Raw genomic sequence first — 102,721 nt, 5'->3', positions numbered from 1 at the left:
ACGTATCTCACCTGGTTTCCCTTAATCAAAATGGACTGCAGGTTATGTTATATATGACATTGATAACCAGTATGCTGGTGTTGATCTACAAAAAAGGGAATAAACAGGGCTATAAAACTTCCAAAAGACGATTTGCTATGGAAGTCAGAGACTTGGCAATCGCTCTGATCGTTATACAATGCGGCGGTGATCCAGGCCTCTTTTTTAAAACATAAAAAATGGCCGGAATTTCTTCCGACCATTCGTGGTCCAGTTCCGCTTCTGTCAAATCCTCGATATTCACCATCCGGTTACTGGTACCCTCATGCGAAGCCAATAGTTCGTTCAGTTTGAGGTGTATCGCTTTCGAGTCTTTGTTCTGTGCTTTCTGGATCAGAAATACCATTAGAAAGGTAATGATCGTTGTGCCGGTATTTATAATCAATTGCCAGGTTTCAGAATAATGGAACACGGGCCCTGTTACCGCCCAAATGACAATCACAGCGGTTGCAGTAATAAACGCGGCTGAGCTGCCGGTAGCGGCGGTGGCCCAGTTAGAAAACCACTCGAAAAAATTCTTTTTCTTTTTCATGATCGTTATTTCCCCCAACTAATATGAATTACGCTGTCGCCCGCAACCTCAAATTCAAGGTGGCCGCCGGACACTTTTTTCCCTTGTAGTTTTTCCTTGTCCCTATTGACGGATACTATAAGATCGGGCAGTTTAGCCTTGCCCGTTTTTACCAGCATGAGCCGGCAGGCAAGCCGCCCGTCTCCTGCCAGGCGAAAAGTTGCAGGTTTATGTTTTTTAGGCGAGAAACCATAGGTGGGGTAATCGGTATAGATCATAAAGCCCGCTTCCTCCACTTGCATATAATGCCGCGGTAATATCCCGAAGGCATTGCCCGCGCCATACACTTCCTGGCCTACCTCGCCTGACTTTTCCCAACCATCATGCATATCTTCCAGCGCGATCCAGAGGTTCGGATCTACTTCGCCGGTCTTGACTTCTTCAGAAAGCATATCTTTAGGCAGCATGGTAGGATAATAATAAACCGCACGTTCCACCAGGAAGCGGATATACTCGGCCAGCAGCAGTCGCAGGGACGGCAAAATATCCTCTCCCTCCGCATATTTCAGGTAATCATGAAAGGCGCAGAAAACCTCCTGCTCTTCGTAAACGGCTGTATAAGGTGCGTCATTCAGCGGGAACAAGGCAAAGAACGAGGGGAAATTTTTGCCATATCCATAGTTGCAGTCCCAAAGCCTGACATTTTTGAAGACATTGGCCAGGCATAAATAACTCAATTCTTTATAAACCTCTTTTTTGGTGATCTTGTATAACCGCAATAAGGCGCCTGCGGAAAAAGAAGTATTATTCGCCTGGTAAAATAACTCAAAGCCCAGACCGCACATACGAAGCGCCGATTTTTCTGCTTCCGCCAGGTAGCGCTTTTTCCCTGTCAGTTCCCAGGCCTGGAGCATCACGTGTGCATACAAGCCCGGCACGTCCTTTTCGCCGCCTTTGCCGGGCTGTGTTTCCGCCTTTGTCACTTCCAGCGTATCGATCTTATAAAATACTGGCCAGTTGTAATCAAAATGGTGGGCCACCCTAATGGCGAATTCCAGTGAATCCAGAAATAGCTTTTTAGCAGTTTTATCGCCTTTGAGCGCCAAACGGGAAAGGTTGAGCAAGGGATGATGCAAATACCAGGCATCCATAACCAATGGCTTTTTATGTTCTTCCTCGCCTTCCATACTGTCGGCCACTTTCGGATGCCAGCGCATGATGGTGCCGTATTTTTCGTCATAGAAGGCGGGCAGGCCCTCTTTAATTTTTTTCATTACCTCCAATTCAGCATCGCTCCATTCCACGTAGTCAAGCAGTGGAAGCAAAACAGCTAACTGAACCATAATTTCAGGCGGGGTAGCGTAATCACTCACATAGGCGTTGAAATAATGGTTGCCATCCACCTGCGACCAACAGCCGGGGCTTTCCGTCAGGTCGTTTAAACCTTTACCTAATATCTCCGGCCAGTGCTGGTAGTGCGTGGGTGGCTTGGGGAGTTCCAGGTAAACATTCGCCAGCAGGTCGAGATATTGCCGGACCATGGCGGCTTCATCTGCCGGAACTTCTTCTGAAAATGCGATAAAGGCATCACTCAGCACATAGCTTTTTCCTGCTTCCAACGCTTTATTCTTTAATGTCGACGGCAGGGCGAAGCCAACCTCCGGCCATTCACCGCCAACCGTATCCCCGGCAGAAGTTTCGGTTTGCTGGTTATAATCAGCTAACGATGTAAGGTTTTGCAGATAGAATATGGAGCCGGCTTTCGGCCTTGTTAAATTGAAATATAGTTGACCCGACCGTGTGCCGACCTGTTTGACCTTTACCTCGCCTTCGGCCAGTAAATCACTGCTTGCTGCGCCGATCGGCACAATATCGCGCGGCCAGTACGGAAATAACAGTGGTGCATACGGCGTTAAGGCAGTCCGGAAATGCAGCATCATTTGCTCTTTTACCGGCAGATCGATGATGACCTTATAGTCGCCGATCAGTGATGTGATCTGCAAAATCACCCGGCCATGTTTTGTAATCATTTTTTTAACCGCTAAGCTGTCATTAGGCGAATAGGCCAGGCGGAACGCGACGCGGCTGCCTTTTGGCCAGGCAACCACGATCCAGCAGGAATCACCAATATTAACTAGTTGGAAAGAATAACCAAGGTGCTCACTGGCATAGAAAGATGACAAGGCAGGGCTACTTAATATAGCATTAACATTTAATAGCCAGGGAGAAATTGCATTCATTGTAAAAAATTAAAGGTTGAACAATACTTTAATTATACCAGAAACGCGTCGTTTAACGCCAAAAAAAAAATGTATGACATTAACCTAATATGATAATTTTTTGTTTTAACATTTCTTTAAAAAAAATATATTTAATTCAGAGCGTTGTTTTGGACTTAAAATTGCAACTATAGCAGTTCACCATTTAAAATCTATAGCTATGTTTCACCATGTAAAATCACTACAATTTAATGCCAGGGTATCCCGCCCTGATCCGCGTTTTGCCAATTTATTGTTGGAACAATTCGGCGGCGAAAACGGGGAGTTGGCCGCGGCTATGCAGTACTTTACCCAGGCATTCGGCGCGAAGGTGCCACATCCGGACAAATACGATATGCTGATGGATATCGCCACCGAGGAATTCAGCCATTTGGAAATTGTAGGCGCTACTATACAGATGTTGTTAAAAGGCGTCAACGGGGAACTGAAAGATGCTGCCGACCAGTCCGAGATCATGCAGGTAATGAACGGGAAAGCGGCTAAAGAAAGCATTATTCACCAGGCATTGACGGCTAATTCACAATTCGGAATTATCACCGGCGGCGGTGTCACCCCAAGGAACAGCCAGGGTATTCCATGGTGTGCATCCTATATTCACTCCAATGGTGACCTAACTGTCGACCTGCGGAGTAACCTGGCTTCAGAATCACGTGCCAAATTAGTTTACGAGCATTTAATGAAGTTTACGGATGACCCATACATTCACGAAACGCTGTCTTTTCTGATGACCCGCGAAGTCGCTCACTACAAAATGTTTGAGGCGGCGCTGGACAGCATTCCGAATAATTTCCCGCCGGGCGTTTTAGCTGCTGATCCGAGGTTCACTCAGCAGGCGTTTAATTTATCTAATGGCACTTCAGTGCGCGGCCCCTGGAACGAAGGGGAAATGCCGGGTATGGGTAAGGAATGGATCTATGTTGAAAAACCATTAGCGCAGGTACAGGAAACTGAGGGCCAAACCAAATTACCGGAGGACTTCAGCAAAGAATTGAAAGCCACGGAAAAACTCGACAAGGAAATGAGCACGGTAAAAAGTGCAGAAGTGAAAGATGCGGAACCACTAGGTGTGGCACAATGGAGTACTTATGATGAATAATACCGCATTGCTCAAAGGCCAAAGAATAACCTCGCCCGAAGGACCGGGCGAGGTTATTGAAGTTATCGGGGATAAAGTGGTGGTGAAACTGGACAACGGAGAAACCAAAGCTTTTTATCAGATGATGTCACCGATGATAGCAATGCCGGTTGAGCATTGGCATTTTTTTGTAAAGTGATATTTATAACATTAAAAAATGCGACGATGAAAAAACTGATGTTTATTACGCTTGGCCCGGCAGAAGGCTGCCAACTCCAGAGTGAAGTACTTTGGCGCAATGATGGTTACCGACCATAGCAAAGCTAATGATGAAATGAAAGCCCTCGCGAAATCAAAAGGGATCGCTTTACCTATCGCTATTGACACCAAAGAGCAAAAAGTAAAAGATGACCTGTCGGCTAAATCAGGCGCGGATTTTGACAAAGCTTATGTCAGCAATATGATCGATGACCATAAAGAGGACATCAAAGAATTTGAAGATGCCTCGAAGAACTGCAAGGATGCCTACCTGAAGGCATTTGCGGTAAAAACTTTGCCTGTTTTGAAAATGCACCTGAATGCGATTCAAAAGATCCATGACAGTATGAAATAACCAGAATGTCTTATAAATTATGATGGAAAGCTGCTTAATTCAGGTAGCTTTTTTGGGGTTTTAGCTGTTTATATTCCGGTTAATGCCGATAGGATATCACTGATTGAAAAATGCGCCCCGCACACAAATTCATCTGCCGCGCCGTAATAAATGGTCAGGCGGTCGCCGTCTGCAATATGGCCGTTGGTGAAAACCACGAAGCCAAAAAAGCCGCTCAGCTCATAAGCTTCGGTTGGTACCATGATTGGATCAGTGGTCCGGGCAATTACTATTGAAGGGTCGTGAATATCCATCAGGAAAGCACCCAGGCAATACTGGTGCTCTGCATTTGCGCCATGATATATTTCCAGCCAGCCTTGCTCGGTACGAACGGGCGCAGCGCCAGCGCCTACACGGGCGCTGTCCCAAAGACCCGGCCTGGTCTTGATCAGGCATTGGTGATTTCCCCATTGCCTGCCGTTGGAAGATTCTGCCAACCAGATATAGTTTCCGCCGATCTCCTTGCTGCTGGGCCGGTGGAGGCAATAATACCTGCCGCCGATCTTTTCTTCAAAAATAGCGCAGTCCTTATTATGCGGCGGCAGGATCATACCACCCGGTTCAAAATGCTGCCAGTCCCTGGTGGTTTGCAAACCAACCCCTACACCACTGTCTGATACGGCCGTATAAGTCAAATAATAGGTATCACCGATCTGTGTAACCCGGCAGTCTTCCACGCCAAATCTTTCCAGGTATCCTTTTCCGAACAAGGGGGGATAGTTTTCCTGTTCATTAAAGTGCACGCCGTCATCGCTGCACAATAACCGTAAATGGGAAATAGTGGTCAGGTAATCCAGACCCTTATAACTGATCACCCGCGCATCTGTTGCGATGAGGTCAGGATCATTCAGCGGCACCTCGATAATTTCGGTATTTCCTGTCGCGTTCAGCACCGGGAAAAATAGCACGCCTTCTTTTTGCACAACACCCTCGGCAACACGGACAAGCAGCCAGATTTTGCCCTGAAAACGGAATACTCCGGGGTTGAGCAGGCTGATAATCTGTAAGCCTTTACTGCTCGCTTGCAGGTCTTTAGGCAGTAATAAAGGGTTTTCAGGGAAACGTTGTGCGATGTCTTTCATATTTGTTCTGGTCAACACAAAACATTTGCTTTATTTTAACAATACTATTTTAACAATACTATCGGCGATGCCATTAAAATTAGCTGCGCTGAGCGCTTTCATCCAGCAGGCGTGACGTTAACGTTGCGCATACCCCAAATACGATATGAGCAGGCACCAGTTGGATATAATAGTTGGTAAAATCGATCCCGGGCGGTGCCGGGTGGGCCTTCATCGTTGCTTTCCAGATCAGCACAGCGAAAGCACCGCTCAACGCACCCAGGATAATGCCGTTAGCCATGGTCTTTTTGATCTTGCCTGTTTTCCATAGTTCCCGGTAGGCCACAACAAATAGCAAACCCACCGCATAATGGGTTGCCCAGCCACCCAGTTGAGTGGCTTTTTTGGAGCTGCCCGGCACCAGCTGGTGCATGAGTGTACCCAGGTGTTCCGGTTCACTGAAATTTTTATCCGCTGCCAGCGAAACCAGGTAGCTGAACAAAGTCATCATCGTTGTACCCGCAGCAGCGGCTGCGATTAAGTTGGTGCTTTTATTCATTATTGTCCAGGTTTATGGCTGAAAGGTTGTGGGTTGCCGGTCCGGTCAACACCTTTCCGTCAATATCGTAACGGGCGCCATGGCAGGGACAGTCCCAGCTTTTTTCCTCGCTGTTCCAGTCGATAATACAGCCAGCATGCGTACAAACCGGACTGAGGGCGTGGATATTCCCCTGTTCATCACGATACGCAGCAATTTTTTTTTCATCCACCTCCACCACTTTACCAGTACCTGGCCGGAGCCTTTTTAACGAGTCGGTCTCTTTGATACCAATACGGTCGGCCACAAAATGATAGGCCACATCAGCATTTTCTTTGACGAACTCGGTAAAGCCGTCTACAGGCTTGATTCGGGATGGGTCAAATAGATCTGCGTACCGGTTTGGCCTGTTTCGAACCAGGTCGCTTAATATTTTTCCGGAGATGCTGCCCAGCATCATGCCATTACCGTTATAGCCGGTAGCACAATAAACCCCGTCGGCAGCAAAGGGCATTTTCCCGACGTATGGCAGGCCGTCCACCGGGACATAATATTGAGACGACCACCGATATTTGACAGAAGAAACAGGATAATATTTCCGGATATATTTTTCCAGGTCAGCGAATACTTTTCCTGATTCTTCATGCCCGGTTTTATGATCCAGGCCTCCCGCCACCAATAACTGCTGCCCTTCAATATTATGGCTGCGCACATAGTGGTAAGGCTCCTGCATATCATAAACCAAGGCATCCGGATATTTGCCGCTTTTTAATTTAACGGCCATTACATAACTGCGGTAGGGTGCACATTCAAAATTGAATACATTAATATTGGGCGGCATGTGTGTGGCATAGATGACTTTCTTAGCCCTGATGCTGATAGTGTCCGACTGTGCAATATGAATATCTCCCTCATTTTTCAAGCCCTCAATTCTTGAATTTTCTAAAACTATACCACCAGCTGCCAGGTAGGCCTTTTGCAAACCCTGCAGATATTTTAAGGGATGGAATTGCGCCTGGTTGTCAAATAGCAAGGCCCGCTGGTATGGAACGGGTGTGGGAACTTCTTCTGTATAATGAACAGGGATACCCACCTTTAACGCACCTTTATAGATATCGGCCAGTAGCTTGGTCTGGTCATCATCTTCTGCATAGAGAAAACCGGTCTTACTTTCGAAATCGCAATCGATCCGGTAGTCGTCGATGCTGGACTTGATCAGCGCAAAGCCTTCATTAATGGCATCGGCAAAAAGTTGTGCCCCCTCCTCACCAAAAGCATTCTCTGCCTCTTGGTAAGTGGTATCGGCAAAAGTATTGATGTGAGCACTTGTCCCGCCGGTTGTCCCAAATCCTATACGATGGGCTTCGGCCAGGATGGTTTGCTTTCCGGCTTTTTGTAACAAAAGCGCGGCCGTCAGGCCGGTAATTCCCCCGCCTGCAATAAGGCAATCATATACAGTGTCCGCTTTATTTTTATACGCCTTTTGAGTAATTGCGCTCAGGCCTTCCTGCCAGGCACTTTCACACCGGCCATCTCTTGGAATGTTATTTGTAGTCGTCATATTATAGTTAGCTGGTTAAACTAATACAATAATTGTCTCGTCCTGTTTGCTTTATAGCCGTTCCCCTCCAAAATATTTTTTTTTAAAATCTTAAAACTTGTGCCGGATGCCGGCGTTAAAAATATGTTTATTAAAGAAATTATATTAATTAAAACAACATGTCAATAAAAGCAGCTGTATTCCACAAACCAGGCGAAATCCGCTACGATACCATGCCCGATCCGCGCATCGAACTGGCGATCTGCGGTTAAAGGTTGTACTAAAACCCGGAGAATAATGAAGCATACGATCACACATCGAAAATCCTGGAAAGCTATGCTGGCAACAGCGGACAAGCCTGTGCAGTTACCTGTCGCTCATGATTCGCTGACAGCACGGCTGATCGAGCTGGCTGGCTTTGACGCCTACCAGATCGGAGGTTATACGCTATCAGGTGCAACCCATGCCATCCCGGATGTCGACCTGGAAAAATTCGGCGAAAAGAAATTCTCAGCCGACTGGATCATGCAGGCCTCGCCGCTGCCGGTACTGCTGGATGTGGATGACGGCTATAGCGACGTAAAAAATGTAACACGCACTGTGCAGGAGTATATAAGGCTTGGCGCTTCGGCCATGTTTATGGAAGACCAGCAGCCACCGAAAAATTGCGGTCATATGGGTGATAAGAAGGTGGTGGACAGAGCGGTCATGCTGCAAAAGATCGGGGGGCTGTTAAGGCGCGTGACGGCAATGAATTTTTCATTCTGGCCCGTACTGACGCGATTGATCCGGAAGGGATAGATAATGCTATTGACCGGGATAAAGCTTACCTGGATACCGGTGCGGACGGGGTTTACCTGGAAGGGTTAAAAACTACCGACGAGCTGGAAAAAATAGCAAAGGAAATTAAAGCCGTTCTGGGCAAAAATTGAAGAAAAATTTGAAGGACAACATTTTTGAGAGATTATGGAAACAGCAAGCAAAACACCACAAAAACAAAATAAACAGCCAGGCATCGAAGCAAAGATGAATCCGGCGCCCGAATATATTAAGAACAGCTATAAACCGGCAGAAAAGCTGTTGGACAAAGTTGCGCTGATTACCGGAGGCGACAGCGGGATCGGCCGGGCGGTCAGTGTGCATTTTGCGGAGGAAGGGGCCGACATTGCCATTGTCTATCTCGATGAAGATATAGATGCCGAGGTTACCCGGGACCTGGTAGAAGCTGCAGGTCGTCGGTGCCTGCTTATCAAAGGCGATGTCAAAAACTCGGATTTCTGTAAAAAAGCGGTTGAAAAAACGGTAAAGGAATATGGCAAATTAAATATCCTGGTGAACAACGCCGGCATGCAGTTTCCGGAAAAAGACGTCAGGAATATTTCAGAAGAGCAACTGAATATGACTTTTAAGACCAATATTTTCGCCTATTTCTATTTTGCCGAAGCTGCCCTGGAGTACTTGCAGGCTGGCGACTGCATCATTAACACGACGTCAGTGACCGCTTACCGTTCCTCGCCTTCGCTGATTGATTATTCCTCAACCAAAGGCGCGATTACAACCTTTACGCGGTCACTGGCCACCAATCTTACTGAAAAGCAAATACGTGTAAACGCCGTGGCACCCGGGCCGGTATGGACGCCGCTTATCGTGTCTACGTTCGACAAGGAAAAGATCAAAAAATTTGGCAGTGAGACAGCGATGAAACGTGCCGGACAACCTTCGGAGCTGGGTCCGGCTTATGTGTTCCTCGCATCGGATGACGCGTCGTTTATTACCGGACAGGTCATTCATGTGAATGGCGGAGAAGTTGTAAACGGATAAAAATTAATCATCAATACAAATTAATCCCTATGGATAATACAAAAAAAACCGGAAACCCCGACAGTAAAACGATCAATCTGTCGGAGGACTATGAGGTAGCCTACTGGACCAAAACATTAGGCGTGAGCAAACAACAATTAACGGATGCCGTGTCTGCAGTCGGTAAATCAGCAGAAGCGGTCCGGAAATATTTAAATAAATAGCCATGCCCTGGTATAACGGAGATTACCCGCCATCTTACAAGAACCAGCCGAAGAAGATACGGGAAAAGGCGACTGAGATCGCCAACGAAGTATTAAAAACAACCGGCAACGAAGGCGAAGCCATTGCCACCGGCCTGAAGCAGGCGCGGCTGCATTTCGCGAAGGAAAAAGCGGCGAAAACAAAAGATTAACTATGCCTTCCGCTGTTATCGCCGCTTATGATTATAATGCTGTCTCGCAAACGCTGACCATCAGATACCATTCGGGGAAGGTCTATAATTACCTCCGGGTGCCTGAAAAGGTATTTAAGGAAATGCGTTCCACGATGACTAAAGGCATTTGGTTTAACCGCCACATCAAAGGCAAATACACCTTTGAAGAGGTAACACCTGGCCCTAAACAGGGGAATCTGTTTGGGAATGATGCGAGCCCGGATTAGTTGTTAACCTGTTTTTACAGCAACCGTAAGGTTTCCCAATCGCGGATACCGTTATAGAATTTGACCAGCACTTGTCCGAATACCGGGTCGGTGTCGGGTAAGGCCGCGAAAAGGGTCATCGAAGATTTAAGTTTAAGATCATCGGGGCTACCGAAGATCCTGGTGGCGTGGTTGTCTTCGAGCTCAAGCAGGGCTTTGGAAATTTCGATGAGGCGGCTGCCGAGCATGCGATGTTGTAAATAGGCTTTGGCCTCTGCCTGGTCTTTGATCGCATAGAATTTTGAAGTTTCACTGAAACCCAGGCCTGCGATCTGCGGAAAGATATACCACATCCAGTGGCTGCGTTTTCGGCCGCTTTTTATTTCGGCCAAAGCGGTTGCATAATCCCGTTCCTGGGCGGTTAAAAATCTGTCAAAGTTCATATTTATATAACAACTCTAAAGGTCAAATTGATTCGGGCTTTCATTGGTTTGGTTGATTTGGCGATGCGATGCTCCCAATGTTCCTGTAAGCCCGCTTTCATGAGCAGGAAGGAACCGTGTTCGAGTTTAACGGAGTAATGCTCGCTGTGGTCTGCTTTATTGCGAATATCAAAGCTGCGTACCTGGCCGAAACTAACCGAAGCAATGACGGGATTTTTGCCTAACACACTTTCCCTGTCGCTGTGCCAGGCGACCGAATCGTTGCCATCACGATAATAATTGAGGAGCACACTGTTGAATTTGATGCTGGCAACCTGCTCTACCTTTTCTTTGAGCATCAATAACTCCGGCGTCCAGGGATTTGGATTCGAAATCTTACCGGACACCGAATAATCCGTACCCATATCGCCATGCCAGGAGGTCAATCTTGGCGTCAGGTATTCCTTGTCCCACATTTTTTGGGTGCTTTGTTTCCAGGGCGTTGTTGCAATAAATTCGTGCAATAAATCATCACTCGTTTGTGCATCAATAAAACCAGGATGATATTCCAATAATCCCTTCGGTAACCCTTTGCTCTGTCCTGCCTCCGCAAAAAAACTCAACTGCTCCATAAAACCTCGATATTATACCGAATAAACTTGCCTAACTGCTCTTGCTCGGCCACGGTCAACTCGTTGCCATCATAGATCCAATAGCCTTGGTCATCAAACAAAATCCGGCCCAAATACTCATTTCCATAAGCCGTATATAAATTATAGACCAGCGTTGCATCCCTATATTCCGTATCGGGGATAACACTGACCACTTCATCAGGGCCCCTTTTTCCGTTTCAACCAGGCATTCATAAAACAAATGTAAAAATAATTTACATTATGCTAAAAATATTAGCATAACTTTGTCGTCATGGCCGTTGCGAATAGAGAACTGATCGAAAGGCTGCAGAAGGATATTCTGCAATGGGAAGGCTATAGGCCGCCCGTCAGCGGGCAGCGCAGCCGGTTGGGTTTGGGGCCATTGGAAAATGCTTTTCCAAATGGCGTATTTCCAGAAAGCGCTGTGCATGAATTGGTTTGCGCCAGCAGTGAGCAGGCGGCCGCTTCGGGCGGCCTGGTGACCGGCATCCTGTCTGCGTTGATGCGGCAGGGCGGCGTTTGTGTCTGGATCGGACGTGCCCGCCGTTTGTATGCACCTGCCTTGGCCGCCTTTGGCGTTGCGCCGCACCAGGTCATTTTTATCAGTCTGCATAAAGATAAGGACACGCTTTGGGTGATGGAAGAAGCGTTGAAATGCCCGGGACTGACCGCCGTGGTTTGCGAATTGCGGGAGATGGATTTTAAACAATCACAGCGCTTTCAGCGGGCGGTTGAAAATAGTCGCGTAACGGGTTTTGTACTGCGTAATGCCATTACCAAACTCAATTCGACTGCCTGCGCCGCGCGCTGGCAGGTACGGTCTTTACCGAGCACCGAAATGAACGGCTTGCCGGGTTTGGGTTTCTTACGCTGGCAGGTTGATCTGCTGAAAGTCCGTAACGGGCAAACAGGCAGCTATATATTAGAATGGCGGAACGGGCATTTTGTGCCGGTCCAGGAAGTTACATTACAGGAAGAAAGGCAGGTCGGTTGAGTTATGCAAAAGCGTTTTATGGCGATCTGGTTCCGGCACTTGCTGACGGACGGGCTGGCACGGCGGCGGCCCGAACTGCAAGACTTGCCTTTTGTGCTAGCCGCTCCGGTCAAAAATAAAATTGTGATTACAGCGTCCAGCCCGCTGGCGGAACGTGAAGGTGCTTTTACCGGTATGGCCGTGGCTGATGCAAGAGCGGCGGTAACCGAGTTGTTGGCCATTGATGATACGCCGGGCCAGGCGGCTAAACTCTTGTACCTAATTGGCTTGGGCTGTATTCGTTATACCCCTATGGTTTCGCTGGACCTACCAGACGGTTTGCTACTGGATATTTCAGGCTGTGTGCATCTGTGGGGTGGTGAACGGGGCTATTTAACAGAATTGGTATTGAAACTGCGTGCCGGGGGTTTTGACGCACGGGCGGCGATTGCCGATACGCCTGGCGCGGCCTGGGCAGTCGCCCGGTTTGCAGCGAAGCATCCCATTATCACTTCGGGAGAACAAGCTAAAGCTATTGCAGGGTTGTCACCCGCGGCCTTGCGACTGGAACCGGAAGTATTGGAACGCTTACAAAAGCTGGGCTTTAGAACCATTGGCCCTTTACTAGAGATCCCGCCGCAAACCTTGCGCCGCCGTTTCGGAACGGGTTTGTTATTGCGGATCGACCAGGCTTTGGGAAAAGTGGAAGAATACCGGCAAGTGCTGGTGCCGCCTGTGCCTTATACCGAGCGTTTGCCTTCTATGGAACCGATCCGTACCGTACCAGGTATTGAAATTGCGATAGAAAAACTACTGGAAATGCTTTGCCGGCGCTTACAGGAAGAAGGAAAAGGCATCCGCAAAGCGGTACTCAAATGCCACCGCATCGACGGCCGCAAGGTACAGGTGGGTATTACCACCACCAAAGGCTCACATAGCGTTTCGCATTTGATGCGCCTGTTTAAATTACAAATTGATAAGATCGAACCGGCTTTGGGTATCGAACTTTTTATACTGGAAGCGCCGCGCACGGAGGATATGGAAACCGTGCAGGAACAATTATGGGCCGAGGCCAAAGGCTTGGCGGATAATTCCCTCGCCGAACTACTGGACCGTATCGCCGGTAAGGTGGGTTCCGGGGCCATTCATCGTTATTTGCCTGCCGAACACCATTGGCCGGAACGTTCGATCAAACTGGCTACCTCTTTGACCGAAGCACCGCAATGTGCCTGGCCGGAACTACCGCGCCCGATTCGACTACTGCAACCACCGGAACTGATCGAAGTTATGGCCTTAGTGCCCGATAATCCCCCCAAAGTTTTTGTGCATCATGGCAAACGGCACAACATTACCAAAGCGGACGGCCCCGAACGTATTGGCCGGGAATGGTGGCAGGATAGCGGCGAACACCGCGACTATTATGTGGTTGAGGATAGTGATGGACAGCGGTATTGGGTGTTCCGATCGGGGCATTATGACGGCGGCGACGCGCAATGGTTTTTACACGGCTATTTCGCTTAAATAATATGAATTACGCAGAATTACAGGTCACCTCTAATTTCAGCTTCCTGCGTGGCGGTTCGCACCCGAATGAACTGGCGGAACAGGCAGCAGCTTTGGGCTATACGGCTATCGCGGTTACCGACCGGAACTCATTGGCCGGGATCGTGCGGGCGCATATGGCCGCCAAAGCCGCAGGCATCCGTTATATCCCAGCTTGTCGTTTGGACTTAATGGATGGAACGAGTTTACTGGCTTACCCGACGGACCATACAGCTTATGCGCGTCTTTCAGCACTACTTACGCTCGGTAACCTACGCACCGAAAAAGGTAAATGCGAATTGTATAAAGCCGATGTGTATGCGCACGCCGAAGGCATCCTATTTGTATCGATACCACCGGACCGGCTGAACAGCCTTTTTGAATTTGATGCCGAATTTTTGCGTGACCTCACCGAATACCGTAAAAACTTTGGTAACTCTTTATATGTAGCCGCCTCGTTTAATTACCAGGGCCAGGATGCCAAGCGGCTTTTTCGGTTGGCCGAAACCGGTGTGCCTTTAGTCGCTACGGGCGATGTGCATTACCATATCCCCGAACGGCGGGAATTGCAGGACGTCCTGACCTGCGTCCGTGAAAAATGCACCATCCATACCGCCGGTTACCTGTTGCATCCCAATGCCGAAAGGCACCTAAAACCTTTGGACGAAATTGAACGCTTATTCAGTCGTTATCCGCAGGCCATTGAAAATGCGAATGCTATAGCCGATAGCTGCACCTTCTCGCTGGATATGCTCAAATACCTGGAACCGGAAGAAGTGCTGGTCGATGGTATGACCCGGCAGGAACGGCTGGAAAAACTGACCTGGACCGGAGCGAAAGCCGTCCTCGGCGATCCAGTCCCCGAGAAACACCGGAGGCAGATCGAATTTGAACTGGCCTTTATTAAACGGCGGAACCTCGCCTGGTACTTCCTGCGGGTGCACCGCAAAACCCAGAAAGCCGAAGAACTGGATATCCTGCACCAGGGCCGCGGCTCGGCGGCAAATTCTACCGTTTGTTTTTGTTTAGGCATCACGGCGGTTAACCCTGCTAAGTCCCGGATGTTGTTTTCCCGTTTTATGTCGGACGCACGCGATGAATGGCCGGATATCGATGTGGATTATGAACATGAACGCCGGAAAGAGATCATCCAGTTTATCTATAGCGATTATGGCCGTGACCGGGCTGCTATCGTAGCTACCGTGACGCAGGAACGGCACAAAGGTGCCATCCGCGACGTGGGCAAAGCAATGGACTTATCAGAAGATACCATCAAGCGTATCGGTGCCACTATTTGGGATTTTTACGAGGAAGGATTTGATGAAGAACGACTGCGCGGTCAGGGATTAAACCCCAAAGACCCGGTCATTCTTAAAGTATTGCAATTGACTTGCGAACTCATGGGCTTTCCCCGGCAACTCGGCCAGCACACCGGCGGGTTTGTGATCACCGAAGGTAAATTATCCGACTTCTGCCCGGTGCTGAATGCCCGGATGGAAGAACGGACACAAGTGGAATGGAACAAGGATGATTTGGAAGACCTGGGCATCCTGAAAATCGATGTGCTGGGTTTGGGGATGCTCACCATGATCCGCAAAGCTTTTGACCTGGTGCTGAAACACTATGGTATCAAACTGACCTTAGCCAATGTGCCACAGGATGATTCTTCAGTTTATGATATGATCTGCGCGGCGGACACCATCGGCGTGTTCCAGATCGAAAGCCGGGCACAGATGTCTATGTTGCCGCGACTAAAGCCCCGCTGTTTTTATGACCTGGTGATCGAAGTGGCCATCGTCAGACCGGGGCCGATACAAGGTGATATGGTGCATCCGTATTTAAGACGCCGGAACGGCGAGGAACCCGTGGTTTACCCATCCAAAGAACTGGAAGAAATATTGGGCCGTACTTTGGGCGTACCGCTGTTTCAGGAACAGGCGATGGAGATCGCCATTGTGGCAGCGGGATTTACCCCAGCCGAAGCTGACCAGTTACGCCGGAGCATGGCTTCGTTCAAAGCTAACGGTAAACTGCATATGTATGAAAAGAAAATGGTCGATGGTATGATGGCGCGGGGGTACGAGGAAGATTTTTCAAGACGGGTCTTTAAGCAATTACAGGGTTTTGAGGGTTATGGCTTTCCCGAAAGCCATGCAGCCTCATTTGCGTTACTCGTTTATATCTCTTCCTGGCTCAAACATCATTACCCCGATGTGTTCTGCGCGGCCCTGCTTAATAGCCAGCCAATGGGTTTTTACCAGCCCGCCCAAATCGTGCAGGACGCCAAAAATCACCAGGTGCGGGTCTTGCCCGTGGACGTCAACTATTCGGAATGGGATAATACGATGGAAAGCAAGGACGGTAAATATTTCGCCGTGCGTTTAGGTTTCCGGCAGATCAAAGGTTTGCGGGAAGATGATATGATGGTACTGGTAACGATGCGGGAAAACGGTTACCGGCATACCGACCAATTGCGTGCCGCCGGTGTGCCCGAGGCAGCGCTGGAAAGGTTAGCCCACGCCGATGCCTTTCGTTCCTTAGGCGCCGACCGCCGGACGGCGCTATGGGAAGTTTCGGCCTTAGCCGACCGGCCCATCGGCCTTTTTGACGGTCAAGTTTCCGAAACGGAATTGGAAGATACGGTGCCCTTACCGCTGATGAGCTGGGGTGAACATGTCGTGCAGGATTATGTTTCGACCGGTCTTTCCTTAAAAGACCACCCGGTAGGCTTGTTAAGAGCGCAGCTTAGCCGTTTGCGTAATGTCAGAGTCAGCGACCTGGCCAATTGTAAAGATGGCGATGTTGTACGGCTCGCCGGGCTTATCACGGTGCGCCAACGCCCCGGCACCGCTAAAGGCGTGCTCTTTATGACCCTGGAAGATGAAACCGGCTCGGCCAACCTCATAGTCTGGCAAGCCTTATTTGATAAATACCGCAAGGAGATCGTGCAATCGAAATTGCTCATGGTAGCCGGTAAATTACAAATAGCCAACGGCGTTACCCACCTCGTCGTATATCAATGCTTCAATCTGACTGCGCTATTGCGCTGCCTAACCGAAACCGAACTGCCGCAAACCCTGGCGCGCGGTGATGAAACCACCCAACCCGTTAATTATGACGGGCGCTCGACACCGCCGGTCGAGGGCGCTTTTCATAAAGGGCGGAATTTTCATTAAATTAAACAGGGATTACGGGGATTATTTAGAGATGCGCCGTAAACAATAGAGCTAGTCGGAAAATCAAAGCCGTAGGTCATTATTAATAAAAGACAGCATTTTCGGCTTCAATCGCGACCAGCTAATCAGGCTGTTCTTTAAAACAGCTGATGATGTATGGAATTTAATAGGTTTATTTGACCTAATAAAGGACATTACTTATAGATAGTAAATTAATCGCCAGTAACTTATCTTTGGCCTTATTTTCTCAAACACAGGACTTAATCGCACCTTTTACTTTCCCACTTATGAGTTTTGCTATTTTAAAGGAATTTATTGCTGAAAACGAGCTTAATCTTCCTATTTGGCGCTATATCAGTCTTGACAAATTTGAACGCATCTTGAAAGACAGCGCCCTATACTTTGCTACAGCCGAGCAATTTTCTACAAATGATCTATTTGAAGGTGCTATTACCGAAAAGGAATATTTGAAACGAAGGGCAAATATTGAACGGTTTGAAAAGGATCCCGCATTAATTAATCACCAATTACGGGACCTGGAAAATGCGTTTATTCCCTTACAGAAATATGCTAAAATAAGCTGCTGACATTTCAATTCCATTGAAAATATGGCGATGTGGTTTAATTACCAGAGCAACCAAAAAGGCATAGCCATTCAATCAACTGTTAACGACCTGCTTGCTTCAATAGATCCCTATAAAATTGAGTCAGATTACGAAGCCGAAACCATTAATGTGGCTAAAGTAAAATATATTGACTATGAAAGTCAGGAAATGGATACTCGTTATGGATTTCTAACACCATTCCTCTATAAGCGAAAAAATTATGCTTACGAAAATGAAGTGAGGTTTATCATTAGTTTACGCATAGCGGCAGAGTTTGGCGTAAAAATCCCTGAATCTGGCATTGCCGTTGCTTTTGATTACAATAAGGGCATTAAACAATTGGTTCTTTCACCATATGCTGACAGCGCTTATAAAAATGATTTACAAGCTATTTTAGAAAAATATCAGATAAATTTTAAAATCGTCGAATCTTCAATGGTAAAACTGCCCAAATATTAAGTGATTCACATCCCATATTCGATTCATAATGATAAGAACCCTTGCTGCCCTTATTGAGAAGTTCGTCGAAGTCGAAAAAGAGGTGCTTTCGACCTATCTATTTGTCGACCATCCGACGATGATCGGTGACATGTATGAAGAACTTACGAAAGAAGTTTTTGAGAAAATTTTAATTCCTGACCTTGATCTGAGGGTTGTATCCGGCAAAATACGGTTGCCGGACAACACGTTAAGCAGCCAAACTGATTGTATGTTGGTTATCGGCGAAGGAGAGCGGCTACCCCGGACGAGACACTATATCTATGATAAAGCAAATGTGATCGTTACTGTAGAAATCAAAAAGAACCTGTTTACTAATGAAATAGAAGACGCCATCGGTAAACTTAACTCGATCAAGCCTGATGAGCTTCCGGATGAGGAAATAGTCCAGCCATACCATGAGGAAATGATTTATGAGGCGTTTTGCTCAACGCTTTACGGCGTCACCAGAAAAAGTGATTTAAATGAATATACGCCTACGCAGCGGTACGCCTATTATAACATTATGATCGACGCTTTTAATCCGTTGCAAATCGTTTTCGCTTATGATGGACTCAAAACAGAGGATAGCCTCAGATTATCTATTAACAAACTGGTCGACAAAAGTATAGGTAAATCGGGATTCCAGCCGTGCAATTTCCCGGATATGGTCATTTGCGGGAAAAATTCATTGTTGAAATGTAATGGTATGCCATTTGGCAATCCGATAATGATTGATGATACCTGGCCTTTTTATGCCTCAAATAATAGCAACCCGGTTTCTGCCCTGATAGATATGATCTGGTACCGGCTAATGAAACGATTTAATTTAGGCTACGGAGTTTTTAATGACCGCCTTGTGGAAGAAGGTATGCATATTCTGCTAGGCGCGAGATTTGTAAAAACAGATACCATGCAAGGATGGCAAATGATCGATTTTCCCAGTGCTTTTTCTGCAAGGGATTTTTATGCTAATCCCAATGATCCGGTAGAATTAAATGAAATGGAATATGAAATAGTTAAAAGACTATTGACGGAAAAATCGATTCATAGCTTTCAAATTGATGGCTTAAATGATTATTTACGAGCTAATAATATTATCCTGAGTGCTTTTATACAGCAACTACGTCATAAGGGAATCATTGAAATGAAAAACGGCTTCATTTATTTGACCAATGTAGAGCATATATTTATAAAATATAAAGACGGGAAATATTACGCTATGGAAAAAGGTCAAGCCTACGACTATAGATGGTTTTTGGATGTAGAATCTTAGTGATTAATATTATGCTCAACTAAAATCGACACAAAAGTCTTAACATCTTGTTTAATTCTTTGATAGTTCATCGCTATTTCCGCTTGGCTGATTACGCGCGTGGGAGGAATGTTCTGGTAAATTTGCTCTTCTAACTTTATCGCCTCATGGTTGTTTTGTATCTCAGAATGAAAAGATTTGAAGTCGATCTTATTCGCAGGATCGTCGGCGACCATGCCAACGAACTCGCCCGATGATAGCCCGGCTATTTTTGAAGCGGGTGCGGCGTAATCTAACTGGGTGGATTTGCTGACGGAGGTGTCGCTGCTGTTGACAGACACACTCTCTTTGACCTGGTTGATCTTACCAAAGCGTTCAGATAATTGTTTGGCGGTATCGCCCGTAACTTGCCCGCAAACAATATTGCCTACAAAATTCATGATCACTTCGGCCTGCTCACGGCCATAGTCTTTTTTTAATTGACTGTAATCTTGTACCGCTAAAGTCACCGCTACTTTATTGGAACGTGCCGTAGCGATGAGGTTGTCGATGCCGTTAAAGTAAATGGTAGGGAACTCATCAAAAATAAGGCTGCATTTTTGTTGGTTTTTCCGGTTAACCAATTTATTAATGCGGTTCACATAAAGGGATATTACGATCCGCATGTAAATAGCTGATAGTCAATTTTTTCCACGGTTTTCCCTTAAAATAAAGTGAATTCCGAATGTGTTGCTTGTCCTCATCTTTTCCAGATTTTAGATTAATTAAAAAAATATTTTGAACTGTTATGGCCAAAACCGTTCACCGGAAAGAAAAAAAAGTGATCTGAATGCGTCTTTTTTAGTCTATATTTTATTGATATAATTAACTGTACATCAATTCGTTAGATAATTCATGGCGAACAAATCTAAAAAATGAAGTTTGTTCACCTTTTTGTTCGCATAAAGCATGGAATAGTGTGTACTGAAAAGGATTTGAATAAAACAAAAAACCCTGTAAATGAGACATTTACAGGGTTTTAATACTGGTTGGTATCGCTTTTTGTCGGGATGGCAGGATTCGAACCTTTTCCTATAAATATCTGATATTTAATCACTTATAAAACGTTTCTCAAACGAGGTATGCGGTTTGGTATACGCCACTCAATGAGTATATACAAATATACGTAAAATACTTGAAATCAACACATTGAACTGATTTGTATAAACAATCAATTAATTGGTGAAAAGCATTGAAAATCGGTTGATATATATTTATGGTTTCCAACCTCAAAACCACCTATTTACCCTTCTTTAGAACCGTTTCTTTGCCGGTCAGTAATTAGATTTATATGGCAGCGGAAATCATAACAAAAGAAGATTTAGAAATATTTGGAAATAAGTTATTACAAGAAATTAAGGCCCTACTGGGGCGTCCTATTGATGAGCCAACGAGATGGTTAAAAAGCTACCAAGTTAAAAATATGCTCAAAATCTCTCCAAACACACTCCATAAATTGCGTTTGGACGGAACATTGAAACCGACAAAAATTGGTGGTATTTTATATTATAGCCAGCAGGAAATTATTGATGTCTTGAACGGAAAGACCAAGATAGGATAAACCCGCTCAGCGTCTCGGTGGCATCTGCCCGCCCCTGACGTTGTCCCAGCCATACAGGCTAATATAGTGCATGACCAACTCGTTTTTTAATATCGATGCAGTCCCCTCACCAGGCTTTAATGTCACCAGTTCAACAACTTTCAGCACGGGGTTATCGCGTGTCCAGTCGATGCTATTCCCGTTAAAGTGTTCACCCAAGCACTTTCCCAGGCGTTTAGAACTGCCAATATAAAACCGGCCGTTCATCAATTCCAGCACATAGACATGCCAAGCATCGCTTTTGCCGAACAGGTAACAGCAATCCGGCACATAGTACCTGATTTTATTTTGCTCGAAATCATAAATATATTCCAGTTTACCCCTGAGCTGGTAAGCTTCTACGATCGTAAAATCGCCACCCCGGACATTTTCCCAGCCGAAACGCTCCATATTCTGCAGCGTCAACCAATTTTCGCGGAGCATTGCCTCAGCAAGGCTTTCTACCGAAATTTCGCGTATCATCAATATGCGTAACGGTTTATGCAAACGCGTCCATTGAGAACCCTTTTTTCCCAAGTGTTCGCTGAATCTGAAATGCGGGTCGTCTGACTGCCCAACATAATATTTGCCGCCAGCCAGTTCTAGTAGATATAGTTTCAGACAAATTGCCATTGTTGATTGCAAACTTCAATCAAGGTAATAACTATTTCAGCTGGCAGTGGTAGATAAAGATTTTAATGATGTTGCTATCAAAAGCGATGCTTCTGCCCGAAGCCTATCATCTCCTTTTTCCATAGTCGATAACAGATTTTGCTTCCTGCGTAAGTATTTACTCAAACCCTCCACGTCGTAGGCCCTCATCCACTGAATATTATATATCAGATCCGCGTATTTTACGGTCTGCGCGTCCGCGCTAATGGTTGCCAGGCGATTCATCTCCAACTTTTTCCGTTCTTTTTTCTTTAGATACGGGTAAGTTTCCTTGGTGTAAACATCCGTCAGTTCCACCACGCAACCAGTAATGTGTGCAGCCGATTCTTCCCGGTAACCGAAGCCTAATAGAGCTTCATATAGTTGGTCCGCCGTTACCCGCGTTTTCTCCAACAGATCATGGCACAATCCAATTTCATATGATAAACGATTAAAAACACCAGCTTCTTCGGCAACAAACACCAAGTGGTTAAAATATAGCTCATTAGTTCTGCGGATGATCTGATCCCGGTGTTGCTTCTTGATCCATTGCTTTAACTGCTTCCTCATTTCCGCGCTGAATGTTCAAAAACGGTGCCGTTTTATTAAATTTGCCGCATGCAACAAATCGGTTTCGGCGGTTCCTGCCACTGGTGCACGGAAGCCATTTTCCGGTCGCTCAAAGGCGTCTACAAGGTCGAGCAAGGGTGGATCAGCTCCTATGGCGAAAACAGCGTACCGTCTGAAGCCGTCATTGTGCATTTTAATCCCGCAGGAATTAACTTGGAAATGCTGATCGACGTCCACTTGCATACCCATAGCTGCACATCCGTACATACTATGCGCGGCAAATACCGCTCGGCAGTTTATACCTTCGACGACGAACAACTACAATTTGCGAAACAGGCGATAAAAGATCTACAGGCTGATTTCAACGAGCCGATTATCACCGAAGTGCTTCCCTTTCAAATCTTTAGGCTCAATGACGAAAACTATCTCGACTATTATTACAAAGACCCAGCAAAGCTTTTTTGCCAGAATATCGTGAGCCCGAAGTTAAAAATACTGCTTAGCAAGTTCGCATGCCAGCTCGCGCCGGAAAAGGAAACCCACATCAAATCACTCTGACTTCCCAAACTTAAACCCAACCGTTTTCGGCGCTTCATTCTCCACCGCCAAGCCCTGGATAAAAAGCTGGTCGTCTATGATTTTATAACTCAATGACGCCTCATCGACCTTGTAATTCTCCGCTTCAAAGGTTTCTTTCAACGGCGCGAGGATGGCTTTGCGGTCAAAACTTTCGCTTAATTTTAATTGCTCATCACGAGGTTCGAGCCTAATGCCCTCCACCTTAAAAGAAAATATTTTTGAATTCATCCTATCTATATTTAAAGGCCCTTTAGCAAATAGCCAATAACCAACCCAATCACAATTGCAACTACCACCAAGTTCACCGCAGGTTTCTTTTCCAGCGTATCGATCTGCGTCCTTTAAGCCGTAACTTGCTCGTTTAACTGAGCCACCCGTTTTGAAATGTCTTTATCCGTTTCCTTGCCTGTTAAGTTAAATCGTCTTCATCGCCCGACCCGCAAACCAGCCTATCAGCAGCGCAGCCAATATCAACGCCCACCAGAGATAACGCATCCGCTGCAACCGGGCAATCTTTTTTTGATGAACCAGCTTTTCGTCCTGGAGCTTCAATACCTGCTGCTGCAATTTGGATCGCACACTGTTAACTGGCACTGGTTTCTCCAGTTCCAGTCGGTAACGGCGCAGAAAACCTCCCGCCTTGAGGAACTTCTCCCCGTTTGGCTTCAGGACAAGCATTTCAGGCAGGTCGTAATCACCGTGATTCCCGACCTCTGCGACCAGTTCCTCCCGTACCAACACTTGGACCATGGCAAAAGCGGAAGCCTCGTCCTCATCAAATAAAGTCATCAGTTGCTTCCTGCTCAGGCTGTCGGGTATCCCGAAAGCTTCGAGCATCGCGTCGAGCATTTCACATTCATATTCGTTAAGGTCGGTCACAGGGTAAAAGTAGGAATGTTCTTTTAATCAAATCAAGAATAATTAACTACATTTAGCATTATAACCCTTGTCACAATGAATAAATACCTTATCCTCCTGTTACTTGCTGCCGGCATGCTGGTCAGCGCCCATGATATCAAACCCGTAATTACTCCTCGACGCAGCGTCGCGACATGCGTCGGCGATAACCCATGTAAAGCCTGCAAAAATTGCAAATACTGTAAACGCTGTGCTAAAGAGGGTAAAACCTGCGGCGTGTGTAAGTAATCTTTTTTACCATTTTATCGTCTCCTAAATCGTACTTCATGGTAATTGCTTTACTTAGGCGCTCATTTTGGAGCACTGTTTTTTTTCTCGGGTGCAGTTTGGCCTCAAACGCTGAAGAACCTTTACTTTTTCGTCACGTACTCGCAACAGCCAATAGCTTACAGGTTTATTTTCCGGGTTTTAGATTTGCCGGTGCAATTACTACTTCGACGGGCGGCACAACGATCTGCCAGGGGAATTCTCTGGTTCTTAGGGCGAATCCCTCACCGCCAGTTGGCTCTACTTATCAATGGACAAAGGATAACGTTGCGATAGCTGCACCGGCAGGTACTGCATCAACGTTGACCGTAAATACCACGGGGAGTTATGGCCTTACGGTGACTACTGCGAACGTACCGGAAATTTATCCGGCCATAGGGATAACAGTACTGGCTGTCCCGGTAACTGGCTTTACCCATTCAGCCGACAACCAGTGCGCGAGTAGCCCTATGTCGTTCTCGAATACCTCCACCGGGACTGGGCTCACCTATAAATGGGATTTTGGGGACCCGAATTCCGGCACAGGTAATAACACGTCTACTGTTCAAAACCCAAGCCATAAGTTTGTAGGGAATGCGGGAAATGGCTCACAGACATACCGCGTAACACTAACGGTTACGAACAATTCGGGCTGTACTGCGTTAACCAGCCAGAATGTAACGACTTTACAACGCCCAAGTACCGAATTGGCAGGAAACAATCTGGGGGACTATAATGGATTAAGGTATTTTAAAGAGTGCGCCAGTGTCAGGTCAACGTTAACCTTCGCCGATTTCAGCACTACTTCCAACAGCCATTACACCATTAAATGGGGTGATGGCAGCGCAAATTTTGATAGCAATGCTTTCCCAGCTGAAATCACTCATGCCTTCGACGTAGGCGATTACACTTTAACTTATACCGTTACCGGGGTAAATGGCTGTACTGACACAGAAGTTTACCATGTGTTTGTTGGCGGCACACCTGCAATAACATTTGGCACCACCGGGAATAACTCTATTTGCACCGGAAGCACACTTACCTTCCAGGTAGGGCATGGCGACAACCCGCCAGGTACTACCTACACAGTGACTTATAGCGATGGTTTTTCGAAAATATACAATACACCGCCGGATACTGTCTCGCACACGTTTCTTAGTAGCTCAAAAGGCGAAACCCAAACTGCGGGGCCAACAGTTTACAACAATGCATTTGCCGCATTTATAAAAGCTTCAAATCCATGCGGCACTACTTCTGCCTCGGTTGTGCCCATTTATGTTTCTGCCAAGCCAAACGCTAAAATCACTACTTCCCCGGCTGATTCCGTTTGCGTGGGTACTACGCAAACTTTCACAAATGCCAATCCAGACGACTACTATATCCAACCAGATGGCACAAGCTTTCCCAACAAATTTACCTGGCAAATCCTCCAGTCATCAGGATACGCGTTTTCCGGCGACCTGGGAAAAAACCCGAACAACCCTAACTTTTCTTTAAGAAAATCGGGGAGCGAATCAATCAGCCTAACTTACACCACTGCCGGCAGCTATACGGTCAAGTTAAAATCTGCCAACCCAAATTGCGGCCAGGATTCTATCCTCAAAACAGTTTGTGTTAATCCGATCCCGACAGCATCGTTCAATGTGGATAATGCAACAGGCTGTATGCCTTTAGCAGTAAAAACTACCAACACATCGGCATTACCCATCTGTGGTAATAACAAATATTTGTGGACGGTAACTTATGTAGATTGTTCAGGCAATTCTTCAACTTATAACGGGTTTGCCAACGGCACCAACAAAAACTCCGTTAACCCAGAGCTACAGCTTACCAATGCCGGTAGCTACATAATAAAATTAACAACGATTGCGCCTGGTGGTAGGTGTACCGAAACGATAAACAAGACCATTATTGTAAAAAGCAAGCCCTCCGTAACCATTACGTCAGGTTCAAGCATTTGCCAGGGCAACAGCTATACGCCAGCTGCTGTTGTTAGCGGTTGTAACTCCGGCACACCAACCTATGTATGGACAATGACGGGTGCTGCTCCATCAACGTCGACTGCAGCCAACCCTGGCCCGATAACCTTTGCAGCAGCTGGCATTTATACCATAAAACTCGACGTAACCAACGATTGCGGAACAACGACACAAACCAAAACAGTAACCGTAAACGAAACCCCAACAGTGACCACTCCGGCTGACCAGCAAATTTGCGCGAGTGCTTTCAGTGGGCCGCTTAATTTCACCAGCTCGGCAGGTACCACTTTTAAATGGACTAACAGTTCAACTGCCATCGGGCTTGCCGCTTCTGGTAACGGGAATATAGGGAGTTTTAAAGCTATCAATAGCACCTTAACCCCTATAGTGGCTAACATAATCGTTACGCCGACAAATGGCAGTTGCCCCGGTCAGCCCGCCACTTTTAAGATTACGGTTTATCCGATACCTGCTCCCCCGGTTGCCGATGCCGTAATTAACTACTGCATTAACGATATACCGACCAAACTTACAGCAAACGCATCTGCCGGGAATACACTCACCTGGTACAACAACGCTGCATTAACCGGCGGCAGCACTACAGCGCCCACGCCGGCAACGACCGCAGCAAGCGCCACAAAATATTACGTCACCCAAAGTAATGGCGGCAACTGTGCAAGCCCTGCTACGATTATAACAATAAATGTAAACCCTGCCATCGAAAATAATACGATTGGAAGCGACCAGGCCCTTTGCGCTAATACAGCAGCAACCGCGTTAAAATCCATTTCGGTATTGAGCGGCGGCAGCGGTACTTATACTTACCAATGGCAATCGTCAGCAGACGGGGCCAGCTGGTCTGATATCACCGGAGCAACCGCTGTCGGTTACAGCCCCGGAAATATGACGACTACGACGCAATACCGCAGGTTGGTAACCAGCGGCTCATGCAGCAGCACTTCCAACTCTGTTAAGATAACGGTCCAGGGTTCTTTAAGTAATTTCAATATCAGTGCCAATCAAACAATCTGTCCGGGAGATGTTCCGCAGTTTTTAAAGGGACAACAGCCATCCGGTGCTAGCGGCAGCTTCACCTACCAGTGGGAAAGTTCTGTCGATAATAATACGTTTTCACCAATAAACGGTGCTGTCGGGATAGACTACCAGCCCGCATCCTTGCAGGTAACAAACTATTATCGCAGGACCACTTTCGGTGGTACCTGTAATGCATCGTCCAACACCGTAACGGTTACGGTAAACCCCAAACCGGTTGTGAACCCGATAAGCGATAAGCTCTATTGCAATGCCTCCCCATCGGCGATCATTGCATTTGGCCCCACGCTAAATACGACCTTTACCTGGGCAAACGATAATACCGCCATCGGGCTGGCCGCAACGGGTTCAGGTAATTTGCCGTCTTTTACCACAAATAACGCTACGAAAGCCCCTGTCACAGCGACAATCACCGTTACCCCAACATATACATCCGGCGGTGCTAGCTGCACCGGCACACCGATGTCTTTTAAAATAACTATTTTGCCGACGATCTCGGTCAATGCCGTCAGCGACCAACTGGTTTGCGCCGGGAGCACCAACCCGGCTACGGCTTTGGTAAATGACGCAGCAGCCTTCCCAGGCGGCACCGTTGTTTACAGTTGGGTAAGCTCCTCGTCGGTCGGATTGAATAATGGGACAGGCAGCCAGGTCCCTTCTTTTTCCGCGGTAAATTCAGGAAATTCGGACCTTAACAGCACAGTTACTTTAACCCCGGAATATACTTACCAGGGACAGAGCTGCAGCGGCGTACCCATCTCTTATAAAGTGACCGTTTACGCCAAACCCACCACAGCACTTGCCGGCAGCAACGATAAGACCTGCAATACGACCTATACGCTACAGGGAAACGTGCCTGTAACAGGAACCGGTACCTGGACGCAGACCGCCGGGCCTGCAAGCACCTTTTCAGCAGCAAACTCTGGGAATAATACTGTGAGCAATCTTACACAAGGCGCACGCTACCAGTTTAGCTGGACAATTGTCAACGGCAGCTGTAGCCCAAGCACCTCCCCTGTCACCATCGACGTCTTAAACGACATTGTCAATACGGTAAAGGCCGATGCGCCTTTCATTTGCCCGGGACAATCTGCGACGATCAGCACAGCCAGCTTATCCGGCGGCGATATCTTGAATACACTCCCGGCAACCTACACCTACGCCTGGGAAAGCTCGCCGGACGGTGCCGGTAACTGGGCAACGATTAGCGGGGCGACACAAGCCAGCCTAAACGTGGCGCCCTCTGCCACCACCTATTATCGCCGTAAAGTGAAAAGCTACGGGCTTTGTGAATTCGCAAGTAATACCATTGCCATCACCCTGAATTCGACGGCACCAGTGGCGAAAGCAGGAAGTAATCAAACCCTGTGTGCCCAAACACAAACCCGGCTGCAAGGCAATGATCCCGGCGCGGGGTTTGTCGGCACCTGGACAGGGAACGGGTTGACCTTCAGCCCGGATGCCCACGCATACAATGCAACAGTAAGCGGGCTACTGCCCGGCCAGTCCTATACCCTGACCTGGACGATTGCCAGCAGCAGCTGCGGTTTCTCCGCATCAACGGTTACCATCCATGATCTCTTGCCCCTAACCAACCAGTTGTCTCCTGGTACGACCACTGTATGTGTTGGCCAGCCGGCAACGCTTAGTGGCAGCTTACCTTCCGGTGCAAGCGGCAACTATACCTACGCCTGGGAAAGCAGTACTGATCAGAATACCTGGTCGGGTGTTAGCGGTCAAACCCAACAAAATTCAACCGTTTTGCCCAGCCAGTCGACCTATTACCGTCGGCTGGTATTCTCCGGCAACTGTAGCCTGGCCAGCGGCACCGTGCAAGTGATCGTGCTACCGGCTATCAGTAATAATGTGATCGATGCCAGTCAGCAGGTTTGTATTCTCAAGCCGGTGACCGCTTTGAACGGCAGCCTGCCTGCAGGGGGCGACGGAACTTACCAGTACCAATGGCAGCAAAGCGGCGATCAAAGCAATTGGACCAATATCGCTAATGCCACAGGCCAGGGTTACCAGCCCCCGCCCCTGTCATCGACGACCTACTATCGCCGCATTGTTACTTCCGCCATGTGCACAGGGAACCAACAAAACATAAGTGCAGTTGTTACCGTCACGGTTAACCCAAATGCAAAGGCTGAATTCAGCGCATCCGCATTGAAAGGATGTATCCCTTTCGACCTCTCCAAAGCTATCAAGGTTATCCCGCACGACGAATTGAATTCCCAGTACCAGTGGTATGCCAATGGCACCGCTATCGGTACGGGTTCGGCATTCCCAGGCTATACCATCCAAACAGACGGCAGCAACGTAACCATAGAATTAATAGCTACCAGCAAATTCGGTTGTGATGCCAGCAGCATATCCATGACCTTCACAACTACCAAAAGCGTTATCGCTTCTTTCACCAAAGATCAAACCAGAGCTTGCGGGCCGTTGTTGACCCGTTTTACCAATACCTCTGCCCCGATTGGTGGTGCAACCTACCACTGGGATTTCGGAGACGGCCAAACATCTTCCCTGGAACAGCCAGGACAGGTCGTCTTCCAACCAAATCCATCCGGAAGGGATACGACGTACAAGATCACGCTAACCGCATCAACTGCCTGCAGCAATACCACTTTTGTGGATTCTGTAACCGTACGTTCGCGCCCTAAGGCCATATTTACGCCGGACCAAACCATTGGTTGTTCACCATTTACCGTACATATCACTAACCAATCTACCGGCTTACCGAACCGCTACACCTTCAGCTTTGGCAACGGTGATAAAATCGTACAATCGGACAACCAGGCGATACAATATACTTACACGACACTGAAGACGGATACACTGATTATGAAGCTGGTTGCAGAAAATGAATGTGGTAAGGATTCATCCTTCTATAAGATCGTGGTTTACCCGAACAGCGTAAAGGCTAACCTCGTGGTGAACGGCGATAACAAGTTCGGTTGCGCGCCATTTGCCGTCAAGTTTGACAACAATTCTACAGGTGCCAATAACTTTAAATATGATTTTGGGGATGGTAATACTGCAACGACCACTGCGGCACCGGAATCGGTCTTTCATACATTTACCGTCCCAGGTACGTATGTGGTAAAGCTGACCGCGTCTAATGGCTGCTCCACGCAAAGCACAACGCAAACCATTGTTGTCCTGGCCCAGCCTAACGTGAGTTTCCATCCTGCCCAACTACAATATTGCGTAGGCAACGCCGCTGCGTTTGTCAACACGACGGTTAACGCTTCTTCTTTCGACTACAGCTGGGATTTCGGAGACGGTACAACCAGCAACGACTTCAATCCGACACACGTTTATGCCAAACTGGGCACCTATGCCGTTAAAGTAACTGCGGTCCAAAATGCAGCGAACGGCGCGACATGCGGCAGGACCGTGAGCGGCTCGATTACTATCCTGCCACTCCCGGTTGCGACGTTCAATAGCAACTCGGCTTCCCTGAATTGCGCTCCTTTCCGCCTAACCGTGAGCAGCACACCGGCCAACGCACCCAGCGTTTCCTGGTCTTTCGGTGATGCAGGAAGTAACGATAACACTGCCACAGGCTACGCGGCTTCGCATAACTTCGATAAGCCGGGATTGTATTTGGTGAAGCTTTTGGCTTATAATCAAAGCGGCTGCGTCGATTCAACAACGCAGGTGGTACGCGTAACCGAAACGCCTGCCGCACGGTTTACCGTTGCGGATTCTGTAATCTGCGGAAACACCGCCTCGGTCAAATTCGTCAACGGAAGCACCTACGGGGGCAATGACCTTGTCAATTATAAGTGGTATGTGAACGGTGCTTATATCTCGGCACAAAAAGACCTCAACTACAATTTTAATACGCCGGGAAATGTTGTATTACCTTATATCTTCCATGTCAGGCTGATTGCTTACAGCACGATTGGATGCCCGGATACGGTAGAGCATACCATGCAATTCAATCCGCTGCCCGTAGCGAAATTCACCGTGCCTGCATCGATCAGTTGTGCGCCGTTTTCCTTAAAGATCAATAACAGCTCACAATATGCAGACGGATTCAAATGGTACGTAAACAATACATTAGTTAGCACGGACAAAACGCCCCAAATTACGCTTCCGGAACCGAATAAGGCTTACCTGGTAAAACTGGTCACCAGCAATATTTATGGCTGCGGGACTGATAGTACCATCAGTACGTTCTCGACTTACCCAAGCCCTATTGCCGACTTCAGTCTTGCTGACTCCGTAAGCTGTAATGGAAAGTTGGATATTAAAGTCACGAATAACACGACCGGTGCAAGCAGCTATACCTGGAACTTTGGCGACGGCAGTCCTGAACAAAGCAGCCGCATTCCTGTGCATACTTATGGAATACCCGGCACCTATATCCTGCGGCTCGTCACTTTTAACGGTACCTGCCGGGATACGGCCATGCATCAGGTTAATATCGCCAATCCGCCAAAAGCAGCGTTTGTCGCCAATATACTCAAAGGCTGTACCAGTATAAGGCCTGTATTCCAGAACACATCGCTCAATGCAAGCGCTTATCTTTGGGATTTCGGGGACGGTACCTTCTCTGCCGAGAAAAACCCGGCACATAGTTATACCTATACCGGCTCGCCATACACCGTCAAACTCACCGTTTACGGCGAGTTCGGCTGCGAGGACAATAACGTGCTTGTCAATTACATTACGGTATCCGCTCCGCCTGTGGTCGACTTTGCCGCTGCACCGGATAGCGTCATCCAGATCCCGAACTATACTTTTTCCTTCAAAAACCAGACGACAGGAAGCGTTGTCAAATATGCTTGGGATTTCGGTGATGGTAAAACCTCGGCAGAAAAGGACCCGATCCATACCTACAAGGAGGCGGGCACCTACGCCGTGAAATTAACCGTAACGAATACCGACGGTTGTACCGCCTCGCGGACGCGCACCGTAAAAGTAGCGACAGTCGAACAATATCTATATGTACCGAATGCTTTTGAGCCCGGCAGTGCCAAATCAGAACTGCAAACTTTTACCGTACGGGCCGCTGGATTGGTCAGCTACTCCTTGCGCATCTTTAATAAATGGGGACAGTTGCTATTCGAAACAACAGCCCTCGATAGCAACGGTTCGCCGACGGTCGGTTGGACGGGTGACATGAAAGGGCAGCCTGCTCCATTAGGGGTTTACGTTTGGCAGATTAGCGGCCGCTTCCTTGATGGAACCGAATGGCACGGCATGAAATATAAGGCGGGTGATAAACCCTCCCAAACCGGAATTTTACACTTAATCAGGTAGGCTATGAAAATAAAGCTATTCATCTTTGCTGTCCTAACGATTTCCTTATGCCGACAGGCAGTTGCACAGGACCATATTTACTCGCAGTTTTATAATGCTCCAAACTACCTGAACCCGGCATTGAACGGGCAGTTCGAGGGAGACCTGCGCATGAATATGATTTACCGTAACCAGTGGTCGAGCCTGCCAGGCCCACTGAATTACTACACTTTTTCTGCTGATCTTAACCTGTCGCAGATCAATGGCGGTATCGGGGTAATGTTCACCAAATCCAGCGAAGGCGTCGCCTATCTGAACAAGATCAATTTCGCTGGTATCTACAGTTATAACGTAACTTTCAACAACAGTACACTATCCTTCGGATTGCAGGCAGGGTTCACTAACCGCCGTATTGATATGGACAAACTGGTTTTCCTCGACCAATTAAATTCAGGAGGTATCATTCCCGGAGGTGGCACAGGGGCATCTCTGGCAGAATTCAACAATAAGCTTTATTTTGACGGCGGTGCAGGCGTTAACCTGGTTACAGGGAATTTCATGGTTGGTTTGGCCGGCCAGCACCTGAACAAACCCAACGAAACGCTTACCGGCGCGACCTCGATCCTTCCCATGCGTTTCAACACTTATGCCAGCTATAAATTCGATATGGACAATGGCTATGATGAATATGTGCCCTCGTTGATCCCCTCGGTTGTGCTTTACCGCCAGGGGCGCGTCAATTCCTTTAGTGCGGGTGTCCAATACAAACGCCGGAATGTGAATGTTGGCGTATGGTACCGGGGCGACGGTCAGCAGAACGATGCCTTGGTTATCTCCCTGATTTTCGATATTTTCACCGGAAGCAGCAATGACAAAGTGCGTTTTGGTGCGAGCCATGATGCGACGACTTCCCGGTTGCCTTATACAAAAACTTCCGGGACAACAGAAGGCGCATTAAGTTACGAAACGACTTTCCCCGGGCACCGCGGAGACGGTCGCGTAACGGAGGGAAACAAAAAGTGTTATGACTTTTATTAGGTTACTGCTTTTTTTAAACGCATTCACGATGTTAAAAAAAGCCGGAATAGCGCTCGTGGTTTCTACGCTATTCAAAAGCAAACGTGAACCAGAAAAATTTAAAATCCCGAATTTTACTCGTTTAAATACACGCTACAAGCTTTTATTAATAAATATTAAGCGCCGTGCAAGTCAGTGATTCCTGGCTGATTTTAACTTTAGTTCCACGGTTACTGTTCGGGGCATTAAGAGTTTGCGTACTGTGAGGGGCAATTTGATTAAAATGCAACATTTCATCCTTATAGAGGCCGCCACTGGCCTTGATATAGCTTACTTTTACATTAACCATATCCACCAGGTAGTCGGAATTATTTGTGACCGTGATCCGCAAGTCGCTAATTCCGCCGAAAAGACGGTTAACCATGTATGTGCTACCTTCGACATTGACCTGGCTGTAAATATCAACACGGGCTATATTTTCGGTTTTATCTTTTTGCGCGGATTTAAACCATAAGAATCCGCCGACCAATAAGGCCAGTATAATGACGGTCGTTCTCCAGCTCATCGATGATGGTTTTTTTTGAGCTACCGCGGGTATTGAGTCGTTTGGAAAAGACGGCGCAATCATTGGCGGTTCATTCGGCACGAACTTAGCCGCCAGTAGTTTGCAACGCTCGGTGTTGATCATCGACGGCGAGCGCTCAAAATCTTCCACCAGTTCTTCTGGTAGACGAATGCGGCCATTCGAAAGCTTTACTGCAAAGTCAAAATCATTTGTATAGATGCTTTTGATATAACTTCCCAAAGTGGGCGCAAAAGGACGGAGCTGGTCAAGGATTGCAATAATGGCCTGCTCCTTTTGTTCGGATTGTGATGACATGTATTAGGTTTTCTAATGCAATATACAATTTTAGACCTAAAAACAAAGAATCTCTTGTAAAACCCTCAACGTAGATTAATTATAGGGACACGATTAGTCATAGGTTTACGCCCAAAGCTAAAACCTTAGGCACTTATAATTAATTATTCATTCGTGGTTTATTGTATGCTCCAAAATCAATTCGTCCAACGGATTATCCCTTCGGAGGATATGGATCATTTCCGTAGGTCCATTCGGTGCGAAACTTATTATTTTCGCCTTGCACCAGTACTTGCGCATCATGCCCGTCTGACCCTTTTTTATGCGCCGCTTCCACTGCGTCTTTAATTGCGGCAGCTTGCGTCTTATATGGCCCATAATGCGTACCATTAAACGATATCTTCCATTCCCGTCGTGTTTCACCACGAAATATTGTGCTCTTGCCATAATGGTATTGATTTTAATAATTTGTTTACTTTTTAACTCTTCCCCTTCTCCAGCCTCGCAATAGCCACCAATAAAGCATCTCCATATTTATAGATTTCATCCAAAGACTGGATCTCATACTTGACTTCTTTTTTCGCTTCATCCAAAATCACCAGGTAGTTCTTTGAACCACCTAAGTAAAGACGGCAGATCGTCTTGCGGTTGTTATCATCCAGCAAGATAGCGAAATAAGACTGCGCATCGCGGTAAGTGATTCGCTTGGCGTCGATATGTTGCCTCAGCAACGATTTCACGATGTAGAAGCTTTCGAGCTCTTCTTCAGTCGTTATGATCAGGGAGGCTGGCTCGCCGGGTACAGATTCTTCCAGTTTACCTGCCTCTGCAGCATCGATTTGTTTTTCCTGGTTCAAAGCCGATTTAAGGCGCTCATTGATCGCATCGCTGATCAGCAGGTTGAAAGAACGCTTGATAATCGGGCTGAACTGTTCTTTAACTTTTGCGGTAATCACTCCGGCGTAGATCTGCTTGGTAAAAAAGGTCACAAAGTTATCTGAAGGCGTGATCATTTCCTTATTTAGCAAAGTTTTTAACTCGTTGAGATACTTCAGCTCACTGGCCGTATTGGTGATGCTCTCGACGTCAAAATAAGATTTGTGAAATTTTTTCAGCTCTACCAGCTCCGTCTCTTTAATCTCCGTGATGTTGAATTCAAAGAACGGCGTACTGTCCATCTTGTTCTTTTCTTCCAGGTCCGTGTAGAAACGGTAAGTCAGCCCGTTGGTCAATAATCCGAATTTTGCTTTTGTCGTATGAAAGTACCGGAACAACTGAGAATTGTGCGGGTCCAGCTTTTCAAGGTGATGCTTGCATTCGATCAGTATGGTAGGCTCACCCTCTTTCATGATCGCGTAGTCGACCTTCTCCCCTTTCTTGATGCCGATATCGGCAATGAACTCCGGATTGACCTCGAATGGGTTGAATACATCGTAACCTAATACCTGGATAAAAGGCATAATGAGGGCATTTTTGGTCGCTTCCTCGGTTTTTAGCTGCGGAAGTAATTTTTCCACTCGTGCAGCAAGTTGTAATATCTGGTCTTTGAAGTCCATATTGATTTTTATTAGTAACCGTAAAGAGATTTTCGTTTAATGCTCGCGGTAACGTTATAGGAGGTAATTGCTGTATTTATTTCGGTACTCATCTCGGTTTTGCCGTGATAAACAAAACCGTCATATTTTCCATCATCCCCCAACAATCCCGTGAGTTCTACCGTTGGAATTTCTGTAGAATGCATGATAAAGCCGAATTCATCAACAAATTCGATGGTAAGTGTTCCTGTGTTATAACTATCCCGCAGGTCATTGATGCCTTCAACGCTTAAGGTATAGTATAAATAATTGCCCCGGTAAAGCGCTTTCAACGCTGTACTGGCACCGGGTTTGACAAAACTCAGGCTGCTGGTCCCTAAATCTTTTTGATTCGGCTTCGACACCTCGAATTTCTTGATCTCTTTGGCGGACAGGTCGCCGATTTCCCGCAGTTCGTTGTCGATGACCTTGTAAATCTTCCCTTCGTGAACAAATGTGTTTTCCCCGATCTGGGTATCGTGGTTGCAGGAACTTAAAGCAAGGCCAACGAGACAGATGATGTATAATAGTTTCATGACTGCTCTTCGGTTAAAATGAAACTTCTACCCTGCGGTTCTTCTGCCGACCGGCTTCGGTATCATTCGTAGCTACAGGGTTGTCGATCCCTTTTCCTACCGCGTTAACCAGGCCTTTGTCGATACCATTTACAATCAGCAATTTCTTGTAAGCATCGGCCCTTGCCTGCGATATGGATTGATTGAAAGCGATATCCCCCTCGCTGCTGGCATAACCAAATACGCTTATTTTTAATGCCGACCCGTTTTTTTGCCTCTGACGGATAGTGTTAACGATGCTACTGATGCTTCCCCTCGGCCTAACAGAACCGGCTTTGAAAGATGCAGCTATTATGGCGGCAGCACTGTCGCCAACAGGCTTTGGACCGATGAAAGCCGTATCGGTTGCTGGAACGACGGCCACTGCCTGTACCGTTTCCGCAGCAGTATTTACTGTACCAGCCGGTTTGAACAAATACCAGGCGATGCCGCCAATAACTAAAACAGCAATCATCACCAACAGCCAGTACTTGGGCTTTTTAGCTTCCGGCTCGCTTTTGGAAAGATCGAACCCCGGCTTTTTGGAGGAGGCCGTAGCTTCCTCATTTTTGTTTAAATTGAATGACATTATGATTTGGTTTAGGTATACATATCGACTAAAGTTTGCAAACTGCCCGTATGGGCGCGACCCATGGCTTCGAATTCCCAGGTATTATCGACGCGGAAGAGCCGGCCGAATTCTACAGCGTCCTCGTTAGTATACTGCTCTTTCAGGTCGTAACGGATGATTTCCTCGCCGGTATTTTCATCGACGATCCGTATATAACAGTCTTCCACCTGACCGAAATTGAGGCCAAGGGTCCTGCGGTCCTTTTTATTATCATTCGGGTATTTGCAGATGGTACAGCAAATGATGATTTGCTCGATCCCGCTGTTTACTTTGTTCAGGTCAATCAGCATATCCTCATCGTCATCGCCGTCACTTCGCCGCCCGTCAGGGTCGTCTATCGCACCGGTGATCGAACCGTCTTCAGTTAGCGGACGGAAAAGGCCTTTTTCGACGGCATCTTCTTTACAGTTCCCCATCCGGACCTGGCCGTAGAAAACGAAATAGGAATCCGAAGGGATCTTGAAATTTGCCCCGATCGCAAACGCTGATACATCAAGGTCGAACTCGGGTCCGCCGGGCTGGTCATTGGGGTCCCATCCCATCCCGATCTTCACGAGGGAAAGCCCCGGCGCTGCTTTGGATAAGGAAAAGCGCTCTCCTTTGTTTAAATTGAAACTTGTCATTGCTATTGTGATTGTTTTATTGATACATCTCCACGAGTGTGCCGAGCCCGCCGGCAAATGCCTGTCCCACCGCTTCCAGCTTCCAGTCACCTTCAGCCCTGACCATCGTTGCGATCAGCACGGAATCTTCATTTGTGAAATTCTCATCCAAACGGTACTCGCACATCACGTCATTATTCAAGGCATTGCGAACTTGTATGGCTGCATTCTTTACATGCCCGAAATGGTGCCCGCGTGCTTCGGCTTGGTCGATCGTCACGGCGAAGTATAAGAACTCGACCCTGCTGTCCATGATGCTAAAGTCTAAATGGATCGCCTCGTCGTCGCCCTCCCCTTCTCCGGTCCTGTTATCCCCGGGATAGAACGCGGAGCCGTCCGGGCTCCTTGGGTTATTGTAGAAGATTAAAAAATCGTCTGTAATCAATTTTCCGCTTGCACCCATCATGAATAAAGAAAGATCCAGGTCCACTGGGTGTCCGTTAACAACTGCCTGGTCCCATCCCAGCCCTGCGATCAGTTTTTTCAACCCGCCCCCGACTGAAGACATCGAAACCGGTACTTTTTTTTGTAATTGTATAGCCATTGGTATTTTTATTTTTTTGTGGGTGGTAATGGTGGTGGCGGGACTGATTTTGGCCGCTCTCCAGCCGGCTTGATTTGCGGTAATGGCGGCTTGGTGCCCTGCACCGTTCGGCCATTTGGCGGAGGTAATGGTGGTGGCGGAGAAGGACGCGGTGGCGGCACTGCCCGCTCATCTGCCGTGGTATGCGAATGTTTATTGAAAAAGAGCTGGATCGCATTGTCCGTATGTGCTGGTTCGGCACTAATAACATATGGATATTGTTTGAGTAAACGGCTCGTAAAATAAGATGTCCTGATCTGGCCGCTGCCAAGCACTACCATCAACTGTTCACTGCCTATTTTAAACTTCTCCACAATGCCGCTAATAGCGGCCGTTACGGACAGGTCGCCCGGATAATACTGCAGCCTGTGATCGATCTCTTTTAAGTTCACCCGGAACCATAATTTATCTCCGTTTGTTAGTTCTGCGTCACCGGTAATGATCGCGCCTGTTGAAGACAGTAACCCCGTACAATAGTGCAGTAGTGCAGATGCTTCGCGGGCTGCATCCAGGTCCAAATGCGGATTTTGGATCAAAATATAATCCATGATCATTCCGGCCAGTATCCGGACCCGTGGATCAGCACCCTGCCCCGGTAGCGCCAGCGAACTGGCCGGCATTAGACAATGTTTTTCGTAAAACTCCACGTATAAGGTATCATCGATACCGCTCAGGAGCAATACAGCATGCTCTGAACCAATCAGCCGGGCCGTTTTTAAAGATTCCAGCAACAAGTCGCTGGAACTGGCCACAGAAACCGTCCTGTACCCCGCTTCTGTGAAGAGCGATTCCACCAGGCGCCGTTCCGGCTCATCAAGGCCTGGCTCGAAAATAAATTTCAGGGGTAAAGTTCGGCGATGCGATTCGATAGAATCACTTTCGTAAACAACGGAGGTCAGGAAATAAGAAAGGTACTGCTCAATACCATAATAAAGCAGTTGTTTAACCCTTCTGGGGTTGTTGTGGAGGACAAAGTGCTTGCTGGGATCCTTGATGATCTCGAAATAATCCCCAAAGCTTTGCGGGTCGTGCGCATAGAACCTATCCCGCGCAGCCTGCCCAAACAGGATCTGGTTATTCTCCACGCAAAAATAAAGCGGCACCTCATTGCTGCCCCTGATTGCCAGCGGGCTGAACCGCTTCCCTTCCGCCTGATACCAGAAAGTGACAGAACGCCGGGAAACTTTTACCACCACGCCGTATTTCATCTCTATTGCTTTTGAATGCCTTTTAACAGGTGTTTTTCGAAAAACTTCATGCCCTCGAGGATGATAATCGGCGCGACATAATCAAACTTCTTCTGTTCGTTATTTTTCCTTTTTTGCGCCTCGATGAACTCGGGGATGGCCTTGATATAATTTTCGATATTCATGTCCTCGAAACCCAACATGAAATCGGAAGGGGTCATCTTCAGCCCGAACATGGTGGAGGCAACTTTATAGAAAAGGTCTGCAAAATCCATGAACCGCGGGCAGGGTGGTTTGCCATTCTCGACACGGTAAAGAAAGTGAGAGCCGATATATTCCGTCATCTCCGGGATGATGGAATTAGTGGATTTTAAGTACTCCACCTGCCCGCCCGGCTTGACAATGCAAAAGTTTTCTTCGCCCAAAATTTCGATGGCCTGCTTATTTTGAGGTACCAGGATACGCGTCTGGCTGGTAGGTATAGCCAACCCTTTTGATACCTCGTATTTGACATCAGAATTGTCCTGGCCGCGCTGAGAGTTGATATCAATGATCTTCAGCGGGTTTAAGGAGACAGGGACGATTGTCTGCCTGGCGACGGCCTCGCCACCGATGCCGCGAAGGAACATTTGGGTATAGTAGTCATTCGCTGCTTTTTCGTCGACCGCACTGAACCAGTCGAATATACGTGCACCTTTACCGGCAAATGCTATCCTGATGCGCGGAGGGCTTTTTTTGACCAGTTCCGTCGCATCATCAGAACGAACGATCTCCTCCCGAAGCTTGTGGACCAACTGGCCGGCATAAAACATGATCAGTCCCGTGATGTAAAGGTTCACGCTCATCATTTCTTTACAATCCGCCGCAATTAGCCGGTAAAAAGCCTCGAAATCGGCGGCCTCCAGCCGGTCGACAACCTGTTCAAAATAGTATGGCGCCGTACTGGCGGAAAATTTATCTTCGCCCTTATTCAGCCCTTGGATAGAAATATGTTTTTGTTCGCACATCTTTAGCAATACCCGCTTGAAATTTGGCGAATATTTAGTGGCCTGCGCAAGGCGTTCTGCCGCGAACCGGATAGAATTCTGCTTGATCATTGCTTTCCCTTTGCCGAGATCCGAGAGAACCGTTATATCTGTCGTACTGCCGCCTATATCAAAGCAAAGCAGCAATTCGCCCTGGCTGACGGCGTAACCATCATTCGGCCGGAGCATATAATTCGCTACGGCACAAGCTTCAGAAAGCGATTCGTTGTCTTTCAATACCTCGAAATCAAAACGGATCGGCCCATTATCAGTCGGGATATCGACCTCTGCCACTTTTTGCGGTCCAGGTGCGCCCCAGCCCGCGGCTACAGGCGTTTCCTGTGCCGCCCAGGGGTTTGCCGGAGAGGAGTCCCCCCATGCAATCGCACCCGCTGAAGGTGTATCCCAACTGCTGCCTTCTGTGTTACCAATATCAGACAAGTCCGAAGGACGATAGGTCTTTAATTTCACAGTACTGTTCAGCGGGTTAATCGCGATAAGCGAATCCCAAATAGCACGGTATTCGTTCAGCATATCCTTACCCATCGAAGACGGATAAGACCATTTCAGCGAATGCGGTTCATGGTTCTCTATAAATAATTGGGCATAAACATGCAGGAGTAGTGAACCCAGGTAAGCCGTTTTATAACTTTTGTCCAAAGCCTGAGTGGACCATTTCATATTATAAACGAGTTCAGCACTGCCTACCCGGTTATATTTGAGAAAATAACGGTTTTCCAGGGCGGTATCGATCGGCAGGTTCTTTTCAAAACAAGGGAAGCCGCCTTTCACGGATTGCGCTAACAAGGAATCCTGCTGGCTGCCGGCTTCGTTTGCCACCCGCCTGGTATCGTGCAGCGTTAAAACAGATTTAATGGAGTTAGTTACGATCTCATCGTTTTGGAAGAAAAATATCTCATCCTCGACAGCAGGTCGTTCATCATTGTTTTTATTGTCGTTCCCAAGCAGGGACACTCTTTTATTGGTCAGTGTCAACTGTCCGCAAACTTTACCGGCGCTTTCAGACCAGTAGGCGACTGATGTATTCGTACTGCCGAAATCTATCCCCAAAAACGCCGGTGAAAGGTTCCTGGCGGAACTAAGCATATTGACGGGCAAGGTTTTACTGCTGATTGCCCCGGTATAACGGATGATCCCGAAACCGCAATCAGCTCCGGCATGTGAAAACTTAATTCCTTTAAACGGCTGGTTGCTTTCATAGATTTCGTATTTATATTTATTGTCAGCCACAGCATTGTTCGAAGCGATATGCAGTTTAGCGGAGATGCCGGATCCCAGGTCCGGGTTCAAGACACGCCCTTTAGCGGCCAGGTACACCGGAGCGCCCTGGCTGTCCAAAGCAATCCGAAAAAAATCGTCATGGACATTGCCAACAAAAGGCGTTGCCTGGAATTTGGCATCGTTATGCGGGATCTCTGAATAAAGAAAGTATCTGCCCCACTGCTTGGAGATAAAGTTGGGCCACATCAGGATATCTTTTCCCATAATCGTGTCTCTTGCCACGCCGTAAACAACCTGTTTGATGATCTCGTTCCCACTATCTGTGATCAGCTTGAGCTGAACTATTAGTTTTTCCCCGTCCTGTTGATCGGGGTCATAAACAGCTGTTAGCCTCGATTTCACGTTCGTGGTATCCGACAGGCCTGCCAGGGCATCCAGATTCGCGCCGAAGACATTCAGCGCCAATGGTGTAAGGGGCAGTGTAAAATAGGCATATGAACCGGACTGCCCTTTTGTTTCGGCGTTGAGTAGAAGGAAAGGCTTATCAGAAAGGTAATTTTTTGCTGCCACACCCGGCTTACCAAAATCGAATTGTACGATCTCCGTTGCGTCCGCCAGGAGGAGATCCTTCGGGTCGAAGGCGATGCTGCTATCTGATGTAGCATCGGTTGAAATCACGCCTTCTGACCCATACAGGATGGTAGAATAATTGAACAGTTTTGCAAAAGGTTCCTGGAAAAGCGATCCTACTTCCGGCGGTGTTTGCTGATCCAGTTTGGCGAAATTCTTTGCCTGCTGGTACGCAACCATTTCATCCATCCAAGCCCTTACGACCGCTGATACATTGCTGTAATCCGGGCGGAACGCACCGTCAAGCTTGCCGAAATGATTTCTGAAGGATTCGATATTCTTAAGGATATGGTTAGCATAACCGTAGATCTTGAACAGTTCCTCCGGTTTAAGTTCCGATCTTAGAGGGTCGGTGAACCTGCCGGTACCGATATCTACGAAAGGAAGCCTATCTCCGATCCGGTACGACACCGATGTGAAGAGGAAACAATCTGGCGAAGTACCGCCAACCACCTGGCCCTTGTAAGAGATAATATCGATAAATGGTACTTTGTTCGCGTTATTGGCCAGCGACTGGTCGCACCACAAAGGTTTTTTTTCAAAAAGCGCGTTCCCGAAGGCACCTTTCGGTTCATAGATATTGCCGGTCTCGGCCACCTGCTTACCATCGGAATAAGCGAGTTCGACCCGTTGGATACTAATGTCTTTATAGTTCAAAGCGAGGCAACTGATAAAGCCTTTCCATTCATTCAGCAGCGATTTGTAGAAAAGCACCAGGCCTGAGGCGGTGGCATCTTTGTCACGGACATTGTTCATCGCGTTATCAAACAGGCTAGCGCGTGCAAATACGGTTGGCATACCGGAAACGATAGATCCAATGTTCACAGCAGAATTACCTTGCTGGTCGACGGCGATTTCAGGGATCAGGATGAGTTTTGTAAAGACCTCCAGCTGCGGCAGTTTGTCCCACGCAAATTCAACGCCTTGCGGTTCGGCAGAGGACTGGACCTTGATAACGAGTGCTTTTGTTTTTGACATGATCAGAATGCTTTATTTTGATTGGAAGCCCTGCGAAACAGAGATGGCATTATAAAGGTGCGCCAGGAATTTTTCTTTGGTTGTATTGACCATTTGCAAGTCACCCGGCCCCGAATCAATCAGCCTGGAAACAAAGGTGCTGTACCTGCTGTTTATGAGCGTTTTAGGCCAGTGATATTTCTCGTCGGTGAACATGGTGCCAACATCGAGCTTACTGAGTTCTGCCTGACTATTTGGGAAAGATTTGCTGCTAAAAATAAAATTACCAGGTGCGATAGAGTCCCGAACCTGGTAGATCCAGCCAGGTATGAATTTTCCATTTTCAAACGTATAAGCGAAATACTTAAAGTAGTCATTCAAATCAGCACAATCCGCATCGCTAATGCTCTCATACTGGTAGATCTTTTGTTTTTGCAGAAGGTTAATGAAGGCTTTGATGCCCAGATCACCGCGCGCGCCGCCGTTCGCAGTTAACGAAATGTGGGCCAGCGAGAAGAATGCGCCGAGCTTATTGGAGAATACTTCCCCTGCCCTGCCGATATTACCGACCAGGTCTTCTGCCGTAAAACTGAAAGCGTTATCATGGAAGGGGACGGCCTTATATAGATATTCTGCTTTGGTCGTATCCAATAGCGAAGTGCGTGTAAAGAAATCGAATGCAGCGCATGCTGCTGTCAATTCAGTGATGTGGCAGCCGTTTTTCTGGTCCGCTCCCCCGGTGATGGTTTTTCCAGTATCCTGTACGCCATCGGCATTTTTACTTTCTACCGGCCAGCCGATATGGTAAAGCAATTTATAAGATTTTTGCACGGTCGGGTCGCTTTGGTAAAATTGCAGCGCCGCCTGGCTGTTCAATGGAAAAAAAGAAGCGTCTGCGATCACACTGTCCTCCTTGGATGAACGCTGCTTATCATCCGGTTTTTTGAAGGTGAAATATTCGGTGAGCAAAGTCGCTCCGAATTTCACCCTGCCCAGGTCAATACTTGATGCACCTGCAGAACGGATCTGCACAAAATCCTGCAAAGCTTTGGGGATAATCGGGATGGCGGACGCACCCGTACCGCCAAATATGGATCCGAAAACGAAAACCCGCGCCTTTTCACCAGCCTTTTCCAGTTTTTCAACAAATTGTTCCAGTTCCCTTTCCTGTGGTTTTACCTGGACACCGCTGGCTATGCTCCGGGCAGCTTCAGTAATGCCGTGGTACATCAGCAGAGAGCCTAAATGGGTCTGTGCACGGTATCCGTGGGCGAGGTTAAATTCCTGTACCGACTGGTTATCGAGAAAGAGGTCGGACAACAATTTATTATCGCGCTGCTGCACCTCGCTCCCGGTGGATAATTTAGCGAGGTTCTTATAGTTCTCCCTGCCTTTACCGGAATAATCGGTATAGAAACGGTAGAGTGTTAACCTGGTCGAAAAAAAGGTATCCGCATTTGCTGTACCCCCATCATTGTTGCCGGAGGACTTGACGCGGTTGTACAGCCGCAATAACTCTTCCACCCGACCTTTATTCCCATTAGTCTGGTCCGTATCCAAAGTCAGCACTTCGATCTCCCGGCTATCAAACATGCCGATAGCGCAAAGGTGAATAAAGGATTCCAGGCAGCGCATCCCGGTGCCTCCAACAGCGATTAAAAATAATTTATCCATGTTTTTAAAAGGTTAGAACCAATGACCGATTTTGCCGTTTTTGAATATTTTACTGAGTACAAATCCGAGCAGGAGGTATAAAATAAAGCCTGCCGCTGTCCCGATGCTCAGGGCATTGATATATCGTTTGACGATCATAATATTCGCATCCGGTTTGAACATATAATACCCAAGCAAAAAAATAATGGCAGGGTTTAAAGCGGCGATCAGCCAAAACCAGCTACGCCGTTTTAAGGCGTCTTTGGGCCTGCTGCCCCCTTCATAATTAATAGCGGTGGCGATCAGCGCTGCAATTAATAAAAGGACAAGGGCGGTGATACCCGAGATCACATAAGCGGTAATTGATTCCATAATTGTGTTTTTATTCGGTGGTTTTGAGGTAATAGGTATAAATAGTTTTGCCGGTTGGTTGTAGGTCATCCAGGGTGCTTTTTACCGAATTGTATAAACCCATGTTGGCTAAGCCGCTGGTGTTGATCCATTTGAATTTTTCAAGCACCGGGTTAGCGTTGTTTACCGTGGCGTCTTTTACACTAACGGTGATTTTTAGCAGGCCCTTCGGATCGGGGATACTGCCCGCATCAAACTGCGGTGAAAATGCGATACCGATCTCGGCTCTTTTTTTATCGGTATGAAATGTATTATTGAAAAGCGCCTGGTTTATGGTAAATAGGCCGCTTAGCGTTTTCGAATCAGCGGGTTCATAACGGTATTCCGGTTTAATGCTCCCATCGGGCAGGTAGCAGGAAAGCGCGATCTGGTCCGTTTCCTGATCCGAAAACTTATTTTCGCCATCGCTTCCTTTAACGATTTTCGGGCGGTGCTTTAGGACTTCCAGTGACCTGGCATAGCGTTCAAAATCAGCCGTGGCATCAAAGACGCTCACCTCAAGTTCTTTATAAGTATAGCTGTCTTCATTACTGAGGTCGATAAAAAGCTTTCTGAACAGTTCATTGAACTGATTTTGCGGCAAATAATCTTTTCTGGAGTCGGCGATCGTCGCCCAACTTACACCGAGTGGGTAATACTCAAAAGGCATGTGCTGTTGCAGCCCGTTGATATAATTATTTTGTAGGTCCAGCACATTTTGATCTTTTTCGCTTTTGCCGGAGGCATCGCGAAAGATGCCTCCGGTGTTCACACCCGGATAATCGGTCGTTAACAGCCAGAAATCCGCGGCGAGGTCAAACTTCGCTGGGAGGACGGCCAGTTTGGGCCGAAGCTTATCGATCAAACTGGTGCCTGTTGCCCGGCCGTAAGTAAAGACGGTAAAGTAAATATGCTTGTCTACTTTTCCTTCTTTGTAGTCCGCAATAAAAAAAGAGATGGAATTTCCATCCTTTAACCATTTGGAGAATGGTAACTTGAGGTAAGCAGTGGATGCGACTTCTGCATTGTTTTGCCACTCTTCGAAATCGGTGATGAGCAAGGCATCATTTTGGGAGCCCACGATTTTTTCAACGGCTGCCTGGATAGGTGCGCGCCGGTCCAGGTATTGCTTAGGATCATTGACGATCTGGCCAAGTTCGGTGCTATTAGCCACTTGCAAGGGCGTTACCTGGTTTTCTGCAAGTTTAAACACCTCGAACTTTTGCGCAAGCACAGTGTTGAAGCATTCCGGCATCAGGTCTTTGATCGCGGGTGTTCCGAATGCGGTGTACATACCCGCGGAAAAGTCTACGTACATTGCCGGTGAGCCTGAAGGCTGTTTGCCCGTACCTGTTTTCAGGTCATTGTAAGCAGCCAAAGTTGCCCGAAGGTTTGGGCCATAGAGGTCTACTCCCTCAAAGGGATCCACTTTGCTTCCTCCACCGCAAGATGCCATGACCAAACAAACCGGAATCAGGTATTTGTAAAAATTCTTCATCTATAAAATTGATTTAATGTTTGTATCTACTTCAGCAACAGAAGCAACTCGTTTTGGAAAATTGAACAACAAAGAGCTCAGTACTGGCAACACGAATACAGCCACCGTGGACACGGAAATAAAAATATCCGTTTGCTTGCCATCCAGCAGGGCGGTGAATTCGGTATGCGGGTAAAAGTGCGCGTAAAGTGACGCTAACAGCTTCAGGCCGAGTATACCGATCACAACAAACGCCACAGTTTCCAGGAAGGGAAATTTTTCGATCAGTTTTACAAAACCCTGTGCCACGAATCGCATGGCGAGTATGCCTATGAATACGCCGATATAGATCAGGTAAACATGGTTCGTAAATGCGACGACCGCGAAGACGTTGTCTATCGAAAAGGCCAGGTCCATCACTTCAACCAATGCGACAGTCGCCCAAAATGTCCCGATTAACCCTACAGTAGAACGGTATGCCCAGCTTTTTTCATTGTCAAGAGCCTCCTCTTCTTTCTCCTCCCCTTTGCCACGGAAGTAATCCAAAGCCAGGTAGATCAGGTATAAGCCGCCCAGGGGCTTCAACCACCAGATCGAAACGAGCCAGGCGGCGAGGAAAAGGCAGAGGCCTCGCATCACGTAAGCACCGATGATGCCATACTTCAGGGCCTTTCCGCGCTGACTTTTCGGCAAGCCACTCACCATCGTTGCAAGGACAGCCGCGTTATCTACGGATAACAGGCTCTCGATGACGATAAGGTTAAGGACGATAAGCAGGCCTGCTTTAATATCCTGCCCCAGCAGGGTATGCACAATATCCATCGTGATAAGGTTTAGGTGTATGAGTTAGTGATTTTTCCAATTGGTTTGTATCCAATTTTTAACATGTTGCTGGCTTCGCAGCTCGCTTGGATGCACCCTGATCATCCTTTCTATTTTTTTGCCATCAGTCACATCGAAGAACTTCCAATCCTTCATTAACGCCTTAATCATGTAAAGGACTTCATAACCCTCATTGCGGTTAAGTAAACTGCTGTCCGGAGTTCCTGTTAGTTTAGGGTCGTCCTCTTTAGTATGTTCCCAGCTGTACTTGTAAACTAAATCTGATTTTGAAAATGGCATTGCGTTTAATTTTAAGTGTTAATGATTTATTTATCTTCCCAGTGGCAAAGCGTTTTGCCTTCTTTATTTGCTTCTTCTACCGTCATCTTTACTGTTCGGTATGTACAGTTGCTCAAGCCTCGACAATGTTCTTTTAAATGGTATCTTCTCGCGTTTGGGCTAGCACAGACATACACCATCGTTGAATCTTTACAACCCACGCCCATTAAAAAGAGAAAGAGTAAAGCCAACTTCATTGCTGTTACTATAATAATCTTTCCGCGATTCCGCTTTCGGTAACCTGGTCTCCACAGGGAAGTACCATGATCTTACCCGTTTCCGGAAGTTCCAGCAGGCAGAAGCCATCCCTGCAATTCGCGTAGCGGTATTTTAAAGCGGCAAGGCCTTTAATCAATCCTTGCTCCTGCGTAATCCTGTAGACGTACCGGGAACAACTTTCCCGAAAAATACACCTCCGCCTTTGGCTAGCCGGAAATGCTGCCCAATAGAACCGGATCAATAAGAGCAGTGGCCATTTCATTTATTCCGGTTTACTAAAAACCACCATCTGGTAAGAAGCCATATAGCCTGGTTTTGCGCCGACGCCGAAACACCCGGCATCTGCGAGTACATAGGTCGACACGCTTTCCAGCCGGATATACTGCCATCCCTGGCCGGTATATTGCCTGATGAGGTTTTCCAGTTGGTCGGCAACGACAATCGTCGTTTGCTTCTTGTGATCCATTGTTGCGGTGAAGGGCACTACTTTGTATTCCATGTCAGTTTGGGTTAGCTTATTGCATGATCCAAAAGTATAACGGGAAACCGCGCCATTTTTACGGGAAACCGTAAGGCAAGAAATTATTTGAAAAAAGTTGAAATGATTGCTATGCGACTTGGCATTAAGGTGTATAGCTCTGATCAGATAATGCCCATATCTTTACAAAATGCGACAAGCTGTTCGTTTTTTGTAAATTCAAGTACATCCTTCATTAAGTTGAGGCGTTTCTCCATGCTGCTCAACCCGGATGGGCGGATTCCGTTTTGGAGAAGGTGGGCGGGAATATCCTTTTGCAGTACGCCATTTGATAATAGCGTCACGATGGTCGTATCGTAGGCCGTAAAATCGTGCATATTTTTTTGCCTGGCAGCCTGGCGGAGCTCGGTAGGGTAATGAATCTTATTTTTAAAAATCGCTTCAATAGCCAGTTTGAGTTCCTGGGCGTCCCGCCTGGCTTTGCGCACAAAGCCGTTTATGCTAAGCTCATTGAAAAGGGTATCGATTAAAGCGGGTTTGTGCTCTGCTGAAAAAACAAGCACCTTTAGCCCGGGCTGCACTTGTCTGGCTGCCGCGATCAGCGCTGCTCCGCCGCTGATCTTTTGCACATGGCCATCCGCGTCAAACGAAAGGTCGGTGATCAGTAAATCATAAGGCGTACCACTCCGAACACCTTTCTGTATCCTGGTCAAAGCATCATCACAATAATAGGCATAATCAGGCCCGGCGATACCGAGGTCCTGCAATGTCTTTTGTACAGAAATGTTCGCGCTTTCATGGTCTTCGGCAATCAGTACACTGTTAAACATATTATTCGGTCTTAGCAACGGGAAAAGAGATCAGTATTTTAACACCTTTTTTCACGTTAACCCCAAATGTAATCGATCCCTTTATACTATTAATACGGTTTCCCGTATTTGTTAAACCATTTTTATATTGCGGCTCGCCCGTAAAACCCACCCCATTATCCGTATAATAAATATTGATACGTCCGCCCTTGCGCTCGAACCTGACCGCGACATTGCTGGCGCCACTGTGCTTTTTCATATTCACCATCAGTTCCTGCAATACGTGCTCGATCTCGTACATTGCGTCAGCGTCAATCTCTTTCCAAAGCGCATTGCTATTACCCGCAAGCGCCACTTTCGTGCTGCCGGTGGCAAAAGATCGTAGTATCCGGGTTAATTTTTCCGAAAAAGGCAGGTTGGGATTATCGGGTTTGTCATAAGAAATATCCCTGGATTTCTCATACATATTTTCGATTCGGTCCAGGAGTAATTCTTTATCGAGTTCGTCCTGGTTTTCAATTTCGGACATCATCCTGTACAGGCCGTTCGCTACGACGTCGTGTACTTTTTTCGAAGTACGAAGCTGGTTCTCCTGTATTGCTTTTTCAGCCTCCAGTACTAAGCGCTGCCTGCGTTTCCGGTAGAGGAAAATACCAAATGCAAAAGCAGCAAGTGAAAGGACAAGGGTACTATAAATAATGACTTTCTGTTTAATGAGCTGGTAACGTTTTTCGGCATTGTCTTTCTGGAGGCGAAGGTTATCTGCTTTGTTTTTCTGGGCATCATACCGGATCAGCGCGAACTGGTTCTTAGCGGCATTACGCACGGTTTGGGTACTATCATTAAGTCTTTGATAACGTACAAAATATTGTTTTGCATCACTTACGGGCCCAAGCCGGATCAATTTTTCCAGGGCCTCCATCTGGTCATCAGCACTATTAAGCCGGGAGGCAACACGATACATGTCTGCCGCATAACGATAGGCCGAATCCGGCCGTTTTAGCGAGTAATAGTCTGCTAGATGCGCATAGCTGGCATTTTGGCCCCAAAGGTTATTGGCCTCCTTCCGGAGCCGGAGCGCGGTTAACAACTCCGGCGCCGCGTTATAGCCCGGGTTTTGCAGCCATTTGGTCCTGGCAAAATTCGATAATACCCTGGCATATTCTGCGGTATCCCGCCGGTCGTTAAAGATGCTTTTATAAATACGAAGTGCTTCCCTATATCGCCCCTTCTTTTGGTATGCCAGTGCTTTGTTATTCAGAAATATCCGTTTGTAGCTTTCCACTTTAGCGATGCGTAAGGCGGCGGCGTAATATTCTATAGCCGCGTCATAGTTTTTAAGGCTTACGCTGTTTACGCCCAGTTCGTTGTAATCAGAAGAAAGGCAATTGATATCATCAGGCTTATTTTCATTCAGGAATTGGAGGGAAGTGAGCAGGGTTTCCTGGGCACCGAAGTAGTCTCCCGCATCAGACTGGATGATGGCCATATTATTGTAGGAAATCCCGACCTGCAGGCTGTCTTTGGAATTGGAGACCACCTTATTGAAGTAATAAAAGGCAGAGTCATTTTGCTTATACAAAAAAGCCTGGGCCTTTTGAAAATCCGCCGTCCCTGTAAAAGGCGATGCTGTTTTCTCTTTGCTGCAGCAAAGCAAAAGCATTATACCAGCAAGAAAAAAAAAAGGCTTCTTCAAGGTTTAAATTTTATTTAAAAATAGGAAAAAGCCGCGAGTAAGCAATAAAAAAAGTCAGGCGGGATTGCTCCTGCCTGACTGCTGCAACACCTGTTTATGGATGAGGCGGCGGTGGTGGCGGGGTCGGGTTGCCAGGCGCATGGCCGGATTCACCACCGGTGTCTGCGTTTGTGGTAACACCACCATTAGTATTGGTATGATTATGGCGCGCAGGGCATGAGAATGCCAGGAACAGCGCTAAAATTAGCTGAAACATTTTTTTAAGGATTAAAGGGTTAATAAAACCGCAGTGCCTTGCCCCCGGACTATCCGGGAGCGGCGCTGCGAACCGCGTAAGAAGCGCTTCTTACATTTTTTGGGAAGTGTCAGCATTGATTGCGGGAGCTGTTCGCTGCTTCCCAAGCCGGCTGGCAGCCACCGCTTTCTTTGCTGATTCGAAAACAAATGTATGAGCGCATAAAGCGCTTATTTGCAACGAATTCCGGAAATTCCGATGATTCCGGCCAAATTCCGGGAATGCCTTGGAGATTCCGAAAATTCCGTTAGCTTTACCTTTATATATGCTTAAAAATGTTTGAGGATTATGTAGCCGCGGTAATGGCGGACTATGGAAAAAAGAAGGAAACTGGAGCTCTTTCGCTTAATTTAGTTGGGCCTACGGCTGCCAAAATCAAAGCGGAATGTATTTCTGTCTGCCATGAACGATTTACAAAAGGTGATGAAAGGGTATTGAGGCCATTTTTCGAGTCGCGGGAAGACGTCGATGCCTATATAAGAACAATCAGGCTCTGCAATGCTGACAAGCTGAAGACTTTGTCAAACTACCTGAAGGGCGTTACTGCTAAAACGGATGACAGGAACATTGAGTTATTGGCCTGGCTGATTGACTTTGAGCACCGGCCTTACAGCAAATGGCAAAAAAAAGGTATAGTGATGGTGCCTACGGGCGATAACATAGATGAGATAAAAGCTGAAGCCGAAAAGCCGGGCAATGAAGTTGCAATACCCTTGACTGCAGCAGTAAGCCTGCCTGTCACGGAGGACCCCGTTTTCAGAAAAATTTCTAAAACTTTACCCGCTATCGCGGCATTGATCGTGGCCGCTTTAATAACCTTTGGAACTTACCGCTACTTTCAAAACACTGGTACACCTTCCGTCCAAACTTTTGCTGCTGCCTCCGGGGCGAGTGGTTGCATGTACTGGAACGGCGAACGGTATCAGCCCCTGCCCTGCAATAAAAAACTGGGCGATACCCTTATCGTCGCGCTGGACACGATAAGGTTGAACCATTTTCAAAAAATCATGAGAACCGATACTATAACCGACAAATGCATAGGAAAAATTTGGTATTTCAAGGCCGATAATAAGCTGGAATATTTTACTGCGGGAGGTTTTCACCCGGTGCATCCGGAACGGAAGTTAAAGCCGTTGTCCAGACATATGCTGGAGAAGTATGTATTACATTAATCGTTTTTCTCCAAATTGTACATACTAATATAGTTTGCATTCATTTAGATGATGTAAACACTTTCCAAGGAAAGGGTGCAGGGCAGCAAACAAGAGGGAATGCTTAAATCATATTCTTTTGACGTTTTCTAAATTGGTATAAAGTACCAATATTTTTTGCAACCTGCACTACTTCTGATTTATCTAAAGCAATATGGTGGGTTATTCATAAAGAACGAACTTTATCAGCGATGTCAGCTATATGCATTTTCATTCCCTTTTCGGCCAGCGCAAAGCCTTTCCTTTCGCGGCCGGGAAAAAGTAGCGTACCCAAGTTAAAATGATGACAAGCAATTTCTTCAATATCATCGCCTTCATTCTCTGGCTCACCCAATACTTTTTCGGAATCAAAAGCGGCGTCAGCTCATTGCTGAGTATTAAATATCAGGCCCCTGTTTTGCTGAGTAAATTAGCAAATGATAAGATAAATTACTTATTCAAAATCGCCGCCAGTGCCTTCGGCTCGATCGCTATACCGAAGCCCCACCAGTATTTGCCTTCGTAGACCCACTTCCGGCCAACTGCTGAAGTTGGGAAATCGAATCCTATAGGCACAACCACGAAGCTTATTGCATTGAAGGAATAGCTTATCGTGGCCCCTGTAGACAAAAACATTTGCTTTGATTTTTTATCGGCAGCAAGGAAACCGTTACTTGTCGTAGCATCAAGTTCTTCAATTGACGGCGCGAGCCAAAGGCCCATACCTAACTTATGCGTTTTTTTGCTTGCGTCCGAATAATAACGATCCCATTTCCACCCGAAAAAATCGACATTTAAGCCAAGATTCGTAATTCCGGATTGCGCATTCGTAGCCAAATCTCCTTGTTCCGGCCGAATTTTAAAAGGCACGGTGATAAGTGACAGATTCGGTTTGTAAGCACTGAAAGTGTTATTATAGATCGTGTACACCTCGTTCTGTTTAAGCAGGATTCTCCTTTTTGCTACAACCTCCTGATTGTCGGCATGATAACCATACACCGTCAGTATATTGTCCGTCGATTCCACTTTAGTAACATAGTTCAATTTTAATAAGGAATCGTGCATATAATCATCGAGCGTATAATTAAGACTCTTAGCCTTTTTGACGGTAATTACCGCTGCATCAGAAACGGCCGCTCCGGTTAAAGAAACATTTATGGTTACATCGACCGATGTTGAAACAGTATAATCTGTCGCGAAAATCACATAGAATGTTGCCTCATCTATTTCGTTGATTTCTTTGTCAGTTTCCTGAAATGTAATTTTCGAGTCGCTTTTAGGCAATGCGATAGTTACTTTCTGACCAGCTATTTTATTTTTCACCTTTACGACAATCGGTACGATCAACAATTCATCGCCCTTTTCTACACTGACCGTTTTGGACTCGAATGCGACAGTCATTGTTTGGGCGAATGAAGTATGGCCTACGAATAGTAACAACAAAAGAGTAATCAGTTTCATAATTGCAAAAAGTTAAGGTTGTTGATTGAGACTCGAATATAAATGATTTAATTATTCCTAAAAAGGGTGTTTTCACAGTATTTCAATACTAGCTACCACAATCCCAACAGGAAAATTTTATACTAAACTTAATACAATGCGCTCATTAGGATTCAACAACTTCCAGGAATGGACAGTGGTGTTGACCCATGTGAGGAACTCAACCGTAAGCGTATTAAAGCAGGCAGCAAAGCCCCCGCTCCTATTTCCCCGCCCTTTTCCACGTCAACCGCCCCGCGCCCCCCCCCGCCGCCAAATTAAAATAAACCAAAGCTAATGTGATCCGTCAGGCCAACCAAGGTCATCTGCGAGCGCCTGGGGCAGCCACTGATAATGATAGTCCATGAACACATGACCCGCCCCTATTACCGATAAGAAATAAAGCAGTTTTATGTATTGCCCAGAGCAAAACGCGGTGAGCAGGCAAAGCGCTCCGGAATTGATCAGGATCAAGGGGATGATGAGTACGTAGGCGAGCCAGGTGAGTGCGAGCCCGAGGACGAGGTAAATGATCAAGCGGGCGGCGAGCTAATTGCCGCTGGCGTCTGCCTTGAGTTTCGCTTTTTTTGTTCGATCTCAATCTCGCCCTGTTTTTTCAGTTCCGCATAGTGGGTTTCCTTTTGTTCGATCAAAAGCCGGCCAGGCGATGCCGCAAGCGTTGAGTTTGTCGGGCATTCATTTATCCGAATTTTCATCCAGCCTCGTCTCGCTGTCACTGATACGGCATTTGTAGGCGACATTTTCGGCGCCTGTACTTTGATTTTCCCAGTAGTAATCGGTACAGCGTTCCATGGTCCTGTTTAAAGCCAGGTCGCCCGGGTCTTTCACTTGTCTTGGATTTTAGAGGCTATAACCAAAGCGCAAACCAATCTGCGATACTAAGTCCTTACGCCGAATAATGACTAACCCAATTTCTAAACAAATCACGATAGGCTTTAGCCCTACTTGTTTTATCTTCCGAATGAAAATATTCGTAAAAGTAATGAGGGTCATCTAACAGATTCCGTTCCGACCAGTGTGCAAAAGAAACGTACAGACTTCCATCGCCAATTTTGAATCCGTGGATAACCGGCAAATTATTATACTGTATAAGCTCTATCGTGGTAGAAATAGATTCCAGTAAGGCAGCCTTTTCGGAGATAAAATATTCGATTTGATCTTTTGCCGACTCTGCCTCCTTGATCCATTTTGACGGCATTATCTTATCATGGTCTTTTATAAATGAAGAATTGAGAATGAATAACCTTATTTTCCAATCACCTGGCCTCGCAGATGATATCCAAGCTTGTATATGCGGCCAGGCAGAATACATTGTTATACCGATCACATCCAGTGTCTTTTCCTTTTTGTGTTCAATTGCCCCTAAGATCGCATTCAAGCTCGGGTATACATGCAGAACACCATTTTCGATTATTTTAGAATTGCTTTCCTTATTAAACTTGTCTAATTTCTGTGAGAGTTCTCTTATATTACTTTTTACTTCGCTAATAATGGAGATCAACAAAGTGATTGTAATTGCAACTATGTCGAAAATTGTACTTTGATCGAAAATTTCATTTTTCTCCAGCCATTTTTTTATTGGGCCTATGGTCCACCCTATCAGGAAAATTGCTGCTAAGATAATCAGTGCGGTTTCAAAGTATCTCCAAACTTTCTTTATAATATATGTTATATCTAACTTCAATATTTTCATTTGATTTCAATTTATGGTTTCACCTTATTACAACACTTTTCCGTCGCCTGATCCAAACCGGTAACCAATACTCACCTCGTGGGTCGCATTACGGAAACTACCATCGTTCACTGAACCCGTACCGGTTTGGTAACTGTAAGCCAGATTTACATTATTGCCAAATAGGTAAGACAATATACCCGCCACCTCTTTTGTACTTCGGTAGTTTGCTCCAATGCCGAACTGGCTTTTAAAATAAATCGTTGCAGAAACATCGGTAAGGGAAGGCACGCCACGCGTATAACTGTACAGAAAAGCCGGTTTAAGTTTGATGTCTTCCGCAATATCAAACAGATAAGCCCCCGAAAAATACCAGGTATTGCGGTACCTGTTATTATTCACCGAAGCGGTCCCCAGGCTCCTGAAACTCAATCGCGGCAAAGACAGGCCTATATAATACCTGTCGGGGTTATAGAACAACACACCGAGCCCCACGGTGGGGCTGAATTGCCGTATATCTGTTGCGAACTTGGGGTCGGCGGCATCAAGTTGCGAATAGTTGGCTACATAATACTTGATGCCTCCGTTCAAAGAAGCGGCAAGGAAATTATCTTCTGATAGCTGCACCGATTTTGCGAAAAACACATTGATATCCGAAAGGCTTTCTATCGCCACTTTATCATTCATGACAATAAAGCCCAGCGAACTATTTATGTTTTCCATTTTGGCATCTCCATTGAAGACGAGCGAGGACGGTGCCCCATCGATACCTACCCACTGTTTACGACCCAGGAAATTAATAGAACTACTCTGTTTCACCACGGAATAGGCCGAGTTATACGGCGTAAGGTTGTTCATGTATTGCGTGAACGTGAACGACTGTTGCGCCCCCGCGTCATTCCCAAACAAAATGCTTAAAACTACAATTAATAAATACCTCAAGTGCTTACTTGTTATACGTTTATTTAATTCCATTTTCCGTTTCATTAATATTTCAAAATAAAATAACCGGCTTTTCTTTCCGCCTTCCCGTTAACCTGATAAACCAGCACATAGTAGTAGGTTCCCTGGGGCAGGCTATCCCCGTTTTTGTTTTTACCGTTAAATATCCGGGTACTATTGTCGTAATTATCAGTTTCAAAAACTTTAGAACCATTGCGGTTAACAATTACCATGTGGTTTGTGGGGAAATCAACAATTCCTTCGATAATGAGGAAATCGTTTATGCCATCGCCATCAATTGACACCGCAGGGCGTACTTTTACCAATGCGTTGCTTTCGTCGGTCACCCTAAAATCGCGTATGACATCCGATGCCGCCAGATAGTTCGCATTACCTCGCTGCATCGCCGTAACGCGTGCCGTGCCAATAGATACCGGCTGCAAGGAAAGGCCATTCAGCGTGGCCACCAGTTTATCCGATAAGGTAAGTTCAAGTGGTAGTCCCGAACTGGCCTTTACTTCCAACGTATAGGCATTACCCCGACGTTTCAACAACGGTATCTCGCTAAAGGTTATAGTTTGCTTTGCTTTATTCACAACAAGGTTTTGGGTAAGCACGGTGTTACCCCGGTAATTACTATTGCTTGCTATAACACCTGCTGTAATTATTGTTTCACCGGCACCTGTGATATGGGCTTTGTCGCCAACTATTGTGGCCACGTTTGTATTTGTGCTAGTATAACTAAGGGTTTCGTTGGAATTAACCGAGGCATTTAAGTTAAAATCAGGGTCTCCGTAGGTTTTAACGGGGAGCGCGTTAAACACTATCCCACGTTCCGCCGGGTTGATTGTTAAGATTCCCGAGCTATAGGTAATGTTGTAATTAGAAGAGGATGCGTTGTTTACGTTGATAGTGTATTTTTCTACGCTACTCAACAAAGTTGCGGTTGTTGTGAGTTGTGGCGCGGCATCCAGATCAGCAGACGTGTCGTTATTTACAAAGCCAGTAAACGTTGCTGTTAAAAGTGGGTTTGCGGTGTTGTACGCGCGTGTTTTATCATCAGCCTTAATGCTTAACGATGCTTTGTTGATTAATAGCAACTGTCCTACTTCAACGGCTGCGTTATAACCACCATTTCCGGCCTGTGCCGCTGTTATCGTAACCGATCCCGCTTTTAATATCCTAACCTCGTTAGCACCGACAACTGTAGCAATATCAGGATTGGACGATGTATAAACTATTGCCAAGCCAGAGGATGCCGAGCCAGTTAGATTGAATACCGGGTTACCATAGATTTTTACAGGTAAGGGCCCAAATGCAATAGATTGATTCGATTTATTGATGATAATACTGCCATCAGTAAATACAAAGCTGTAGTTCTCGGAAACCCCTCCCGACACTTTTACAGGATACGCCCCTGCGGGTGTAAGCGCGTCAACATCAGCAACCGCTACCGGCTTGGCATTGAGGCTTGTTTCATTATCTCCGTTTACGAAACCCGTATAGCTTAATACAAATAATGGATTTGCCGCACCATATTGCCGTTCGGCGGGAGCTGTAGTAACGGATAATGTGGCTTTGGCTATAAACAATTCCTGTTGAATGGCTGTCTTGCCATCAAACGCTGTTATGATAACCCGTCCGGCTTTTAAAATATGTACTTTGCCGGCATTAACCTCTATCACGCCAACAACATTCATTGAATATTGAATATCCCGACCTGATGCTGCACCGGTTTCAAAATCAGCATCCCCATATACCTTAGCCGGTAAAGCGGCAAAAGTTAGTGGCGGTACCAGTTTTTCTACTGTTAAAATACCGCTAACGTATTTAAAGGCATAGTTGGCTGATATACCGCCGTCTGCAGTTATAGGGTAAGTTCCGGGCAAAGATGCCTCGGTAGCACTGGTTATCGCAACAGGCTGGGCAGTAAACATCGTTGCATCGTCGCCATTAACAAAGCCGGTGTAGGCCAGCGTAAATACGGGGTTAGGATCACCCTGAACTTTTATTGCGTTATGGGGCGTTACCGTAAGCTCTTTTTTGCCTACTGTTAGCGTATCATTTACATAAACAAAGCTATACCAGTCAGAAGTGGCTCCCTGTGCTACAATGGGATAAATGCCTACAGCGCTCCGTTCATTGACGGTAGTGGCGACCGTGGCTGGCTGGCTTAATTTGTCGCTATCGTCGCCTGCCACAAAGCCACTGTAGCTTAGGGTGAACAAAGGATTGGCTTCGCCATAAACCTTTGTCGCGTTGTCCGCCTTAACCGTAAGCGGTGCTTTACCTACTACCAAAGCCTGTTCAACTGTGGTTTTGCCATCGCTTGCAGTAATGGTTACTTGGCCCGGTTTAATAATGTGAATTTTGTTTCCGTTAAGTTCGGTAACGCCGGCACCGTTCAACGTGTACGTTACAGCACCATGCCCGGAGGTGGCACCCAGCTCAAAATCAGCATCCCCATAAACTTTTGATGGCAGTGCAGCAAATACCAGCGGGTCTTCGGCTTTTATGACCGTTAACGTGCCGCTTACATATTGGAAACTATAATTGGCAGCAACAGCACCACCAACCGTTATGGGGTAAACGCCGGGTAACGAAGCTTGGGTGGCAAGGGTTTCCGCAATGGCAGGTGAAGTGAGCTTGGTGGCATCGTCGCCGTTTACAAAGCCGGCGTAAGCAAGGGTAAGTACGGGGTTAGCTTCGCCCTGATTTTTGCCTGCGTTGTTGGCCGTTACCATAAGCTCTTTTTTATCAATTGTGAGCGTACCATTTGCATAAAAATAACTATAAAACTCTGATGCTGCGCCCTCTGCGATTATGGGGTACGCGCCTGCGGAGCTTAACTCGTTTGCTAAAGTTGAGGCTGTTGCGGGCTGGGTTAATTTACCGGCATCGTCGCCTGCTACGAAGCCACTGTAACTTAAAGTGAACACAGGGTTGGCTTCGCCATAAACCTTAGTTGCATTATCCGCCTTAACCGTAAGCGGTGCTTTACCAATAACCAATTGCTGCCTGGCGGTAGTTTTACCGTCGCTGGCGGTGATGGTAACAGTGCCAGGTTTAATGATATGGACCTTATTGCCGGTTAACAATTCCACTACGCCTGGGCCGCTTAAAGTATAAGTTATCTCCCCATGGCCCGAGGTTGCGCCGGCAGCAAAATCAATATCGCCGTACAGTTTGGCAGGCAATGCAATAAACACCAGCGGGTCTTCGGGTTTTATAATGGTAAGTGTGCCATCAATATATTTAAAGCTGTAATTATCAGATGCGGCCCCGTTAGCGGTAATTGCATAGGTGCCCGGCCCGGATGCTTCGGATGCCGTTGTGGACGGTACCGGCATCGCAATCAGCCGCGACTCATCATCGCCGGGTACGAAGCCGCTATAGCTCAAGGAGAACGGCGGATTCGCTTCGCCCTGTATTTTCGCGGCATTGGCAACTGTAACGGTCAGCTCTTTTTTACCAATAGTGATGCTTCGTTTTACATCCTCAGCAGGTGCAAATACATCGTCTCCAGGCTGACTGGCCGTAATTTCCACTGTACCGGCTTTAACAATATGCAGTTTATTGCCTGCGGTTATGATGGCAACATCGGTATTAGCGCTTGAATAAATGATATCTAAGCCGGATGTAACGGTGGCAGTGAACGGCAGATCCGCATCGCCATAGGTAGCCGCATTTAATTCAGCAAAGGCGATGGTTTGGGCGGTACGGTTATCGTTCAGTATTACTTCCAGGTCCGCTTTTTCTTTAAGCGGCTCGGTGTTGCCCACCTGGTCGGTAGCGGTAACAAAAAACGAATACTTTATGCCCGGACTGCCGGTGTAAACGTATTTGGCCTCGGTTATGCCCGACTTTATTAACTGGTAGGTTCCTTTGTTTTCGGCCGCATATAGTGCATAGTCGCGCACACCGCTGCCACCGGTATCGTCAGTAGCGGTCCAGGTAAGGGTAATGTCCTGATTAAGGGTAGTGCTGCCGGTAATTTTGCTGGTGGGTGCTACTGCATCCACCACATTTTTCCAGGTGTTGGTATTCAGTATTTCCTCGGTATCAAAAATAATGGATGCGCTTTCGGAAAGCGTATCCAGTGTACGCGCCGACGACGAGGGCAATACGGTAAAGTTGACAAAGCCCTCCCCTTTGTGGCTGAGGCTGTCGTTCACGGGCAGGAATCCTTTATTAGCAGGCAGTGTAGAGGCCAGGCCGGTGGCCGGGTCGATGCTCTCAAATATCCAGAAGGCGCGGCGATTGGCGGCATCCAGCCCGGCAGTAACATCTACATACAGGCCAAGGCTATCGCGTAGATCGAGCCGGTTGGTGTATATGCTGGTATTGGCCGGCACGGTAAAAGTAAAGTTGCCGAAGCCAAAATCGCTCAAACGCAATGATGCCGGGTTTATCTTCGCATCGATAGGCGCATAAACCGTAACGCGCTGCGCAGGTGCCGTAGCAAACTCAGGGTCGTTCTCGAAGTAGATTTTATAAGGCAAAGTTTGCTTTACCGATACCATCCTCCGCAAACTATCGAAACCAGCTATGCCAACTATCTCGTTGGGGTCTTTGGGGACAATGATAGGGAATTTGATAACCTGTTTTTTTCCAGGAGGATTTGGGATTTTGTCGTCGGTACCTGGTGGTTTAGGGGGTGGACAATCCTTATAATTTGGATTATAATCATGGGGCAGCATATCGAACTTTCGATGCCTCCAGTAACCTTGTGACGGATCAACGTAATTATAAGATGGGCCTCCAACTTCTTCTGTATTTAAATATCTCTTCTCCTTCGTATCCCAAATTGCTTCAAATGATGATTCCGTACTCCCATCCATTTTAGTGTATTTTACATATCTAAAAGTGGCAAACGGTGATATAAAAGCATTCCAATAGGGACCTGTTGTCCTGTTTGGCTGATGATAAGCACTTTGAAACTGAGTCGATCTATTCCAACCCTCCAAATTATTATCCGCATCTGGCTCAGTTGCGGGATTTTGATTTTTGCAATTCCTATAAATATGTGCATCTGTTTGGGAAAAATCTTTAGCAAAATCACTGTCTGATGCGTAAAAGCCATCTGGATCATTGAAATTAACCGGGTTATTAAGTACATAATTATATCGGTTGATTGTTGCAGGATTAAACACTGCTCCTTTATCGAAATCTTTATTTAGAAAAACGCCCAATTTTGTATTGTATAACCTAGATCTACAATCATATAAATCAACATCCGCAATGTATAGCCTACCAGTAAACAATACTGTATTAGCTGTTGTTTCTGACGCTTTTAAAAGATTTCCATAGGCATCATATTGATACTCGTTATACATCTTACTATCGGATCCGGTCAACTCCATTGTTGAATTAACACCGTCTTTATGATAGAAATAATTTCCATGATCAGAAGTCATGCTTAACCAACTATCAATACCTATCGAGGTAGTGTAAATATTTTTAGTTTTATTGTCCTCTTTTAGCTCTCCTAAGATGTTTCCATTGTCATAAAGAATTTTAGTAATTGTGGCATCTTTCCTTTCAATCTTTTCACCAAAAGGGTCATATTTGTATTGTACGTTTTTTGCCTCTAATTGTACCTCTAACAGCCGGTTCTCGCCATCATATTTATAAACCCTTTTGATGGTATCGTTCTGTTGGATGGTGTTGCCATTGGCATCAAAAACAAAATTGCTTGAGCCGGCAGTTTGTACCTGATCGGCGCTGTTGTAGGTGTAGCCTGTTGTTATGCCATCTTTTACGCGCTGTGTACGGTTGCCCGTAGGGTCAATAATAAAGGTCTCGGTTTTGCCGTCGGCATATACCACGCCCGTTAAACGGTGCGATGCATCGTAGGTGTAAGTGTTCAGGCCGTGCTTATCCGTCATGGTTTTGCGGTTGCCGTACTTATCGAAAGTGTAATTGAAGAACGAAATCTTTTCCGTACTGTTCTTCCAGTTGATGAGTTCGTCCATCCGGCCGCCTTCGTCGTAATGATAGGTTGTGTATGTACCATTACCGTTTATTTGCTTGATGATGCGCCCTCCTGCATCGTATTTAAATTGTGTAGTTAGGTTGGCAGCGTTCTTCAGGGTTACCAGCCGGTTGTTACTGTCGTAGGTATAGATAGAAACACCGCCATCGTGGTCGGTCATGGTTTTGCGGTTACCCACGGCATCGTAAGTATAAGCAATGCTTTTGCCCCAGGTGGTAATGTTTTTCCGCAGCAGACGGTTCTGCTCGTCGTAATTAAAAGTGTAGGCAATATTATTGTTATAGGTGCTTACCAGGTTGCCCGCTTCGTCGTAAACATATTTATCGGTATTGCCGGGGTAGCTTTTCTCGGTCATGCGGTTCAGCGCATCGTACTGGTAATTAACGGTGTTGCCATTGGGGTCGCCGCGCATCACTAAATTGCCGCTCACGTCGTATTGGTAATTCACGCTTTTGCCAAGCGGGTCCGTTTCTTTCACCAACTGTTTTTTGTTATTGTAGCTGTAAGTGGTAATATGCCCGTTAGCATCGGTCATTTTTACCATATTGCTTTGCCCGTCGTAATCATACACCCAGGTACCTGCGCTAATGGTAACGGATATCAAACGGTTCAAACCGTCGTAACCATAGCGTTTTATATTGCCATTAGGGTCGGTTTCTTTTGTAATGTTGCCAACGCCATCATAATCGTACGAGGTGATGTTGCCCAGCGCATCCTTCACCGTTTTTTTACGGCCCATAGCGTCGTAGGTCATCTCCAGGGTGTTGCCGTTGGCATCGGTTATACTGCCAACATCGCAGCAGCTACCATTGTACTGGTATTGCACGGCGCCAACAGGGTACTGCACCTTAACAAGGTCGCCATCGCCATTGTATTGAAATGATGTTACGCTGCCATTGGCGTTGGTAGCGGTAAGTTTACGGCCGGCGGCATCGTAGGTGTAGCTTTCGGTAGCGCCGCCCGGCTTAGATAGTGTTTTTAAATTGCCTTTATTGTCGTAAGTAAAGGTGGTTACGTGGCCAAGCTTGTCTTTTATAGTTAGCGGTTTATTGTAAGCAGCATCGTAAGTATAGCTTACTACGTTACCCATAGGGTCAGTTTCCGAGAGCGGGTTACCGCTGCCATCATAAGTATAGCTCACCGTTTTCCCCGCAAAATCTCTAACCTGCAACAGGTTATTCGAAGCATCGTAAGTAAATTCCGATTTGTTATTGTCGGCATCTGTAAGGGCGATCAGCCGCCCACTCGCATCGAAGAAATACCCGTTGGTGATGCTGCCCGAAGCGCCTTTTTGAGTAACGAACGTTTTATGCAGTGAATCTAAAAATGTAAAGCGCTGCTCGGTATTACAACTGATGATCTGTTTCACCCTGCCGCTACCCGCCAGGTAATTGATGCCTACCGGGCTACCATTCTCATCGCTTATGCCGGTTAAAAAATGCCCTTTGTATACGAACGTTTTTTTATTCCCCAGCGGATCGGTAACGCCGGTAAGGTCGCGGTCTTTATTATAAGTGTAGCTATACTTTTTTTCAGGATTAGCTTCGTCTTTTGCCTCCTTTAGCTGGCTATTTTCCCATACCAGTAGCAGGCTGTGCCCGGTGGAGTTCTTTACACGCGAAGGGTTACCGCCGTCATAATCAATACTAATAAAATTACCATTGGCATCTTCCATGCGGGTTAGCTTTTTATGCGTAGTATCAGCAAATACCTGCAACTGCCCGTCTTTAGATCTGAGGGTGTACACCAGTCCATTTTTGGTGAGCACATCAAATACCCCCGCAGGCGAAAGGTATTTTCCGTTTTTCAGTACAAATACATCTTTCCTGGCATCAGCGTGTTGTATGATAACGGTGTCTTTCCGCACCTTGTAGAAACTGTTGTAATAAAACGACCAGCCGTGCCCGTAACCGTAATTGAGTGTATCCTGCGCGGCATTGTAATAAAACGTTTGGTAAACACGGTAGCCCGTACCGCGCAGGCTTTGCTCGTTGCGCTGGTAAAACAGGTTACCCGTAAGGCTGTTCACGGCCAGTCCCTGTGGTGCAGGGATATTAGGCTTTGGTGTATTTTGTGCTTTAACGCCCAGCGATAATACTGCACAAAAAATGAAAGTGGTGATAAGGTTTTTCATGATAGGCATTACTGGGTTATTTCGAAAGACATTGGTGCGATAGAATAGGTGTACACATTGATGAAACCCGAACTACCGGCCCTCAATATGCCCGGCGGCCCGTCCTCTTCTTTAAACTCGAGGAAAAGTTCTTTCAATTCTTTGGCAAAATCGGGCGTAAAACTCAGCGGAGCGCCTTCCAGGCTTAACAGTACGCGCGCCTGCACCGGTATATCCACATTGCCCCCGTTTACGTAGGCGATGGTCATCTTGAACTTTTGGTTTCGCCTAACCGATTCGGGGTGGATAACGTTCACCTCCACGGCTTCGTCGAACCCTATATTCTGTATCTTACAACTGAACAATTGCGAAGCGCCCGCCGAGCCACCCGGCGTTCCGGTTACCACCTCGAACCCGTTGGTAAGCTGCACAGGCGGAACACCTGCCTTTTCGGCCACTACGGTATACTTGCCAACCGGTGCCTTGTTCAGATCAAAGGTTACGAACATTTTGGTAGCATCAACATAATAAACCAATGAAGCGACATACGTTGACGGCCCGGTGAGCTTAACGACCATCCCTTCTTCGAAACGGGCACCTGTGAGCTTTACGGTTACCTGCCCTGTGTTTCCGCCCTTTGAGGCATCAACAGCCGTAATACCAAAAGGAATGATTTTAGCCAGCAGGCTTATGGTTTGCTGCTCGGTGGCTACATCGGTCCCCAATACGGTGATGTAATAGGTCCCGGTTTTTAATGCCGGCACTACCAGTTCCTGGTTGGCCTTAAAGGGCAAATTGGCAGTAAAATCGAAACGGTTAGGAGTCGGTATACTATCTTTCCTGATAAAAATGCGGTTAACAGCATTGTTTACCGAATCGCCCAGAAGTTTGATAGAGAGCGTTTCGCCGGCCAGCGTTGCAGGCACCTCGAAACGGTAATACAGTGGCGTAGTTTTAGTAAGCACATTACCTGCCTGTATATTAAGCTGCAGTTCTTTTACGCTAACTGCCATTTTGGTGACTGATGCCGACAGGTTATTATCGTCGTTTTGCTCGAGGATGTTGTTCTGCACATCGGTTTTCACCAATACATAATACTCACCCAGCGAAAGCCCCGTGATAGGTTTGTTCAGCGAGTGGCCGGCACTGGTGGCGGGAGGCAGGTATATATAATTATCCAGCGTGCCGAAAAGCACATCGCCGGCATCGAGCAGGGTATCTTTTGATAGATACACAGCTTCCTTTAAATAGCCCTGCCCTATATTGGCACCGTTGTTCACCAATGTCCAATTAACGGTGAGCGTATCGCCCGCAAAGCGCGTTCCGGGAGGGATACTTATATTTTTCACCACTAAGTCGCTCGGTTGCTGTTGTTTTATGAATAAGCCTGCGCTTGCCTGGTTGTTATTCTCCCTATCTTTTTCGTAAACGTTGTTCGCTGCGTCGGTTTTTAGCAGCAATAAATAATTGCCCGAGCTGCCTGCGGGTAGCAGCACGCTGCTTTTTACTTCATAACTAGCGCCTGCGGCAAGCGTTCCGCTGTGCGGGAATACCGCAAGCAATGTGCCGTCGTTAATGTTAGTACTTGTAGAGAGGTATATATGGTCTGTCCAGGCATTTGCAGCGGTGCTGCCGGTGCCATTGTTTTTGATAACAAAACTAACATCTAGTGGTTGCGAGGCCGTGCCCTGGTTACTGACGGTAAAGCTTGCCGGTGCCAGGTCGGGCGGTGGAGGCACTACAATTTCTACCGGGCCACCAGAGCCTTTGCTTAGCGGCAGGTTGTTATTGCCCAAATTGGGATCGTTATTGAGATTATCTTTATCGGTCACCACCAGCAAATAGATTGAGCTACCGGCATCCTGCGGAATGATTACGCTTGCCATTTGGGTATAGGAGGTACCCGCGGCAAGCGGCTGGTTTATGTTAACGAGCGTCAATAATTTGTCGCCAGAATCGAACACCGCGTTGTTGCTCAAATAGATGGCATCGCGCCAACCCGATACTATGGTAGCATTAGCACTGGTGTTACGCACCGTCCAGGTTACAGATGCCTGCTGCCCGGCCGTTATTACCATGCTAATAGGCTCTCCGGATACTACCGCAAGGTCGATAGGTAGTTGCGAGATAATCTGTATAACGCCGCCGGCCAAAGCATTATTGGCAATGCTGTTATTTTCAAAAACGCCCTTATCATAATTACTTTTTACAACAAGGTAGTAATTGCCGGTGGATAGGTTAACCGGCAGTTGCAACCTTAATTGCTGTGTAAATGTTTCGCCGGCGCCAAGGCTGCGGTTTTGCGCAACACTGCCCAGGAAGATGAGCCCGGCATCGTTAACATTATCTGAAGGCGATAGGTAAATATTATCCGTCCATCGCTTCTGATCAATAGCACCGCCACCCGTGTTGGTAACAAGATATTTTGCGGACAGTATAGTACCGGCAGTGTCAGTGGCAGCAGTAGAAACAGATGCTACCCTAAGGTCGGGCCATGGCGACAGGTTGATATTTATGGGACTTGAAATAACGTTGTTATTCCTGTTTTTTTCATACAAACCACCGTTAGCATTGGTAACCAGCAATATATAATATTTGCCCGATACGCCTACAGGCAGGCTCACGCCGGTTTGTTTTTGATAACTTCCACCGGGCGCCATTAAGTTATTAACCTGAATATCGGCCAGCAAAACATCGGTATTAACATCAAGTGTTTCATCAGCAGAAAGGTACAGCCTGTCTGTCCAGTTAGCATCATATACAGTAGCGCGGCTATTGTTTTTAACCGCCCATTGAATGGTGATTTTTTCTTCGGAATTAGCAGTGGCGGGCACCGTTAGCGAAGCGGGCACCAGATCGGGGTTAACGATACGGATGGGTGAAGAGGCTGCCGAAAAATTATCCCCTTCATCGTTGCCTTCATCAATATAATTGTAACTATCAGCCTTTACATAAAGGTAGTAAGTACCTTCCTGTAAATCGTATGGTATTGTTACCGCTGCCGAACGTTGGTAACTATCCAGCGAAGACAACACCGGCTCTCTGCTGTACCCACCGATGGATCGCAAGCTACCGGAATTTAAAACCGGCGAAGTAGACAAATACACTTCGTCCCACCAATTGCCCGCAGCATCCACTGCTCCATCGTTGTTAACCGTCCATCGCAGGTTAATGGGCTGGTTATTTGCTGCACTATCCTGCGCGAGAGAGAGCGAAGAAACAACAAGGTTTGGCGAAGGCCTGGTAATAACCGTTAGCGCAAGGGTTGAGGTGATATTATTAGCCTCTTTGTCATATTCAAAAACCTGGCTAAACCTGTCGATGGTTAAATTAACATAATACGTACCGCTAATATGATTGGGCAACTTAACTTTTTGCGAAAATGTATAACTATTGCCGGCTGCCAGTAATTCGTTATGATAATTGCCCATTAATACGGCATCGCTATTTTGGACTACACCGGCTTCGTTACTCAACACCGCCTGATCATACCAGTACGGCGCGGTGGTTGGGCCTTTGCCTTCGTTTTTAACGGTGTAGGTGATAGTGGCGGTATCGCCCGAGAAGATGGTCAGCGGCGATACGGTAAGCGCGGTGACCTGCAGGTCGGGCGGTGGCGTAAGCGTTATATTGATGGGTGCACTTGCCAGCTCATTATTATTAAACTGCGTTTCCGTTACCTGCCTGGAAACATTGGTTTGAACGATAACATAGTAAACGCCCTGGATACCCTGCGGCACCATGAAAGACAGTTTCTCGGTCTCGTAGTTTTGCCCGGCGTTCAAGGCACTAAAATTAGAAGGTGTTGCAATACTGTAAATCTGCGAAGCCGACGCCAGGTTGGGTTGATCGGCGAGATAGGCGACATCGTACCATCTTGTAGCAGCGGTGCTGCCGCTGCCCTGGTTCTTCACTTTCCAGCTCACTTCTATTGGCGTTTCAGTATTTGCTTTTACCGGCACGTTAACGCTTTGCACGATCAGATCGGGCAACTGGCGGATAGAAAATGTACTTGTGGTACTTGCGGCTCTGCAACCCGCCCTGCGCGCAACCACCCTCCAATTGTACTTGTTACCGTAAATAAGTATGCCGTTAACCAATGCGGTTATTTGTTCTGTATTCGCAACAACAGGTTGCAGGGGTTCAGCATCTCCGTCTTTCCAAAGGTAAACGTCGTAGGCGGTAGCCCCGTTTACAGCACCCCACGATAAAGTGACCGGGATATCCAAATTTTGCGCGCCGGGCCCCGGTAACAGGTTGGCTGGCGCCAATAATTCAGGCAGGTGCTCTATAGTTATATGCAGCGTATCGTTCTCTTTACGCCCGTCGGCAAGCAGCGTATAGGCGGTAATGGCATACATGCCGGTGGCTGATAAATCAACCGTTTTGCTAAAACTGTAGTCGATGTATTTACCGGGTAGCAGTGAGATACCGGAAACTGTTTCGGATACCACTACGCCCTTTATATTATAAGCCACGGAAAAATTCTGCTGCGGCAAATTCCCAAAGTTGAAAATGCGCACCTTAACCGTATCGGCTGCGGTATGGTTACAGTCGGTTATTGGCGCTACAATGGCAGTGATACCAATATCATTGTCTTCTACAGAGGGCTTGCTTCGGTAAGGGTCAATAAGCACTCTATCAGAAACCTGGTTGCCTTTGCCTTCCGGGTTAACTGTGGCGTGAAAAGGACCAGTTGGTGTTCCCCAGTAATTATTACGGGCATCTACCGTATCGGCCGAATCGTAATAGGTATCGTTCAGAATACCATAGTCGGTATTACCGTATATATTGGAATTGGTAATTACCGGGCTACCCAGCCCAACATGTATCCCTATCTTGTTGTTAAAAAAGCTGGAGTTGGTAATGACAGGTTTGGCGTTCGCAGCAAAATAGAGTCCATCGTTGGGCGAATTGGAAATGGATATATTCGAGGCCGAAAAATTTGGCGTATACACTATTACGGAGGGTTGCGAAAAATAATTGCTATTCCCCAGCTTATCTATTTCTACAAAATTGAGCGCAACTGTACTTGTATTATAAAAGTACAACCTATTAAAGGCATACGCCTCGTTACTTCCTGATTTGTAGAATTTAATTGGTGAAGCCTTTGTGCCTATCGCATTCAGGGTACCGCTAATGGTAATGTCACCATAATCACCATAGTCGATTACTACACCTGCTTCAATATTCAACACATAGTTTTGAAGGATATTTACCGAACCACGAAGCCTATAATGCGAGTTCTCGCCCGGATAAGGCAGTAGCGCGTTAGCATAAATGCTACCGCTATTGATGGCAATAAGGGCGTTTTTGTTATTCAGAATACCACCACAACTGGTTATGGATGCTAAAATATCTGCCGGATTATTTACAAAATCCATTTGGGTTATGGATGGCGAAACGTTATCAGCTACCGTGATGCCGGTTTCACCACTATTGGTTACGCTGCTATTGCTTATAGTAACCGACGAGGAGTTAATATTGATGGCTGAGAGGTAGTAGCCTTTGTCGCCCCAGTTATCTACGATGACGTTTTTTAACACCGAATTGGTAGATGCAGATTGAAATACAAGGTTTCCGCAGTGGGTAAACTGCGGGTTATCGAAGTCGGCAAAACCCTTGAATTTGATCGGTTCGGCAGGCGTGCCGATAGCTGTTAGCGTACCCGAAACACTTATCTGGTCGTAATATTTCCTGGAACGGATCTCGACGCCCGGTGCGATGGATACGGCCACGCTTTGGGGGATAGTAAATCCTCCCTGCAATACATAATAAGAACCCGGGCCGGGTTTAGGAATGGAAAGAGCGGTTGAGATGGTTTCCTGATTAAGGTAAATGCCGGCATTTTTTAAATTGGAGACAGCTGCCAGACCCGAAGGGTAAACCACTACATCGCGGGGATTAGCGGCAAAAGACACCTCGCTTAGCACCGGGGTTATAGCATGACCAATGTTTATACCTATATCGCCACTGAAGCGTACATTACTATTGTTAATAGTTACCGAAGAACTGTTAACGCTTACAGCAGTACCGTAATACTGCGAATCGCCCCAGTTATATATACTTGTAAAATTGAGTTCCGAATTTTTACTACTTTGCTCAAAAGAAATGTTGCCGCCTTTATTCGTCAGTGGCGCATCTTCGCCAGGCATGCCTATAAATTTAACCGAATCGGCTGCTGTACCTTGCGCTTTTAGGGTGCCGTACACCCTAATGTAGTCGTAAATATTCTGGGAATTTATAGTTACACCGGGAGCGATAGTAAAGTCGACATCTTCTGCAACAGTAAAACCGCCCTGCAATATGTAGCTGGAATTTTTTCCGGGTTTAGTGAGTGTATCGGCCTTGTATATCGTTTCCTGCCTAAGATACACGTTTACATTATCGCAATCTTTTATACCATCTGCGCTTGAGGGATATGCCTGAATATCTTTTTCGTTAGACGCAAATTTAAGAGCCGAGATCTGAGGTTTTGCAGAGGAGAGGATATCGACACCTACATCCGTACCTGTGATAGTACTTTTAGTTAATACAGCACCGGCGCCGGCGCCGCTACGAAAGTAGACACCCACAGAACCACTGTTTTGTACTACGGCATTGCTAATGTTAACCCCGGCTGCATCTACGTCGATGGAGTGGCCATAATAATTCCTATCGCCCCATTTATCCATAAAAATGTATTGTAATTCAGAATCGTGGCTACCGCTTTCGAAGGAAATGTAACCGCCATTGGTAACACCGGGGTTATTGATATTTTTAAAGCCAAGAAATTTGATAGAATCGGTAGCGGTGCCTTTGGCGATAAGCGTGCCCTGTACTACAAAGCGGTCAGAATAATCGTACGAGCGTACTTCTACCCCGGGGCTAACGGTTAGTTTAGCACCGGGCGAAATAGTGTATGCGCCCAGCATCACGTAATAGGAGCCGGCTCCTGGCCGGGGCAATGTATCGTTACCGCCTAAGTATTCGCTATTTAAATAAACAGCGATATTTTTAAGGTTAGTAATACCCGATGCACTTGAAATATAGGTTACCACAGGCTTCGGCGTGCCTGATATATTTAGGTTGCTCAATACCGGAGATACGGATTGCCCTACAGAAATCCCCCCATCGCGGGCGTTGACTATACTGTTATCTGAAAATATCACCTTATTAGTTGCATTGCTTTCTATGTACACCGCCACGCGTCCGCTGTTGCGTATGCTACTATGGGTAACGCTTAGCGAGGCGGCCCGCGTTATTATTGCTATGCCGTAGTTATTTACATCGCCCCAATTATCTATCGCAACATATTGCAGTTCGGAGTTTTCGCTGGTGGCATCAAAAAGCAGGTTTCCGCCGGCTTGAGAATAGGTGTAATTCGGGTCGGGGTAGCCTATGAACCTGATGGAATCGGTAGCGGTGCCTTTGGCGATAAGCGTGCCGGCAACGGTTATCCTGTCGCTGTAGTTATATGACCTGATGGTTACACCGGGCGAAATGGTGAGCGTTATACCGGCAGGAATCGTAAAACCTGCATCTAAAACATAGTAGGAACCCGTACCGGCTTTAGGAAGTACTGTATTTGCAGGTAACGATTCGTTATTCAAATATATCGCCGTGTTGTTTAGGTCGGTAATACCCGATGCACTTGAAATATAGGTTACCACAGGCTTCGGCGTGCCTGATATATTTAGGTTGCTCAATACCGGAGATACGGATTGCCCTACAGAAATCCCCCCATCGCGGGCGTTGACTATACTGTTATCTGAAAATATTACCTTATTAGTAGCATTGCTTTCTATGTACACCGCCACGCGCCCGCTGTTGCGTATGCTACTATGGGTAACACTTAGTGAGGCGGCCCGCGTTATTAATGCTATGCCGTAGTTATTTATATCGCCCCAGTTATCCATTGAAACATACTGCATTTCGGAGTTTTCGCTGGTGGCATCAAAATACAAATTGCCGCCGGCTTGAGAATAGGTGTAATTCGGGTCGGGGTAGCCTATGAACCTGATGGAATCAGTAGCGGTACCTTTGGCGATAAGCGTGCCGGCAACGGTTATCCTGTCGCTGTAGTTGTACGATTTGATGCTTACACCGGGCGAAATCGTGAGCTTTGCGCCCTGTGAAATGGTAAACCCTCCCTGCAAAACATAGTAGGACCCATTACCGGGCTTAGGGAGTACACCCGCACCTGTAAGGTAGTCATTGGTGAGGTATATACCAATATTATTTAGCCCGGCCAACCCGGCCGTGCCTGAAAACCCCGTTTGGATAGGTTTTGTAGTGGCAAAAAATTCGACATCCGATAAAACCGGCGACTGGCCCGACTGGATATCGATGCCCACCTCACCTACATGCTGTATCCTGATATTGTTGATTATCACACCGGAACCTGCATTTTGCCCGATACTAATGGCCGTGGTCTTAACATTTCGGACAGCGCTGTTGGTAATACTTAGCGTAGCGGTATAAGAACTCAAGGCGATCGCGTAATAACTATCTCCCCAATTATCTATCGCCACGTACTGAAGCACAGAATTTGAACTTTCTTCGGCGAAGTTTATCGTTCCACCGCGTTCGGAATAAGTATTTACAGGATTTGGGAAACCGATAAATCTGACGGAATCAGTAACGGTGCCCCTGGCGATGAGTGTACCTAAAACATCGATACGGTCCTGGTAACTATAAGACCTTATCTCAACTCCCGGCCTTATTGTTAATGTAGTATTTTTCGATACTACAAAATTTTGCGGAATAACATAATAAGATCCGATCCCCACTTTAGGAATGGTACTTGACTGTGGAGAGGTCTCGTTGTCGAGGTATACAGCAATGTTATCGCAACCGGTAATACCACCCAGGCTTGAAGGGTAGGCTTTGATGGGAAAAGGGGTAGTACTGAATTTGACTGCCGATATCTGCGGCGACTGCGACGTGCCAATCTTGATCCCAATCCCGGCAGAACCGAAAAATTGGGTATTATGAATAACGAACTGACTGCCCGCGTTACCGGTAATATCTATAGCAATATTACCGCTGTTACGCATAACTGCGTCGCTGATGCTTAACGAAGCCGTGTTGGAACTGATAGCACCTTGATAATAGTAGCCAAAATGATCTATCGCTACATATTTTAATACCGAATTAACACTTTCTGAAGCGAAAACAATATTACCGCCGGCGGTTTTATCATTAGCAAACCCAATAAAGCGTATCGAATCGATCAGGGTTCCTTTTGCGATCAAGGTTCCGTTTACGACCATTTGATCGTAGATGGCCATTGAACGCACTTCCACGCCCGGCTCGATAGTTAGTGTGCTCCCGGCTTCAACGATAATGCTTCCTGTTAAAATATATGGGCTTCCTGCCTTTACCCAAGTGCCACTTTGCGACCCGGAGACGGGAGTTTCGCCGTGCGCACAAAGCGTAAATAGCGAAAAAATGGCAACTAAAAACAGCTGGATCTTGCGTGATAAAGGCATAACATTGAGTGCGATAAGGTTGCCACAATTTATTATTAAATATTATAAATTGCAAGAAAAATATGATTTAATAGGGCTATGTATCTAGCTCGCAGCGTGTTATTTATTTAATATGTTAATATTCAGTAATTTACAATCGCATTCAAGCTAAATAAAGCGATATATTTAACGGAATTGGTATTAATGAATTTAGCGAAAAGTTCCGAAGATATGATGATAAGTCAGGACACTACAGGTTAGGTATAAATACAGTACAATTTATATCTTATATTTTTTGAGTATTCCAAAATAATATTTAAGCGGTTATGAAAATCGAGGGTGCTATTATTTCAGGGAAGCTGTGTGTAACAGCACCCTCCTTACCTCTTAAACTCCTCCTCCACCCTTTTCTCCACCGCCTTCTTGATCTCATCGATATATCGCGTATAACCAAGTCGCTTTCGGTTTGCTATCCCTTGCCATCTTCGGTGTGGTTTCCCAATCCGTACACGGAACGCAACTTCTAAGAATTCGACAATCTCGGTTATGGACACCTGCCCGTTATTCAACTGCCCGGTCAGCCAGATCCCGTAGGCAATTTCAACCAGATTGATGGTTTCCCCGGTCCATTTCATACCGCCGGGGCCGCCGGCTGTTCGCGTTAGTTGCTGATTATCTTCGAAACGCGACGGCGCACCGCCGCCATCGAGTTCTTCAAGTTCATGCCGCAGCCATGCTTCCAGCCGTTCGAAGGCTATGAATTTACCCCAAAGCAAGTCACAGCAGGTGGTAAATGAAGGATCAAGGTCAACTGTGTCCGATACGGGAATGTCAACAGGTTTGGCACCCCTTATAAATAGTAAATGGTCAAGTTCGTTCAAATCAAATTGGTAGTAAGAATAGAGGAATTTGTTTTGATCGAGAAAGCGGTGGATGTATTTTAACTCCTGTTCATAAAACGCTTTCAATAACCCAATGTCGTTCAACGGCCTGGCGGTTTCAATGGTGAAAATTTCCATCACGTAGAAATGCTCGGCGCTAAACCGAGCCTTTTCATGTTTGAAAAAATAGATTTCGTCTTCATGCGTCCTGAATGGCGAATCAGCAATGTATCGCTTCAATTTACTAAATGCGTTTTGAATGCTATGAATCGCACCCGTAACCTTTCGTACCGGTAAAGTGCCAAGATCGGCATAGATAGATAGTTCATCTTTTAGGTCGTCGAACAATTTTTCAGTGAACTTTTTCATATGTAGATTTCTTTATATTTAGCTAATCAGCTTCGCTCACAGCCCAAATGTTCTTTTGATATCCGCCCAGACGTTCAGCACCTCATCCAGATGCGCCCGCTCGTGCCTTGCAGTTATGCCCATGCGTATTCGGGCATCTTTCATGGACACGGCAGGATAGTTGATCTGGTTGGCGTAAACGCCCATTTGCTGCATCGCATAGCAGATTTTCGCATTTTTGATTTTGTCGCCTATCCTTACCGGGAAGATGGCGGATTGCGTGTCGCCTATATCCAGCCCAAGGCCAAGCAGTCCGTGCCGGAAATAGTCCATATTATCGTGCAGGCCCGCCATCCAATGGGGTTGTTCGTCCACGAGATCAATAGCTTTCACGATGGCCATGGCAGCAGGTGCGAGCGATGCGGAGAATAAGTGCTGCCGACTTTGGTATTTGAGATAGTTCACCATTTCTTCGCCTGCTACTACGTAGCCGCCAATGTGCCCGAAGGTTTTACTGAAAGTGCCGGTAATCAAATCTACCTCGTTCCAGGCATCGCAGGCTTCGATGAGTCCCCGGCCGGTTTTGCCAATTACGCCGGTGCCATGGGCATCGTCGACCATGAGTTTGGCGCCATATTTTTTGCACAGGCTGATAATCTCGCGTAATGGCGCGAGGTCGCCGTCTTGTGAATAAACGCCGTCGATGATGACCAATATAAGTGGGTGTTTGCCGGCGGACATCTTAAGGGTGTGTTCATAGGCATCGAGGTCGTTATGTTTGACGGTTTTGCGTTTGACCAGTTGGCAGCCTTCCATGACGCTGGTGTGTACGCCGGCGTCTAATATAGCGAGGTCGTCTTTGGTGAGGATGCATTGCAACGAGGCGCTATTAGAGGTGTAACCAGTGGTGTAGATGATAGCGTGTTGTTTGCGGTAGAAGCGGGCGATCTTTTGTTCTAATAGTTCGTGGTAGTCGTAGTGGCCGCCGATTGCGGGAGATGCGCCGGCGCCGCTGCCATATTTGGTGATGGCATCGATGGCGGCCTGTTTGACTAAGGGGTGTTGGGTGAAGCCAAGATAGTCGTTGGATACCAGGCTAATCGTTTTTTTTCCGTTCATTTGGATGGTTGGGGTGCAGCCGTTGCTGGTCACTAACCTGTAGTTGAGTTGGCTTTTAGCGGTTTGATCGTTCAGGTAGGCCTGGAAAAGTTTTGAGCGTGCCCAGGCATCCATTCCGGGGATGTACTCGAAGTCCCGGAAGCTGTTGTTGTCAAAGTTTTGCTTCATGATAGTTTGTTTTGAAGCGAAGTAAGCGGGATTTACCGGTGATAAAGAGTGTTAACACCCTGGATACACCGACGGAGGACTCAGGTACACTACATAAGAGGTAGCAAAAACACTTGAGCGAAATTCTTATTTTAAAATCTCTCTAAATCAGGCGCAATGAAGTAGTCTTTATTTTTTAGAATTGTAAACCCCCAGAAAGATTCGACCGGAAAGTTTAAGGATTTACAGAATAAAGTCGATAATCAATCCCGCTCTCGCCAGCACCAAATGGTTTCACGATTACAGGATGGCGATGTACCGTTAAGCATCGTTGACTTTCGAACCTGCTTAATAAGCAGGCGCACTGGATCAGATTCGGCTTATTTCAATTTCACCATCTCGGGATCGTCAATTACAATCTCAGGTTTGCCTTTGTAATTAATGACGGTTCCGGTGACGCTGATCTCTTTGTCTGTGATGGTTGCGGCTAAACCTTTTGCTTTACCTTTTAACGCTACGGTTAGTAGCTGGTTGGGATAGGCGGCACCGAGGTTGACGAGTACCATGCTGCCGATGTCTTTTATGCCGTAAACTTTACCGCTCACGGTCAGGTATTGACCGGTGAGTCCGGGCAGGTCTTTCAGTTCGGCAGTGGGTGCTGCCGGCACCGGCTGGGGTCTGATCGGCGGGGGTGGCAGGAGGACGGTGGTAACTTTAATATTGGCGGTTGAAAATATTTGGTTGATCAGCCCGGCTAATCTGATGCCGGCCATCTCGATGCGCTCCTGTACGATGGGCATGTGCTTTTGGTAATAGCTATCGTCGAGTTTGTTATTCTGCCCGATCTCTGCATAGAGTTTGGTACTGATCTGGTAGCTTTCAAAAAGCCACTTCATTACGTCGTCTTTTTGCCATTTGGCAATCTGGGCAGGCGTTGCGTTGTCGTAAGTTTTGGCCATTTGCTCCATCGTCGACCCCTGCTTGCCGATCAGCTTGCCATCCCATAAGGAATGCAGGTTAGTGCCTTTACCGTCAAACTGTAATTGTATCGAGTTACCGCCTTTGTCGTCCTTCCTGGCAACATGCATCGGCTGGTGCGCGTCACCAACGAAATGGATCAGGAATTTCAAAGCCTCAGTGCTTTCTTTATTGATCTTCAGGTTAGGGCCCTTAAGTATGGAGATGTTCTTTTCGATAGCGGCATATAGGTTGCCATCGCCCTGTGCTTTTACAACGTCGCTGAACTGCTCGTATGTCAGCCCGGCGGGCACATTGATGTAGTGCTGGATGGCGGTGTTTTTATACGCGGAATCGCCCAGCACCTGGTCTGCCCAGGAAGCCACGTCACCCATGGGCTCCTCCCCTAACAACAGCTTCACCATCGCTTTTGATTTAAACGACAAATGGTTATCGGCGATCAGGGCGACGGTTTTATGCCCGATAAATCCCCAGGAAATAATCGTTAAAGCAAGTGTTACCGTCAATATGGCGAACTGGAATTTCTTCATAGCCCAAAGATAAATTATTGAAACGTTTTAAAGGATCAAAATGCGGGATCACCTTTCGAATCAAATCCATTAGGTAAGCATAACGGATGCCATCTGTTATGCTGCTGTGTCCTAAGCTTGATTGCTTGCCACGTTAACCCCGCCTCATAAAACTTCTCACGTAGGACAGCATCCCCGACAACAGCGTTTCCATTTCTTCCAGCATCTTTTGGTCCTTCGGGTAAGCTTTCGAAATGATCGTCTTAGCGAGTATCTCTTCTCCTTCGCACGATAAACATGTGCTGGCTATCTGCTGGCTTAAATCCTTGAAGCTAGCCTCTCCGAATACATTCTGTTCATGAAGCAATTTAAAGAAAAACGCTATCCGGTTCACATACATATCGAAATGGAGCTTAATAAATGGGGACTCCCTTTCATGCGTTTCTACAAAATCGATTTCCTCCCGGATCCATTTAATTAAGCGGGCGCTTACGGAGTTTGTCCGCCTGTCAAAGGCAACAGTGCCCAGTTGCGTGTCTTCCATCACCAGTTTTTCACATTGAGCATATTCCAATAATCGCGCACTTTTGCTGCTGGCCGCTTTTGTACGGTGCAGGATATACTTCTTACAGTAGATATAGAACCGGTCATCATTAAAATTCCTGCCAATCAGTAAGGACATCAGCGCTTCCGTCTTACTGTTGCAATCCGCATCCTCCCAATCGATTATCTCCAGCTTGGCTTCATACCCCCGCAGCCAGGTAAAGTCGCCCCATTGGAGTTTTTGCTTACCTTGGATAAATCGTAAAAAAGGTATGGCAGCGATTTCCAAAAGCCGGCCTTCTATGTTTTGTTCCTGCAATAGTTTGCGTCGATCGTCCCAGACCGTCGAAATGCGTTTAGCCTGCAAATAAAGAAATGCTTTGGACAACCTTAGGTTGGGCCAGGTGTCCCAGGGCAAAACTTGCCTGATGGAAGCAATCAGGTCAACCAAAACCATGACGTTTGGGTTATCAGCAGTGGAAATATCAAATAGGAAATCGCAGATATCGATTAGCTTGGTAAGGGTAGTGAAAAAAAAGATGTCGCGCTGCGTGAAGTTTTCTATCCCGTTAAGCCTGTAAATAATATTGGTTTCGAGGCGCCTGGCCTCCACCAATAAATGATGGTTAGCCTTTGCCGTATGTATGTTGCCCGATTGGGCCATTTCTTCCGCTATCGATTTAAGGTAATCTGTTTCTGTGTTCATTTTCGTTGCATGATTTCGTAGGGGCGAATGGACCTTGACACATCTTAAAATTAAAAGCCAAAAGGCCTAAAAAGAAGCTTTAATGATGTGTTTAAACGGCCGCCAACGTGATTAATTAATAACGCGGGACATGCATATAAGGATACCGGGCTCGCGACCCAAACCATAGATATGCAAGCCCGCATTAAAGCAGAGGTTGCACTTGTTCTCTATGGTTTGATTTTTATTGCGCGAGTTTGGTATCGATAGATTGAAGTGAACGAATATTGTTTTATGGTTATAAGCGTCTTTTCTGTTTCTTTAATCTGATCTAGGTTAAAAATTCAAAGTTAATTATCGCGGGGGAATACCTGCCTGTAATCATCTTTTCTGGGTTGATTACCATACTTCAATCAAAAGGCTTAGTTTTCAGAGAACATCGACTTGCACTATAAAGTTTGCCTGTTGCCCTTAAAGAATTCTTGGTAAACAGTAATGTGCTGAACTAAAGGCAATAATGACTGGAGAGGCAACCAGTCAAACTGCCAGTCGCACCGCATGATGCAATGTTATTATGGCAAAATCCCTTTAATTCCAAATAAATCGTAAAAGTTTTCATAACTAAACTAAAGACTGTTGGAGCCTGGCCAATCTTCAAGATAATGGCTAAATGAAAACCAGCCTTACTAGCCCTGGTTGCTTACGGATAATAGATGATTGAACTACTCGTTAAATGTCTCGGTTACAAAGCAGCCAACCAAGCTGCAACCAGTACAACATGGTAAGATTACCTGAGTTTAAGTTCTTCAAAGCCCTCTCCAAAAAATTCCTTGGGTTCCATATCAAAAGCCCCGAGAATTCTAACCAGGCTGTCAAAGCTGATATTCATCCCCTTTTCGTATCGTGCATATTGGGTCCGGGATATCTCGTACTTATTCGCGAAACTTTCATGGCTGGTATACCCTTGGCTGATGCGGATCGACCTGATCCGCTCCCCTAAAATCCGGTGGTTGGCATTCGGAAGCTTTTTTGGCATACAGCACACGTTTACAGCTGTAAAATAAATCAAAAGGCTTCGTTTAGATAACCCCTTATAAAGCACCATCTTTTAAGTGGATATTGTTATTATTTTCCAGTATATTTACCATATAGGCATGACCAATGGAGAAAAATAATCTGCTAGACCAGCCCTTGAGCGATTTAGGGCTGAGCAAATCTTTTATACAACAATCGGCATTGATGGGATATAAAACGTTGCGGGATATAGGCAATGAAGAACCCGGGCAACTGTTGATGGCACCAGGTTTTTCCTACCATTGGCTGGCAGAGCTTAGTAGTTTTTTAGCCAAAGAAAAGTTATTGTACTTGCTACAACCGTTACAGGGAAGTAATTCCGGTTGATTCTTGCCACCATGTTCTGCAGTATTCCCCGTACGCGTGCAGCAGCTTGCTGGTCAGTGCTGTAAAACTCCTTGCTCAGGCTGCCCGGGGATATCGTGGCTTGCCGTTTGGTGGTGTAATTCCTTGCTAAGAATTTAAAAATATCGGTCAGCGGGGTAGCGCCATACAGCTTTTCATCAACAAATAAGCGGGTCATGAATGCCAGGTGGGAAACAGAGAGTTCAAGGGGGAGTTTAACCGGCGGCGCAGCCTCGGCCGGGGCATTTTCAAGTTTGATGGCTTCCCTTAGCCAGCCGCAGATCATTTCATTGATGGAAGGCCAGGCTGGATCGTAAATATGTTCCTTCCCTACGGGTTGCCCGGCATAGCGGGCCAGCAGCTGACGGTAGTTGCTCTCGCCTTCGAAAGACTGCCGCAACCAGGCAAAGTAGCCCAGGTGGTTGAAATTGATCTCCAGCATGGCCTCATGAATTAATGCTTCGGTTAGGCCTGGAACAGCAAGTTTTTTTAAAAAAAGCCGGTAGTAATCCAGCGTGCGAAAAGTGTGTATGACTGCATTGTTTACCATACCGTTGTAATCTAACAGCAGGCCAGCTAAGTCCGACGGAAGCGACAGTTTTTCCAGCGCTTTGTAAAAAAGGGCCTGCAGGTCGCAAAGTTCATCCAGCACCTTTTTGCTGTAACAACAGGGGGCTGGTGCATCCTGGTCAAGGTATTTCGGGTAGTAATAAGCTATGTGCTTAACAAGATTCAGAAGTTCGCCCTGCGTGGCCTCACCCGAGACCCGCTGGGCCATTTCGGCGATGCATTTTAAGTGGAAGCTGAAATAACGGCGCAGCTCCACTTCTCCTGCAGCACTGAATACCGCCTCAGCCCAGGCTTCCCGAACCCGGGAACACGCATCCCGGAACGCACCGGCAGCCTGCATGGCCGCCGGTGCCTCCAGGCGGGATAATTCATCCGTCAGCATCCCATCCGATCAAAGCCCAAAGATATGCGTCGTGGTCACAATAGTCGATGTCGTCGTGGTCGGGTCATTTGACGAAGTGTTGGTCGTAGTTTCCATGAATCCGGCTATAGGGCGGAACTGGTAAAGGGTGGCGGCTTGCCTTTTTGGTAATTTGTTCTTTGAATTTTGCATGGATTAAATTGTTTTTACTAAAATATCTTTATCTTGGTGTAAACCTGGCTTTATTACACGAACGGCAGTTTTCGGATGCCAAACACTAGAAACATGAAGTACTTGTCGAATTTTTCTCACTATTTTACTAAGCCGGGGAGAGCGTTTTGGCTCCGGGTATTTTGCTGGGCGCTGTATATCAGTTACGAAATGTGCGTTGTCTTGATGACCAAACAGCGCTTTTTTCCTTTTGGGAACTATGTCTTTTATTATGCCGTTAACATCAGCCTCTTTTATATTCATGCCAGAGTGCTGGACTACACTTTCGGGCGCAGGCCACCGGCTTATTGGGTGGGTGCCATGCTGTTCCTGCTCAACTTCTCTTTATTCCTGCTGATAAAAGGCATCGCAGACTTGTTCCTCAATGCCGGTGACGCTTCCTTTGATGAGCGGTTACAACAAGCGTTTCGATACCTGCCGGCGAACATCATCCGAAATTGCTATTTCATCATATTTGCCACTTTCTATTGGGTAGGCGGGAATATCGCTGCTTACCGCCGGCAAGCCGCAGAGGCGGAAAGAGCGGAATTGCAAACGCGGACCGAGAATGCCGAGCTTCAAACCCGGCTTGCAGAAAGCAGGAATGCCTACCTGCAACAGCAGGTCAACCCGCATATGCTTTTCAATGCGCTGAGCTTTATCCATAGCCATGTCTATAAATCTTCACCGGATGCGGCGCAATGCGTTTGGCTCCTGTCGGACATTATGCGCTTTAGCCTGGATGCGGCAGGGCCGGATGGCAAGACAGTTCTGGAAAAGGAAGCGGAACAATTGTCTCACTTATTGGATATTAACCGGTACCGGTTTGGCGGCGAATTGTTTGTTGACATGAAAATGCAGGGTAACCTGGGGGATTACCGGATCATTCCGTTGATCCTGCTTACGCTTACCGAAAATATTTTTAAGCATGGTGTCCTGAACGATGCGCAGCAGCCGGCTTCGATACGGTTAGCGGTGGACAGCAATGGCCTGCTTCAGTTCCATACGAGCAACCAGAAAAAAGCATCAGCCAGTGCGGAACGAACCCAGGCGCTAGGATTGCAAAACTCCCGTTTACGCCTCGATTTCGCCTATCCCGGAAAATATACACTGGATATCCATGATGACGGGAACCTGTTTGTATTAGGCTTAACTATAATGCTGACCTGATGGAATTAACCTGCCTGATCATCGATGACGAACCGCACGCCCGGGAATTGCTTGCGGACTATATCCATAAGACACCAGGGTTGTCGCTGCAGGGCAGCTACGCAAATCCGCTCGAGGCCTTACAAGTATTCAGCGGGCCAAACCCGCCCGCGCTGGCTTTCCTGGATGTCGATATGCCGGAACTGAATGGCCTTGAACTCGCCGGGCTGGTTAACACGGCAACCACGGTCATTTTCACCACATCCTACCGGGAATATGCGCCGGAGGCCTTTGAAAAGAACGCTACCGATTACCTGCTCAAACCGATCGGTTACCCCCGCTTTCTCGCAGCAGTCAATAAGGTAAGCGCCAGACTGAAGGCTTGGGAATCTACGGAAGAGCCCATCGGGTTTTTCTTTTTGAAAACGGAGGTCAAAGGCAAGCTGGTACGAGTCAATATCCCCGATATCCGATACGTGGAGAGCATGGGCAACTATATCCAATTTTATACTGCCAAAGAAAAAATTGTCGCCTACCTGACTCTAACGGAAGCCCTGGAAAAACTTCCCCGGGAGGACTTTTCCAGGGTACATAAATCCTTTGCTGTCGCTCACCATGCCATCCGGGTGATCGAGCAGGGCCATCTAAAGCTAAGCGACGGCACGGCAATCCCTATCGGGCGGGCTTACGCGGAAAGTTTTATGGAAGCCATGCGGCCCTTTTTACTTTCCAGTAAGCGCGGCAGCTAAGCCTGTAGGCCGGTTTTACGTTTATTCAAAGAACGAAGGTGCTTGGCCAGGCAGTAATAAACCAGCAGTTCCTGTTTCCGCTGCTCCTCCGGGAAAATCCGGTTGAGGTGCATATGGACGAGACTTGCCAATAATTCTTCCTCTGCGGGGCTGCTAAGCAAAGAAGCCGCATCGCGGATTGCTATCGTAGCGGCGATAAGGGCCTCCCTTTCCGGGGTGCGTTCGGCCCCGTCACTCCTAGCCAGCGCGGTCAATATTCCCCGCATTTCACGGAACCGATGATCGAGGGCCAGGCGCAACGGCTTATCCGCCCGGAACTCTTTTAAAAAGCGTTCGGACTGCGATTCGCAAAAAGCCAGGGCTTCGTTTGTTGTAAGCAGGAAGGCAGAAATCATCTGTAACACGCCGGAGAAGGCGTTTAAGGACATCGCCGGGCTGCCCGTTTCACCCGCTGCTATCATGCACAGGGCCTCATTGCTGCTTGCATGGAAAACATCTTCTGCCCTATCGATCAGTGCCGGATGGTAACGCTCTAACTCGCGCCGGTAGGTATCTGCCCGGAATTCCTGCACCAGGCTGTGCAGCCCTGCCTGAGCAATCGCGTGCTGAAGTATTTCTATAAAACGGAGCGGGCTGCCCGATTTCATCTTAACGCGGAGGCGGATATGGTAAGCACTATCGTTAAAACGTACAAAATGCCAGCGGGCCAGGTCAGTCTGGCAAACCGCCAAAGCAGGCGCAACCGCGTCCGTTAACAATCGGCTGGCGGAGCCTGGCGTACAGTAGAGCTTTAGGTAAAGCCACTCGCTCCCTGGCGGAAAATCGCGTATGGTACCTTTTTGCACTGGATAGCGGGAGACTGGCCGGTATGCGGCCTCCGCGTGGCTGAGGAAAGCAACGGCTTGTCCAACATAGGCAGTATGCCCGCATTTGGTGGTCCGCGCGGGCAGCAGGTATTCCTGTATAGCGGCCGTTTTTTGCCCTTTCAGGCAATTTAAGAAAAACTGTGCCTCAGCCGGTTGTGCCAAGTCAAAAACAAGTTGCTGGTCGGTATGCCCCATGCTAACCCTTTGCGGAAGGCCATATTGCTTCCGAAAAGCACGTAGTGCTAAAAGCGCTTCCGTAGTGCCGGTAGCAACAAGCGGCTCCAGGTCTTTGCTGTTAAAATGCCATTTGGCTAAGCTGAGTATCACCTCACCGGTAAATACCCGTGGGTAAAAAGGCAGGCCCGGGAAAAAGTTTTCCAAACTAAATGAAAACCCGGCGGAAAGGCCCTGGTACTGCATATCGCATAGTAGCCGGAAAATACCGAGTTGCGTATTGCGGTAATTATATGCCGTTGCCAGGCGGGGTAGGATTCGTTTACCCAGTTTCTTGCTGTAAAGGACGAGTTCATTCCCCTTAAGGGAAAGGTAAAGCCCGGAAGGCGGCAACTGGCGGGAAAGCGCCAGGCTGGATACGCAATTAAGCGGGATCTCATACGGGTAAATAGGCTTGCGCCGGTTGATATTGTCGGTATGCGGTGCAGACAGCTGGCTGATATCTGCAAATACGACACCCGGGTTGGCCCTGCCCTCTGCCAGGGAAACCCGCCGGCACATCGCATGGCAATCCTTACTGAAAGCGCTAAAGCGCCCGATCATCGACACCCCGTTTGCGCCTCCGGCTTGCTCCAGCAAGATATGCTCTTCAGTTTCCCGGAAAACAACCGAAGTGGCAGGCGGGACGGCCTTGCTGTTTTCGGTAGGATGGTTGCTCAAATCGGCGTCAGTGATTTCTACCGGCGCATATTTATGCCGCACAACATCCTGTTGCCATAAGCGGAACAACATCCGGTGCGTAGCCGTCCAGGGCATCGTGGCGGTTTCTTCTGCGGCAGACGGAAAAGGCAGGCCATACAACGGCCCTTCCTCCCCCGCTTCGCTTCCCGTCAGCCCGCCATAGCTAATGCCCGTGTCGGGGTCCAGGGCAAGCAGTAAGGGGGCTTCTTGCTGCCCGAAACGGTCCCGGAAGGCACTAATGAATGCGGCCAGTTCTGCAGGTACCTGCGGGCTTGCCAGGCGCTGTAACAGTGCAATGGCTTTTTCCAGTGCCGCGCGGGTTCGCTGCCCGGGTCCACCTTCTGCAAGTGGCCGTTCCAGCGCCGCATAAAATGGCTGCCCGGCAAATGAAGGGCTTACCTTTACCCCAAGCGCGGCAAGGCTGCCATGTGCTTTTTTTAACTTATCGGGCCAAGGGGATAATTGGCCGGATGGAGCCGGGTTGATCGGGGATAACTGTGCGGCGGTTAACAAAACCTGCTCTTCTGTTAAAAAATCAAGATGGCCCCGGGCTTCTTCTACATCACAGCCGGTAGCATTGCAGGTATAAGCGATGAGTGCAGCAATACTTTTCTTTTTCCCGCCAAAATACCGGAAAAGCCCTTCATAAAACGGCTCGGCATCAATTCCCGACACCATAAATTCATACCGCCCGTTTGCGCCGGGAAGGCTGCGGATGTAGCGGTACTGCCCGCCTACCTGGTAAAGTAAAGGGTTAAGGGCAAGCAAGCTGGACGGGGCGGGGTCTGTTGCTTGCAAAAACGCCATATCCGGCAGCAAATGCAAAATATTTTTACTTTCGGGCTGCAACTGCGTTTCCCCAGTGGCATTCCATTTCAGATTCGTAAAAGATGCAAAACTGCCATAAGGTACCGGGCGGAAGCTCATCCGGTTATAATACTTCAGCGCAGTGTGCTTTTCCTTGTCGTTTAGCCGGCTATAATCGAAATATTTGGCTTCCAATAAATGATAAAATGTTGTGCTGGCCAGAAAGATCGCGTCCTGAAAGGCTTTAATCCCTAATACCTCGGGTAGCCGGGCCGGGTCATACGCCGCATAACTAAAGGCCGGGGTACGCAGGAAAATATCTTCCATGAATTCGTATTTCATCTCCATTGCCCCTCCTCAAAAGGGTATGCTACCCATTTCATACTGTTTTGGCTTTTCGCTACGGCTTTACTTTGCTGGCAACAAACCGGATGGCCATGAAAAAAATCCTTTCCTCCCTTATTCCCTCGCTGCTGGTCCTGCTGTATGCTTATGCTGCCTTCAGCAAACTGGCTGACTTCGATAGCTTCCGGGGGGAAATGCTGAACCAAAGCATCCCAAAAGGAATTGCGGAAGCGCTGATTTACCTGGTGCCGATATCGGAACTGCTGGCAGCCGGGCTGCTCCTGTTCCCAAGGGCCGAGCGCTTGGGGCTGTGGCTCTCCCTTGTCCTGCTTGCCCTGTTTAGCGGATACATCGCGCTGGTGCTGCTGGGTTTTACAGCCCGCGTTCCCTGCTCCTGCGGGGGCATCCTCCGGCACATGGGCTGGGGTACGCATCTCGCTTTTAACCTGTGCTTCTTTGCCCTCAACCTTACCGCAATATTTATGTGCAGCAGCAGCAGTGCTGCCCAAGTCCAAAAGGGGAAAGCCGAAAACCTTCGAAAAGAGTAGGCAACAATTTATCCTTAAAAGTTTTCGTTCGTTTTTGAAGTTAAAAGCGATCTGCATCATGAAAAATTTAAAAGTTAAAATGGCCGCGATGGCCCTGTTGATCGGCACCGGTGCCGCGTTCGCTTCGGTTGCCCCCAAGGCCTTCACCAACAAAAAGTGGGGCCTGGACCGCGCTACCGGCCTGTACATTGACGTGACCGGCGAAACGAAAGGCGTCGGCTACAGTTGTACCGGCGTGTCGGAAACCTGTACTGCGCAGTTCCCTTCTGATGTTGATCCCAACAACCAGGCGGGCGATGCCCATCCGGGCACCGTGGCCGGCACCAACATCGAGCCGGGCGTTTTTGGCCAATAAGCCATAACCGCTCCTTCCCCCGTGGCCGGCGCTTTCCAGCGCCGGCTTTTTTATGGCCTTATCTTTCATTTTGTGGAATGCCGCTTGATTGTACTTCCTGATTCGGGATGGGGTAAGCATAGCGCTTGCTACCGGGTTCCAGGGTGTAGGTATTTCCCCGGATTTTACGCATAAGCGTGATGGCGAAGCGCGGCTCTGTGTTCAACCGCCGTAAGTCGCCCCAGCGCAGCCCGCGCGCAGTTAGTTCCTTCCGCCGTTCGTCGAGCACGCGTAAAAGCGCTTCATCAGCCGTACTGGCCGTAAACGGAACAAACGTGCCCGCCTTCCAGCGCGTGGCAAGCAAAGTGTTCAGATCCGCCATAGCGGCATCCCTATCGCCTGCCCTGGCGCTGCATTCCGCCCGAACGAGGTACGTTTCATCAGTAGCAATCCCCGAGAAGTACGAAATGATCCCGGCATAGTTCCCCTTGAATTTAAACCCTGGGGCTAATACGCGGAAAAAGAGCACCTTCCGCAGGTCGTTGGCCACATAAGACCGGTAAAGCAGCGAATCCGCTACCGTTGGTGATGCAGAGCTCGTGAAAGTATAGGATAGTGCGGCCGAGTAAAATAGGATCTCCTTGTTGCTGTTCGGCAGCGCGCGCGGAAAAGGGCGGGCTGCTGTGGCACTGAATGTATTATAGTTAAGCAGACCGGGGGACAATTGCAGGCAGGAATCAGCGTACTTTCCGGCGCGTGGGTAATCTGCCATGGATAAATAAACCCGGGCAAGCAGGGCGAATGCCGCAGCAGTCCCCGGCCGTGTTTTATAATCCGTAGTCGCAGGGAGCAGTTTCCTGGCATCAAGCAGGTCCTGCAACACCCTTGCATAGGTTTCCGCCACGGTCCCCCTGCCTACTTTTTCATTTACATCACTATGTAGCCGGATCGGGATGCCTGCATCTGAAGCTGCGGTTGCTGCTTTGTAGGGCATCGTAAATTCCTGTGCAAGGTTATAAAAGGCGAAGGCCCGGTAAAACAGGGCTGTCCCGCGTATGGCGTTCCGCTCCGAAGCACCGGCAGTATCTGCCTGCAACTCATCCAGACCTTCCAGTACGATATTGGCATAAAATACCTGCTGGTAGGGTATATTCCAGTCCCCTGCCCCTTCTGTCCCAAAGATATCTGCGGACCAGTTGTAGCTACTCCGCTCCTGTTCCAGCAGGTAGCCGTTAAACCCGGCATCGTTTACCCAGGTATCCCCGTCTGCATTATTGAAAAGGGCAGGCGACTGGTTAAAGACCTGGGCATTATCCAGAAGGGCGCGCAGGTCTGGCAGCGTCTTAGGGATGAGTAAGGATTTATTGGGCTTCACGTCCAAAAAATCGTTCTTGCAGGCAAAAAAGCATGCCAGGCAAAAAATCAGTAGCACTTTATATACAAATTGATGGTATCGTGTCATAATATCTAGCTTAATAAGTAAAACGGAGCCCCCCTGCGATCGTCCGCGGCATGGGGTAAGTATTGGCAAAATCCGGATCCAGCCCGGCATGGTTGGCGCGCCAGAGGATGCCGAGGTTTGCTGCATAGGTATACACCTGTATCTTGTATTTAGGCAAGGACCAGGTCAAGCGGACATCCTGCAGGCGGATGTGATCGCCTCTTTCCACTAAGGAAGATGAATAAGTATAGAATTGGTCGCGGCGATTGTCAGGCGCAGCGGGTAGCGAAGGCACAACTGTACGGTTTTCGTCGCCCGGCTGCTGCCAGCGCAGCGCGTAATCGCCGCTTTGGCCGGCAAGGCCGTAGTCATTGCCGTACCGGATGGAGCTTCGCCTGAAATAGTAACCCAATTTGTAACTGATATTTGCCGACAGGCTCCAGTTGCCATAAGTGAATGTATTGCGCAATGCGCCGAAAAGGGTTGGCCGAGAGGGGCCGTGGTAGATGAGGCTTTGCGGGGTAGCTGCGGCAAGGATAGCGGCGTAATCTTTACTGACAAGGCCATTGAGATACCCTTGCGGGTCGCCGGTTTGCGGATCGAGCCCGGCGGATTCGTAACTGTACACAGCAAATAGCGGCCGGCCGGTTAAGGGGTAGGCCCCTATGTTGCTATTGCTGAGGTACGACAGCGCAGTATTCTGCTGATTATAAGAAGTAACTTTGTCTGTAACGTAACTCAGGAAGAAATTGCTCACCCAGCCCAGCCTGCCGCTTAGGTTCCGGCTTTCCAGGGTCAGGTCCATGCCATGCCCGCTTGTACCGGCCGTATTGCCGGTAAACACCGTGATGCCCGTGGATGGGGCAAAGCTGGCTTGCCCGATCAGGTCGATGCCGCGCTTGAAGAAATACTCTATACTCCCGGAAAGACGGCGGCTGAGCGCCGCGAAATCCAGCCCAAGGTTGATATTGCGTACGCGCTCCCAACGCAGCTGCGGGTTTGGCGGGTTAAGCACAATGGCATACGGCAGGCCCGTTTGGGAATCGCTGCCATCGAAATAACTGGCCGTGGTGTAGGCGGACAGGCTTTTATTGCTGTTTCCGTTATAGCCGAAGGTGCCGCGCAGTTTCAGTTCAGGCAGCCAGCTGACATGGTAGAAGTTTTCCCCGGAAACATGCCATGCAAGGCCGGCGGAATAAAGCGGCACACCTTTTTGGTTGGTTTTTACGCCGAAAAGGTTCGACTGGTCAAGCCGCCCGCTGGCAGAAAATACCAGGCGGTTATCGTAGGTATAAGCGGCATTGGCGTAGTAAGACCGGTAATGGTCGGTAGCATCGGCACTGGATTGGCCCATCGGGATGACGCTGCTGTTGTTCGGGTCGTCATAGTACGCAAATGTATTGACACCATCGACGGCAATGGAGCTTGCATGTTCGTCGTCATAGCCGTAAAGGCGGTAAGTGTTGCCGGTAACATGGAGGCCCTGCATTTCATAGCCGGCAATAGCGCTCAATCCGTGTTTGTTGCCGATTGATTTAATGTAGTCCAGTTGAAACCTGCCGTCGCGGCTGGTAGCAGCACTGTTGGCCAGGCCAAGTACGCCGCCTGCGGGTATTGGGTGGCTCAACGTGCCGCTTCCATCGTCCTGGGTATAGCGGTTGGTGAAATTTCGCGCATAATAGCTTCCGGCAGGCTGGAGGTCGCGGTTTGTGTTTTCCGTGCGCTCGTACTGGTAGAGCAATTGCGCGGACAGCCCGGGCATCACCTTATATTTCAATGCAGTATTGAAGCGGGCGGCTATCTGCGCATCGTGGTTATCCGATAAACGCAGGTCTTCTAATGGCCGGTAATTCCAGTCCAGCAGCCCTGCTGCCGTGGCGCTGTTTATGAAGCCGGCCCGCAGGTCTTTAGTTACGGCCAATGGGCGGCCATCCGGGCTGGCCAATTGGGCATATGGATACAATTGCTGGCCGCGGTTCCAGGTAAGGCTTAAGGGATTGTTCCTGTCCGTTCCGGTTTGCGTGAAACTAAGCGCGGTGCTTAGTTCGAGCTTGTTGCCCAGCCGGCTGGTATTGCTGCCATTAAGGGTAAGCCGGTTAAAGCCATTGCCGGCTTCGCTGTCCAGGTTACGGTCGATGCCCGCAGAGAAAAAATAGCGGTTCGTGGCAGAGCCGCCATCCACGCTCAGTGCATACTGCTGCTTGACGGAAGGCCGGTAGAAATATTCCAACAAGTCGTTACGGGTGTCGATGGCGGCTAAGGCATCGATGCGGCTTCCTGCCTCGGATGCGCCGATACTGCCGTCGCGTTGCGCGATGAGCAGCTCGGCAACGGGCGATAAGGGCAAGTGGTTATCAGCGGCCGCTGTTCCGTCAAAATAGCCCTCGCTGAACAGGCGCCTTTCGATGGCGATATAATCCGCGCTGCTCATGCGGTTGAGTTTTTCCAGGGCAGGGCGCTCCCCTATCTGCACGTTGGTATTTACCGTAACGGCAGGTGCCCGGTTAAAACCGCCCTTCCTGGTGGTAATAACGATAACCCCGTTGCCTGCTTTAGTGCCCCAGATAGAGGCCGCGGCGGCATCTTTTAAAACACTGATGTTTTCGACATCGTTGGGATTGAGGTTTTCGATAGGTTCATTATAAGGGAACCCATCGACGACAATAAGCGGGTCGGCATTAGAAAAAAGGGTGCTTTGCCCGCGGATGGAAATCCGCGTCCCCACGGAATTGAAGCTCAGCCCCGGTACGACATCCTTCAACCGGTCGATAATATCTGTAGATGTGCTGCGCTCCAGTAATGCACGTGGCACGGTAACAAAAGAACCTGTAATGCGCTCTTTTGGGATTTGCTGGTAACCTGTCGAGACGGTTACCTCGTTGAGGCTGTTGCTGCTGCTTTGCAGCACAGCGGTCAGGGTATCTGCCAGCGGCAGGCTAAGGTCCTGTTCATACGGTGAAAAGCCAATGTACGATACACGGAGCCGATACCGTCCCGGTGGCGCATTCAGCATGAAATGCCCGGCAGCATCCGATATTGCTTGGTAGCCGGTTTGCAGCAGGCTGACGTTGGCGCCCAGTACCGGGTGCCTTTCGGCATCAAGCACAATACCGCGCAGCGAGGGGGCCTGGGCCAGCACGTTCGATGCGCCGGCAAGCAGTGCAATGCCTAAAATGAGTGAATAAAATATTTTCATGGATAAGTTGGGTTAAGGTTTCTGGGGATTAACGGGCGCATCGCGTATGACCATCATGTCAACAATGCCTTCCCGCTCTGCAAGGGCAAGCCCGTATGGCGCCAGCCCTGCATTGATGGAAACAGTATCGCTTAGCTTGCCGGTAAATTTGAGGTCTACGCGGCCGGTGTAGCCGCTTTGGTCTACGACGGGCAAGGGTGACCTTTGCAGGTACTGTACCTGCAGGCGCATCATGAGCTGGGCCAGGTGGGCGTTCTGCAGTTCGCAGGCAAAAGGCGATATATTGGTTACCAGTGTACCGCCTTTGGTTTTAAGGCGGTCGAGCGAATCGGTCCGGACAAGCGCTAGGCAACGGGTTTTAACGGGTTCTATCGTGATCTGCCACTGCGGGAAAAGCCTACGCAGGTCTTCCTGTATCATGCCGAAGGCCTTATCCCCTACTCCCGGCGGCGCAAGCAGTTCGTAAGAGAAGCCGTTACCGTCTGCCAGCCAGGCATCAGTAGTTTGACCGGGCTTAGGCTGGGGGTTCGCCAGCGTAGTATCTTTCGCAAGCACCTTTATATTCGCTTTTGGGAACCACCTGCCATTTTCTTTAAAGGCGAGGCGGCAGAACCAGATAAAAGGCAGGTTACGGACAGAAAATGATTGTGGCTTGCCGGGTTCCGGTTCACTGATATGCAGTGCAGGAGGCAATCCGGGGACGTAGCCGGAAAATATACGGTGGTAGAGGACGGCGGAACCATCGCCCCCGTTTCCGTTGATGAAGAGCGGCTTATCATCACTGAACGGTACTTTCAAGTCTTTTTTTTCGGTAAGCGATGGTGCGCCGCCATGCAGCATCGCCATGATATTTGCTGCATTGACCTCTGTATATTCGGTAATGGCTACAACGGTACCTTCGCCGTTTATCCAGACATAATGTGGCAGGGTACGATGCGGGAAAAGCTTATGCAGGGTTACGTCACCGGTAATTTCGGGAAGGTCGAATGGCTTATACTTTTGCATGGCTGCCAGTACGGGTGCCACGACGGCTTCTTTTTGGTAAGTGACGGGCAGGAAAACGACCTGGTCGCCAAATACGCGCTGGAGGGAATCCATGACCGGCACCATGGTACGGCATGGCGCACACCAGGTGGCCCAGAAATCGAGGATGAGCAATTTCCCGCTAAAGGCGGACAAGTTTAGTTCAGTTACGGGTTTGCCGTTGAGTTTTAAATTACGGATGCCTGACAGATGGATATCGGGCACTTTTCCGCCAATGGAGATACCGCCTTTGGTGATGTTTTCGGCGTAGGTTTTGAGTTTGAATTCCTGTGCGCTTGCGCGGAAAAAAAGGCAAAGCAAAGCCAGGAAGCATAATTTTAGCTTCATTTTAAAAGGATTACAGTTACGGAAAAAAATAAAATGTTAAGGCTGCAGAAACGGAGTCTTACCTAAAACGCCTTGGGGAATGGCATAGCGGAACGGCCTTAATTATGATAAGGAAGGTCATTCGGGCGGGCAGATGACGAGTAGCCAGGGGGATATGGTTCCGCTAAACATGTTGCGCCTCCCCCGTTGATGGTAATAAGTGCGCCCCGCCCGTTGCCTGTGAAGCTTCAAGCGAATTCACAAGTATAATTAACTGATCGAAGAGCGAGGCAACTTCTTCGGCGGGCAGTACTTCGGGGCTTAGCGCCGTAGTTTCCCCGAGCCCACCTTTGGAGGCCAGTGCAAAGACTTCCCATAGCACATTTTCTACCCTAACGATAGGCCAGGCTTTTAAAAAAGCTTCGGTCGCCTTTTGGGACGACGTCAATGGTCGATGGAGTTGTTTGTTTGCAGGCACGGCTTCCATTACTTTGGATTAGGTTAAAATGTAAGCCGGTTCGACACAAAAAATTAAGGCGTGGAACCCGGCCATTCGTCACTGTGGCCCTAGGAAGCCTTGAGAACGAACAAGCTGGGCCCACGCCTATGGCGTGAGCACCTCACTTATTCCCTTGTTCTCGTTTGAATTTCCTAGGTTCCAGCGACAAGAGATCTTAAGTGCAATGCTTCAATATTTTGAAAGTATCGCAAATCTAAGGCTATTCTATCTATTCGCCTTATTAATTGCTAAAGTAAACAATAAAAACGATTGTGTCAATACTGACACAATAAAATTGGATTAATTTTTTGAATTTTCTCCAAGTTTATGATTGACGTTTCAGAAAAGGAGAATTACCGAAAAGTTGCTTTCAATCTTTACACACTAAGAAAAGCTAAAAAATTGAGTCAAGAGGCTTTAGCTAATGAGAGTGGTGTTGAAAGGTCAAAAATCAGCCGGATTGAAAATTATTCGGAGGATTTTTTATTCTCAACAATTTTGAAATTGTCAAAAGCATTAAATACAACTACCGACAAAATCTTAGATTTATCGGCCCTCGTCCCTCTTAACTTTGAGAAAGAAAAGGAAAAAATTTCTACCAAATAGTTTAATTTCTCTATTTGCACAAGATATTTATGATTTTTGAGCGTTACGTCTTCACGGACTTACTAAAGTCGTTTGTAAAGGTATAACGCAAGAAGATTGGGAGAACCGTTTATCAAAAAGCTGTCCCCTGCCTGGTGAAGTTACAAATCGCAGCGTGCACCTGCTGGACGCAACAGCATTCCTCGTACTGCTCGTATTAGCTCATATCCCCTATCAACGTCTATATATAAACAAATAAAAAGCATTGGCTTGAGCTAAACTCCACGAGCAATGAAAACCGTTACCCGACGACATTCGGACCAAATAATATGGTTAGTCTTCAGGGTGTCCAGATTCGGCTTCAAATGTTTGCCAATGGCTCAATCCGCCATATTGCTATTTACCTATAATGCATTTCTCGAATATGTTGTATCTGGCAAACACACATATGACGCTATTTTTCCAATTGCTAACCCTGCCTTGTAAAACAATTCCGGTGCGGCAACATAGGATTCCTACAATTGATATTTTCTTTCGGGCTCGCGGAAAATACCGTGAAAACACCCTTTTGAATTACCTGCTAATATGTTGATATTTAGGAACTAAAACCTAAAGCTATGGCTAACCGCCCCTTTAAACAATCAATCAAATCAAACATATGCCGGTATCCTGGCATCATCATGTTATTCTTGATACTGTTCTTATCTTCCTGCGGCCCGAAAGTTTATCAGTTTGCCGTATCCCCGCCTACTGCAGGTCCCCATGACTCCATCAAGGTCCGCTGGCATGTCAAAGGGATGGCTACCCTTTTGATCCATGACCTGAACTACCCGGGAACGCCCGATGCACCTCTTGCAGATATAACACTTATTATAACCCGGCACGGCCAGGGATTGCCTTTCACCTTGCATGCCTCTGACACGATCAAAATACCGCTGGAATCGACGGATTCGCTGATCATCCAAAAACAGTCCGACCAAGTCCGTGATGACCGGCTGCGTTACTTAACCATGGTGGCCTCCCTGCGAGGCAAAGAAGCGAACAGTACGAAGCAAGTCGCTGTCCGTCCCGATACCGCCAGCGATGTAATCGCCTTCCGGACCGTAATCCGCGGTGACAGCTTGATTGCCGAGGGTATCAATAACCCGGTACGCTGGGGTAATAATTTCAATATCCTCACGGTCGCGTCTGGCAGTAACCGGGTGCTGACAGTTACCCATGCCGGAAAGAGCCTGGAAATTCCAACGGCTCAACCAGGGAGCGGATTCGAGGGTACTCCCGTTTCCGGCTTTTGGTCGTTCCGGACACCCATGACCGTTGCCGAAAAAGACAATCACCAACTGGTTCCTGTATTCCTTAAGTTATCAATCACCCTTAAACATCGATAAATATGTCGCTGCAAAACATCAAAACCGTAATACTGCTTATGTTCGAGAACCGCTCGTTCGACAACATGCTCGGCCACTTAAGCTTCGAGGGGCTGCAACCGGATGCCGACGGGATCCGCCCTCCGCTCCAGCAGGATCAGTATGCAAATTTGTATCAGGGCGGTCTTTACTATCCCTTTCACCGGCCATTGGATAGCCAGCTGCAATCAGACGTACCCCACGAGTATGATTTCATAGCGACCCAATTGGCTCCCGGACCGGCAGGCACGCCGAGCATGACCGGTTTCGTCGAAGCCTACGCGGATGCAACCGGCCAGGAGCCGAATATCCAGGCCGACCCGATGTGCTTCTTCGGTTCCGAACAAGTCCCTGTCACTAGTTTCCTCGCGCAAAACTTCGCGGCCTGCGACCGGTGGTTCTGCCCGCTTCCTTCCAGTACGCAACCTAACAGAACGGTAGCTTTTTGCGGCGAGAGCTCGATATTCCAAACCAAAGCGCAGGCCATTTCGGCAAGGGGCAATATTTTTGATTGGCTGGCAACCAACGGTATCAGCTGGGGCGTTTACCATGATGGGTTTACCTTCTTCGCGCTGTACCCGGGGCTTTGGGACAATATATTCAGCGGGAACTTCCATAACTATGAACGCCTGGCTACGGACCTCAAGAACGGAACGGCACCGCAGGTAATCGTTGTTGAGCCAAGCTACCAGGATGCTCCGCATATAGGGCCAGACCATCCCAACTGTAATCATCCGCCCTTGGCGGTTGGCTGGGGCGAAGATTTCCTTCGCCGTACCTATCAGGCCGCAACGATTAACCCTGACATATGGGCGGAAACCCTGATGGTGGTTTACTATGACGAACATGGGGGCTTTTACGACCACGTTGCGCCGCCTGTACTAGACAATGCCGCCGCGGGGAATGCCGTCCCGCCGGCACCTTATGCATTTAACACGCTTGGCCCGCGTATCCCGGGGTTATTGATTTCGCCCTGGGTCACCCCCGGCACGGTTAGCCATGAACGGTTCGACCATACCTCGGTGTTGCAGTTGCTGGCTGAACTTTTCACGCCGGGCACGCCTTATTCCGCGGCTGTCGCCAGCCGCGCGGCCCAGGGTATCAGCAGCTTATCTGTAGCACTCAGCGATACCGCTTCGGCCGTTCCGCCGCCACCTCCGCCGCCGGACCCCATCTTTGCAAAATCCCTGCTCGGCGACAATGTAGCGACGCCACCAGACAGCGGCATGGCACAGTCACTGGAAACTGCGGCCCTGGATATGCTGGCCCAGCGGCCCGCTGATGTCGATGCGAAGTTCCCTTTGCTCAATAACTGGAAAGCCGCGGTATTGCAGGCCAGACCTGACTCCATTAATTGATTGCGGAACATGTCGCTTTCGGAGGATTGGCCAATGGGAAATACAGCGAAAATGCCAAAAACGGCTGTGGCCGCCCTGGAATTTTCTATGGTAGCAAATCATATACTATCATTTTTGCTTAGTAAATTATTATCTATGTTGCTTAGTAAACAATTAAACCTTGTTGCTATGAAAAAAAGATAACTATTTTGGGTCTAAAACTCATCCAAGGTTCATCCTCCTTACACTGATTGTCTTATATCTACTGTTGCAAGTGCTTTGAGAAACAACCTGACTTAATACAATATCGAAACCCAGCCGCTGGATTTCTGACTATGTTGTTTTGTGAAAAGCACATAGTAATATGTTGCGGGCGGCAATAATTTTCCGTGGTATCTGCCGTCCCAAGGGGTGTAATAACCATGGCTTTTATATACCTCCTGACCATTGCGATTATAAATGTTAAGTTGTACCGTAGGGTCGTTCGCTATTCCTGATATCGTCCAGGTATCGTTCACGCCGTCGTTGTTCGGGGTAAAGGTATTGCCCATCTTTACATCCGGGCAATCGGATGCCACGACGATATCCTGGCTGGCTTTACATCCGTTGCTATCCTCTACGGTTAAAGTGACCGTTTGCGGCATGGTGACGCTGAAACTTCGGCTGCCCTCTACGCCATTCCAAATATACTTGGTAAAACCCCCAGGTGCCGTCAGCGTGACCGATGAATGGGTAAATGTACATACCGATGTATCGGGTACGTCCAGCACAGGGTTTGGCAGCATCAAGACGTCAATGTTATCATCGGCTGTACAGCCCGCAGGGGACGTTACCCTGACGCTATATTTCCCCGAATGACGGACGGTTATGCTCGCAGTTGTTTCCGCTGTGGACCACAGCACCGTACCGACATTATTATCCACGTTCAACACTACCGCTTCGCCGTCGCAGAGCGAAGTCTTTATCGTTTTTGTGATTTTAGCCACCGGCGGATCGTGAAACACCAATGCATATACAGGCGATGGTTTGATGCAGTCCGGTTTAGCTCTGCTGCTTACCATTGCTTGGTAATTACCGGGAATATCGGTCATAATTTCGGCCTGGCCAGCGAAATCCGGGACGACTGCCCCGTCGCGTTGCCAGGAGATATCGTAATTATCGGTTGCGGAAACTTTTATCGACAAGGACGCCTTGTCGCCTTTGCAATAGGCTGCCTTATACTGGGATATCCGCAAGTCGGTAAAACTTATCACTTTGACATCTACCGTAGCCGACGGTACCCAGCTATTTTCGCAGGCACTCGCCTCGGCATAATAAATCCCCGGTTCGTTTACCCTGACGCTTGCGCCTGTGTTGGCTGTAAGCTGGCCGTTTTTGTACCAACGGTACTGGTATTGCGTATTCGCGGTGGCCTGTAGGGTTAGCGCTTCATCCTCGCAAAGGTAAACTGTACCACTATGATCAAGGCTAAATACCGGCGTTTTTACGAATTTTATCTCTAGCGGGTCCGACGTTTTGGTACAAATGCCGACTACACTGCTTAGCTCTACCGTATATTTTGAATCAGCAGTAGAGGTAATACTTGTTTTGTCCTGAAGCGAAGGCACGATCTGACCGTTGAGCAGCCAGTTAATCCGGTAATCAGGGCCTGATTGGATATTAAGCGAGAGCCTGGCAGTCTCGCCTTCGCAATAGGTTGTTTTATCGGCAACGATGCTAGGTGCCGGCAGGTTAATGAGTGCTACATTTACTTCTTTTGAGGATACCCAGTTGCCATCGCAGGCGCTTACTTCGACTTTATATTTACCATTGCTTTGAACATTAATGCTGTAAGAAACATCCCCGGTGAGCACGCCATCTTTTAACCAGCGATATTGGTAAGCAGGGCTGTAATCTGTAGCCAGGGTGGTACTGTTCACATCGCAAAGGGCAAGCGTTTCGGGGTAGTTGAAACTAAATACAGGAGCAGATATAATGCTGGTTGTTAAGTGATTTGTTTCCAGGTGGATGTCCTGACAAGGGTCGTACAATATGGCGTAGTATTCACCGGCGGTTGAGATTTGCAACTCACGCCCGCTTTCTCCTGGTAATTGCTGCCCATCTTTGTACCACTGTATACTGTTACCTGTATAGCTGTTGGTGGCAACTAAAGCGGTTGCAGTATTGCCGGCGCAAATATCCAGGTGTTGCTGATCTGCGGGGGCATCTTTAAATGATGTCGCCTGTAATTGTGTAGTGGGTAGGTATTGTGCATAATCCGGCTTTAGGTAGTACAAGCCTTTCTCCGTTGCCACCCATGCACCATCTTCACAGAGCGGCGTTTCTACAGAAGCGACGTTTACACAAATATCATTTACTTTTATGCTCCCCAGTATATCTGCATGGAACAGTTCGAATGTTGTTAAACCGAGGACGCCTTTCCGATAAACAGAATTGCTGAAGTACAAGCCCTGATCGGTGCCGATCAAAAGGTTTTGTTTCATTTTCCCCGGATAATCAAACCACGCACCGCCGCCAAAAGCTGTCAGGCCGTAAATAGTGGTTACTTTGTTTACGGATATACCGTCCAGGTAATGCCCGTAGTCATGCTCGAGGTTGTAGCTGAACTGCCAGTTGTTTTGAAACAGCCCGTTTTTGTTTCCCCAAAACATGTTCATAAATTGCACCCGTATGTCATAATCGGTCATCGCGCCGGTAACCATGGTGGCTGTTTTAATATGATCTCCGAACCCATTTTTTCCCTCCCATAAATAGCCGACGAAGGATGTGTACTCGCCTGCGTAAAAAGCCGGCAACCTCCTTGATCCGTCAAAATCATCATAACGTGTACTATCGCGAAACATTTCTGTACGGAACGTTGCGGAATATATTTTACTATTGTGTTCCCCGGGGTCGCGCGTTAGGATTTCGTTATCTACATCGTACCGGTACAGGGCCTCATCCGAACCGATCAAAAGTACCGGCGGATCTGCGGGGGTACTATCGTAATATTGATGCGTACGTTTGGCTACACCTATCGAGTTGATGGTCGTAACGATACCAGCTGTAGTACCCAATGTTTTAATGCTGCCGTCTTTATATTGGATAAGGTTATTGCTATTGGTCGCAATAAAAACAATGTCTTTATCTACGCCCGCAATGTCAATAAATTTCAAGGCACTTTGGCCGGCAAAAGCTGCGCTATAGTCATCTACCGCCATGGTGACACTGTTAATACGGTACACGCTGTTGTTTTCAGCTAATACCCAGAGGTAAGGGTCAAAAAAATCCCTTTTTACGCTGATGATATTTTTGCCCGGAAAAAAGTGCTGGTTTACTTGGAAGGCAACGTCCTGCTGCGCGAGAAGCTTACCTGTGAAAAATAATGCTAAAATAAAAAAAAGCGATTGCCGCATCAGCGCAGGTTGACAAGGTTTATGATACTGTAAATTTAATTAAATATCATATTGGGAACAAATTATAAGGCAATCATATTCAAGGGGCCAGAAAAAAAGGAAAACAAAATGCAGGATATATTGCGGATAGATTAGCGAAAAATTATAAAGTCAGCGATATTCATCAGGGCTGAGCTTTGCTAGGCTACGTTGCGCTTTTGCTACCTATCCACCGCGCAACCAACCGTTCAGGCGGTTTCACATTCAACCCCTCGGGCAATGCTGGGTTAGGTAGAAAATATGTTCTTTAACTAAATAGTATTTTCCAAGGTAAGAGAGAGTATAGCACCTCCCTTATCATATTTGAATACCGGTGCTCGTAAGAGTTTTAAAAAACATCTTACCCTTTGGCACGAGTTGCCCATAACTTTGCCTTATTCAGATAGTCGCGCCAGTTGGAAGAAAATACGTTACTTAACTAAATCGTACTTTTCAAGCCAGACCCGGGTATCCCCAGCTTTGCCCAATTCGGATACTCTCGCCAGTCGGGGGTTATTTTGAGTTGAAAATATTATCGTCGATTCGAAAAGGGCTATAACCTAGTGGCATTTTTCGCATTATTGGATCAAATAAAACCCAATATACCTGGTTAGCGAAATAAACATCATATATTTTTTTATGTCTATAATAAATTTCGGTCCTCATGCCGTCCGAGTTGCTCGAAGAATGTATAACAGGGTCATTGCAAAGTTTCTTAATGTTCGCAAAGAAAACTTTTTTAGAAGTATCTAATCTAAAAGATCCGCTCGTTGTTGAGTCAATGGATACAAATTGATCGGTATAATTACTGCCGTGACCCTTTATCGCAAAGCCTTCTCCCCTCTCATTGAGTTTATAAGAAACAAATTTATTTCCAAATCGAAAATTTATTCTTACGTCATAATTATTATCTTCATGTACAATTGATCCGCATGACGCTATAAGTAAGATTAAAGCTAATGAAAAAAATTTCATGGTGTACGATTTACATTATAATTTAATCGTTTTAATTTTCCTTGTTCAGCTCGAAGGCTGTTTTCCGTTGTATAACTGTGACCGTTCGTCGATTTCGGTCTGCCGGTCTCCATTGTAGCCAATTCTTCTGGTGCTAGCCTTTCTATTACAAGTTTACCCGATGGAGTAGAGTAGGCATTGACTGCGGCATTGGGTTGATGAGATAATTGTTCGCCATTCATCCCGGCTAGCCCGTGTATTAATTCGTGATCTAACATATCAACCAATGAGAGCGTTTGTTCTTTAATGCCGTCTGGGCCTCCAGTCCAAATAAAATGCCCAAGGCCAAAGGACGATGTTTCGTCTGTACCTTTGCCGTTGGTTTCGTTTTGTAAATCACCATTGGTAGCGCCGGTACTTGCCCCAATCATGCCTTCCTTTGTTCCTTCTCTCACGCTGAGGTCAAGAGTTAATGTCTTCTTATTTCCTATAATATCTCTAATTAATTGAGTTCCCTGTGCCAATTTTCCATTATGCTTGGATACTATTTCTACTTGACCATTTTTAGGATTATATCTAAGTTGATCGTTTGTCATAGCACGTAATGATTTCATGAATAATGCAATTTCTTTTTTATTCAATTTCCTATGCTCCACTTCGTTTTGGCCTAGAGCTAGATCCATTCCGTCTGGATCGATAAATTTGATTGGGTTATCTATGCAGTAATTGTAAGATGACCATCGTTTGTATTTCTCTGCCAATGGATCTATCACGCCCCACCTTGCAATCACCGGGTCATAAAACCTTGCGCCGTAATCATATTGCCCCAACTCTTCCTGTTTTTCTTTATTGTTATAAAGATACTCATTTTTAGGGCTGTTGATAATGGCACCGCCTGTTTCGAGGCCGAAGGGATAATAATCATTGCTTTGTTTTAATTGCAGCGCGCCGCTTACGATGCTGAAGCTTAGGCGGCTGTTGCCC

74 protein-coding genes and 2 pseudogenes are annotated in these 102,721 nt (G+C 47.4%); 26 read left to right on the top strand and 50 right to left on the bottom strand.

What is annotated here, in order from left to right; genetic code table 11:
* Window positions 1–109: 109 nt before the first annotated feature.
* On the bottom strand, window positions 110–571 hold the full coding sequence (locus AC1DXC_RS23605; RefSeq protein WP_477461635.1) for a low affinity iron permease family protein: 462 nt from the start codon (window positions 569–571) through the stop codon (window positions 110–112).
* A 5-nt stretch (window positions 572–576) separates the two neighbouring features.
* Window positions 577–2,790 carry a hypothetical protein gene (locus AC1DXC_RS23600; RefSeq protein WP_477461634.1) on the bottom strand — a complete coding sequence of 738 codons (2,214 nt, stop codon included), beginning with the start codon at window positions 2,788–2,790 and terminating at the stop codon, window positions 577–579.
* A gap of 199 nt (window positions 2,791–2,989) precedes the next feature.
* Between AC1DXC_RS23600 and AC1DXC_RS23595 the strand changes: the two genes are divergently transcribed.
* From AC1DXC_RS23595 to AC1DXC_RS23585, 3 genes are read left to right on the top strand one after another with little or no spacing between them, the layout of a single operon-like run.
* Window positions 2,990–3,925, top strand: a complete 936-nt coding sequence (locus AC1DXC_RS23595; protein ID WP_477461633.1) for a manganese catalase family protein — start codon at window positions 2,990–2,992, stop codon at window positions 3,923–3,925.
* A complete protein-coding gene (locus AC1DXC_RS23590) occupies window positions 3,915–4,103 on the top strand; it encodes a hypothetical protein (RefSeq protein ID WP_477461632.1) in 189 nt (62 codons plus the stop codon). Before AC1DXC_RS23595 ends, AC1DXC_RS23590 begins: the two co-directional genes overlap by 11 nt.
* Window positions 4,104–4,154: 51 nt before the next feature.
* Entirely contained in the window at window positions 4,155–4,517 is a 363-nt protein-coding gene (locus AC1DXC_RS23585) for a DUF4142 domain-containing protein (RefSeq protein WP_477461631.1), read from the top strand.
* 68 nt (window positions 4,518–4,585) lie between these two features.
* Here AC1DXC_RS23585 and AC1DXC_RS23580 read toward each other — a convergent pair whose 3' ends face one another.
* The 3 genes from AC1DXC_RS23580 to AC1DXC_RS23570 all read right to left on the bottom strand — a co-directional run bounded on the left by AC1DXC_RS23580 (window position 4,586) and on the right by AC1DXC_RS23570 (window position 7,716).
* Window positions 4,586–5,638, bottom strand: a complete 1,053-nt coding sequence (locus tag AC1DXC_RS23580) for a glycoside hydrolase family 130 protein (protein ID WP_477461630.1) — start codon at window positions 5,636–5,638, stop codon at window positions 4,586–4,588.
* 79 nt (window positions 5,639–5,717) lie between these two features.
* A complete protein-coding gene (locus AC1DXC_RS23575) occupies window positions 5,718–6,176 on the bottom strand; it encodes a hypothetical protein (RefSeq protein WP_477461629.1) in 459 nt (152 codons plus the stop codon).
* On the bottom strand, window positions 6,169–7,716 hold the full coding sequence (locus AC1DXC_RS23570) for an FAD-dependent oxidoreductase (protein ID WP_477461628.1): 1,548 nt from the start codon (window positions 7,714–7,716) through the stop codon (window positions 6,169–6,171). Before AC1DXC_RS23570 ends, AC1DXC_RS23575 begins: the two co-directional genes overlap by 8 nt.
* Before the next feature lie 276 nt (window positions 7,717–7,992).
* Here AC1DXC_RS23570 and AC1DXC_RS23565 point away from each other — a divergent pair.
* From AC1DXC_RS23565 to AC1DXC_RS23545, 5 genes and pseudogenes are all read left to right on the top strand, one after another.
* Window positions 7,993–8,627, top strand: a pseudogene (locus AC1DXC_RS23565) (isocitrate lyase/PEP mutase family protein).
* Window positions 8,628–8,661: 34 nt separating this feature from the next.
* A complete protein-coding gene (locus AC1DXC_RS23560; protein WP_477461627.1) occupies window positions 8,662–9,516 on the top strand; it encodes an SDR family oxidoreductase in 855 nt (284 codons plus the stop codon).
* 29 nt (window positions 9,517–9,545) lie between these two features.
* The gene (locus tag AC1DXC_RS23555) at window positions 9,546–9,719 is read left to right on the top strand and encodes a DUF3606 domain-containing protein (protein ID WP_477461626.1); all 174 of its coding nucleotides are present in this window, start codon (window positions 9,546–9,548) and stop codon (window positions 9,717–9,719) included.
* 2 nt (window positions 9,720–9,721) lie between these two features.
* Window positions 9,722–9,910 (top strand): DUF2188 domain-containing protein, encoded by a 189-nt coding sequence (locus AC1DXC_RS23550; RefSeq protein ID WP_477461625.1) that lies wholly within the window; start codon window positions 9,722–9,724, stop codon window positions 9,908–9,910.
* Window positions 9,911–9,912: 2 nt separating this feature from the next.
* Window positions 9,913–10,158 (top strand): KTSC domain-containing protein, encoded by a 246-nt coding sequence (locus AC1DXC_RS23545; protein ID WP_477461624.1) that lies wholly within the window; start codon window positions 9,913–9,915, stop codon window positions 10,156–10,158.
* A gap of 14 nt (window positions 10,159–10,172) precedes the next feature.
* Here the strand turns inward: AC1DXC_RS23545 and AC1DXC_RS23540 are convergent, their stop codons facing one another.
* Together AC1DXC_RS23540 and AC1DXC_RS23535 are read right to left on the bottom strand one after the other, a co-directional pair.
* On the bottom strand, window positions 10,173–10,580 hold the full coding sequence (locus AC1DXC_RS23540; protein WP_477461623.1) for a DUF1810 domain-containing protein: 408 nt from the start codon (window positions 10,578–10,580) through the stop codon (window positions 10,173–10,175).
* Between the two features lie 2 nt (window positions 10,581–10,582).
* Window positions 10,583–11,191 carry an alpha-ketoglutarate-dependent dioxygenase AlkB family protein gene (locus tag AC1DXC_RS23535; protein WP_477461622.1) on the bottom strand — a complete coding sequence of 203 codons (609 nt, stop codon included), beginning with the start codon at window positions 11,189–11,191 and terminating at the stop codon, window positions 10,583–10,585.
* A gap of 292 nt (window positions 11,192–11,483) precedes the next feature.
* On the opposite strand from AC1DXC_RS23535, the gene AC1DXC_RS23530 reads away from it, so the two are divergent.
* From AC1DXC_RS23530 to AC1DXC_RS23505, 6 genes are all read left to right on the top strand, one after another.
* Window positions 11,484–12,206 (top strand): ImuA family protein, encoded by a 723-nt coding sequence (locus AC1DXC_RS23530; RefSeq protein WP_477461621.1) that lies wholly within the window; start codon window positions 11,484–11,486, stop codon window positions 12,204–12,206.
* Window positions 12,207–12,224: 18 nt separating this feature from the next.
* Window positions 12,225–13,706 (top strand): Y-family DNA polymerase, encoded by a 1,482-nt coding sequence (locus tag AC1DXC_RS23525; protein WP_477461620.1) that lies wholly within the window; start codon window positions 12,225–12,227, stop codon window positions 13,704–13,706.
* 5 nt (window positions 13,707–13,711) lie between these two features.
* Window positions 13,712–16,903, top strand: a complete 3,192-nt coding sequence (locus tag AC1DXC_RS23520; RefSeq protein WP_477461619.1) for an error-prone DNA polymerase — start codon at window positions 13,712–13,714, stop codon at window positions 16,901–16,903.
* A gap of 287 nt (window positions 16,904–17,190) precedes the next feature.
* Window positions 17,191–17,490 (top strand): hypothetical protein, encoded by a 300-nt coding sequence (locus AC1DXC_RS23515; protein WP_477461618.1) that lies wholly within the window; start codon window positions 17,191–17,193, stop codon window positions 17,488–17,490.
* A 21-nt stretch (window positions 17,491–17,511) separates the two neighbouring features.
* On the top strand, window positions 17,512–17,967 hold the full coding sequence (locus AC1DXC_RS23510) for a DUF2971 domain-containing protein (protein ID WP_477461617.1): 456 nt from the start codon (window positions 17,512–17,514) through the stop codon (window positions 17,965–17,967).
* 28 nt (window positions 17,968–17,995) lie between these two features.
* Complete coding sequence (locus tag AC1DXC_RS23505) at window positions 17,996–19,261, top strand: DUF6602 domain-containing protein (protein WP_477461616.1); 1,266 nt, start codon at window positions 17,996–17,998, stop codon at window positions 19,259–19,261.
* Here AC1DXC_RS23505 and AC1DXC_RS23500 read toward each other — a convergent pair.
* A pseudogene (locus tag AC1DXC_RS23500) lies at window positions 19,258–19,896 on the bottom strand (type IV secretory system conjugative DNA transfer family protein); the annotation flags it as partial. The gene AC1DXC_RS23505 and the pseudogene AC1DXC_RS23500 sit on opposite strands and share 4 nt — an antisense overlap.
* Window positions 19,897–20,570: 674 nt before the next feature.
* Between AC1DXC_RS23500 and AC1DXC_RS23495 the strand changes: the two are divergent.
* Window positions 20,571–20,840 (top strand): helix-turn-helix domain-containing protein, encoded by a 270-nt coding sequence (locus AC1DXC_RS23495; protein ID WP_477461615.1) that lies wholly within the window; start codon window positions 20,571–20,573, stop codon window positions 20,838–20,840.
* A gap of 6 nt (window positions 20,841–20,846) precedes the next feature.
* On the opposite strand, the gene AC1DXC_RS23490 is transcribed toward AC1DXC_RS23495, so the two are convergent.
* The gene (locus tag AC1DXC_RS23490) at window positions 20,847–21,491 is read right to left on the bottom strand and encodes a GIY-YIG nuclease family protein (protein ID WP_477461614.1); all 645 of its coding nucleotides are present in this window, start codon (window positions 21,489–21,491) and stop codon (window positions 20,847–20,849) included.
* Between the two features lie 36 nt (window positions 21,492–21,527).
* The gene (locus AC1DXC_RS23485) at window positions 21,528–22,079 is read right to left on the bottom strand and encodes a hypothetical protein (protein ID WP_477461613.1); all 552 of its coding nucleotides are present in this window, start codon (window positions 22,077–22,079) and stop codon (window positions 21,528–21,530) included.
* Between the two features lie 48 nt (window positions 22,080–22,127).
* Here AC1DXC_RS23485 and AC1DXC_RS23480 point away from each other — a divergent pair, with 48 nt between their 5' ends.
* The gene (locus AC1DXC_RS23480; protein WP_477461612.1) at window positions 22,128–22,637 is read left to right on the top strand and encodes a peptide-methionine (S)-S-oxide reductase; all 510 of its coding nucleotides are present in this window, start codon (window positions 22,128–22,130) and stop codon (window positions 22,635–22,637) included.
* Here the strand turns inward: AC1DXC_RS23480 and AC1DXC_RS23475 are convergent.
* Window positions 22,629–22,886, bottom strand: coding sequence for a hypothetical protein (locus AC1DXC_RS23475; RefSeq protein WP_477461611.1), 258 nt, complete (start codon window positions 22,884–22,886; stop codon window positions 22,629–22,631). The genes AC1DXC_RS23480 and AC1DXC_RS23475 overlap by 9 nt on opposite strands.
* Window positions 22,887–23,072: 186 nt before the next feature.
* Window positions 23,073–23,537, bottom strand: coding sequence for a hypothetical protein (locus AC1DXC_RS23470; protein WP_477461610.1), 465 nt, complete (start codon window positions 23,535–23,537; stop codon window positions 23,073–23,075).
* A 608-nt stretch (window positions 23,538–24,145) separates the two neighbouring features.
* Between AC1DXC_RS23470 and AC1DXC_RS23465 the strand changes: the two genes are divergently transcribed.
* Window positions 24,146–32,131: a PKD domain-containing protein gene (locus AC1DXC_RS23465; RefSeq protein WP_477461609.1), complete on the top strand. Its 7,986-nt coding sequence runs from the start codon at window positions 24,146–24,148 to the stop codon at window positions 32,129–32,131.
* A 3-nt stretch (window positions 32,132–32,134) separates the two neighbouring features.
* A complete protein-coding gene (locus AC1DXC_RS23460) occupies window positions 32,135–33,148 on the top strand; it encodes a PorP/SprF family type IX secretion system membrane protein (protein WP_477461608.1) in 1,014 nt (337 codons plus the stop codon).
* A gap of 145 nt (window positions 33,149–33,293) precedes the next feature.
* Here the strand turns inward: AC1DXC_RS23460 and AC1DXC_RS23455 are convergent, their stop codons facing one another.
* The 18 genes from AC1DXC_RS23455 to AC1DXC_RS23370 all read right to left on the bottom strand — a co-directional run bounded on the left by AC1DXC_RS23455 (window position 33,294) and on the right by AC1DXC_RS23370 (window position 50,914).
* Entirely contained in the window at window positions 33,294–34,007 is a 714-nt protein-coding gene (locus AC1DXC_RS23455) for a hypothetical protein (RefSeq protein WP_477461607.1), read from the bottom strand.
* Window positions 34,008–34,200: 193 nt separating this feature from the next.
* On the bottom strand, window positions 34,201–34,386 hold the full coding sequence (locus AC1DXC_RS23450; RefSeq protein ID WP_477461636.1) for a DUF2188 domain-containing protein: 186 nt from the start codon (window positions 34,384–34,386) through the stop codon (window positions 34,201–34,203).
* 79 nt (window positions 34,387–34,465) lie between these two features.
* Entirely contained in the window at window positions 34,466–35,542 is a 1,077-nt protein-coding gene (locus tag AC1DXC_RS23445) for a type I restriction endonuclease (protein WP_477461606.1), read from the bottom strand.
* Between the two features lie 11 nt (window positions 35,543–35,553).
* A complete protein-coding gene (locus tag AC1DXC_RS23440) occupies window positions 35,554–36,096 on the bottom strand; it encodes a hypothetical protein (protein WP_477461605.1) in 543 nt (180 codons plus the stop codon).
* Window positions 36,097–36,109: 13 nt separating this feature from the next.
* On the bottom strand, window positions 36,110–36,703 hold the full coding sequence (locus tag AC1DXC_RS23435) for an OmpA family protein (RefSeq protein WP_477461604.1): 594 nt from the start codon (window positions 36,701–36,703) through the stop codon (window positions 36,110–36,112).
* Between the two features lie 11 nt (window positions 36,704–36,714).
* Window positions 36,715–37,368, bottom strand: a complete 654-nt coding sequence (locus AC1DXC_RS23430; RefSeq protein ID WP_477461603.1) for a TerD family protein — start codon at window positions 37,366–37,368, stop codon at window positions 36,715–36,717.
* A gap of 16 nt (window positions 37,369–37,384) precedes the next feature.
* A complete protein-coding gene (locus AC1DXC_RS23425) occupies window positions 37,385–37,951 on the bottom strand; it encodes a TerD family protein (protein ID WP_477461602.1) in 567 nt (188 codons plus the stop codon).
* Between the two features lie 8 nt (window positions 37,952–37,959).
* Window positions 37,960–39,198 carry a hypothetical protein gene (locus tag AC1DXC_RS23420; RefSeq protein ID WP_477461601.1) on the bottom strand — a complete coding sequence of 413 codons (1,239 nt, stop codon included), beginning with the start codon at window positions 39,196–39,198 and terminating at the stop codon, window positions 37,960–37,962.
* 2 nt (window positions 39,199–39,200) lie between these two features.
* The gene (locus AC1DXC_RS23415; protein ID WP_477461600.1) at window positions 39,201–43,052 is read right to left on the bottom strand and encodes a hypothetical protein; all 3,852 of its coding nucleotides are present in this window, start codon (window positions 43,050–43,052) and stop codon (window positions 39,201–39,203) included.
* A gap of 12 nt (window positions 43,053–43,064) precedes the next feature.
* Window positions 43,065–44,705: a hypothetical protein gene (locus AC1DXC_RS23410; protein WP_477461599.1), complete on the bottom strand. Its 1,641-nt coding sequence runs from the start codon at window positions 44,703–44,705 to the stop codon at window positions 43,065–43,067.
* A gap of 12 nt (window positions 44,706–44,717) precedes the next feature.
* Window positions 44,718–45,056 carry a hypothetical protein gene (locus AC1DXC_RS23405; RefSeq protein WP_477461598.1) on the bottom strand — a complete coding sequence of 113 codons (339 nt, stop codon included), beginning with the start codon at window positions 45,054–45,056 and terminating at the stop codon, window positions 44,718–44,720.
* 10 nt (window positions 45,057–45,066) lie between these two features.
* A complete protein-coding gene (locus AC1DXC_RS23400; protein WP_477461597.1) occupies window positions 45,067–46,572 on the bottom strand; it encodes a hypothetical protein in 1,506 nt (501 codons plus the stop codon).
* Entirely contained in the window at window positions 46,573–47,373 is an 801-nt protein-coding gene (locus tag AC1DXC_RS23395; protein WP_477461596.1) for a TerC family protein, read from the bottom strand. It lies immediately after the preceding gene.
* Window positions 47,374–47,397: 24 nt separating this feature from the next.
* Window positions 47,398–47,673: a hypothetical protein gene (locus AC1DXC_RS23390; protein WP_477461595.1), complete on the bottom strand. Its 276-nt coding sequence runs from the start codon at window positions 47,671–47,673 to the stop codon at window positions 47,398–47,400.
* A 244-nt stretch (window positions 47,674–47,917) separates the two neighbouring features.
* Window positions 47,918–48,193, bottom strand: a complete 276-nt coding sequence (gene yidD, locus AC1DXC_RS23385; RefSeq protein ID WP_477461594.1) for a membrane protein insertion efficiency factor YidD — start codon at window positions 48,191–48,193, stop codon at window positions 47,918–47,920.
* Entirely contained in the window at window positions 48,194–48,430 is a 237-nt protein-coding gene (locus tag AC1DXC_RS23380) for a hypothetical protein (RefSeq protein ID WP_477461593.1), read from the bottom strand.
* A gap of 143 nt (window positions 48,431–48,573) precedes the next feature.
* Window positions 48,574–49,239 carry a response regulator gene (locus AC1DXC_RS23375; RefSeq protein WP_477461592.1) on the bottom strand — a complete coding sequence of 222 codons (666 nt, stop codon included), beginning with the start codon at window positions 49,237–49,239 and terminating at the stop codon, window positions 48,574–48,576.
* Window position 49,240: 1 nt separating this feature from the next.
* The gene (locus tag AC1DXC_RS23370; protein WP_477461591.1) at window positions 49,241–50,914 is read right to left on the bottom strand and encodes a tetratricopeptide repeat-containing sensor histidine kinase; all 1,674 of its coding nucleotides are present in this window, start codon (window positions 50,912–50,914) and stop codon (window positions 49,241–49,243) included.
* A gap of 570 nt (window positions 50,915–51,484) precedes the next feature.
* On the opposite strand from AC1DXC_RS23370, the gene AC1DXC_RS23365 reads away from it, so the two are divergent.
* Window positions 51,485–52,381 carry a hypothetical protein gene (locus AC1DXC_RS23365; protein ID WP_477461590.1) on the top strand — a complete coding sequence of 299 codons (897 nt, stop codon included), beginning with the start codon at window positions 51,485–51,487 and terminating at the stop codon, window positions 52,379–52,381.
* A 205-nt stretch (window positions 52,382–52,586) separates the two neighbouring features.
* On the opposite strand, the gene AC1DXC_RS23360 is transcribed toward AC1DXC_RS23365, so the two are convergent.
* From AC1DXC_RS23360 to AC1DXC_RS23300, 13 genes are all read right to left on the bottom strand, one after another.
* Complete coding sequence (locus AC1DXC_RS23360; protein WP_477461589.1) at window positions 52,587–52,754, bottom strand: hypothetical protein; 168 nt, start codon at window positions 52,752–52,754, stop codon at window positions 52,587–52,589.
* 95 nt (window positions 52,755–52,849) lie between these two features.
* Window positions 52,850–53,860, bottom strand: a complete 1,011-nt coding sequence (locus AC1DXC_RS23355; RefSeq protein ID WP_477461588.1) for a hypothetical protein — start codon at window positions 53,858–53,860, stop codon at window positions 52,850–52,852.
* A 714-nt stretch (window positions 53,861–54,574) separates the two neighbouring features.
* Entirely contained in the window at window positions 54,575–54,727 is a 153-nt protein-coding gene (locus AC1DXC_RS23350) for a hypothetical protein (RefSeq protein ID WP_477461587.1), read from the bottom strand.
* A gap of 58 nt (window positions 54,728–54,785) precedes the next feature.
* Complete coding sequence (locus tag AC1DXC_RS23345; protein ID WP_477461586.1) at window positions 54,786–55,592, bottom strand: hypothetical protein; 807 nt, start codon at window positions 55,590–55,592, stop codon at window positions 54,786–54,788.
* A 27-nt stretch (window positions 55,593–55,619) separates the two neighbouring features.
* Entirely contained in the window at window positions 55,620–56,513 is an 894-nt protein-coding gene (locus AC1DXC_RS23340; protein WP_477461585.1) for a PorP/SprF family type IX secretion system membrane protein, read from the bottom strand.
* 44 nt (window positions 56,514–56,557) lie between these two features.
* Window positions 56,558–64,642, bottom strand: coding sequence for an MBG domain-containing protein (locus tag AC1DXC_RS23335; RefSeq protein WP_477461584.1), 8,085 nt, complete (start codon window positions 64,640–64,642; stop codon window positions 56,558–56,560).
* Window positions 64,643–64,650: 8 nt separating this feature from the next.
* Complete coding sequence (locus AC1DXC_RS23330; RefSeq protein ID WP_477461583.1) at window positions 64,651–74,094, bottom strand: CARDB domain-containing protein; 9,444 nt, start codon at window positions 74,092–74,094, stop codon at window positions 64,651–64,653.
* 359 nt (window positions 74,095–74,453) lie between these two features.
* Entirely contained in the window at window positions 74,454–75,323 is an 870-nt protein-coding gene (locus tag AC1DXC_RS23325; protein WP_477461582.1) for an RteC domain-containing protein, read from the bottom strand.
* 36 nt (window positions 75,324–75,359) lie between these two features.
* A complete protein-coding gene (locus tag AC1DXC_RS23320) occupies window positions 75,360–76,589 on the bottom strand; it encodes an aminotransferase class I/II-fold pyridoxal phosphate-dependent enzyme (RefSeq protein ID WP_477461581.1) in 1,230 nt (409 codons plus the stop codon).
* A 359-nt stretch (window positions 76,590–76,948) separates the two neighbouring features.
* Entirely contained in the window at window positions 76,949–78,076 is a 1,128-nt protein-coding gene (locus AC1DXC_RS23315) for a S1/P1 nuclease (protein ID WP_477461580.1), read from the bottom strand.
* Between the two features lie 133 nt (window positions 78,077–78,209).
* Complete coding sequence (locus AC1DXC_RS23310) at window positions 78,210–79,304, bottom strand: hypothetical protein (RefSeq protein WP_477461579.1); 1,095 nt, start codon at window positions 79,302–79,304, stop codon at window positions 78,210–78,212.
* Between the two features lie 766 nt (window positions 79,305–80,070).
* Window positions 80,071–80,319, bottom strand: coding sequence for a helix-turn-helix domain-containing protein (locus AC1DXC_RS23305; protein WP_477461578.1), 249 nt, complete (start codon window positions 80,317–80,319; stop codon window positions 80,071–80,073).
* 294 nt (window positions 80,320–80,613) lie between these two features.
* Window positions 80,614–81,654 (bottom strand): hypothetical protein, encoded by a 1,041-nt coding sequence (locus tag AC1DXC_RS23300; RefSeq protein WP_477461577.1) that lies wholly within the window; start codon window positions 81,652–81,654, stop codon window positions 80,614–80,616.
* Between the two features lie 264 nt (window positions 81,655–81,918).
* Here AC1DXC_RS23300 and AC1DXC_RS23295 point away from each other — a divergent pair, with 264 nt between their 5' ends.
* Window positions 81,919–83,013, top strand: coding sequence for a sensor histidine kinase (locus AC1DXC_RS23295; protein ID WP_477461576.1), 1,095 nt, complete (start codon window positions 81,919–81,921; stop codon window positions 83,011–83,013).
* On the top strand, window positions 83,013–83,741 hold the full coding sequence (locus AC1DXC_RS23290; protein WP_477461575.1) for a LytR/AlgR family response regulator transcription factor: 729 nt from the start codon (window positions 83,013–83,015) through the stop codon (window positions 83,739–83,741). Before AC1DXC_RS23295 ends, AC1DXC_RS23290 begins: the two co-directional genes overlap by 1 nt.
* Here AC1DXC_RS23290 and AC1DXC_RS23285 read toward each other — a convergent pair.
* Window positions 83,738–86,671 carry a lantibiotic dehydratase gene (locus AC1DXC_RS23285; protein ID WP_477461574.1) on the bottom strand — a complete coding sequence of 978 codons (2,934 nt, stop codon included), beginning with the start codon at window positions 86,669–86,671 and terminating at the stop codon, window positions 83,738–83,740. The two genes, AC1DXC_RS23290 and AC1DXC_RS23285, sit on opposite strands and share 4 nt — an antisense overlap.
* Before the next feature lie 95 nt (window positions 86,672–86,766).
* Here AC1DXC_RS23285 and AC1DXC_RS23280 point away from each other — a divergent pair, with 95 nt between their 5' ends.
* Both AC1DXC_RS23280 and AC1DXC_RS23275 read left to right on the top strand, forming a co-directional pair.
* Window positions 86,767–87,222 (top strand): MauE/DoxX family redox-associated membrane protein, encoded by a 456-nt coding sequence (locus AC1DXC_RS23280; protein ID WP_477461573.1) that lies wholly within the window; start codon window positions 86,767–86,769, stop codon window positions 87,220–87,222.
* Between the two features lie 58 nt (window positions 87,223–87,280).
* Window positions 87,281–87,577, top strand: coding sequence for a DUF6520 family protein (locus tag AC1DXC_RS23275; RefSeq protein ID WP_477461572.1), 297 nt, complete (start codon window positions 87,281–87,283; stop codon window positions 87,575–87,577).
* A 58-nt stretch (window positions 87,578–87,635) separates the two neighbouring features.
* On the opposite strand, the gene AC1DXC_RS23270 is transcribed toward AC1DXC_RS23275, so the two are convergent.
* The 4 genes from AC1DXC_RS23270 to AC1DXC_RS23255 all read right to left on the bottom strand — a co-directional run bounded on the left by AC1DXC_RS23270 (window position 87,636) and on the right by AC1DXC_RS23255 (window position 94,030).
* Window positions 87,636–89,018 (bottom strand): RagB/SusD family nutrient uptake outer membrane protein, encoded by a 1,383-nt coding sequence (locus AC1DXC_RS23270; RefSeq protein ID WP_477461571.1) that lies wholly within the window; start codon window positions 89,016–89,018, stop codon window positions 87,636–87,638.
* Between the two features lie 10 nt (window positions 89,019–89,028).
* A complete protein-coding gene (locus AC1DXC_RS23265; RefSeq protein WP_477461570.1) occupies window positions 89,029–92,193 on the bottom strand; it encodes a SusC/RagA family TonB-linked outer membrane protein in 3,165 nt (1,054 codons plus the stop codon).
* A gap of 12 nt (window positions 92,194–92,205) precedes the next feature.
* Window positions 92,206–93,564, bottom strand: a complete 1,359-nt coding sequence (locus AC1DXC_RS23260; protein WP_477461569.1) for a TlpA family protein disulfide reductase — start codon at window positions 93,562–93,564, stop codon at window positions 92,206–92,208.
* Window positions 93,565–93,727: 163 nt separating this feature from the next.
* Entirely contained in the window at window positions 93,728–94,030 is a 303-nt protein-coding gene (locus AC1DXC_RS23255; protein WP_477461568.1) for a hypothetical protein, read from the bottom strand.
* 339 nt (window positions 94,031–94,369) lie between these two features.
* On the opposite strand from AC1DXC_RS23255, the gene AC1DXC_RS23250 reads away from it, so the two are divergent.
* The 3 genes from AC1DXC_RS23250 (at window position 94,370) to AC1DXC_RS23240 (ending at window position 97,391) form a co-directional block, all read left to right on the top strand.
* Complete coding sequence (locus AC1DXC_RS23250) at window positions 94,370–94,648, top strand: helix-turn-helix transcriptional regulator (RefSeq protein WP_477461567.1); 279 nt, start codon at window positions 94,370–94,372, stop codon at window positions 94,646–94,648.
* Between the two features lie 596 nt (window positions 94,649–95,244).
* Entirely contained in the window at window positions 95,245–96,015 is a 771-nt protein-coding gene (locus tag AC1DXC_RS23245; RefSeq protein WP_477461566.1) for a hypothetical protein, read from the top strand.
* 2 nt (window positions 96,016–96,017) lie between these two features.
* Window positions 96,018–97,391, top strand: coding sequence for an alkaline phosphatase family protein (locus AC1DXC_RS23240; RefSeq protein WP_477461565.1), 1,374 nt, complete (start codon window positions 96,018–96,020; stop codon window positions 97,389–97,391).
* 275 nt (window positions 97,392–97,666) lie between these two features.
* Here the strand turns inward: AC1DXC_RS23240 and AC1DXC_RS23235 are convergent, their stop codons facing one another.
* Window positions 97,667–100,765: a T9SS type B sorting domain-containing protein gene (locus AC1DXC_RS23235; RefSeq protein WP_477461564.1), complete on the bottom strand. Its 3,099-nt coding sequence runs from the start codon at window positions 100,763–100,765 to the stop codon at window positions 97,667–97,669.
* Window positions 100,766–101,754: 989 nt separating this feature from the next.
* The coding region (locus AC1DXC_RS23230) for an RHS repeat-associated core domain-containing protein (protein ID WP_477461563.1) at window positions 101,755–102,721 on the bottom strand (967 nt) is incomplete at its 5' end.

Source organism: Mucilaginibacter sp. P2_D11 (assembly GCF_056404435.1).
This window is presented reverse-complemented; position numbering and strand designations above follow the sequence as displayed.

What these genes read in the sequence shown, in the direction of transcription:
- AC1DXC_RS23605 (WP_477461635.1), bottom strand. Translation starts at nt 571, where the DNA reads ATGAAAAAGAAAAAGAATTTTTTCGAGTGGTTTTCTAACTGGGCCACC.
- AC1DXC_RS23600 (WP_477461634.1), bottom strand. Translation starts at nt 2,790, where the DNA reads ATGAATGCAATTTCTCCCTGGCTATTAAATGTTAATGCTATATTAAGT.
- AC1DXC_RS23595 (WP_477461633.1), top strand. Translation starts at nt 2,990, where the DNA reads ATGTTTCACCATGTAAAATCACTACAATTTAATGCCAGGGTATCCCGC.
- AC1DXC_RS23590 (WP_477461632.1), top strand. Translation starts at nt 3,915, where the DNA reads ATGATGAATAATACCGCATTGCTCAAAGGCCAAAGAATAACCTCGCCC.
- AC1DXC_RS23580 (WP_477461630.1), bottom strand. Translation starts at nt 5,638, where the DNA reads ATGAAAGACATCGCACAACGTTTCCCTGAAAACCCTTTATTACTGCCT.
- AC1DXC_RS23575 (WP_477461629.1), bottom strand. Translation starts at nt 6,176, where the DNA reads ATGAATAAAAGCACCAACTTAATCGCAGCCGCTGCTGCGGGTACAACG.
- AC1DXC_RS23570 (WP_477461628.1), bottom strand. Translation starts at nt 7,716, where the DNA reads ATGACGACTACAAATAACATTCCAAGAGATGGCCGGTGTGAAAGTGCC.
- AC1DXC_RS23560 (WP_477461627.1), top strand. Translation starts at nt 8,662, where the DNA reads ATGGAAACAGCAAGCAAAACACCACAAAAACAAAATAAACAGCCAGGC.
- AC1DXC_RS23555 (WP_477461626.1), top strand. Translation starts at nt 9,546, where the DNA reads ATGGATAATACAAAAAAAACCGGAAACCCCGACAGTAAAACGATCAAT.
- AC1DXC_RS23550 (WP_477461625.1), top strand. Translation starts at nt 9,722, where the DNA reads ATGCCCTGGTATAACGGAGATTACCCGCCATCTTACAAGAACCAGCCG.
- AC1DXC_RS23545 (WP_477461624.1), top strand. Translation starts at nt 9,913, where the DNA reads ATGCCTTCCGCTGTTATCGCCGCTTATGATTATAATGCTGTCTCGCAA.
- AC1DXC_RS23540 (WP_477461623.1), bottom strand. Translation starts at nt 10,580, where the DNA reads ATGAACTTTGACAGATTTTTAACCGCCCAGGAACGGGATTATGCAACC.
- AC1DXC_RS23535 (WP_477461622.1), bottom strand. Translation starts at nt 11,191, where the DNA reads ATGGAGCAGTTGAGTTTTTTTGCGGAGGCAGGACAGAGCAAAGGGTTA.
- AC1DXC_RS23530 (WP_477461621.1), top strand. Translation starts at nt 11,484, where the DNA reads ATGGCCGTTGCGAATAGAGAACTGATCGAAAGGCTGCAGAAGGATATT.
- AC1DXC_RS23525 (WP_477461620.1), top strand. Translation starts at nt 12,225, where the DNA reads ATGGCGATCTGGTTCCGGCACTTGCTGACGGACGGGCTGGCACGGCGG.
- AC1DXC_RS23520 (WP_477461619.1), top strand. Translation starts at nt 13,712, where the DNA reads ATGAATTACGCAGAATTACAGGTCACCTCTAATTTCAGCTTCCTGCGT.
- AC1DXC_RS23515 (WP_477461618.1), top strand. Translation starts at nt 17,191, where the DNA reads ATGAGTTTTGCTATTTTAAAGGAATTTATTGCTGAAAACGAGCTTAAT.
- AC1DXC_RS23510 (WP_477461617.1), top strand. Translation starts at nt 17,512, where the DNA reads ATGGCGATGTGGTTTAATTACCAGAGCAACCAAAAAGGCATAGCCATT.
- AC1DXC_RS23505 (WP_477461616.1), top strand. Translation starts at nt 17,996, where the DNA reads ATGATAAGAACCCTTGCTGCCCTTATTGAGAAGTTCGTCGAAGTCGAA.
- AC1DXC_RS23495 (WP_477461615.1), top strand. Translation starts at nt 20,571, where the DNA reads ATGGCAGCGGAAATCATAACAAAAGAAGATTTAGAAATATTTGGAAAT.
- AC1DXC_RS23490 (WP_477461614.1), bottom strand. Translation starts at nt 21,491, where the DNA reads ATGGCAATTTGTCTGAAACTATATCTACTAGAACTGGCTGGCGGCAAA.
- AC1DXC_RS23485 (WP_477461613.1), bottom strand. Translation starts at nt 22,079, where the DNA reads ATGAGGAAGCAGTTAAAGCAATGGATCAAGAAGCAACACCGGGATCAG.
- AC1DXC_RS23480 (WP_477461612.1), top strand. Translation starts at nt 22,128, where the DNA reads ATGCAACAAATCGGTTTCGGCGGTTCCTGCCACTGGTGCACGGAAGCC.
- AC1DXC_RS23475 (WP_477461611.1), bottom strand. Translation starts at nt 22,886, where the DNA reads ATGAATTCAAAAATATTTTCTTTTAAGGTGGAGGGCATTAGGCTCGAA.
- AC1DXC_RS23460 (WP_477461608.1), top strand. Translation starts at nt 32,135, where the DNA reads ATGAAAATAAAGCTATTCATCTTTGCTGTCCTAACGATTTCCTTATGC.
- AC1DXC_RS23455 (WP_477461607.1), bottom strand. Translation starts at nt 34,007, where the DNA reads ATGTCATCACAATCCGAACAAAAGGAGCAGGCCATTATTGCAATCCTT.
- AC1DXC_RS23445 (WP_477461606.1), bottom strand. Translation starts at nt 35,542, where the DNA reads ATGGACTTCAAAGACCAGATATTACAACTTGCTGCACGAGTGGAAAAA.
- AC1DXC_RS23440 (WP_477461605.1), bottom strand. Translation starts at nt 36,096, where the DNA reads ATGAAACTATTATACATCATCTGTCTCGTTGGCCTTGCTTTAAGTTCC.
- AC1DXC_RS23435 (WP_477461604.1), bottom strand. Translation starts at nt 36,703, where the DNA reads ATGTCATTCAATTTAAACAAAAATGAGGAAGCTACGGCCTCCTCCAAA.
- AC1DXC_RS23430 (WP_477461603.1), bottom strand. Translation starts at nt 37,368, where the DNA reads ATGACAAGTTTCAATTTAAACAAAGGAGAGCGCTTTTCCTTATCCAAA.
- AC1DXC_RS23425 (WP_477461602.1), bottom strand. Translation starts at nt 37,951, where the DNA reads ATGGCTATACAATTACAAAAAAAAGTACCGGTTTCGATGTCTTCAGTC.
- AC1DXC_RS23420 (WP_477461601.1), bottom strand. Translation starts at nt 39,198, where the DNA reads ATGAAATACGGCGTGGTGGTAAAAGTTTCCCGGCGTTCTGTCACTTTC.
- AC1DXC_RS23415 (WP_477461600.1), bottom strand. Translation starts at nt 43,052, where the DNA reads ATGTCAAAAACAAAAGCACTCGTTATCAAGGTCCAGTCCTCTGCCGAA.
- AC1DXC_RS23410 (WP_477461599.1), bottom strand. Translation starts at nt 44,705, where the DNA reads ATGGATAAATTATTTTTAATCGCTGTTGGAGGCACCGGGATGCGCTGC.
- AC1DXC_RS23405 (WP_477461598.1), bottom strand. Translation starts at nt 45,056, where the DNA reads ATGGAATCAATTACCGCTTATGTGATCTCGGGTATCACCGCCCTTGTC.
- AC1DXC_RS23400 (WP_477461597.1), bottom strand. Translation starts at nt 46,572, where the DNA reads ATGAAGAATTTTTACAAATACCTGATTCCGGTTTGTTTGGTCATGGCA.
- AC1DXC_RS23395 (WP_477461596.1), bottom strand. Translation starts at nt 47,373, where the DNA reads ATGGATATTGTGCATACCCTGCTGGGGCAGGATATTAAAGCAGGCCTG.
- AC1DXC_RS23390 (WP_477461595.1), bottom strand. Translation starts at nt 47,673, where the DNA reads ATGCCATTTTCAAAATCAGATTTAGTTTACAAGTACAGCTGGGAACAT.
- yidD (WP_477461594.1), bottom strand. Translation starts at nt 48,193, where the DNA reads ATGAAATGGCCACTGCTCTTATTGATCCGGTTCTATTGGGCAGCATTT.
- AC1DXC_RS23380 (WP_477461593.1), bottom strand. Translation starts at nt 48,430, where the DNA reads ATGGAATACAAAGTAGTGCCCTTCACCGCAACAATGGATCACAAGAAG.
- AC1DXC_RS23375 (WP_477461592.1), bottom strand. Translation starts at nt 49,239, where the DNA reads ATGTTTAACAGTGTACTGATTGCCGAAGACCATGAAAGCGCGAACATT.
- AC1DXC_RS23365 (WP_477461590.1), top strand. Translation starts at nt 51,485, where the DNA reads ATGTTTGAGGATTATGTAGCCGCGGTAATGGCGGACTATGGAAAAAAG.
- AC1DXC_RS23355 (WP_477461588.1), bottom strand. Translation starts at nt 53,860, where the DNA reads ATGAAACTGATTACTCTTTTGTTGTTACTATTCGTAGGCCATACTTCA.
- AC1DXC_RS23345 (WP_477461586.1), bottom strand. Translation starts at nt 55,592, where the DNA reads ATGAAAATATTGAAGTTAGATATAACATATATTATAAAGAAAGTTTGG.
- AC1DXC_RS23335 (WP_477461584.1), bottom strand. Translation starts at nt 64,642, where the DNA reads ATGAAAAACCTTATCACCACTTTCATTTTTTGTGCAGTATTATCGCTG.
- AC1DXC_RS23330 (WP_477461583.1), bottom strand. Translation starts at nt 74,094, where the DNA reads ATGCCTTTATCACGCAAGATCCAGCTGTTTTTAGTTGCCATTTTTTCG.
- AC1DXC_RS23325 (WP_477461582.1), bottom strand. Translation starts at nt 75,323, where the DNA reads ATGAAAAAGTTCACTGAAAAATTGTTCGACGACCTAAAAGATGAACTA.
- AC1DXC_RS23320 (WP_477461581.1), bottom strand. Translation starts at nt 76,589, where the DNA reads ATGAAGCAAAACTTTGACAACAACAGCTTCCGGGACTTCGAGTACATC.
- AC1DXC_RS23315 (WP_477461580.1), bottom strand. Translation starts at nt 78,076, where the DNA reads ATGAAGAAATTCCAGTTCGCCATATTGACGGTAACACTTGCTTTAACG.
- AC1DXC_RS23310 (WP_477461579.1), bottom strand. Translation starts at nt 79,304, where the DNA reads ATGAACACAGAAACAGATTACCTTAAATCGATAGCGGAAGAAATGGCC.
- AC1DXC_RS23305 (WP_477461578.1), bottom strand. Translation starts at nt 80,319, where the DNA reads ATGCCAAAAAAGCTTCCGAATGCCAACCACCGGATTTTAGGGGAGCGG.
- AC1DXC_RS23300 (WP_477461577.1), bottom strand. Translation starts at nt 81,654, where the DNA reads ATGCTGACGGATGAATTATCCCGCCTGGAGGCACCGGCGGCCATGCAG.
- AC1DXC_RS23295 (WP_477461576.1), top strand. Translation starts at nt 81,919, where the DNA reads ATGAAGTACTTGTCGAATTTTTCTCACTATTTTACTAAGCCGGGGAGA.
- AC1DXC_RS23290 (WP_477461575.1), top strand. Translation starts at nt 83,013, where the DNA reads ATGGAATTAACCTGCCTGATCATCGATGACGAACCGCACGCCCGGGAA.
- AC1DXC_RS23285 (WP_477461574.1), bottom strand. Translation starts at nt 86,671, where the DNA reads ATGAAATACGAATTCATGGAAGATATTTTCCTGCGTACCCCGGCCTTT.
- AC1DXC_RS23280 (WP_477461573.1), top strand. Translation starts at nt 86,767, where the DNA reads ATGAAAAAAATCCTTTCCTCCCTTATTCCCTCGCTGCTGGTCCTGCTG.
- AC1DXC_RS23275 (WP_477461572.1), top strand. Translation starts at nt 87,281, where the DNA reads ATGAAAAATTTAAAAGTTAAAATGGCCGCGATGGCCCTGTTGATCGGC.
- AC1DXC_RS23270 (WP_477461571.1), bottom strand. Translation starts at nt 89,018, where the DNA reads ATGACACGATACCATCAATTTGTATATAAAGTGCTACTGATTTTTTGC.
- AC1DXC_RS23265 (WP_477461570.1), bottom strand. Translation starts at nt 92,193, where the DNA reads ATGAAAATATTTTATTCACTCATTTTAGGCATTGCACTGCTTGCCGGC.
- AC1DXC_RS23260 (WP_477461569.1), bottom strand. Translation starts at nt 93,564, where the DNA reads ATGAAGCTAAAATTATGCTTCCTGGCTTTGCTTTGCCTTTTTTTCCGC.
- AC1DXC_RS23255 (WP_477461568.1), bottom strand. Translation starts at nt 94,030, where the DNA reads ATGGAAGCCGTGCCTGCAAACAAACAACTCCATCGACCATTGACGTCG.
- AC1DXC_RS23250 (WP_477461567.1), top strand. Translation starts at nt 94,370, where the DNA reads ATGATTGACGTTTCAGAAAAGGAGAATTACCGAAAAGTTGCTTTCAAT.
- AC1DXC_RS23245 (WP_477461566.1), top strand. Translation starts at nt 95,245, where the DNA reads ATGGCTAACCGCCCCTTTAAACAATCAATCAAATCAAACATATGCCGG.
- AC1DXC_RS23240 (WP_477461565.1), top strand. Translation starts at nt 96,018, where the DNA reads ATGTCGCTGCAAAACATCAAAACCGTAATACTGCTTATGTTCGAGAAC.
- AC1DXC_RS23235 (WP_477461564.1), bottom strand. Translation starts at nt 100,765, where the DNA reads ATGCGGCAATCGCTTTTTTTTATTTTAGCATTATTTTTCACAGGTAAG.